This window comes from Methylobacter sp. Wu1, from assembly GCF_036553575.1.
Taxonomy (GTDB): domain Bacteria; phylum Pseudomonadota; class Gammaproteobacteria; order Methylococcales; family Methylomonadaceae; genus Methylobacter.
In genome coordinates this window covers 1-115,343 of the sequence record NZ_JAZHOC010000067.1, presented here as the reverse complement: position 1 = coordinate 115,343, position 115,343 = coordinate 1, and the positions used below count along the sequence as shown (strand labels likewise).

The window sequence follows — 115,343 nt, the reverse complement described above, 5'->3', positions numbered from 1 at the left end:
ATCTACAGCGGCAGATTTAGCGGCGGCTATGGAGATGTTCGCAGAGGCGGCTATATTGGGCCAGGGCATAAAGTATATCCCTCTTATTATTACGGCGGTTGGGGATTTTACGCAGGTTACCCTTTCTTCTGGCCAGACTATTATTGGCCGCCCTATTATTACTGGCCTTATTATTCAACCCCTCCTTATTACTCCTCGACAGTCACCCCTCCTGTTTATATAGAACAAGGGACTGCACCCAAAGTCCAGCCGCTTGAACCGGGCAGCTGGAGCTATTGTTCAAATCCCAAGGGATATTATCCCCATGTGAAAGAATGTCCGTCAGGCTGGGCGAAAATCGATCCTCAACCTGTCGGGCAAGAACCCGGCTATTGGTATTACTGCACTAAGCCGGCCGGTTATTATCCTTATGTCAGGAATTGCTCAACCAGTTGGCAAAAAATTGTTCCCTAACGGAGGCGTGCCCAATGCGACAGATTCTGATAATCCTAATTTCTGTTTTCGTGCTCGGCGCATGCACGACAATGCCAAGCAGCCCGAGTATTTTAGTACTGCCAGGCACTGGTAAAAGCTACGATCAGTTCCATAATGACGATCAGCTGTGCAGGCGGCTTGCCTATAAGCAAATTGACGAATCGCAAAACCGGCCCGATTCCGAAGAGGAAGGTCAACAAGATTATGACATCATTTACATTCAATGCATGTACAGTCAAAACCATCGGGTTCCCGTGCCGGGAAGGCTGACATATGGTACTCAGCAGGAATGGCTTGCGCCGCCGCCGCCAAATTTGCCTGCACCGCGGCAGACAACCAAGCCCAAGCCGTCCGGCAGCGACTAAGCGCCCATGGTTCTGGCACACTAGCTATTTGAGTAGCAGATCGGACTCTGAAAGCGATAATCTTCAAGCACTGATGCGCCGTTGAGCCTGGCCTTGTGGTTTGGATCGGCAATCCTCCCCTTTCAGGCAGAGGCGTATTCAACCCCGATTATTTTGCATGATATTTTCATGGTGATTGGGATCATGCCGATATTGCCCTTTGGTATTTTCACAGCCCCAAAGCAGCGCCAGTATAAAAAGCATTAGTGCTGATTGTTTCATCACCCGCTCCTTAATCAAAAGATGGCATAGGGAGATAAACTAGCAGAATCTGCTGAGGCGAACTATGCCTGTTTTACTCAAAGAACGCTTAAGTTTCAGTCATTTAAATTAACTATCCTTTAACAGGACCACCTTCGATGTTTTCAAAGCTTTGTTGAGAATAAGATAAGTATCCCGGTCAAACACCGGCTTTCCTGCGGCCAATAATGCATGAACATCCGCTTCATTTTTTGCCGTACCGAGGCAGCACCATTGATCAATGACATGCAGATCATCCCCTTCCCGAATGCCGATGGCGCCCGGATAAGGCCAGGCGGCGAGCTTAAGCCTGGTCATTGCCATCAATAGCCGGCCTGCATGAACCAGCGGTCGTTCCTTGCCTACGCAAGCTCCCCGGCATTTTTTAAGCTGATGGGCAAAACAAGGGCGGTTCCCGGCTGTCTTTTCTAGCCCCAACACGCTCAAACAGAGCTGGTATTGATCGGCTAGACTGCGCAATGCTTTTTGTGCATCGCGTTGGCTGTGGTACAAGCCATACAGATTGTCCTGAGCGCCAAAATCAAGATCGCTGGCCCAGGCCAATACCGGCCGCAAATGCTCGCCTTGCTGCTGAAGCTGCCAGGCGCACAGCGCCTTTTTTCTTCGCAACCGTTGATTGTGCGTCGGCAGCAATTGCTTGACCAGTTTGGCTTCGGTCAACAATGCGCCCAATTCACCCGCCGTTTCAATCCAGTCGATCCGGCGCAACTGCTGAGATAGGCTCATCTCCTTATGGTGACGGTGATCGGCGGAAAAATGCGACAAAACACGGCTTTTGATATTGACGCTTTTACCTATATACAACGGCAGGTCATTTTCGCCATAGAACAGATAAACGCCGGGGCCTTCGGGCAGTTCATGGATCAATAGCGGATCGATATGCGACGGCAGACTCGAACGATTGATCAACTGCCGGATCGTGTCGTTGAGCTCTGATTCGGAAAATTTTTCCAAGAGCACATGCCAGAATTGGTGAATCAGCTGGGCATCGGCCAAGGCCCGATGGCGGTCTTTGGTGATCAGGTTATGGCGTTCCATCAGGCTATCGAGATTATGGTGCCTGTACTGGGGATAGAGCGCTCTGGATAGCTTGACGGTACATAACACCGTAGGCCTGAATGTCATGCCCAGGCGGTTGAATTCATTTTTCAAAAAGCCGTAATCAAAACGGGCATTGTGGGCAATGAACAGCCTGCCCTGTAACATCGCCTCGACTTCGTCAGCCACTTCGGCAAACTTCGGCGCCTGTTCAACCATGGCATTAGTGATGCCGGTCATCTGCTCGATGTACGCAGGTATTCGGGCTTGCGGATGAACCAACTGGCTCCATTCCCGAATGCCGTTTTCATCGACTAACACGATGCCAATTTCTGTAATACGGTCTTTAATTGCAGAGGCGCCGGTGGTCTCCAGGTCAACAAAAGCCATCGGCTGTTTTATGGATATCAAACTTTTACTACTCTTTGAATAATAGCCTGGATATAGATCACAGGCTTAATTACAGCGAACTCAGGATCAAGCAATCACAAGAGATGCTCTGTTTGTGGCAGTTTCCACAAGACATCAGTGCTATCAGGAATATCCGCCATTTTGGGTTAAATACCCCTAAGATGGAGCGATTGTGCAGTAAGTTCCCTCTACAGGCAAACCGGTCAGTTCGGGCATTGCAGCGATTAGTACCGGGAGATCCCTGCACAGGCTTGCGTAGGTCCTGATAGTCTTGCTTAAGCACTACTATTCATATTCCGCCAAAGACGGGCAAGTGCATACCAGATGCCGGTCGCCATAAACATTATCGATACGCCCCACCGGAGGCCAGTATTTATCGTCATGCTGATAGCTGGCCGGAAAAAAAGCCTGCTGTTTAGAGTAAGGCAGAGTCCATTCTTCCAGTAATAAACGATGCGTATGCGGCGCATTGCGCAATATATTGTTTTCAGCATCGGCCGTGCCGTCTTCAATGGCCTTGATTTCCTGGCGGATCGCGATCAGCGCATCGCAGAAACGGTCGATTTCAACTTTATTCTCGCTTTCGGTCGGCTCTATCATCATCGTGTCGGCGACCGGGAACGAGACGGTCGGCGCATGAAAGCCGAAGTCGATCAGGCGCTTGGCGATGTCGTCGACGGTAATATTGCAGGATTTCTTGAAGGCATGGCAGTCGATAATGCATTCATGAGCGACCCAGCCGTTTTTGCCGGTATATAAGATCGGGTAATAAGGCGCCAGCCGCCTGGCGATATAATTGGCATTCAAAATAGCTACCAGCGTCGCGCGCTTCAACCCGGCTGCGCCCATCATGGCAATATAAGCCCAGGATATGGCGAGTATGCTGGCCGATCCCCATGGCGCGGCCGACACGGTGCCGATCGTGCCATATCTGCTTTTGGCCGGATTGACGCCTTTGACCACCGGGTGATCGGGCAGATAGGGCGCCAGATGGGCGCGCACGCCTATGGGGCCGACACCGGGCCCGCCGCCGCCATGCGGAATGCTGAAAGTTTTGTGCAGATTGAGATGGGCAACATCGGCGCCGATTTTGCCGGGACGGCTCAAGCCCACCAGCGCATTGAAATTGGCGCCGTCCAGATAGACCTGCCCGCCATGCTTGTGGATCAGATCGCAGATGGTGCGGAACGATTCTTCATAAACGCCATGCGTGGACGGATAGGTAATCATTAATGCGGCCAGGGTGTCGTGATGCTCGGCGACTTTCGCCTGTAGATCATCAAGGCTGACATTGCCGTTTTCATCGCAGGCCACGACAACGACCTTGAGGCCGGCCATAGTGGCGCTGGCAGGATTCGTGCCGTGTGCCGAAGCCGGTATCAGGCAGATGTTGCGCTGGCCTTGACCCGTGACTTCATGATATTTGCGGATGACCAGCAAACCGGTGTATTCGCCTTGAGAGCCGGCATTGGGCTGCAGCGAAATGGCGTCAAAGCCGGTCAGATCGCAGAGCATATCCTCCAGCTCGGCGAACATTTGCTGATAGCCATGAGTTTGATACAACGGCGCAAACGGGTGCAGACTATGAAACTCATGATAGGAAATGGTCTGCATGGCGGTGCCCGCGTTCAGCTTCATCGTACAGGAGCCAAGCGGTATCATCGAGCGGTCCAGCGCAATATCCTTCCGCGCCAATCGGCGCATGTAGCGCATCATTTCGGTTTCCGAATGGTAGCGTTTGAATACCGGATGCTCGAGGATGTCACCGGTGCGCAATAACGATTCGGGAATGCACTCCGTTATCGATGCATCAAGCGCATTAATATCGGGCAGACTGGCAAAAGGCGATGAAAAGACCTGCCAGAGCGCTCTTAAATCATTGCGCGTTGTCGTTTCATCAAGCGAAATGCCTATATGATCAAGGTCGACGACGCGTATGTTGATATGGGATTCGGCGGCATGCGCAGCGAGGCGCTTGGCCCGGTGCGGGGTATGCACCAGCAGCGTGTCGAAATAGCATTGGCTGATAACGTGGTGCCCTAATTGCCTGAGGCCGGCGGCCAGAATTTCCGCATAGCGGTGCACGCGGCCGGCAATCAGGCGCAGGCCTTCAGCGCCGTGATAGATCGCATAAAACCCCGCAATAACGGCCAGCAGCACCTGCGACGTGCAGATATTGCTGGTGGCTTTGTCGCGGCGGATATGTTGCTCGCGCGTTTGCAAAGCCATGCGCAGCGCAATCTGGCCGTGATTGTCTTTGGATACGCCGATGATACGCCCCGGCACGGAGCGCTTGTAGTCGTCCCGGGTGGCAAAAAAAGCGGCATGCGGGCCGCCGTAACCCATCGGCACGCCGAAGCGTTGCGAATTGCCGACGACGATATCGACCCCGAAGGCGGCAGGCGGCTTCAGCAGCACCAGGCTCAGCAAGTCCGCCGCGACCGTAACCAGCGCCGATTTGCTATGGGCGATTGCAGTCATTTCGCCGAGATCATGAATTTCGCCTTTCGAACCCGGGTATTGCACGATCAGCGCAAAGAAGTCCTGCTGCGCCAGATCCTGATACGGATCGCCGACGATAACTTCATAGCCTAGCGAGTGCGCGCGGGTTTGAATGACGGCGATGGTCTGCGGATGGCAGTCCTGATCGACGAACACGCTGTTGGAAGCGCTTTTAGACAAACGCCGCGACATGGTCATTGCTTCGGCCGCGGCGGTCGCTTCATCGAGCAGCGAGGCATTCGCCAGTTCCATGCCAGTCAAATCGATCACCATCTGCTGGAAGTTCAGCAGCGCTTCGAGCCGGCCCTGGCTGACTTCGGCCTGATACGGCGTATACGCCGTATACCAGCCGGGGTTTTCCAGTACGTTGCGTTTGATCACGGCCGGCATGATCGTGCCGTAATAGCCCATGCCGATCATGGAGGTGAACACCTGGTTGCGGGCGCGCATCCTGCGCAGGTATTTGAGTACGGCGCGCTCGCTGATCGTTTCAGTCAGCTTCAGCGGTTCCTCGGTCAGAATATCCGCCGGAACCGCCTGCTGGATGATGTCTTCCAGTTCATTCAAGCCGAGTTCGGTGAGCATGTCCTGAATTTGCCGCTGATCAGGCCCGATGTGACGATGGATGAAGTTGCCGCGCATTTCCAGTTTGTCCAGGCTGAGGCGAGGTGAAGGCATGGTTTTATCTCCGGTAGCGATGGGGGACAAAAGGCAATTCCGTGATCATAACCGGAAGCTGGTGGTCACGCACTCGTGCGTACAATGCCCTGTTGGAGTCCGGCGCCGGGTTGTGCAGCATCGCCATGGCGATGGGGCGGCCAAGGCTGGGGGAAAAACCGCCGCTGGTGACATGGCCGATGGCCTCGCCCGCTTCATCGGCAATAATACAGCCTTCGCGCGCCGGTATTTTGCTTTCGACCAGCAGGCCGACGCGGCTTTTCTCTGTGCCCTGCTTTAGCTGCGCCAGAATCCTGTCAGCACCCGGAAACTGATCATGGCCTTCTTTGATCAGCCAGCGCAGTCCCGCTTCCACAGGCGTTATCGATTCGTCGAGTTCATGCCCATACAGGCACAGGCCCGCTTCCAGCCGCAGACTGTCGCGTGCGCCGAGCCCTATGGGTTCCACCGCCTCTTCAGCCAACAATAAGCGGGCAAGATGATCCGCCTGTTCGCCGGCCACAGAAATTTCAAAGCCGTCTTCGCCGGTATAACCGCTGCGGCTGATTATGCAGTGGATGCCGTTGATGTTGTCTTCGCAAGCATGCATAAAGGATAAATCAGCGACTGCCGCAGAGAATTTCTGCATGACAGTTACCGCGGCAGGGCCTTGCAGAGCGAACAGTGCCCGATCGGTCATCTCTTCGAGATGGCAGCGGTCAGATAAATGAGTTTTAAAATGCTCAAAGTCTTTTTCCTTGCAGGCTGCATTGACAATGACCATGCAGCCTGAAGGCAGGCGAGTCACGATGATGTCGTCAATGATACCGCCAGTGTCGTTGGTCAAAACGGTATAGCGCTGCTGGCAGGGAGCGAGTCCGGTGATATCGCTGGGCGTCAGCCTCTCCAGTTCGCCGGCGGCTGAATCGCCCGGAATCAGGCATTGGCCCATGTGGGAAATGTCAAAGAAGCCGGCATAATGACGGCAGTGCAGGTGTTCGTGCAGCGTGCCGTTGCGGTAGTGTAACGGCATCCGATAACCGGCGAAAGGCACCATTTTGGCCCCTAGTTCAAGATGAAAGGGGTAAAGCGGCGTTTGTTTTAACGTAATCACAACACTATCTCCGCGTATCAGCAAGCCCCTAGTGTAACGCCGAAGATTCATTAAACCAAGCTAATCAGCCTAACTTGCAAGTTGATGGTGCCGAATGCACATTTTATCGCTACAATAGCTGTAACCCTACAATTAAGAAGGAATTAATCCCTCGACGTCCATGGAGGCCCGCCTTTGGCTTAACTGCTGAAATAGACCAAATTTGCCTGAGTTCGATCAAAAACAGCCCGATACCTAGTGGTAGCGAAAAACAAATAACAAAAAGCGCAACCGTAATAATCCAATGACCAGCGAATCCGACCCACCTGATCCGGTAAACGAAAATAATTCATCACACATCGAACGCCGCAGACAATTCCGGCGCGCCGCCGATTATCAGGCCGAGCATTTTCAACACATTTTCTCCTCGTTTGAAACTTTCGGCAGACATGTTTTGCTGTTAGACAGACAATCGCGTGTGTTGTATCGGTCTAAAAAGGTCGATGCCCTTCTGGAGGGCGACGCGATACCTTTGCGGTTAGAGCCGAAATTCACCCTGCTCGACTCGTACAATGCAAAACAGTTCAAGGCGTTTATCAATGGATTGGCGCAATCTCGTACCGTCGATTCAACACCTTCGACGCTTGATTCCCGGCGGGCTAGAAGCTGTATTCTGCTGTTAGAGCGTGCTAATAGCTCGCCACTGTTATTGGGCTGTTTTCCAATGCGGCGGCAATCGCCGGGCGATGAGGACGGATTAAAAATTATGGCGATATTGTGCGACCCCGGCTGTTATTCCGAAGAGCAATGGCGGGCATTTCAGGATTTATTCAGCTTGACTGCCGCCGAGTTGCGGCTGTGTCTGGCCTTGGCGGACGGTTTGTCATTGGCCGAATATGGTCAAAAATACGATATCACCGATAATACCGCTCGCAGTCAGTTGAAAAAGGTATTCGAGAAAACCAATACCCGGCGTCAGGGCGACTTGATGCGCTTGATATTTTTGCTGACACGGCTATAACTTTTCTGCACTTGCAGCTTAAATGGGTGATGACGGGCTTTAGCGTAATAAGGATTCTGTTTCTGCAAACCGCCTGTCAGCAATTTATGGCCTTAGCGGAATAACTCTATCCACAAAACAGGCGCTGTCTGCATTCGTTTACGCTTTGCGGCAGAATCCTGCCCTAACCGGCTGCTTTAAGCCGAAAAAGCCTCTCAACCACAACAACTTCGCCGCAAGCGAGCTGTCATTCACCTCTGTCACTTCGTAAAAGCGATAAAACGCCGGTATGGAGAACCCTGCTTCCAGGTAAAAGCTTCCGTGTAATAATGCATCAAAGCCAGATAGCCCAGCAAGCCGACGGTAATAACCTTGCGGAATTCTATGCCAAAGATGTAGTTGGTCATTAAATTAACCGCCGCATCGCCATAGTTCTGCAAAGCAAACGCCAGCATAAAGGAAAGCGCAGGTAACACAACAAAAACATGCAGGTTGCAGCGAGAGGCGCAGCGATAAATGAAATTCTGCGGCTGCGGATAATGCTTATTGTAATCGTGCGTCACATAAAATACATAAGCCGTGGCATCATGGACCAGCCTTGGCACCAGAATGGCCAGAAAGTAATACTGCTGAACATAAAGATAAAAACTGCTCAGCACCAGCAAGGTATTGGCCCAGAGAAACAGCTTTCCAAATGACGTAGTGACATAGCGCTGGCACAAAACCGTACTCAATGCCAGGCCGATACACAAGCCGGCGGCCGCATGCTTGACCCATTCGGTCTGTTGGGCGTCCAGGGTGTTTTTCAGAAATATGCCGATGTAAACTACAATGCCGGCTGCCACGCTCAACCATAATAGCAGATAGAACGCCCATGCCGGCAGATGGCAGATGCTCCGCGCCACGCCATGCTGCTGTTTAAGCACATGGTAGACAGTCCAGCATGCCACAAGCACATAAAAAACCAGATAAGGAATAAACAGGCTGCCTATGCCGAAAAAAGCCGCAAGAGCGGCCGTCATCAAAATGATTTTCTTTTTGTAAAACTTCAGGTATTCCGTGTTGCTGACCATGACAATGGCGCTGGCAACAATATGAGGCGTACCGAAAACAATTTGAAACAATATGAAATGGTGAGGACTGCTTGGCAGATATTGCTTCAGATATCCCTGCAACAACCCGACGTCAATTAGCTGCAGCAGTAAACAAGCAGGAATGATGGCATACAATCCCAGCAGCAACCGGAACGAGACCGCCAGTTTATTTTCATGGGGCAAGTCTTGAATTGAAATCGTTTGCGCAGACATGAAACTACCTTTTACTATTTGTAATATTTTAAATAGCAAATTTCACCTATTTTTGAGTTTAATTCAAGCCTCAGTATATAAAAATCATGACATTCCAATTACATCCCCGCCTCCAGCAAGACTGCATCGAAATCGGCCGGTTTGAGTTATGCCGATTGCTGATGATGAACGACAGCCAGTATCCCTGGTTTATCCTGGTGCCTGAAAAGGCGGGATTGAGTGAAATCTATCAATTGTCAAAGCCGGAACGGGAACTGCTAATGGAGGAGTCCGGCTATCTGGCGGAAAACCTGGCAGCGCTTTACAAAGCCGATAAAATGAATATCGCCTCGATTGGCAACATGGTACCCCAACTGCATATACATCACATCGTCCGCTACCGGACCGATAAAGCCTGGCCGGCGCCCGTCTGGGGAAAATTCGACGCAATTCCGTACACGCAGCAGCAAATTTTAGAAAATCTCAAACTTATTAAAGACCGGTTAGGCGACCGCTTGAATTAACCAGAAATGTGGCAAAAACACGCCTTCTTAGACTTCGCCATGTTCATGCGAGTCCACTGTCCTGCTTATTGGCGGCGATACGTTTCTGTCATTGCGCCTTATGCTGCCCAGTGGTTTCGCGCGTTGCATCCGATTCGAAAGCATGATGTTCATGCCGTAATTCCGGGAGGTTTTTAAGGGCTGTATAACGCTCGATCTTTAATTAAACATTGATTAAAAATATCGCCAGATTTACAGCAAACTTCGGATTTACCTGCAAATACTCTATAATTGGCTCTATTTTTGTGCATTCCGGCAATTGTATAAGCCGGGATGCACAAAAGCTTAATAACAATGCAAATTTAATTCTGTATAACTTAAATATCAGATCTGAATAGGCCTTTTCCAAACGACAATAGGCAATGACACATAACTATCCTATCGGCCCGATTATGCTGGATGTTGAGGGTTTGACCCTGGCGCCGCATGAAAAAGAAGTCATAAATCATCCCAATACCGGGGCAGTCATACTTTTTTCGCGCAACTATGAAAGCCCCGAGCAAGTCACTGAACTGATCGCAAGCATTCGCGCTGCACGTCAAGGCGATCTACTGATTGCCGTTGATCAGGAAGGCGGACGAGTTCAGCGTTTCCAGAAAGGCTTTACCCGCCTGCCGCCTGCGGCGCGTTATGCAGAAGCCCCTGAATTGGCCGAACCCGCCGGCTGGCTTATGGCTGCCGAACTGTTGGCTGTCGGCGTCGATTTCAGCTTCGCCCCCGTCCTGGATATTGATTGCGGCGTCAGCGAAATCATCGGCAACCGCTCATTTTCAACAGATCATGAACTGGCAACCCGCTTGTCAAGCGCCTTCAGAAAAGGCATGCAGGCCGCCGGCATGGCCGCTACGGGGAAACACTTTCCGGGCCATGGTGCTGTAGCGCTGGATTCGCATCTTACGCTGCCCATAGATGAACGGGATATGGACAGCATCAGAAATAAAGACCTGCTGCCGTTCAAGCAACTCATTGCTGAAGGACTGGAAGGCATTATGCCCGCGCATGTGCTTTATCCCAACATCGATGCCAGCCCAGCCGGCTTTTCGCCGTTCTGGATACAACAAATTCTGCGCAGGGAATTAAACTTCAACGGCACAATTTTCAGCGACGACCTCAGCATGGAAGGCGCTGCATCGGTCGGCGATTTCCCTGAACGTGCAAGGCTGGCACAACAGGCCGGCTGCGACATGATACTGGTCTGCAATAATCCGCGCGCCGCAGAGCAGGTGCTTGATTCGCTGCCCGTTACCCAAGATCCGCTCAGGGAACGACGCCTCAACAGCATGCGGGGCAAGCCGCAAATGGACCGCGAGCAGTTAATGAACTGCGAGAAATGGCAAAAAATCTCAGATCAAATCAACCAAACGTTTAATCATGCTTGAAGAAATCAAACACGTACAGGCTACCGCCGATTTACTGTACAGCGAACAGGAAGTTGAGGCCGCCCTCGATAAAATGGCCCAAGAAATCGATGCCGAACTCGCCGACCGCAATCCGTTATTCCTCTGCGTCATGAACGGAGGCATGGTTACGGCAGGCAAATTAATGACTCGCTTGAAGATCCCGCTGACGCTGGATGCCATCAATGCCAGCCGCTATCAGAACCAGACTTCGGGAGGCCACATCGAATGGATTCTGAAGCCAGGCACTCCGCTTAAAGATAGAACAGTTCTTCTGGTCGACGATATTCTGGATGAAGGCATTACCTTAAAGGCAATTTATCAATATTGCCTGGAGCAAGGCGCCAAAGCCGTCTTTACCGCCGTGCTGGTCGATAAAATTCTCGATCATGAAAAACCGATAAAAGCAGATTTTGTCGGCCTGGAAGTTGAAAACCGTTACCTGTTCGGCTATGGCATGGACTACAAGGGTTACTTACGCAATGCAGCCGGCATTTATGCCTGTAAAGAATAAAAACGAGGAAACTATCATGACCCAATTGGCCATCATCGGCGGTACAGGTCTTACCCAAATGCCTGAACTGAAAATCATCAAACGGGATCGGATCACCACGCCTTATGGATCGCCTTCGGCTGAGTATGTTACTGGCGAACTGAACGGCGTTGAAGTGGTATTCCTGGCCCGGCACGGCAATCCGCACAGCATACCGCCTCATAAAATCAATTACCGGGCCAATATCTGGGGACTTAAGGAACTGGGCGTTGAAGAAATCATTGCCGTGGCCGCAGTCGGCGGCATCACCGCTGAAATGGCGCCCGCCCATATTGCCATCCCGGATCAGATCATCGATTACACTTATGGCCGCAGCCATACTTTTTTTGAAGATGATGAAGATGCAGTGACTCACATAGACTTCACCTACCCTTACAGTCAAAAGCTGCGTTCGCGCTTGATCACTGCCGCAGCCCAAGCCAATATCAAAGTCTCCCCCCTGGGTACTTACGGTTGCAAACAAGGCCCGCGCCTGGAAACAGCCGCAGAAATTCAACGAATGGAACGCGACGGCTGCGACCTGGTCGGCATGACCGGCATGCCGGAAGCGGCTCTGGCCAAGGAGCTGAATATGGATTATGCCACGGTTGCTGTAGTTGCCAACTGGGCTGCCGGCAAAACCGAAGGCGAAATTACCATGGCGGAAATTGAACACCATTTGCATACCGGCATGGCTAATGCTGCTGAAATTGTGAAAGCTTTTATTGCCTTGTCATATAGCTAATATGGTATTGTTGAGTTATAGCATCAGCATCTGAATGAAAAAATAATCCAACAGACTGACGCTTTAGAGCCCTTCAGCTTAAATAGTTATCGAAAACTGAAAGTTGAAAGGGAGATCCGGATATAATGAACAATTAGTGAGAGAATAGCTTGCGGTAACCTTGGTAGTCTTCAATTTCAAGGTTACCTATTAGTTTTGGAGATTTAGTATATATGACCGATAGATTAAAGCCGCTAACCCCGGCTATATTGACCTTGGATGATAAGACTTACACATTGCCCACCTATATAGGAATTGAAGGTGAGAAAGCGATCGATATCTCCAAGCTTCGCAGCCAGACCGGTTATGTGACACTAGATGAGGGTTATGGAAATACAGGCGCCTGCGAAAGCGCCATCACCTATATTGACGGTGAAAAAGGCATTTTGCGTTACCGGGGCTATCCTATTGAAGAACTGGCTGAACATTCGCGCTTTGTCGAAGTCGCCTACCTGTTGCTGTATGGCGAACTGCCGACCGTGGAACAGCTGCAGCACTTCTCGACCGCATTGAATGACTCGTCAATCATTCACGAAGACATGCACCATTTTTTCAACGGTTTCCCGCGCGGCTCGCACCCCATGGGAATACTGGCAACGATGGTCGCATCACTGTCGACTTTTTACCCGGTTTTCGACCGTCTCGATGAAGCATCCGAAATACAGATTGTAGCGAATCTGGTTTCGCAGGTACGCACTATCGCGGCCTTCTCTTACAAAAAATCGATAGGTGAACCGCTGGTCTATCCATCCCACACGCTATCCTACGTCCGCAACTTTCTGAACATGATGTTCGCGTCGCCGGTACGCGATTACCAACTGGACGATGATATCGTGCGCGCGATCGATATGCTGCTGATATTGCATGCCGACCACGAACAGAACTGCAGCACGTCTTCTGTCCGTACCGCAGGCTCCAGCATGGCGAATGTCTATGCCGTTATCTCGGCCGGCATTTCCGCATTATGGGGACCAAGGCACGGCGGGGCCAATCAGGAAGTGATCAAGATGCTGGAGCAAATACATGCTGAAGGCGGAGACGGCACTGAATTCATCAACGAAGCCAAAAACAAGTATTCGTCCAAGCGCCTGATGGGCTTTGGCCACAGGGTTTATAAGAATTATGATCCGCGCGCCACTGTACTGAAAAAACATTGCGACGTGCTGCTCAACAAGCCTGGCATCAAAGATCCTCTGCTGGATATTGCCAGACGAATCGAGGAAGTCGCGCTGAATGACGATTATTTCATTTCTCGCAAACTTTATCCGAACGTGGACTTTTATTCAGGTCTGATACTGCGCGCAGCCGGCATCCCTACCAATATGTTTACCGTTCTGTTTGCTATTGGCCGCATGCCTGGATGGCTGGCTCACTGGCGTGAAATGATACATGGCGAGCGTGTTGCTATTTATCGTCCCCGTCAGATCTACGTCGGCGAATCTATACGCCATTACCGCGATATCAAAGATCGCACCTGACAATGACATTCTATCGGCCGGTTTTAAAGCTTGCTTTTGAGCCACAAACAAGCAAAACCGCATGCTGAAGCAAGGCTAAATACAGACTATCTTTAGGCGGCCAGCCAAACCGGCCGCCCTTCTGAAGATTAAGCCCAGGCAATTATCTTTTTCAATTAAAGCTAGAAGTCGAGATCAGACTCGTCGAATTCAGACTCATCAAGGCCATCTAACTGCTCTTTCAAGCGCTTCTTTTCCCAATAGATCTCGATCTTTCTGCGAGCATCCCTTTTTATCGCTTCTTTTTCAACGCCATCGGAAAATGAAGCATATTCACTATCTTCAAACAGCTCTTCATCTTCATGCTCGATGTCTGCGCTATTTCTTGAACGGGTTTTGACAGCCGATTTTGCGGATGTTTTAGACATTTTTGAACTCACATTAAAGAACTTTTTAATTTCTACCATGATGAACACATGGATAAGAAAAAATTACTATTACAATTTCAGCCTTAAATAGACTATCAACCTATATATTTTGTCAAGATTTATTTAAGAATCGTTTAAATCTTTGCTACAAGGACATCATAGTCAAGGATTAGTTTAACGCTATCCTTTTCGGCCTTTGATTCATGCATTCCCGCCACCAGTTTTAGATTGACTTTTACGGGGATGCCTAGCGGCTAGCCTTTACCGCGCGTACGCGTACGGCTGGGGTGGAATGATGATTTATCCTTGGCTGTTGTTGCCAACGTTTCAATGCGTTTTTCAATAAATTGAATGATCAGATCGGCGATATCCTTGCCGCTGGTTTGTTCGATACCACGCAATCCGGGCGATGAATTGACTTCCATAATTACGGGGCCGTGATTGGAACGCAGCATATCCACGCCGCAGACATTCAGTCCCATGATTTTGGCAGCCCGCACGGCAGTAGAGCGTTCTTCCGGCGTCAATCGAACCAACGAAGCCGTTCCGCCGCGGTGCAGATTAGAACGGAACTCACCCGCCGCACTCTGACGCCTCATGGCGGCCACCACTTTATCGCCAACCACAAAACAGCGTATATCGCTGCCCTCGGCTTCCTTGATAAACTCCTGCACCATAATATTGGCTTTGAGCCCCATAAAGGCCTGAATGACGCTTTCGGCCGCATTATGGGTTTCGGCCAATACCACGCCTATCCCCTGCGTACCTTCCAGTAATTTAATAACCAGTGGCGCGCCGCCCACTTGAGAGATTAAATCCTCAATATCATCCGGATTGTTGGCAAAACCGGTTACTGGCAAGCCTATGCCTTTTCGCGCCAACAACTGTATTGAACGCAGTTTGTCGCGTGAGCGTGATATGGCTACCGATTCATTCAACGGAAACACATTCATCATTTCAAATTGCCTTAACACCGCAGTACCGTAAAATGTAACTGAAGCTCCAATACGGGGGATAACAGCATCAAATCCTGTCAGGTCTTCACCTCGATAATGGATGGATGGATTATGCGAAGTAATGTTCATATAACAACGCAAAACATCCAAAACCCGTACCTCATGGCCGCGCGCCTCTGCGGCTTCAACCAACCGAGCGGTTGAATATAATTTAGAGTTACGAGACAAAATAGCAATTTTCATAAAAAGGCAGTTCCTCACACATTAAGATAAATCATATTTTGTCATGAAATATCAAGGCAAGCATTAGAAATAACGGCAACTCAGCAAGGGTCGCCCAGTTTTTTAAGATAAACTTAAAAATGAAAGCTTAAGGCACAGAATCATTAAGCAGGGCAAAATAAAACGGCAATTATCATTGCTCCAGTTAAAGCAATGAGATAACAAAGAAACGAATTTTTAAAAACACTTTCTTTAAATCGAACCACATCATCATTAATATGGAATTGCATGTCCTGGCAAATAATCACCTCTAACAGTAGAAAAACGCATTTACAGCCCGGAAACATCGGTCTGATGTTGCTATTTACCAGCTTATTCAGCGGCTGTACCTCGGTAACCACGACCCCCTCCATCTACAAACCGCCTTATCCTTACAAATCTCCCGCTTATTCTCATAGCGCGCCTTATAACCGGCCCTATACAGTGAAAGGCAAAACATACTATCCACTCCCTTCAGCGGAAGGCTATAAAGAACAAGGGATGGCTACCTGGTATGGTTCGGAATCCGGCAATCGCACCGCCATGGGAACACGCTTTAGACCGCACGGCCTGACAGCCGCTCACAGAACATTGCCATTACCGACTAAGGTACGTGTGACTAATCTGCGTAATGGTCGTTACGTTGATGTAATAGTGAATGACCGCGGCCCCTTTAAAAACGGCATCTTGATCGATCTGTCAAAAGGAGCCGCCAGGAAAATCGGCTTGCGGGGGAATACAGAAGTGGAAGTCGAGTATCTGGAAGATCAAGCAAGCCTTAATGAATAGGTAACCTTATTGCTGCAAAAAGGCTCAGCCCGGAGGCCATTTCATCTGGCGTCCGCCCAACAGATGCAAATGCAGGTGATAGACTTCCTGACCACCCTGCTTATTGCAGCTGATTGCCGTTCTGTAACCATTTTCAGACAAGCCTTCCTGCTTCGCCAACTTTATGACGGTCTGCAGCAGGCGGCCGGCCAGTTGGGCATCATCCAAATCATTCAATGTAGCGATATGCGTTTTAGGGATCACGAGAATATGCACAGGAGCCTGCGGATTGATATCCCTGAATGCCAGAACATGCTCGTCTTCAAAAACCACATCGGGCTTAATTTCGCCCGCAACCATCTTGCAAAACAAACAATCAGCCATATTTTTCCCCTTGAATATTGAATCTAAATCTGTTTTCTTCCATTAAACGCATGCGATAAGGTGCTGCTGTCAATATACTCCAATTCTCCGCCCATCGGCACGCCATGAGCGATTCTGCTGGCCTGCACATGATATTTTTTGGCCAGTTCGCCGATAAAATAGGCCGTTGCCTCGCCTTCTACCGTTAAATTCGTAGCCAATATCAATTCCTTGACACTGCCTGCCGCAAGCCGCTGCTCCAGCACATCCAGGCCGAGTTCATCAGGGCCGATGCCATCCAATGGAGACAACCTTCCATGCAAGACAAAGTAGCGACCTTTGAACGCAGTGGACTGATCAATGATCCAGACATCGGCCGGATTTTCAACGATACAAATGACGGAGTCATCCCGTGAATTATCGGCACAGATTTCGCAGAGGTTATTTTCGGTCAGCGTACGGCACTCGCGGCAATAGCCAATTTCATCAACAGCCCGCAATAGCGTCTCGGCCAGTATTCTGGCGCCATCACGGTTGCGCTGCAGCAATTGGAAAGCCATGCGTTGCGCGGTTTTCGGCCCTACGCCTGGCAAACAGCATAAATTCTGTATCAACTGCCCTAATAAGCCCCTTTTCTGCATATTAAAAAGGCATCTGGAACCCGGGCGGCAATGGAATGCCAGATGTTAGCTCAGCCATTTTTTCTTGCTTCATTTTTGCCACCTTATTGACAGCGTCATTAATGGCGGCCGCAACCATATCTTCCAGCATATCCTTATCTTCACCCAGCAAAGAATCATCAATAGTGACTTTTCTGGCTTCTCGCTTACCGGTCATCAAGATGGTGACCAGACCGCCGCCGGCCTCCCCCATCACCTGCATGGAAGCAAGCTCTTCTTGCGCTTTTTTGATGTCTTCCTGCATTTTTTGGGCTTGCTGCATGAGGTTACCCAGTGCATTTTTCATTGTCGCTCTCCTTTATGTTGTTAAACAGGCTCTATTGAGCCGGGCAGCACCCTGGCATCAAAATGCTCTTTCAAAGCCTGAATATTTTCGTCTGAATTAATAGCGTCAACAGCTGCCTGCTGTCTGTCTTCGCGCTCTTTAATCAACTGCACCGCCGGCGTGTCAACCGCTATTTTTTCGGTATTGATCACCAGCTTCAGTGATGTGCCTCGATAACGCTGCAGAGCGCTTTGCAATTTTTCCTCTGTGACCGCACTGCGTAGATGTTTGTGCCCCGGATCCAATATTAATGTACAAACTTTGTCGTCAATACTGTCCAAAACGCAGTTATTCGCCAGCTCCCGCGTCATGCCGCCAATCTTCATGGCTACAACCATCTCTGCCCAATTATTATCTGCCCTATCAATCGCAGACTCCTGAACGGACTCCGGTTTATTCGATGCGCTGACAGTCACTTGTGATGCCTTGACTTCCGGCTTGACAGCTGACCGGGAAACCTGAACCGGCTTGGCAAGACTCTGTTCTTGCGCTACCGGCCTGAAAGTCAGCATGCGCAACATGACCATTTCGAAACCGCTGCGCGGATCGGGCGCCAGATCAAGGTCTCTTTGCCCTATCAAGCCGATCTGGTAATAAAGCTGGACATCTTCGGGCGTCAGCCGCGAGGCTAATGCAGCGATCATTTCGGCGTCAAAATCATGATTGACTGCGCCGGGCACCTGCTGAATTAATGCTATGCGATGCAGGACCTGCAGGATTTGCTGCAAAACGTCGCCGAAATCGGGAGTCAAATTGGCGATTTCATTGATTTTATTAAGGATGGCCTCGGCATCGCCATCAGCCAGCCCCGTTAACAGGTCATCGACAGGCTGCTGGGCGACCGTGCCTAACATAGCACTGACCTGTTCAGTATTTACCTTGCCGTTACCGAAGACGATGGCTTGGTCCAGCAGACTTAACCCGTCACGCATACTGCCATCGGCAGCGCGGGCCAGTAATTTCAAAGCCGCAATTTCAAATGCAATCTGTTCCTTCTGGAGTATGAATTCCATCTGCTTGAAAATCTGATCCGGCAGCAAGCGCTTCAGATTAAACTGCAGACAGCGGGACAATACCGTTATCGGAATCTTATGCGGATCAGTGGTTGCCAACAGGAATTTTACATGCGGCGGCGGTTCTTCGAGGGTCTTGAGCAGGGCATTGAAGCTGTGCCCTGACAACATATGCACTTCGTCGATCAGATAGACTTTATAACGGCCTTGATTGGGCGCATACTGGACATTATCCAGCAAGTCCCGCGTATCTTCGACCTTGGTGCGGGATGCCGCATCCACTTCGATCAAATCCAGAAACCGACCTTCATCAAGATCACGGCAAACGCTGCATTGCCCACAAGGATTAAAATCCTGGAGATTCTGGCAATTGATGGCTTTGGCTAGAATTCTGGCAATTGTGGTTTTGCCTACACCGCGGGTACCGGTAAATAAATAGGCATGATGGAGTCTGTCATGCTGCAAAGCGTTCATTAACGATTTGACAACATGCTCTTGTCCGACAACTTCTGTGAAATTATGAGGACGCCATTTTCTGGCGAGAACCTGGTAATTCATTGCAGGCTCGAAAGATGATTATGAGGTTGGGCGGCAACCATGCCAGCCACATCCCGGCACACGAATCTGCTGCTACCGTTGCTCCCTTCCGGGCCTGGCGGGGTTTACAGCGTATCGTTGCGAGAGGACCGACACGGTTACCATGAAACAATCAGCCGTAGCGGCTAAAGAAGTGCTATTATGATCGAATTTGCTTAATGATGCAAGCCCTGATGAAATATTTTTAGAAAGTTTAAGCGGGCCAGAGTATGACCGCCGCCCGCAGACGGTTTTTGCCAAAGCAGGACATGCGGTCAAAATCTTCACGCGCCACGGGAATATACTGGCAGTCGACCTCACTTTGACGCCCCTCTTCCGGGTCCGGATCATGCATATACAAGCAATCTTCGTCGCTTCCGCTCATGACCACCCAGTGCGGTGCTTTTTTACGGTCCATACGGAAAGTACTGATGAGCACCAGCGGTATCGCTCCGGCATTAAAGGCTTCAATCAAATCGTTCTGGGTAATATTGGCATAATGTATTTTCACGCCCTGCTCTTCGGCTTCGCGCTTAAAACCATTATCCACCAACTCGACAACCTGTTTTTTTTCCTCACTGCGCACACTATCTATAAACAGCGGCCCTGTCTGACTGATCCAGACTTCGACATTAAAATGCCGGCGCTTTGCCGCCAACGCCAAACCCACCGGATGACAGCCGCCATGGCCGGACGTCATAAAGATCGTCGTCGCTTCGCGCCATAAATTGAGCTCTTCTTCCTGGGACGGCAGATACGTCTTGTTTAGTCCGTGCATGGCCATCATCAGCGAAGCCGGCCCGCAAGTAAAAGGCGTCGTTTGCCTCATCCAATGCACGGGCCTGTGCTCTAATGGCTCTCGATACCGGCGGATGCGTTTCTGGTAACGCAGGGCGTCTTTGTGGTCTTCATAATAGTCATGGTATACGCCGAACTTCTGAAAGCCCAGTGATTCATACAGGTTAATCGCCGCGATATTATCAATGCCCACTTCAAGGCGCAGGTACAACCGACCATCCTCAATGGCCTCCTGTTCGCCTGCCGCCATGAGCAATTTGGCAATGCCGGAGCCGCGTTGCTGATGCGCCACGGCCAGCGAATAAATACGGGCCAGGCGGGTGCCGGGATGATAGATAATCAGGATATAACCGACGATCCTGCCCTCCACTTCCGCCACCAGCAAAGCACGATGCTCCGTCGTTATCCAGTGCCGAAAACTGCGCCTGCTCAACTTGTCGGTTTCAAAACTGGCATTTTCAAGCTCTACCAATTGCTCAAGATCATCTGGTTTGGCATGCCGAATCAAGATATTGTTGATAGTCATGAAACTGATAGCCCCCGTAATGCCTGCGAAAACACCTGCCTTGCCCGGAACAGCACCATTTCCTTCCAGGCTTGATCATCCGGGCAGAAATGGTGCCGCATGCGCCTGGCATGTTCCAAACGGGTCTGTCGGTTGTCCGACTGCGACCACAACTGATGATCGAGCAGCAAGACTTCAAAAAGCTGATCTGTTTTGAACGTACCGAATTCCAGGGTGATATAGCAACTTCTCTCATTCATGACCGCATGCCAGGCATAATCCAGCAAGCCTATTTTGGGCACCGAACTGGATGTCCCCAAAGCCGGCAAGGCTACAGAATCGCCATACCAGCGGCGAGCCACGCTTGTGCCGAAACTATCCGGCTCATGGTCACAAATAATCTCACCGTAACCATAAGATCCAAGACCGGTATGCAAATCGATAACGGCCAGATCACGCTGGTGCAGGTCATACTTATCGATAAGATCTTCAACGACCCGTCTGCCATGCGCGGGTGCCCGTCCGCCATAGAAAGGACCGCTGGCGTCGACATATTGTCCGGCACTGATAGCGCTTTCAAGCGATTCACGCCCATACTTACGTTCCCAGTCGGCAAAAGCCGCCTGTCTTTGGCCTGCATCGGCCAGAAATAAAATAGGGCGCAGCGACTCGTAGCCCGGATTTCCGGGCAACGGTTTGGAAAAATCGACCACGTTCCTATTTAAATCAACACCGTCGGCATCACAGCGGCGCTGCCAGGCATAGCCCCAAGGCGTCAATGCATGAATCATTAACACAGCCGTATCAGCAGGCATATGAATATGTCCGGCGGCAATCAGGCGCAAATGGTCAATTTCCACCGCCGTACCGGCAAAGCCTTCAATGCCATGCGTGCCGCCTATCAGCACCGCCACTTTGGAAGCCTCTTCCGAACCCAGCCAGACCGTATCGGTAAACAACTCCTCGCCTTCAGGCCCCGCCCCGGCGCAGCGATACGGTATATGTTTTTTGGCGCAGGGCAGCTCAGACAGCGCTGTCTGCCAGCACTGTCTGCCAACTGCGTAGCTGGCTGGAAAAACGTCTGTATCAAGAGCGGCAACGGGAAGAGAAGAGGACATAATGATTACCTAAGAATTTTTCTTTAGCATAGCGCCAGTCAGAGCAATATGAAATATTTTTCCAGCCCCCAAAAAACTCCTTGTAGAAAAATCTGACTGACTCCAAAATTATATTTTATCTTAATTTGAGGCTTTTGCTTGCTATGGCACGTACCATTCTGGTTGTCGATAATCTTACCGATTGGGGACCCTATTATCCCAGCGACCAAGTCATGGCTTTTGAAACCTATCTGGCAACCGAGCAAGGCGACCCTCAACAACGCACGCGCGTCATCAATCTCTGCAGCAGCTATCGTTATCTTTCAGACGGCTATTACTGTTCTTTGCTGGCCGAAGCCAGGGGACATCACGTTATTCCATCTGTCAAGGTACTGAACGATCTGGGCAAGAAATCCTTATACCGGCTGCAACTTGAAGACTTGTCCTCGACGACGTTGACGCGTACCTTTAAGAGTTACGGCAAAGACACTGAAAGCGCTTCATACCGATCGCCACTCGAAGACTTGTCGCAGACCCTGAAGCGGGCCTTTAAAAGCCATAGCCAAGACACTGACGTTACCCTGTTGACTTACTTCGGCACGACGTCCGATCCGGCTTTTAACGAATTGGCAAGGCTATTGTTTGAGCGTTTCCCCTGCCCTATCCTGGAAGTCACGCTGCGTTTTCGGCAACAATGGGAGATTACCAGCTTAAAAGCCATCTCACACCGCGGCCTGAGCGAAGAACAGGAAACGATTTTTGCCGAAGCACTGGACCAGTTCAGCAAAAAAGTCTGGCGCAAAGGCCGCGCCCGTAAAGCCGCGCGCTACGATCTTGCCATTCTGGTCAATCCGGAAGAAAAACTGCCGCCGAGCAATCTCGCCGCCCTTAAAAAATTCATCAAAATCGGCAGGCAGCTGGGCATTGAAGTCGAGTTGATATCGCAGCAGCATTATATCCGCCTGTCTGAATTTGACGGCTTGTTTATCCGTGAAACCACTGCCATAGATCATCACACTTACCGCTTTGCCAAAAAAGCCGAGGCCGAAGGCTTGGTGGTCATCGATGATCCGACCTCCATCCTGCGCTGCACGAACAAGGTTTATCTCGCCGATCTGTTTCGCACGCATCGCGTTCCCTCGCCCAAGACCTGGCTGCTGCATAAAGGCAATGCCGAACATCTGGATAAACTGGAAGTAGAAGCCGGCTTTCCGGTGGTCATCAAAATACCGGACGGCTCTTTCTCCCGAGGCATTGTTAAAGTTCATAACCGACAAGAACTGGATCTTAAAGTCGAGGAATTGTTTCAAAAATCGGCACTGCTTCTGGCTCAGGAATTTTTGTATACGGATTTTGACTGGCGCATCGGCGTATTCAACAATAAGGCTTTATATGCCTGCCGTTATTATATGGTTAAAAACCACTGGCAGATTTACCGTCATGGCGGCAGCCGGACCGATAGCGGAAACTTTGACACCATGCCGACTTTTGAAGTGCCCAAAGCCGTATTGGAAGCAGCGCTGAAAGCCACACAGCCGATAGGCAACGGCTTGTACGGCGTGGACGTCAAGGAAAAAAACGGCAAGGGCTATGTAATAGAAGTGAACGACAATCCAAACATCGACAGCGGCATTGAAGACAAATACCTGGGCGATGAGCTTTATGTATTGATCCTGACCGAATTCCTAAGGCGCATGGAGAACCGAAGCAAAGGCATATAAATCCAAAGTCATGGCAAGTAAACGCGCCAACTCATGCCGCCCAACGCCTTGCTTTTACCCCCTTCCAGCTTGCCCCCCAGAAGCCCCGTTAATTCGTAGACTACTGCCATGCCGATACCGTGCCCATGAATGTTTTCATCGGCCCGAACCCCTCTTTTCAGAATCTCCTTGAGCTTATCGGCAGGAATGCCGGAACCGTCATCCTCAATCTGCAACAGCATCGAAAAGCCGGCATTGGCCTTCGGGTCATGAAACGAAACGCTGATACTGATCTTCTGACGGCACCATTTGCAGGCATTGTCCAGCAAATTGCCCGCAATTTCGTAAAAGTCGCCTTCTTCGCAATAGATCTGGCAAGGCTCGGGAACATCAATATCGAAAGCAATGCCTTTATCAATATAAACTTTACTGAGCGATGCGATAATTTTTTTAATGATGACCGCCACATCCACTGTTCGGGTAATCTGGTGCTCGCCTTTCGCGGCGGCGCGCTGCAATTGATATTCGACAATTTCGTTCATGCGAAAAATCTGCTCTTGTACGGTCTCCTTGTTATCGCTGAAAGACTCGGCGCACCCCCGCAGGATGGCCAGCGGCGTTTTCAGGCTGTGCGCCAGATCAGCCAGAGTATTGCGATACCGCTCCAAATGCGCCCGTTCACTGCTGATCAGGGCATTCAGATTTCCTGCCAAGCCTTGCAATTCCGTTGGATAACGGCCGTCCAGCCGAGTTTTTTTGCCTTTTTCTATCTCCTCAAGATCCCTGACGACAACGCGCAGCGGCTTTAAGCTCCAGCGCAACACGGCAAACTGAATAAAAATCAGGACCAGCCCTATCGCCAGCAGCCAGAATCTCAACGCCGCTTTAAAACGCTCCACCTGGCCTTTTACAAACTCGGCATCTTCAGTCACGGTGAACGTATATTCGCGCTCCACATGGGCCCGGCTTTCCCAGATCACATCATAATGCAGCGCATAGTAGCGTCCCTGCTCATCCAATAAAAAAGCTGTCTCGCCCGCGCTTAATTCAGCCGGCGGCGCCACAGGGTCCAGACCGATTGCCGAAGCCGAATGCCAGACCAATGACGGCTTGCCCTTTTTTATTTGCTGAATAAATCCGTAAAGACCTGATCCCGGATTGGTAAACCGAGGCTCAGGCAAATCGGCGGGCATAACCAATTGGCCGGAATTCTTAAGATCGGCGGCAGATAGAAGCGAGTAAACCTGGACTTGCAATTTTTCCTTCAACACCTGCTCGGCACTTTCGCGAAAGCTCTGTTCAAGAACGACAGCCACCAGCGCAAAGAAAGCGGCAAGCACCAAACCGGCGGACACCAGTAATCGAAAGCTTAAAGATCTGGTTTGCACACAATGCCTTTAAGGAAAAATAAGATACAAAGACGCATTAAGCGCTTTTGCAGAAACGATTATACTTAGGAAGGAATGATCGGTACGCGATAACCTCGGCCGCGCAATGTTTCAATGGGTTTCAACGTACCGTCAGGATCGAGTTTTTTTCTCAAGCGGCCGATAAAGACTTCAATGACATTGCTGTCACGATCGAAGTCTTCATCGTAAATGTGTGCGGTCAGGACGGATTTCGAAACGATTTCGCCTTTACGGAACATCAGGTATTCCAGCACCTTGTACTCATAAGCCGTCAGCTCCAGCTTCACTCCGCCAACGGAGACTTCCTGCGCTACGGTATCCAGCTCTATATTGCCGTGGCTCAAAACGGGATGCGCCAGTCCGGCGGAACGCCTGATCAGGGCATTTATCCTGGCCAATAACTCTTCATAATGGAAAGGCTTGACCAGATAATCATCCGCGCCGGCTTCCAGCCCTTCCACTTTCTCCTGCCACCGGCTCCTGGCCGTCAGGATCAGGATCGGTATTTTAATGTTGTTTTTGCGCAGGCGTTTGATCAACTCGATGCCGGAAAAATCAGGAAGCCCAATATCAACGACAGCCGCATCGAGCGGATACTCCTTGCCCATATAAAAACCATCGCTGCCCGTATGAGCTGTATCGACGGCAAAACCTTTATCCGCCAGGAACTCCTGGATCTGTTCGCAAAGGGTTACTTCATCTTCGACAACAAGAATACGCATGTTTTTCTTCCTTAAATTAACCGATTAATTCACCGGTCTCGGCATCGATCAAATAATGCTGAATACGTCCATCGGGTGTCAGAACTTTAATAACATGGACTTCCCTGCCGTTAATTATCTCAGTTTGAGCGCCCAGCACTCTTTTACCGCCTTTTTTAATGATTTGTTTCGTAGCCTGATCCAGGCTGACGCGCGCCAGTATGACAGCGCTTTCCGCATAACAGACATTGGAAAATAACAAGACCAATGCGAGCAGTTTAATCAAATTTCTCATGGATGATCCAGAGCTTAAGTTATTGTTTATTTAGCCATTGCCGAAAGTAACCGTGCCCGGATTTTTACAATCAGGAGAATACATTGAGCGGAAAGGATTTTAAATCACCATACTGAATCCGAACTGAATCCGCTACTGCAATGACATTCCTTTAGCCATAGTGCCGATAGCTTGTCCGAAAGATGCACCCAATTTGCCTGCAATTCTGTCCAGCAATTGTTCCTGTTGTGTAAAATCAACTTTATTCTCGACGCCAATAACTTCCTTGGCAACGTAGTCATCATTACCAAACGCATCGGCAACGCCAAGCTTGACGCCTTCTTCACCGGTCCACACCAGTCCCGAAAAGAGTTCAGGCGCATCCTTAAGCCTGTCGCCGCGGCCGGCTTTAACGGCGCCAATAAATTGTTGATGAACCTGATCCAGCAACCCCTGCATGTAGCGTGTTTCATCTTCTTTAGGCGGCGAAAACGGATCCAGCATGGCTTTATGCGTGCCTGCCGTCAGCAACCGGCGTTCGACGCCCAATTTTTCCATGACATTAACAAATCCAAAGCCATCCATGAGAACGCCTATGGAACCGATAAGGCTGGCTTGGTTGACAAAAATCTTATCGCTCGCTGAAGCGATATAGTAGCAACCTGAAGCGCAAATATCGCTGACTACAGTGTAAATCGGCAGGTCAGGATGCTCTTTTTTTATCTTTCTGATTTCATCATAAACATAGGATGATTGAACCGGACTGCCGCCAGGTGAATTGGCATGCAGAATAATGCCTTTGGTATTCGTATCTTTTACCGCATTCTTCAGGCTTTTTATAATGCTATCGGCATTGGCGTCCTTATCCTCCGCGATCATCCCGACTATATCAATAACTGCCGTATGCTCCTCACTATCGCCGCTCATATCCTTCATAATATTGGGAAATGTGAACAGGGTTAATATGACGCATAGATATAAAAATACAAGGGATTTGAAAAAAACGCTCCAGCGTCTTGCTCTTGCTTGCTCTGTAACGGCCGCCAAAGCCACTTTTTCAAGAACGTCACGTTCCCACCCGGCAGCCATTTTAATTTGGTTGTCTTGTTGATTTTCCATTACTTGATTTAACCTCCAATAATATCCAGTAATTCCGTCGGCCGCTGTAAGCATATCAACGGATTGTATTGTTGCAATATGTCTTTTGAATGCGCTCCGCACGATACGGCGATTGATGGAATCTGTGCATTGAGCGCCATTTGCATGTCGTGAACCGAGTCGCCTACCATAAGCGTTCGCTCATTGGCGGCCTCCATATGCTGAATGATGTCCAGAACCATGGCGGGGTCGGGTTTCGAAGCGGTCTCATCGGCACAGCGCGTGATATGAAACAAATCTTCGGTTCCTGTCGCCTGCAGAGCCTTTTTCAAGCCGGTTCGGCTCTTTCCGGTCGCTACAGCCAGCTGAAAGCCCGCCCGTCTCAACTGCACCAGCATCTCATAAACGCCTTCAAATAAATCATCCTGACTAGTCTGCCTTGCGAAAAATGCCTGAATGTAACAGGACATCAGCTGATCCCGGATTTTTTCGCCGGCTTCCGGAAATAAGGTCCGTATTGCATTTTGGGTGCTTAAGCCGATCACATCCTTCGCCGCTTGCCGCTCCGGAACAGTGCAATTGCACGATGCCGCGGCTTGCTGCAAGCAACTGACGATCCAGTCGATAGAATCGACTAAAGTACCGTCCCAATCAAATATAATTAAATCAAACCTGTTCTTCATTGCTTAATACTTCCTCCAGATCCTGCGGCAGAGGAGCGAAAATTTTCAGTAATTCCCCGCTGACCGGATGCTGGAACTTCAGTTTCTGCGCATGCAAAAACAAACGTTTATAGCCTCTGCTTTTAAATGCCTTGTTGACCTCGTCCAGACCATAGCGCTCGTCGCCGACAATAGGATGGCCCAACCAGGCGGCGTGCACGCGTATCTGATGAGTACGCCCCGTTTTCGGTGAAGCTTCGACCAGCGTTGCATTTGGGAATAATTTCAGACGCTTGAAAGCCGTTTCGGCCTGTTTGCCGGATTGACTGACGACCACCATACGCTCGCCGCCTTTATTGACATTCTTTTGCAGAGGTACAGTAACTATAGTTTGCTTCTTGGCCCACTGACCTGCCAGTAGGGCTACATAGGTTTTTTGAACCTGATCACTGCGGAAAAGTTCATGCAGCCTGCGCAAAGCGCTACGCTTCTTCGCTATCAACAAACAACCGGAAGTATCGCGGTCCAGCCGATGCACCAGTTCCAGAAAATGCGCCTCGGGCCTTATCTGTCTCAGTCCTTCGATAATGCCCGAGTTTACGCCGCTGCCGCCGTGAACGGCAAAGCCCGAAGGCTTGTTCAAAATTAAAAAGGCATCATCCTCAAATAAAATATTTTTTTGCAGGGCATCCCTCAAATTCTGGCCGACAAATGTTTCCTCGGTTTTTTCCGATACCCGGACCGGCGGAATTCTGACGATATCGCCCGCTTCCAGGCGGTACTTGACGTCCACACGGCCTTTGTTGACTCTAACCTCGCCTTTGCGAACAATACGATATATGCGGCTTTTAGGAACACCTTTCAAGCGGGTAATTAAAAAATTGTCCAATCGTTGATCACTATTTTCTTCCGTAATTTCGACAAATTGAACTTTTGGCGCGCTTTGTTCTTCTGAATTCATGATATAGATAATACCAGCATCTCGTTAGGATTGATTCTTTAAAATTGATGTAGAGCGATAAGGTTGCTATATTAAGCAAGTTTGAATATAAAAAACATACTTTTGCTCGGCAGATTTCCATGATGAAACTGAACCGGCAACCCAACTGAAGATAAAACAGCCGATTACGATGCTGGGTCTTCAAATACGATTTTTCGGGTAGCGTTCGACCCATGACGAACGATTTATAACTCCTGTTTAAGACAGAATTTACAACAAGACTGAAAAAAGAATATTTATTTGCTTAGTAGTTGTCCGTGCCAATTATCGTTGCCTTCACGTCTTGAAGGTCAAGATACCAACTGCAACGCTTAGATGACGGAAAAACAAAACCGTAAAAAACAAGTCTGACGCGTTATTGGCCAGAAAAATGAATCTAGTTTGACCTTACAAACTTACTTAGCACTAGACCCTAACCCAGTCTGATCAGTAAATTCTGATAATGGAGCAGGAAACCACAAGGATAATTGAATGAAAAGAATGCTTATCAACGCTACGCAGGCAGAAGAACTGCGAGTCGCATTGGTAGACGGTCAAAAACTTTATGATTTTGACATAGAAGTCCCTTCTAAAGAACAAAAAAAGTCCAACATATACAAAGGCATCATTACTCGCGTAGAGCCCAGCCTCGAAGCAGCATTTGTAAACTATGGCGCCGAAAAACACGGCTTTTTACCTTTTAAGGAAATTTCTTCCGCCTACCGCCAACCTCAAGAGGGTGCTGAAACCGAAGGCCGCCGTCCATCCATTAAAGATCTGATTAAAGAAGGCCAGGAAATCCTGGTTCAGATTGAGAAGGAAGAACGCGGCAATAAAGGCGCCGCCTTAACAACCTATATCAGCCTGGCCGGTACCTATCTGGTGCTGATGCCTAATAACCCGAAGGCGGGCGGTATTTCTCGCCGTATTGAAGGTGATACCCGCAGTGAATTGCGTGAAGTCATGGCGGCACTAGATATTCCGGAAGGCATGGGCTTGATCGTGCGCACGGCTGGCTGCGGCAAAAACGCTGAGGAACTGCAATGGGATTTAAATTATCTGCTGCAGTTATGGGAAGCCATAGAACGCACTTCCAGTGAACAAACCGCGCCGTTTCTGGTGTTTCAGGAAAGCAACGTCATCATCCGCGCCCTGCGCGACCATTTGCGCGGCAATATTGACGAGATCCTGATCGATAACGAATCCTCGTTCAAACTGGTGCAGAAATTCCTGAAGCAAGTCATGCCGCACTTTTTGCCGAAAGCAAAACTGTATCAGGACGCGGTTCCTCTGTTCAGCCGCTACCAGATCGAATCACAGATCGAGCTGGCCTATGGCCGCGAAGTGCCTCTGCCTTCCGGTGGTTCCCTGGTCATCGATCATACTGAGGCTCTGACTTCGATCGATATCAACTCGGCGCGTGCTACAAAAGGCAGCGACATTGAAGAGACCGCTCTGAATACCAACCTCGAAGCAGCCGATGAAATTGCCCGCCAGCTCAGATTACGCGACTTGGGCGGCCTGTTCGTCATCGACTTCATCGATATGATGTCCAATAAAAACCAGCGTCTCGTTGAAAATCGTCTGCGCGATGCGCTGAAAATAGACCGTGCCCGCATCCAAACCAGCCGCATCTCGCGCTTTGGCCTATTGGAAATGTCCAGGCAGAGAATGCGCCCGTCGCTGGGCGATTCCACGCAACTGCCCTGCCCGCGCTGCAAAGGCCAAGGCACTATCCGCAATGTAGAATCGGTTGCGCTGGCTGTGCTGCGTATTCTTGAAGAAGAAGCCATGAAAAAAGGCACGGAAAAAGTCATCGCCCACCTGCCGATTGAGTGCGCCACTTTTCTGCTGAATGAAAAACGCCATGCCATTGAGCAGGTTGAATCAAGACTGAAAGTCAGCATTGTGATCCTGCCCAGCAAACATCTGGAAACACCGGCTTATGACATCGAGCGCATCAAGGAAAAGGATGCGCTCGAAGAAAAACCCAGCTACCAGCAGATAAAAGAAGAAGAGATCACAATTCCGGAATTTGCCCAGCAAGTCAGGCAAAAAGTTGAGAGGGCGGCTATCAGGGAATTTTTACCCGAATCCCCGGCCCCGATGCAAAAGAACGTTTCGGCCAGCCTGATCAAGCGCTTCTGGTATAAACTGATTGGCCCGAGCATTATAAGCGCAGAGCCCGAGCCCGAGAGAAAAGAAAGAGAGGCCTCGACAGGCGCCCCCGAGAAGGCCAGAGGCGCAGATGAAACCCAGCCGAGCAGAAGCCGCGATAGCAGACGCGGCCCTCGCCCCAAGCGTGGCGGCCGCGGTCAGGACAGAAACGGCAAGCGCCCTTCCGAGGCTGCTGGCGTGCCTGAGGCAAAAAGCGAGCCGGCTAAAAGCGAGCCTGCCGCAGAGCCGGAAGTAGCGGAAAAGCCTGCCGAAAATGCCGCACCGGTAGCGGAACAGCAGGCGCAGAAGCCATCCGGCGGCAGAAACAGAAGAGGACCTAATCGCAGAAGACCGCGTAATCCTAATTACAAAAAACCTGAATCCAATGGCGATGCAAATGGCGAAATCCATGCCGTTTCAGAGGAAGCGCCAAAAGAAGCCCGAAGCGAACCTCGGCCCTATGCTCACGATTTTGCTGAAAGAGCCGAAAGAATAGAGCGCCATGAGCCGCAGGCCCATGAAAACACCAGTCAACCGGTTTCAGAATCGCCGAAACCTATCGCTGAGCCAAGGGCTAGAGTTGAACCCGTAACACAAGAATCTGGCTCCGACTCTTAATCGATCGGTTGCATTATGAATCGCCGCGAAGCATAAAAGCTTATGCTTCGCGGCGACCGTTACTTGTACTTAACTTCCACTTCGCTGGCTCCCGGCAGACGTTTCAGGCGCATAATCAATTCATCTGTTGCCTGCACACGCCACTCATCGCCAAGACGCACGGTTGCCTTCGCCTGGCGTGATTTGTAATTCATCAGCACCGGACACCCGCCGCCCTTGAAGGGGCTGAGCACCGCACTTAATCTCTGCAGGAATGCATCGCCATGCTCTTCGGCCTGCCATGTCAGCTGAATCCCTCTGGCGAAAGCATCCCGGGCCTGATCCATGCTGTAGAGTTTCTCTACCGTCAAACGCAGGGTGCCCAAATAATCGTCAACCGCCAGCGGACCTTCAGCGACCAGCAACGTATCGCGAGCAAAGATATCCCGGTATTTTTCATAAACATCGTTAAACGCCGCGATTTCGAGCCGGCCGGACCTGTCATCCAGTGTGGCAAACCCCATCATTTTTCCTTGTTTGGTCTGACGGGTTCTGATTTCCACGACCAACCCGGCAACTCGCGCTTCCATCTTCCCTTTCATGCCCCGTTGAGGGCCTGCACGCTCGGCATTGGCAGTCAAAGTGGCTATTTTCCCATGCGTAAACTCTTTCAGTTCCGCCTCGTACTGGTCAATAGGATGACCGGTCAGAAACAGACCCAGCGTTAACTTTTCCGCTGCCAGACGATCCTTTTCGGACCAGGGCTCGACAGTAGTTGAATAAGCTTCGGTTTCTTCAACATTATCCTCGGCATTGACCGCCAGACCGAACAAATCATTCTGGCCTGTCTGCGCCATCTTGCCGTGCTGCTCAGCCACTCTCAAAGCCGTAGACAGTTCGGCCAGATGGCCGGCCCGATTATCGTCAAACTCATCGAATGCGCCAGCGCGTATGAGCGCCTCCAGCACGCGCCGGTTGACTTTTCTCAAGTCGACGCGCTTGCACAAGTCATACAAGCCGGTAAACGGGCCGTTTTCATCCCGCTCCTTCAGCATGTCGTCAATGGCCGCCTGCCCGACACCCTTGATGGCGCCGATACCGTAGACGATGTGCCCCTTGTCATTGACGGTAAAGCGGAAATTGGACACGTTGATATTCGGCGGACAGATGGTCAGCTTCATCTGCCGGCATTCCTCAATCAGCACCACGACCTTGTCGGTATTGTCCATATCCGAGGACAGCACCGCCGCCATGAAAGCGGCCGGATAATGCGCCTTCAGCCAAGCGGTCTGATACGCCACCAGCGCATAGGCCGCCGAGTGCGATTTGTTGAAACCGTAACCGGCGAATTTTTCCATCAGGTCGAAGATATAAGTCGCGATGCCCTCATCGATCTGATTGGCGACGGCGCCCTGCGTGAACACTTCACGCTGTTTGGCCATTTCTTCGGGCTTTTTCTTGCCCATCGCGCGCCGCAGCATATCGGCGCCGCCCAGCGTATACTGCGCCATTTCCCGCGCGATCTGCATCACCTGTTCCTGATACAGAATAACGCCATTGGTCGGCTTCAAAATCGGTATCAGCAAGGGATGTGCGTATTCAGCCTTGGCCCCGTGCTTGACGTTGATGTAATCATCCACCATGCCCGACTCCAAAGGGCCGGGCCGGAACAGCGCCACCAGCGCGATAATGTCGTCAAAACAGTCGGGCTTGAGCTTCTTGATCAGCTCTTTCATGCCCCGGGATTCGAGCTGGAATACGGCCGTAGTCTGGGCGTTTTTCAGCAGCTCATAGGAAGCAGGATCATCTCTGGGAATAGTCGTGATATCGACCAGCGGCTCGCCGGCCTGGTGTTTCTTTTGATTGATCGTCTGCAGCGCCCAGTCGATAATCGTCAGCGTACGCAACCCCAGGAAGTCGAACTTGACCAGACCGACGGCCTCCACGTCGTCTTTGTCGAACTGCGTAACCAGATTGCCGCCGCCCTGTTCGCAATACAGCGGCGCAAAATCGGTCAGCTTGGTCGGCGAGATCACCACGCCGCCCGCATGTTTGCCTGCGTTTCGGGACGTTCCTTCCAGGGCGCGCGCCATATCGATCAGCGATCTGACTTCTTCTTCGGTATCGTAAAGCTGTTTCAGGTCGGGGCTGTCTTTCAGCGCCTTATCCAGCGTCATGCCGATCTCGAACGGAATCAACTTGGCCAATCGGTCGACAAAGCCGTAGGAGAAGCCCAGCACGCGCCCGACATCGCGGATAACCGCCTTGGCCGCCATCGAACCATAAGTGATAATCTGCGCGACGTGATCGCGGCCATAATGGCGCGCCACATAATCGATCACTTCGTCGCGCCGGTCCATGCAGAAGTCGACGTCGAAGTCGGGCATGGAAATACGTTCCGGGTTCAGGAACCGCTCGAACAACAGATCGAATTCAATAGGGTCCAGGTCGGTGATCTTAAGCGCGTACGCCACCAGAGAGCCGGCGCCCGACCCACGGCCCGGCCCGACCGGAATCTGATTGTTTTTCGCCCACTGGATAAAGTCGGCAACGATCATGAAATAACCGGGAAAACCCATCTGTACAATCACTTTGAGCTCAACTTCCAGACGGTCGTAATAGACCTGGCGGTTTTCCTCATCGGTGCCCTTGCCAACGGCCGGATACTGCGCCAGACGCTCCTCCAGACCTTTCCTGGCCGAATCGATCAGATGATCGCCCAGCGACACGCCGGCCGGCACCGGAAAATCAGGCAGGAAGTTCTGGCCCAGCGTCAGCTTCAAATTGCAGCGCTTGGCGATTTCGACCGTATTTTCGAGCGCTTCAGGAATATCGGCGAACAACGCCTGCATTTCCTCGCTGCTGCGCAGATATTGCTGATCGGTGTAATCCCGCGGCCGCCGGGCATCATCAAGCACACGCCCCTGGTTGATGCAGACCCGGACTTCATGTGCTTCGAAATCCTTCTGATGTATAAACCTGACGTCATTGGTCGCCACCACCGGCAGATCGGCAGCCAGAGCCAGCTCGACGGCCGCGGCTATGTAACGTTCCTCATCGGGCTTGCCGACGCGCTGCAATTCCAGATAAAAACTCTGATCGAACAGCGAGCCCCATTGCTCGGCCAGTCGTTTTGCCAGCTCCTTGTTTTCGGCCAGCAAGGCCTTGCCGATATCGCCGCTCATGGCGCCCGACAAGGCAATCAAGCCGGCATGATTGCCTTCTATCCATTCCTTTCTCAGCATCGGTACGCCCTGATGCTGCCCTTCCTGATAGGCTTTGGAAATGAGTTCGGTCAGCGTGATGTAACCGGTGTGATTGTTGACCAGCAAGGTCATGCGGAAAGGCGTCGCCGGCTCCTCCGGATTGAATATCAGCACGTCCGCCCCGCCGATCGGCTTGATGCCCTGACCCAGCGCCGCCTTATAAAACTTGACCAGTGAGAACAGATTGGCATGTTCGGTCACCGCAGCGGCCGGCATGTTCAATTCGGCCAGACGCTTAACCAGCGGCTTGATTTTGACGATGCCGTCAACCAGAGAAAATTCGGAATGAAGCCTTAAATGAACAAACGCGGGTTGCATAGGTGTTTTTTTATCAGAATCAGGTAAGTAGTGCTTGCATCAAAGCGGGTAAAGCAGCGCGAAACAGGCAAGGCTTGAACAGCCAAGCCTATTTTTTACCACGAAGCGCATGATTTTTAGAGCGGATATAAAGCCGGCTGATACGTCTTTCATGGACCGATATTATACACTTTCAGCTTTACAGAGGGCTTCAGTTTCAGCAGCATGCCGATAAAAATATCCGCACCGCAGGCTTTAAAAAGTTATTCACAAAACCTGTGGATAACTCTGTGGATTGGTTGTTTTCTTTATCGCTTAATTACCGTTTTTATTACAGTTTTGTTAAATTGTACAAAAATAAACCAATACGGTAATTTTATTGTTATCAATAACTTACAGATCATTTTCCCCCATGCTGGAGTCTAGGTTAGCGCTCGCTAAGTCATTGATTTAGCCTGTGGGCAACTGATATTGAGTCAATACCACTTCCATAAACATCAAGCTGATCCTTGCGTTGGATTTACTCAGTTTTTTATAGCGCTTCAGACAAGAAAACCAGATGTGGCTTTGTTGAGATAAGCCTACCGGCAGGCATCCGATAGGCTTCTTTTGCAGTTATTCACAAAACCTGTGGATAACTCTGTGGATTGATTGTTTTATTCATCGCTTAATTACCGTTTTTATTACAGTTTTGTTAAATTGTACAAAAACGAACCAATCCATTTATTCATTAATTATCAATAAGTTAAACTCTAGCTTTAAGCCTGATTCAAGCCGGATAAATATGCGCTAAGTTATTGATTTAGGCTGTGGGCAACTGATATTGGGTCAATACTTTCCGAAAACATCCGGTCTTTATCCTCTTTCATCCCAGGCTTTTTCCATGCGTTTTGCCGAAACCGGATAAGCCGTTTTAAGTTGCTGTGCAAACAGCGAAACCCGGAATTCTTCCAGCATCCAGCGGTAATTATCCTGCTCGGGAATTACGGACTCTTTTTTAGTCTTCTTCTCAACGTCTTTCCAGTAGCGCGTCCAGTACCGGTTTATTTCCTGCATTTTCTGCATGCTGTTATCGAGCTTATCGATACGGTAGAGAATCGCCCTTAAATAACGCGGCATGGCTTTAAGCTGCTGGAACGGCGTGTGGCGGACAAAACCCGCGTAGATCATAAACTTGAGTTGCTCATTGATGTCCTGAACCATCGGATCGTTGACATTGAAGCGTTTAAGCTGCGCTTTGACGGCGCCATGCAGTTCCATGACCTCCAGGACGATCCTGCCCGCCTCATTGGCAAACCCGACCAGCTCGCCTTTATGCTGCTTTAAACTTTGCTCGAAAGCCTGCTGTGTGCGTATCGTTTTGCCTTCGACAAACACCGTGTACAGGATCAAATAGAGCATATCGTCTTTATAGGAAGCCGCTGCGTCAGTCTCTATAATCGGATGCTTGGGCAACTGGTTATAAGTTAATTCCGCAGCCGCCGACTTGGGCAGGTTTTTGACGACATATGTGCATTCCTTGCGCAGATAGAGCTGGAACAGGCGCATGAGCCCCGCCTGGTGCTGGCGCGCAGCTTTTTGCTCGGTATCGAAAATGCGCACACCGACGGCATCGCCTTCATCGACAATGGCCGGATAGCCGACAAATGCCTGTCCTTTCTGCATGAACTGCCAGGTTTCGGGCAGATCATCGAATGCCCATTGTATGCAGCCGGTATAATTCAATTCGTCGGCGGCCAGCTGGTCAAAACTTTCCCCGGCCGTTTGGGTATATTTGCCTTGCAGCTTTTTCAGGTCACGGCCGTAGTCCAGCAGTTTGTCCTCATCGTCGATGACTCTGAAATTCATTTTCAGGTGCTCAGGCAGTGCCTCCGGATTCCAGGCATTGAGCGGTATCGCTTCACCCGTCAATTTTCTGAGCCGATTACTCAGCCATTCATAAAGCGAGCCTTTAAAGTCGGGCTCGATTTCAAGACATTGCTTGACGGTTTCCGGCACCGGCACGAAATGTTTTCTCAGGTTTTTAGGCAGCGATTTGATCAATGCGACCAGTTTTTCTTCCAGCATGCCCGGCACCAGCCAGTCGAACGGCACCTGCGAAACCTGATTCAACTGATGCACGGGAATGACGGCCGTGACGCCGTCTTCATCATGGCCCGGCTCAAAGCGGTATTGCAGCGCGATCGCCAGATTGCCTACTTTCTTGCTGTCGGGAAAATCCCATTCGCTGACTTGGCTGTCCTGCCCACGGGTCAGATCTTCCTTGGTCAGAAACAGGATTTTAGGACTTTCCCGTTCGGCGGTTTTGCGCCATTGATCGAGCGCAATACCGCTGACGATATCGGCCGGCAGTTTCTTGTCGTAGAACTGATAAAGCCATTCTTCATCTTCAACCAGATCGACGCGGCGGCCCTTGTGCTGGATATAGCCGACTTCTTCGAGCAGCTTCTGGTTGGCGATAAAAAACGGCGCATTGGTATGGTAATCCTGTTCGACCAGCGCCGAACGGATAAATATCTCGCGCGCAGCCTTGGGATCAACGCGTTCATAAGGTACTTTGCGACCGGCCTGCAAGGTCAGGCCGAACAGCAAAGTGCGTTCATAGACGGCGCTACGGCCGGCTTTCTTTTCCCAGTGCGGATCGTAATAGCTGCGCTTGATCAGATGCTCGGCACACTGCTCTATCCATTCCGGCTCAATCTTGGCGACATTGCGCGCGTAGACTTTGCTGGTTTCGACCTGCTCGGCGGCCATGATCCACTTCGGTCTGGCTTTATGCAGGCCCGAGCCGGGGAAAATGAAGAATTTGAGGCCTCTGGCGCCCAGGTACTCGTATTGCTCATGCCGGAAGCCGATGTTCGACAGCAGCCCCGGCAGCAAGGCGCGGTGAATTTCTTCATAGCTGGCCTCGACCATATTCGGCTTCATTTTCAGTTCGCCTTTGATCACCTGCATGATCTGCGCATGGATGTCGTACCATTCGCGCATACGGATATAGGACAGAAAATTCTCGGTGCAGTATTTGCGCAGCTTGTTGTTGGACAGATGCTTCTTCTGCTCTTCGAAAGTATTCCAGATATTCAGGATCGTCAGAAAATCGGAATCCTCTTTACGGAAGGCCGCATGCTTGGCCTCGGCCTGATGCATTTTATCGGCCGGCTTTTCGCGCGGGTCCTGAATGCTCAGGGCCGACACGATAATCGCCACCTCGGTCAGACAATGCTGCTTTTCGGCCGCTATCAGCATGCGCGCCAGTTTCGGGTCGGTCGGGAATTTGGCCAGCTGTTTGCCGATCTCGGTCAGCTTGCCCTGCTTGTCGAGCGCGTTGACTTCATGCAGCGCATTTTTGCCGTCGCGTATCATCTTGTCTTCGGGCGGCTCGACAAACGGGAATTTCTCGATATCGCCCAGGTTCAGCGACGTCATCTGCAGAATGACCGATGACAGGTTCGTGCGCATGATCTCCGGCTCGGTAAATAGAGGCCGGGCCAGATAGTCGTCCTTCGAATACAGCCGGATACAGATGCCCTCGGCGACACGGCCACAGCGTCCGGCGCGCTGGTTGGCGCTAGCCTGCGATACTTTTTCAATCGGCAGGCGCTGGATTTTGCTGCGGTGGCTATAGCGGCTGATGCGCGCATGGCCCGTATCGATCACGCAGCGTATGCCCGGCACGGTCAACGACGTTTCGGCGACGTTGGTCGCCAGCACGATGCGGATTTTGCCGCCTTTGGGCTTGAACACGCGCTCCTGTTCACTGACGCTGAGTTTCGAATACAGCGGCAGGATTTCATACTGGGTCGGATGATGCTTTTTCAATGAGTCGGCCGTTTCGCGGATTTCGCGTTCGCCGCTCAGGAAGATCAGGATATCGCCGCGGATATCGCGCTGCAGTTCATCGACAGCATCGAGGATGGCCTGCTGCAGATCATCGCTGGTTTCATCGTCCTCTTCGTCCCGTTGCTCTATCGGGCGGTAGCGCAATTCGACCGGATAGGTGCGCCCCGATACCTCGATGATCGGCGCATCGTTGAAATGATTGGCAAACCGCTGCGGATCGATCGTGGCCGAGGTGATGATCAGCTTCAAGTCGGGGCGCTTGGGCAGCAGCCATTTCATGTAGCCCAACAGGAAATCGATATTCAGGCTGCGCTCGTGCGCTTCGTCGATGATGATCGTATCGTATTGAGTCAGGTAGGGATCGTTTTGCGATTCGGCCAGCAAAATACCGTCGGTCATGAGCTTGACCAGCGACTCAGCATGGGTCTTGTCATTGAAACGGACTTTGTAGCCGACTGATTTGCCTATCGGCTCGCCCAGTTCTTCGGCTATCCGGTCGGCCACAGTGCGCGCTGCGATTCGCCGAGGCTGCGTGTGGCCGATAAATCCCGAAGCGCCGCGCCCGATTGACAGGCAAATCTTCGGCAATTGCGTAGTCTTGCCCGACCCGGTCTCGCCGCAGACGATCACGACCTGATTGGCTTTAACCAGCTCGGCGATGTCCTCTTTCTTGCCCGTAACCGGCAAATCGGGAAAATTAATCGCAGGAATACTGGCCAGACGTTTATTGCGCAGGGCTATCGATCTTTCAATACGGTTTCTCAGCGCATTGAAGGGTTCGATCGGATCTTTGCCTTTCTGACAGTCACTGCGCAACCTGTCCAGTTGCCGCTTGAATCCGTGCCGGTCTTGGCTCAGGCATTGAGGTAATCGGGAAGTGAGTTGTTTAATAAGATCGAGGGTGGACATCCAGTACAATCAAGGCAAATAAAGCTATTATACGTTATGTGCCCTGTTTTGAATTTTATCAATGATCAGAGTGCGGCTCAGGCCGGCCGCAAGCATTCGTAACAGAGATGAAGGCCTAACTTTTTTTGCAGACTGTATTGTATACCTTGAAGGATAATATCGAGGCTGCCAGCACCAGCGTTATCGCATTGGCGAATATAATGGCCTTATCGGAAATATAAACGCCATAGACAAGCCAGCACAGCACGCCCAATGTGAATATACTGTACATGCTCAAAGACAGCGCTTCCGTATCTCTGGTTTTTATAGTCAATATGGCCTGCGGTAAAAATGAGGCTGTCGTCAATGTTGCAGCTATATAGCCAATAATTTCAGGCGTCACTATCATCGGTGTCGTTCTCTATAGATATAATTCTTTATGATGAATATTAGAAGCAGTAAGGCATTGTAAAGCCGTGTTAGATAACCACGGTTCTGTTCAGTTCAAAGCCCGGTACTGTTTTTTTGCCGGCATACCCCCTGGGGTTGCATAATATTCGGGTGCCGGCTATCCGGTAATCGGACGAACTGTGTACATGGCCGTGAAACCAGGCGTCGATCTCGTATTCATAGAACAAGGGCTGTAAGTCAAAGTCATTGCAATAGGCTAACTTTCTAAGGGCATTCGGCGATTCATACCAGCTCCATTGGGACGGCGCATGATGCGTAACTACAATGGTCTTGCCTGGAAATGGCTGCGCTAGTTCCTGCTCCAGCCATTCCTTCGAAATTCGATGCAATTGGGTAAAATCAGCGCTGTCGAATGATCTTCCTGCCAATCTGATTTTCTTGAAATCATTCAGCGTTCTGCATAAGGTATCGGCTTTTTCATCACCTTCAATAAACAGATCGGTCCACATCGTGCAGCCTAAAAAACGAACATCCTGAAATAAAAACTCGCTGTTCTCAAGAAACCGCACATTGCTGCCTTGGCACTGTTCTCTAAGCTTTTGCAGCGTTTCCTGATAGTCGTGGTAGTAAAACTCATGATTACCCGCTACATAAACAACGGGTTTATCCAGGGATTTCAGCCATTCCAGACCTTGTGTGCAAACTCCGATATCACCTGCGGCAATAATAATATCGGCATCATTGGCCGACGCTTCCAGTGCCCCGAATTCCAAATGTACATCAGAAAAATAATTGATCCTCACGATTTAATCTGCTCAATGTCCTGTATGAGAGTATAATTTCCGGTTATTCTTTCAGATAACCGTAACCTTTTCCATAAAGATTTTATATGTCAATTAGCCCTAGAAAAATTACTCAGCAAGTTTTAATCGGCAATGTTAAAGTCGGCGGCGGCGCGCCTATCGTGGTTCAATCGATGACCAATACTGATACGGCCGATGCTTCCGCAACCGTTAATCAGATTATCGAGCTGTCCAAGGCGGGTTCTGAACTTGTCCGTATTACGGTTAATTCGGAAGAAGCGGCTAAAGCCGTCGCTGAAATCCGCAATCAATTGGATCAGAAAGGCTGCGATACGCCTATTATTGGGGATTTTCACTTCAATGGGCATAAATTGCTGGAAAAATATCCGGACTGCGCTGAAGCCTTGAGCAAATACCGCATCAATCCGGGCAACGTCGGCCGCGGGAAAAGCCGCGATCCGCAATTCCAGCAAATGATCGAGTTCGCCTGCCGCTACGACAAACCGGTCCGTATCGGCGTCAACGGCGGCAGTCTCGATCAATCGGTGTTGACTCGCCTGTTGGAAGAAAACAGAAACAAGGCCAATCCTGAAGAACTGTCGGCCATCACCCGCGAAGCGATTATTGTTTCGGCCCTTGAAAGCGCGGCCAAGGCCGAAGAAATCGGCCTGGCTAAAAACAAAATCGTGCTGTCCTGTAAAATCAGTAATGTGCAGGAATTGATCAGTATTTATGAGGAACTGTCCAGACGTTGCGATTACGCCCTGCATCTGGGCCTGACCGAAGCCGGCATGGGCTCGAAAGGCATCGTGTCTTCATCCGCCGCGCTATCGGTGCTGATGCAGCAAGGCATCGGCGATACCATCCGCATTTCCCTGACGCCCGAGCCCGGTTCGGCAAGAACCCAGGAAGTCATTGTTGCCCAGGAAATCCTGCAAACGATGGGTTTTCGCTCGTTTACGCCGATGGTTATCTCCTGCCCAGGCTGCGGCCGCACCACCAGCGATTATTTCCAGAAGCTGGCGTTGGAAATTCAAACCTATCTGCGTGAAAGCATGCCGGTCTGGCGCAGCCAATACCCGGGCGTTGAAACCATGGAAGTGGCGGTGATGGGTTGTGTGGTCAATGGTCCAGGTGAAAGCAAAAACGCCAATATCGGCATCAGTTTGCCCGGCACCGGCGAATCACCGGTCGCGCCTGTTTATGAAGACGGCGTAAAGACAGTCACCCTGAAAGGCGACCGGATTGCCGAAGAATTTCAGGAAATAGTACAGCGTTACATCGAATCGCATTACGGCGTGTAAGCGGCTATTCACCGGCTGAATGCTGAATTCAGCCGGTATCTTCAATCAACCTTCCTGACCGTCGATCCGGGCCGTAGTCAATATCGGCGCATAAACAAACACAAACAGCGAAAACGCCGCCAGCCAGGATAGCGTCGACACATATACGAGCACGCCGTACCAGTCCGGCAGCGCGATCGGCAATAAAACCCTGAACAAGGCCGCCAGATTGATCAGCGCAAATCCGATCGCCATGGCATTGGAAACCCGAAGTGCCCTGCCGGTATGGCCTAATGATACGCGGGCCATCATGCCCAGCGTTAGCACGCCAATGCCGCCAACCGTAAAAGCGTGCAAGGCCAAAGTCGGCGCCACTAGCTCATAAGCGGAAAACGCCGTCAGTGCAAAGCCTAGAATGACCCAGCCGTAGCCGATATAGAGCACCCACAGTAACGGTACGTACCAGATACGCTGCACGTACCAGCCCGCCACCCTGATAATGTTAACGGCAACGGCCAGAACCGCTATCAGCGCCAGGACAATGCCCGAAATATTGAACAGCTGCAAGCCGAATACCAGTGCCGCCGCCGCAAGCGACAGACCATCCATGATGGGATTTCTCACCACTCGCGCACCCGGCAAGCCGCGCTCCGTAAAAAAAGGAAAAACGCGCCCGGCAATGACCAGAATCATGAGAATGATAGTCGCAACAACCACCTGAATGCCCGGCCATGCGCTGTTTTCCTGAATACCGAGAATCTCGGCATGTATCAGACCATTGCCTAAGGCCAGCAGGAGCAAAAGCCCGATAAAAATCAGGTTTCTGTATTGGCGGACCTGTATGATCGGTTTGCTGATCTGGTAAGCCAGAGCCGGCAGGAAGGAGAAATCGATCAAGGCAATCAATGCATCCGGCAGGAGCCCGGCATAGAATGGCACGATGCGCCCGTATAACCATAACAGACACAAACCGGCCAATTGATCGCCGGTTAATGTAGGCCGGCCGGTCCAATTTCTAACCGCCGTCAATAAAAAGCCTGCAATCACGGCGACGGAATACCCGAGCAGCATTTCATGCGCATGCCAATAGGTATTGGCAAAGTAATTACTCAGCGTCAAATCACCCTTGAAAATAGCGTTCCAGAGCACGATCAGAATCAGCGCCGACAAGCCGGCCAACCCGAAGAACGCCCTGAATCCCAAGGCAAACAGAGGATAATCAAAAATAGTAGATGATTTCATGTTGATCAATTTTCCAACCAGTCCAGTTCAGCATTCGAGAAACCTGCAATTATACGCATTTCTCGGTTAAATGGGCCTTTTGGTTTGCCGCCTTTGTAGTATTCCCTGATTAATTCACGATATTTCGCTTCGGGTTCGTAGCCTTGCTGCCGGCAGACAAACTTAAACCAGTAGGAACCCAGCTCCACATGCCCGACTTCATCGGTTAAAATCCGGGTCAGAAGTGCTACGCTGGTGTCATCGCCCAGTTTCTTGAATTTTTCAATGATGGCCGGCGTCACATCCAGGCCGCGAGCCTCCATGCAGCGCGGCACCATGGCCAGCCTGGCCAGTATATTATCGGCTGTATCCGTGGCATGTTCCCACAGACCGCTGTGGGCTGGCAAATCGCCATAATCGGTGTGCATGCTCTGGAGATGAGCCCGAATCAATGCGAAATGTTGCGCTTCTTCGTCAGCAACGCGCAGCCAATCCTGATAAAATTGGTCAGGCAAGCCGCGAAAACGATAAAGTATGTCCCAGGCCAGGTAAATAGCGACAAATTCAACATGCGCAATCGCATGAAAAAAAGCGATGACGCCGCCAGGGTTGGTCAATTTCCGTTGCGGCATATGGCGCGGCGCCAATAACTGCGGCCGGTCAGGAAACTTTACATTAACAATCGGCAATACCGGCCGGTCGGAATCAAGGCTTAAACGTTGCGATTGCAATAATTGCCAAGCCTGATGCGTAAGCGCTAACTTTTCGTCAATATCAGTCCGATGCAAGCATGCTTCGGCAAACTCAAATATATTTTTCATTAATCAAAGTGACAGTAAAAGAATGAATAAAATTTTGGATTTCACTTTTCTATTAGCCTATTGCCTGTTTATTTACTGGCTTTCCGATCAACCTTCATTGAAAGGCCCCGAGTGGTTTCCCCATCAGGATAAGCTCCACCATGCCGGAATCTTTTCCATTATGGCGCTACTGGCCTGGCGCAGCTTCAGGCACTGGATCGAGCATCCTATTATACTCGCTATACTCGCTGTTTCCTTTTGCAGTGTATATGGCATATCCGATGAATGGCATCAATCTTTTGTCGAGGGCCGGACGTCTGATGTCGCTGACTGGATTGCCGATACCGCCGGCGCAGCCATGGCTATATTTTTGTTTTATAAGCTACGCATCCGCTCACAAGTTCGGATAAAATTGTAATTTTTTGTCTACGTTTATATCCCATGTCCAAAAACATTCGCATTGAAAGATGTAGCGGCAAAGCCCTGGAACGGTATATTCCAGAGTTGGCCCGTTTAAGAATTGAAGTGTTCCATGATTTCCCTTATTTGTATGACGGTACTTACGAGTATGAAGAAAAGTACCTGCAGACTTATATCAATTGCCCGGAGAGCGTCATCGTTATGGCATTCGACGGCGATAAGGTAGTCGGTGCATCGACCGCCATCCCGATGAAATATGAAACGGATGAACTAAAAAAACCGTTTATTGAGCACGGCTACAACCTGGACGAAATTTTTTATTGCAGCGAATCAGTACTGAACAAGGATTATCGCGGCCTCGGCATCGGCGTGCGTTTTTTTGAGGAAAGAGAGGCTCATGCCCGGGAACTAGGCGGCTTTAAGCATATCTGCTTTTGCTGCGTGGAACGGCCAGCCGACCACCCCCGCCGTCCGGCCGATTATGTGCCGCTCGATAAGTTCTGGAACAAACGCGGCTATTTCAAGCATCCCGAATTATCGACAACTTACAGCTGGAAAGATCTGGACGATGCTGAAGAAACCCCTAAACCGATGACATTCTGGCTGAAACATGAAAGTTAAGATCGCTACCGCCCAATACGACATCAGCTTCCTGGAGAACTGGCAGAATTATCAAGCCAAAATTGAGCGCTGGGTCGGCGAAGCGGCCGAGCAGGACGCGAAGATTCTGCTTTTCCCTGAGTATGGCAGCATGGAACTGGCATCGCTATTTCCAAAGGAAATTTATTCATCGCTCAGCAAGCAGCTGGCGTCCATGCAATCCCTATTGGATGACTATACCGGCCTGTTTCGGACACTGGCGCAAAAATACGGCTGCTATATCCAGTCCGGCACATTCCCGGTTGAAATCGAGCCCAATGTTTATCGCAACCGGGCCTATCTGTTCATGCCTGATGGCCGGATCGATTACCAGGATAAGCTGATCATGACCCGCTTTGAGAATGAGCAATGGCTGATCAATAGCGGTGAGGAATTGAAGTGTTTCGATACCGAATATGGAAGAATCGCAATCAATGTCTGCTACGACAGCGAATTTCCGATGCTGGCGCGAAAACAGGTTGAAGCCGGAGCCAACCTGATTTTGGTACCCAGCTGCACAGACACGCTCGCCGGCTATCACCGGGTCAAAATAGGCTGCCAGGCAAGGGCTCTGGAAAACCAGTGCTATGTTGTGCAATCTCCGACGGTAGGCGAAGCGCCCTGGTCCGAAGCGGTTGACGTCAATATCGGTGCGGCGGCCGTTTATACGCCTGTGGACCGCGGTTTTCCTGACAATGGCATTCTGGCTATCGGCGAGCTCAACAAGGCGCAATGGGTCATGGCTGAAATCTCTCTCAGCGCTTGCGAGGCAGTCCGGCGACAAGGGCAGGTCTTTAATTACCGGGACTGGCCATTGCAAAAAAAATTCAGTTAACTGATGCTACCCAGTCGTTTGGTCGAAGAATTCGACCAAACGACTGCCGTGCTTTATAACATGGCAGTATTGCCATCATGCAATGCGAATATCCCCTGTGGCACAAGTTAATCCGTATCTATATGCATATTGATTGCGCTTGACTAAGCGCCGCAACGCTCGGCGCAGCGAACAGAATCCGCCATGCGCGCAACATCAGTTCAGTTAATCAAAAAATCGCCTCAAAAGAATAACCGTTTAATTCCAGTATTTCTTTCAATCTTTTTAATGAGTCCATCTGAATTTGTCTAACACGCTCCCTTGTTACACCCAACTCTTGAGCGACCTGTTCAAGCGTTGCATTTTCATAACCGCATAACCCATAGCGGCGGCAAATTACTTCACGTTGCTTTTCAGACAGTTGAAACACCCAATTGGCAATATTCTTTTTAATGCCGTCTTCCTGCAATTTTTCGGTCGGCGACATAGCCTCGGCATCTGAAATCGTTTCTACCAAAGGTTTATCAAAATCCTTACCGCCGGGTATATCCACTGACGTGACCCGCTCATTGAGCTTGAGCATTTTTTTCACCACGCTGACCGGTTTATCGAGATACTCAGCGATATCCTCGGCGCTGGGCTCATGATCCATCAACTGAGCCAAATGATGCTGGGCTTTGAGGTAAACATTCATTTCTTTTACGATATGAATCGGCAATCGGATCGTGCGGGTCTGGTTCATGATAGCCCGCTCTATTGTCTGCCTGATCCACCAAGTGGCATACGTTGAAAATCTGAATCCTTTATCAGGATCGAATTTTTCGACGGCGCGTATCAGTCCCAGATTGCCTTCTTCTATTAAATCCAGCAACGGCAACCCTCTGTTCAAATAACGGCGGGAAATTTTGACGACGAGGCGCAAATTGCTTTCGATCATGATATTGCGGGCTGCTTCATCGCCCCGCAACGCTTTCTTGCCGTAGAATTTTTCCTGATCCGCGGTCAGTAATTGTGACTTGCCCAACTCGTTCAAATAGAACCGCGTCGCATCGAAGCTATTATCATTATGAGCTTCCATGGAAATTGCCTCGTCAACCTCCATCACTTCACCCAACACGGAATCTGCATCAAGTTCGTCGTCAAACGCTACACAAATATCGTCGTCCAATACTTCACACATTTCTTCCTGCATACACCCCCCCTCTGGCTAATCGACCTGAGCCGAAACACCATTATTTTTGGTAAATAATTTAATGGATATGTTTTTTCCATTATTTCTTATTTCAAAATGCAGCGAAGTTTGCCCGGGTCCGGTTTTTCCAACATAGCCAATAACTTGGCCTTTTTTTATGGTTTGTCCTTCCGAAACCAGCAAACGGTTATTATTGGCATAAGCACTTAAATACATTTATTGTGTTTGATAATCAGTAAATTATCATAACCAATCAAACCTTTTCCGCTATACGCAATTTTTCCTGCTCCAGCAGCGCTGACGGCCTGTCGATTTTTCCTCTAATCTCAATTCCTTTGTTATTCGATTGAGTAAAGTTTTATTAGTGTTTTCCTTTATCAATCACTGCTAGTTTACTTTAACACTATTTTTTTATTGTCTGAAAAAAATAGCTTTATTTGTGAACTACGTCCGTTTTTTTTGATAGGGCTCATCGCAGCCGCTGCACTATATCCTTGATCTGAATTGAATAACTTCTGTTTCCGGACAGCCGCCAAAGCGTAAGCCAGCGGCAATTGATTCCACTGGGCCAGACGTTGATAGCCATGCCCGGAGCGCAAGCAGGCCGAATGCGCTGCCCGAATTAGTCTCAGAAAATTTGGCCGTATACACACGCTGATTAAACTAAGCTTAAAAATTATTATTTGCTTATAGACGCTTGAGCAGACTGGCGATGATTTTTGGGTAAATAATTTAATGGATTTACCGATTTTCCATTTTTTCTTATTTCAAAATGCAGCGAAGCTTGCCCAGGTCCGGTTTTTCCAACATAGCCAATAACTTGGCCTTTTTTTATGATTTGTCCTTCCGAAACCAGCAAACGGTTATTATTGGCATAAGCACTCAAATACCTTTCATTGTGTTTGATAATCAGCAAATTATCATAGCCAATCAAGCCTTTTCCGCTATACGCCACTTTTCCTGCTTCAGCAGCGCTGACGGCCTGTCCTGCTTTTCCTCTAATATCAATTCCTTTGTTATTCGATTGAGTAAAGTTTTTTATTATCTTTCCCTCTATCGGCCACTGCCAGTTTAACTTTGCCACTATTTTGTTAGTGTCTGAAAAAATCAGCTTTTTTTGCGGCTTACGTCCGTTTTTTTTAATAGGATTCATCGCAGCCACTGCGCTATATCCTTGATCTGAATTGAATAATTTCAGTTTCCGGCCAATCGCCAAAACGTAAGGCGGCGACAGGCGATTCCATTGAGACAGGCGTTGGTAGCCATGCCCCGAGCGCAAACCAATAGAATATAGGGTATCGCCTCTTTCTATCACATAGTATTTTGTTCCGGCAGTAATGCGTTTGGTATTATCTTCCGCCTCGATCTTGTTTTCTGAGGGTTTGGTCTGATTTTCAGAGGAATCAATGTCATAAGATTTAACCGGTTCAGAATTTTCATGTTCTGCACAGGCACTTAATAGAAACACCAGCATCAGCCTTACAATAAAAACAGGCCGGGCATAACGAGAGCGCATGAGCTATCTGGCCAGCAATATCTTCTTTGCCAAATTTATTTTCGCGGCCAGATAATCTGACCCGCCGCGGTCAGGGTGTATTTTCTGCATCAATTTGCGGTGAGCTTCAATGATTTCCTGTTTCGATGCGCCTATTTTCAACCCCAGCACTTCGTAGGCCTCTTCAGCCGTCATTTTTCCCGAAGAACCTGATGCACGCTGATACGATGATGCCCCCTGCTTGGCGGAATTAAACTCAGTCCATAATCGGTGCAGTTGAGGCGCATAATGCAACAAGACCGGTATTAATCTGAACAAAGAGGCAACAACAATGCCGACCAGGGCAAAAAGCCAGTTCAAGCGCCCGGTCGCGCCTAAATAAATTAAAATCATACCGACGAACCCGAGGCCGAGAGCTTTGATATAGCGGACCATCTGAGCCGGCGGCGTTTTTAAAAACCTGCGCAGGACGAAAAATGAAATAATGATTAGCAATAAAGCCAGATAAATTCGAATCAATGTTGTCTCCGGGATCAATATCCGTTTTCAAACCGCTTTTTCTTAGTGGCCTTATGAATAATACCTTAGAATAAGTCATCTCACGATAACAGCCTTAATATTTGATTCCATGCAGAATGCCAAAATTCCAGTCCTGGGTTTTGCCGCTTTCAGCGGCACCGGCAAAACAACTTTACTGTCGCAATTAATCCCGATTCTGAAATCCAATGGCCTGCGCGTAGGTTTAATCAAACACAGCCATCATGATTTTGAAATCGACAAGCCGGGCAAAGACAGCTTCCGCTTGCGGGCAGCGGGGGCTTCGCCTGTCATGCTGATATCGAAATCCCGGCGTGCCGTTATTACCGAGATCACACCCGAAAAAGAGCCTAGGCTGGACGATCAGCTAAAGGTGCTTGATCAGTCTGAACTGGACCTGATTCTGGTTGAAGGCTTTAGAACCGAGCCATTTCCGAAGATAGAATTGCACCGCGCTTCGCTCAACAAACCATTGCTTTATCCTGACGATCCGCACATCATGGCGATCGCCTCGGATTGCGCCTTGGAAATGCCCCCGAAGCTGGTTCAGCTCGATATCAATCAACCTGAAATGATTGCGGCATTCATTCTGAATCAATTCATGAGAGGAAATTATGATTGACTTATGCAGTCAGGATACAAACCCGCTGTTATCACTGCCGGAAGCACTCGCCAGAATCAGAGCAGCCTTGCTGCCTGCCGCTGGCTCTGAAAAGGTGGCTTTAAAAAACGCCTTGGGACGCACCCTGACGCAACCGGTTTACTCGCCCATCAATATACCTCATGAAAGAAACGCCGCGATGGATGGCTATGCCTTGGCCGCTAGTGACATAGCGCCGAATCAGCCTTTTTCTCTGCATTTAGCAGACACCTCCTGGGCCGGAAGACCGTTTCAGGGACAACTGCAACCGGGCGAATGCATCCGAATCTTTACCGGCGCGGTATTGCCTGAACAGGCCGATACTGTCATCATGCAGGAGCGGGTGCGCGCCGACGGACAAACCATACATTTTCCGGCACAGGCACGGCCCTATCAGAATGTCCGCGAAATCGGAGAAGATATCCGGCAAGGCGCCTGTCTGATTGCTTCACCTAAAAAATTGACTGCCGCGGATTTAGGATTGCTGGCCTCTGCCGGCGTTTGCGAGATTACCGTCAAGCGTCGATTGAACATTGCTTTTTTCTCTACCGGCGATGAACTGACGGCCTTAGGCCAGGCGCTGCAATCCGGGAAAATATATGACAGCAATCGCTATATTTTGAGCGGCCTGCTGGCTGATCCAGGCTACAGCATAGCCGATAAAGGCGTGATTGCCGATGACCGCGACAAACTGGAAGAAAACCTTGTTGAAGCGGCCAAGAATTACGATGTCATCATCACGACAGGCGGCGCTTCGGTAGGCGAAGCCGATTTCGTCAAGGACGTACTGGCCAGCTGCGGCCAAGTCAATTTCTGGAAGATTGCCATGAAGCCCGGAAAACCGCTGGCATTCGGCAAAATCGGCAATTGTTATTTCTTCGGATTGCCCGGCAATCCGGTTGCCGTCATTGCCACCTTTGACCAACTGGTCAAGCCCGCGTTAAAACAACTGGCCGGCGAACCGTTTACCAAACCTCTACGATTGACGGCCGTTTGCACAAGCCCGCTGAAAAAAGCGGCGGGACGGCAAGAGTTTCAGCGCGGCATACTGACCCAAAGCGATGCCGGCGAATTGCTTGTAGCCTCATCGGGAAAGCAGGGCTCACACCTGCTCGGCTCATTCAGTCGTGCTAATTGCTATATTATTTTGCCGGCCGACTGCACGGGTGTGGAAGCCGGCGAGCAAGTGACCGTCGAGCCGTTCAGCCTGTATTGTGTAGGAATAGATTAGTAGCGCGGCACCGAATTATCGCATTCGCAAGACCAGGCATCGATGCCGCCTCTCAGGTTTGAAACCTTTTCAAAGCCGTAATTTGCCAGATAGTCGGCGGCCTGTTGGCTTCGCATGCCGTGGTGGCAAATCACGACTATATCCTGCTGCCGGTCCAGTTCATCAAGTCTGTATGGAATTTGATTCAGCGGAATCGATACACTCTTTTCGATATGCGCGTACTGAAACTCATGCGGCTCTCTGACATCCAGCAAAAACAGAGACTCGCCATTTTGGATCTTATTTTTCAATTCAATCGCTGAAATTTGTTTTACAGACATGATTACCTTCTATCTATTAATGAATCTTTCTAAACGGTGCATGGCAACAGCCATTCTATCTATGGAAGTCGTATAGGCAAAACGGATGTAATGATTTGAGTCATAGTCGCCAAAATCCTTGCCCGGCGTGATCGCTACGCCTTCAGCCTCTAAAAAATCCAGTGCGAATTGATAGCTGTCATCGGTAAATTTTGCACAATTGGCGTAAATATAAAAGGCGCCTTCCGGCTTGATCGGAATATCAAAGCCTAACCGCAACAGGGTGTCATAGAGAAAATCGCGCCGGGCGGCAAACTCTGCCCGCCTGAATTCAAGCTCATCAAGCGTACGCTCATCAAAAGCGGCTAAAGCCGCATATTGAGAATGCGTGGGCGTGGAAATGAAAATATTCTGCGCCAGCCTCTCGGTGGCTTCAATAAACTCATCGGGCACAATCAACCAACCAATTCGCCAGCCGGTCATACCGAAATATTTGGAAAAACTGTTAATGATAAACACGTCGTCGCTGAACACCAGCGCTGTCGGTGCACTCTTGACATAAACCAGGCCGTGGTAAATCTCATCGGAATAAAAACATCCGCCTAGCTGATTGACCGCTTGAATGGCCGAATTCAGCACCGCCGGGTCGATAATCGTGCCGGTAGGATTGGACGGCGAGGCAATCAGCGCTCCTTTAGTCGCTTCCGTCCAGTTCTCTCTTATCAATTCCGCTGTTAACTGATAACGGGTGCTCGAACCTACGGGCAATGCCCGGGTTCTGCCCTCGAACACTTTGACAAAATTACTGTTGCAAGGATAACAGGGGTCCGCCATCAGCAGCTCTTCGCCTGGATTCAAACTACTGCCCAGCGCCAGCAAAAAGGCGCCGGACGCGCCGGGCGTTACAAAAATGCGCTCCGGCGCTACTGCCACACCGTAGCGCTGCCGGTAAAAGCCGGCTATTTTTTCACGCAGTTCGGGCAGGCCCGCAGCCGGTGTGTATTTGATCTCGCCGGTTTGAATATGTTCGATACCGGCATCAATAATGGTCTGCGGCGTAGCAAAATCGGGCTCGCCGATTTCCATATGGATAATATCCCTGCCCTCGCTTTCCAATTGCTTGGCGCGTCGAAGCAATTCCATAACGTAGAATGGAGAAATAGTCTGAGTCCGCTTAGCCAGTCTTCCGCTCATGTCTTATCGCTCGCCAAAAACTCTTAATGATACCAATAATTCTTGCCATCTTATTATGATTCTGATAAAAATGCTCAGTTTTATTTATCTTGTCTTAGGAGTTAAAGGATGACCGATAGTTCTAAAACTGACGCATCACCTTTCAGTTTTACGCCTTATAAAGAAAAAGAAGGCGAAGAATATATGAGCGAGGCTCAACTAAAGCATTTTGAGACCATTCTAAGAAACTGGAAAGCTGAATTAATGCAGGAAGTTGACCGTACTGTGCACCACATGCAGGATGACGCCGCTAATTTCCCTGATCCTAACGACCGGGCGACTCAGGAGTCGGAATTCAGTCTGGAATTAAGAACTCGTGACCGTGAACGCAAGCTGATCAAGAAAATTGAAGAAGCCCTGAAAGAAATTGAATCGGGTGATTATGGCTATTGCGAATCATGCGGCATCGAGATCGGCGTACGCCGCCTGGAAGCCAGACCGACTGCCACCTTGTGCATAGACTGCAAAACTCTCGATGAAATTCGGGAAAAACAAATGGGGTAGATCTGTCTCAGGACAAACAACCTTATATCGGCCGGTTTGCACCTTCGCCTACCGGCCCACTCCATTTCGGATCCTTATATACGGCCCTGGCCGGTTTTCTTCAAGCCCGATCGCAGCAAGGCAAGTGGCTGCTGCGCATCGACGACCTCGATACGCCGCGAAACGCCAAGGGTTCAATCGATCACATCCTGAAAACGCTGGATATTTTCGGCCTGCATTGGGACGATAGTGTTTACTTTCAGAGCCATAATCTCGACGTTTACGAAGACGCGCTGCATGAATTGACAGAAAACCGGCTTATTTATGCCTGTACATGCAGCCGCAAAATGCTCACTGAAACACATCCGGAGCAGGCTCAGTCCGATATTTATCCGGGCATCTGCCGGGACAAGCCTCCCCCGCCGCATACCGCCCATGCATTCCGCATCAAAACCGACAATCGCATCATTTCATTTCAGGATGGTCTGCAAGGCTTCATCGCGCAGAGCCTGGCTGAACAGCACGGCGATTTTATCCTGAAAAGAAAAGACGGCATCATAGCTTATCAGTTCGCTGTTGTGATCGATGACCACAGGCAGCAAATCAATCATGTCTTGCGCGGTTTTGATCTGCTCGATTCGACGCCCAAACAAATCTATCTTCAGCAGCAACTGGGGCTCGCTACACCGCAATACATGCACGTGCCGATTATCATCGATACCCAGGGCTACAAGCTCAGCAAGCAAACCCTGGCGCAGGCAGTCGATTTAAAAACACCGAACAAGCTGATATTTGAGCTGTTGACCTTATTAAAACAAGCGCCCCCGGACGAACTTAAACATGCCGAAACAACCGAACTGCTTGACTGGGCCATTGCTCACTGGAACCCGAGCCCTCTGGAGAAATTGCGTGCAATCAGCCGATGAATTAACCAAGGCACTTGCCAAACAAGGATTAAAAAAACATGTCAGACGTTAAAATTTACGACGTACAACCGGAAATCGCTGCCAGCGCGCATATTAACGCCGAAACGTACAAAGCGCTTTATCAGCGTTCTATTGATGACCCCGAAGCGTTCTGGGCCGAGCAGGCAGAACTGTTTCTGAACTGGAACAAGCGCTGGGATACGGTCATGGCATACGATTTCCCCAAAGGCCATATCCGCTGGTTCGAAGGCGGGAAACTCAATGTCAGCGTCAATTGCCTGGACCGCTACTTGCCTACTCGCGGCGACCAAGTAGCCATTATCTGGGAAGGCGACAATCCGGCTCATGATAAAAAAGTCACTTACCGAGAACTGCACGAACAGGTCTGTAAATTTGCCAATGTTTTAAAAGCGCAAGGCGTCAAAAAAGGCGATCGCGTCTGCATTTATCTGCCCATGATTGCCGAAGCGGCAGTTGTCATGCTGGCCTGCACGCGCATCGGCGCCGTGCATTCAATCGTTTTCGGCGGTTTTTCCGCTGACGCATTAAAAGACCGCATCATCGATGCGGACTGCCGATACCTGGTCTGCGCCGACGAAAGCAACCGCGGCGGCAAGACCGCGCCACTGAAAGTCAATGTCGATAAAGCGGCTGCGAATTGCCCCAGACTTGAAAAAGTCATCGTCATCAAAAACACCGATGCGGACATAGACTGGCACGCACATCGTGACATCTGGTATCACGAAGCCATGGCCGAAGCTTCAACCGACTGTCCGGCCGAAGCCATGGATGCGGAAGACCCGCTGTTTATCCTGTACACCTCAGGCTCCACAGGCAAGCCCAAAGGCGTCCTGCACACAACTGGCGGCTATCTGCTGTATGCTGCCATGACCCATAAATATGTCTTCGATTACCATGACGGCGACATTTACTGGTGCACGGCCGATATCGGCTGGGTCACGGGCCATTCATATAGTATTTACGGGCCGTTATGCAACGGCGCCACGACGCTGTTGTTCGAAGGCGTGCCGACTTATCCGGAAGCCGATCGGTTCTGGCGAGTTGTCGACAAGCATCAGGTCAACATCTTCTATACTGCGCCGACCGCCATCCGCGCCCTTATGGCGCAGGGCGATGATTTTGTCACGCGCACCGACCGCAGCAGCCTCAGGATTCTCGGCAGCGTCGGCGAGCCGATCAATCCGGAAGCGTGGGAATGGTATTATCACGTGGTCGGCAATGGCCGCTGCCCGATCATGGATACCTGGTGGCAAACCGAAACCGGCGGCATCATGATCACGCCCCTGCCCGGCGCCATTGCGCTGAAGCCTGGTTCCGCCACCTTGCCGTTTTTCGGCATCAAACCCGAGATCGTCGATAATGAAGGCCGCCTGCTGGAAGGCGTCGCCGAAGGCATTCTGGTCATCAGCCGTTCATGGCCCGGACAGGCCCGAACGGTTTATGGCGATCACCAACGCTTTATCGACACTTATTTCAAGAACTACCCCGGCTATTATTTTGCCGGCGATGGTGCGCGGCGCGATCAGGATGGCTATTACTGGATCACCGGGCGCGTTGATGACGTTATCAATGTGTCCGGGCACCGCATGGGCACAGCCGAAGTTGAAAGCGCACTGGTGCTGCATGAAGATGTCGCCGAAGCGGCCGTGGTCGGCTACCCTCACGACATCAAAGGCCAAGGCATTTATGCCTACGTGACGTTAAATGTCGGTGTAGAGCCCACGGAAAAGCTCAAACAGGAGCTGATCGAACTGGTCAGAAAGGAAATCGGCGCTATCGCGCATCCTGACGTGATTCAATGGGCGCCAGGGCTGCCGAAAACCCGTTCAGGAAAAATCATGCGCCGAATCCTGCGCAAAGTGGCATCCAATGAGATCAGTAATCTCGGCGATACATCTACCCTGGCTGACCCATCCGTCGTTGAAGATATTATCGATCATCGAGCCAATAAGTAGGGCTTACGCCGGCGGAAAAAGATAACAGCACATCTCTTTAAGCCGGCTTTACCGCTATCTTGCGCTTTTCAAAGAGCGCGACACTTAAAAGATAGACCAGCATCAGTCCGCCGGCAGACAGCCATGCCGGCCGGCCGGCATCAAGCGGTAATCGCTCATGCGCCAGATACAACGCGATGCCGAGGCTGGTATAACCAACCACGCGCTTGAGGTCATAAGCCACCGGGTAATACTTCCTGCCCAACACATAAGAGACGATGACCATCGCGCCGTAACAGGCCAGAGTCGCCCAGGCCGAACCTACATACCCCATCGTAGGGATCAACCAGATATTGAGCACGATTGTCAAAGCTGCACCGGCCAATGACACAAAGGCGCCCATTACCGTGCGGTCGGTCAACTTGTACCAGATCGACAGATTGACATAAATGCCCAGGCACAGATTGGCCAGCAACAATATCGGCACAACTTCGAGCCCTGCGCGAAACTCCTCGCCGATAAAATACTTAAAGAAATCGATGAACAATGTCACCATCAAAAAGATAAACACGCAGAAAATCACGAAAAACTTGAGCACATCGGCATAGACGTTGCGCGCATCGCTGTTGCCGGCATAGGCGAAAAAAAACGGCTCGGCGGCATAACGGAAAGCCTGAATGAACAATGACATTAAAATCGAAAGCTTGTAGCAGGCGCTGTAAATGCCGAGCATTTTCAGATTAGTGACATCATCATAAGGCAGCAGGTATTTGAGCAAGGCGCGATCGAGCATTTCGTTGATAATGCCGGCGAAGCCGATCACGACCATCGGCAGCGAATAGCGCAGCATGCGGCCGAACAATTGCCGGTCGAAGCCCCAGGTCAGTCCTCTAAACTGCGGAATTAACAGTAAAAACTTGAATATGCTGGCCAGCAGATTGGCGATAAAGATGTAGCCTACGCCAATAGTCGGATCATAAACCCGACTTACCCAGGAACCAGGACTCTGCCCGAGCGCCTTGGGACAATAAACGATGAAAAACAGGCTCAGCAGGATCGTTATCATGATTTCGGCCATCTTGACGCCGGCAAAACGCAGCGCCTTGTTTTCGGCCCGCAGCCGTGCGAAAGGAATTGCAGTCATTGCATCCAGTGTCAGAATGGTTGCAAACCACAGCACGTATTCCGGATGATCGGCATAATGCAGTGCTGCCGATAGTGGTGCATTAATCCACCGGATGAGCAGAAAAAAACCCAGATTGACCAGAACGACAAAAATCAGCGCCGTCGAATATGCCGTATCGCGCCCGGGCGACTCCTTGTCGCGGAAGCGAAAATAGCCCGTTTCAAACCCGAACAGCAGCAGCACGGAAAAAAAGCCAGCATAGGCATAAAATTCCGACACCACGCCATATTCCGCCGCCGAAAAATAATAGGTATAAAGCGGCACCAAAAGATAGTTGAGGAAGCGCCCGAAAATACTGCTGATGCCATAGATTGCAGTTTGGGATGCCAGTTTTTTTATAATGCCCATTTAAGCTTATCGATCGGTTAAGGAAATATTCGGACTGATGAGTACATGCTCAGCATATCCCGGAATTTAAACCGCTCATGCGGTTCCGGTCAGTAGGCTTGGCATTATATAACCGATATTGCCGTGATGAGGTTTTTTGTCATTTGTCGCGCTACAAACTGGATGAACTTTAACAGATATAGCGCTTGACGTTATCCGAACCAGAAACTGAACATGACGACGTAAGGCAAGACTATTAGCAGGACATTGATCCTATTGAATTAATGCTTTTTTTCGACCCAATCATCGCCGCGTTTTTCATATTTCTTTTTCACGGCCGCCCAGGCTACTTTGTGCGCCACCGTCTCCCTGTCATCGTCACTGGAGCGGCGCTCCTCGGGTTCCTTGTACTCATCCCAGGCATTGTTGTAGGCCGACAGATAGATCTCCTGCCCATGCGTGGGCAAATGATTTTTTACATTATCAGGTAAGTCGGTTAAACGCTTGTAAGGCATGATTTTCTCCCGAGTTTAAGAAAATATTCAGCTGCCGATTGTTTTTAAATCTCTTGGCTAATGAAATCTGGCAGTCGTCAAGTTCACCGACTCACCCAGATTATTTGAGGCTGCTTCCACATCGGCCTTAAGGCTTTCCCAAACGTCATCGCGGGCTTGCTGCAGTTCATCTAGCTTTCCTTGCACAATATCCAGTTTCTGCTGCAGCTCGCCGACCTGCATATCATATTCAGCTTTGACATCGGCCTCCGTCTCATCCGCTCTGAATTTCAGCTGATCAATCGCGGCGCTCCACTCGGCCAGCTGTGTTTGCAGTTTGTGCTGATAAACTTCCCGCTGTTTCATGAGGATCTCCTGATACGAGTCAATCAGGTTTTGACGATATACAGCATGGTCTCCAAACCGGCTGTCGTGGATTTATTCCCAAATGACTGCCTCCCGACTGGAGAAGTTCCGGGATCTGCTTGCTCGGGTTTCAAGCATAAAAAGGGTTGGCTTTTTACGCCAACCCTTTATTTATTCAATTACGAATCGCCTTTTTGCACAATATCGCAAGACTGATCAACGCCCTCGTTATCGATATCGCAATTTGATTCCAGCCACATAGCGTTGATGACGGCAAAAGCGGCGGCGAAGCTGGCGCCCAGCATCCAAGTGAAATACCACATGCGTGTTTCTCCTCTTAATTTTAATAGAGTGTATGTGAATCTTTTAACACTGCAGCTTCAGTGACGCTGCCCCAAATCACCTTATAAACCCAGCGCGTGTATAAAAGCACAATCGGCAGGAAGACCACGGTAATCCAAAATGCCAGCAGTAGCGTAGTATGGCTGGCCGTGGCATCCCATAATGTCAGACTGGAGCGAGGATCAGTAGTCGAAATCAGCAGGAATGGAAACAGCCCTAATCCCACAGTCAACAATACCCCGCTAATACCAATGCTGCTCATCAGAAAAGCCCCGGCCTTGGATTGCCCCTTACCCAGCAGCCAGGCCAGGGCCAGGCCCGAAAAACCCAATGCGGGCGCAAGCAGCATCCAGGGCTTAGCAAGAAAATGATGCAGCCAACCCGCACCAGTTGCGATCACAGTTTTATTGAGCGGATTCGATGCCGCGGATGCCCCCGCCATCTGCGTGATTTCAGGACGGTTGACAGTCGACATCAGCCATAACGTTGCTGCCGCCAGACTGATCAGCAACAAAGGGCCGAGTATGGATGCAGCTGTTCTGGCACGCTCATGGATCACGCCTTCCGTGCGCCATTTCAGGAACAAAGCACCATGGAAACTGGTAACCAGCAGGCCGATTACGCCGCATAATAACGCAAAGGGGCTCAGCAAGGCCCAGAACGAACCGTCATAGAAAGAGCGCAAATCCTGATCCAGGTGAAACGGCAGCCCAAGCAGCAAATTGCCGACCAAAACGCCCAACAGAACCGGCGGCAAAGTTCCGCCGATGAATAAACCCCAGTCCCAGGCATTGCGCCAAGCCGCATTGCTGATCTTGCTGCGGTAGTCAAAACCTGCCGGCCTGAAAAACAACGAAAACAGCACCAGCAGCATGGCCGCATATAGCCCCGAAAACAGCGCCGCGTATACAGCTGGCCAGATCGCAAAAATGGCGCCGCCCAACAGTATCAGCCAAACCTGATTGCCTTCCCAAGTGGCACCGATCGTATTGATGATGACACGGCGTTCCACATCGCTCTTGCCCAACAGCGGCAGTAAAGTGCAGATGCCGAAATCGAAGCCTTCAGTCAACGCAAAGGCGATGGCAACGACTCCGATAAACAGCCACCAGATCAGGCGGATAGTTTCATAATCGAACATAATAGGCTCCTTATTAAATAGTGTGGCATGGCCCTAGCGGCCTTGAGCGACTTGCAGTTCATGGAAGTAACGACCGGTATGAAGACTGCTCGGCCCCAGGCGAACATACTTGAGCATCAGGTACAGTTCGATAACCAGCAGCACCGTGTAAAACAACGCGAAGCCGCCGATACTAAACCAGAGCTGTTCGCTGCTGAGACTGGAAACGCTCAGATGAGTCGGCAAAACGCCGGAAATGGTCCACGGCTGGCGGCCATACTCGGCGACAAACCAGCCGGTCTCGGCAGCGATCCAGGGCAAAGGAATGCTCCATACCGCCATGCGCATCAACCAGCGTTTCTGGTCGGCATTGCGTACAGCGCAGTGGTAAAAGGCTACGGCAAAGATAAACAGCATGGTGAAACCGCAAGCGACCATGATGCGGAATGTCCAAAACAGCAGCCCTACCTTCGGAATCGTATCGTTGGCGGCTTTCTGGATCATCCCGGCATCGGCATCCACGACTTTGTCGGTGTATTTTTTCAGCAGCAGCCCGTAGCCTAAGTCATTTTTATGGGCATCAAAACGCTGACGAGTCTGCTCACTATTATCGCCACTACGAAGTTTTTGCAGCTCTGCATAAGCCACCATACCGCGCTTGATGCGTTCGGCGCTTTCATTGCGAAGATCTTTCAAGCCTTTCACATCTTCATCAATGGAACGAGTCGCTATCAATCCCAGCAGATAAGGCACTTTTATCGCCATATCCGTTCTTTCATGCTCCTGGTCAGGCAAGCCGAACACCGTAAAACTGGCTGGCGCCGGGCTGGTTTCCCATTCCGCTTCGATCGCCGCCAGTTTGATCTTTTGAGTCTCGCCGGAGGTATAACCGCTTTCATCGCCGAGTACGATCACTGACAGGATTGAGGCCAAGCCAAATGCCGAAGCGATTGAAAACGAACGCCGGGCAAAACCGACGTCGCGTTTGTTCAACAGGTACCAGGAACTGATGCCCAACACGAACATCGAGCCGGTCACATAACCTGCAGCAACCGTATGGACGAACTTAACCTGGGCAACCGGGTTGAAAAACACATCGGCAAAGCTGGTCATCTCCATGCGCAGCGTTTCGTAATTGAATTCAGCTCCTACCGGATGCTGCATCCAACCGTTGGCAATCAAAATCCACAGGGCTGACACGCTAGTACCTATCGCCAGCAGCCAAGTCACGACCAAATGCTGGACCTTGGAGAGTTTGTCCCAGCCGAAAAAGAACAGCCCAACAAAGGTGGACTCCAGGAAGAAGGCCATCCAGCCTTCACTCGCCAGCAGCGGACCGAAAATATCGCCGACGTAATGCGAGTAATAAGCCCAGTTGGTGCCGAACTGAAATTCCAGCGTCAAGCCGGTGGTAACGCCCATAGCGAAGTTGATGCCGAACAGCTTACCCCAGAACTTGGTCATATCCTTGTAAACCTCCCGGCCGGTCATGACGTACACCGATTCCATAATGCCGAGAATAAACGTCATGCCCAAGGTGAGCGGCACGAACAGAAAGTGATAAAGCGCCGTCAGGCCGAATTGCATTCTGGACAGCATTACAACATCTTCACCTAACATGGCGGAACTCCTTATAAGACTGAGATGAAAGACTTGGTGTTATTGAAGATTGCTTGGCAGGCAGCGAAAAGCGTTGAGCGATATCTGGCTTTCCGGTTGACGGTTTGCCTTCCCAGCGGAAAATCAGGAACCAAAGGCCCATCAACAGAATGATTTTGATCAATAATGCAATACCGATTTCCCACCGCAGCAATCCGGGACGCGGCAGAATCCGATTTATCTTGGCTGAACCAATCATGGCTCCTCCTCTCTGGATTAATTGTTAAATAGTGTTAAAACAAGGTGTTCATATTCATCAATTATTAAATGGTTTGCCGATAACGAGCGTTGATAAGGCCAGCAGCAGAATTGATCCGGATATCAGCAGAATTCCCGTATCAGCTTGGTGATGTGCCTGTATATCGGAAATAAGAAGTCTTGATAGTGCCGTGATGGCAATAAAGATCAGGCAGCGCACCGGCATCATGTTGGTTTTGAAGTAAATACCGACCATGGCCCCCAGTTCAAGATAAATAAACAGCAGTAATATATCGCCTATGGTGGCATGTCCCTGACTGATCATGCCGGCATACGCCACTACCGCCGACCAGACTACGCTGGCGCCGATAACAAACAAAGCCAAATAGTGAAACACATCTATCAACAAGCTGCCTAACTCATCGGCAAATGTTTTACTTGTCTCCCTAAATGCGTTAATCCTTTCTTTTTGCATACAACAACCCTCATGCTCGTTCTTTCTATCCCTAAGAAACCAGAATGTCAGCTGGCAGGCTGTCAATCTGCTGGCTCCAGGCCTGACCACTACTGCAGCACCTGAATTTAAGAAACTACAATGCCTATCAAATAAGCGCGGCAGATAACGGTAAACAAAGGCCAAAAGCTTAAACGCTATTTGCAATAGCATGAATTGCTTCTTTGCTTGCTATAGTATATTAGAGTTTTATAATTTACTAACTTTATTTTGCGTATCCGCTTTTTTCGTTGTTATTTTCATCTAAATGCCTATGACGTAAAGCGATTGGAAATGAAACTCCTGACGAGCCCCAGCTTCAAATGAGACGATGAAACACGCTTGATATATTATATTTTTCTTAACTGATGTTACGCACGAATCGATTTATGTTTTGTTTTAGTTTTACTGCAATGCCGTGTCGGTGCGAATTGATTCGCACTGTATAGGCCGGTACGCGGGCGTTTGTCTCCGGTCGAATACCCAAGAACTTGCCCCTGCAACGGCGTAACATCAGTTCTTAATTCAAGAATGGCGTTATACATGGATGGGGAATAAACTAAGGGCTGTGCTAACGGATCTCACAAGCATTAGTTCCGGCCCGATTATCTTTATTATTTCAGAGGCATTGGTTCAGCCATGCTGACGATGACCAAAACTTTTTTAAAGGAAGGTAGAATCCGCCGACAATATAAAGGGCGGCAGAAAAGTAAGAGGTTAATGGGCTCTTATTACGGACAAATTAATGTTTGGCAGAAACGGAGAGACAGCCGGCATTTTTATTTGAACAATAATCTTGATCGGCAATTTCCAACAGGTCGATTCCCTAAATCAATAGAAATAGAATTGTACAAAGCCGCAAAATCGGGACGAATTGCAATAACTGTATGACAGAGCAACTGATGATTAACTCTATAACTTTATCCTGTTTTAATTAAAAGTTTATTAAATAAATGTATAACAATAAGAAACAATATGTATATATTTTGTAATATTGTTAATGACAAAAGTCTAACGTATAGTTGAGTTGCATTTCAAAAAAACTAACTCTATGAGGATTTACCTATGAATGACTTTTATAAAGACGTGTTAACTGGGATTGTATTTGTTACCGGTGTATTAGGATTTGTTTCTGGAGAATTTATTATCTCCTCTACGCTGTTCGCAACGGCGGCCATTGCCAGCAACGTCAACCTGAACCGTAAACGGGCCAATGCTGGACATCTGCAATGCGAATAATCATCCTCTTTAACAAACTGCCTGGATTACTTAACCACGTAGCAACTTAATAACTTCCAAGGCTTAACGGCCTTGGAAGTTTTTTTATTTTTAGTCTCCCTTCTTTCAAAATTCCTCAAAGCCCCGTATTTTTACTTTTTCCTTTGCAGTAGGCTCTGCTTAATCCTTTCGTTGTAATACAGCAATTTAATAGAGATAAACATCCTCATAAATTGAGAAAACAACTTAACTTATAACCTTGATAGTCTCTATTGGCAAGAAACAATAAACTTGTTAAGAATAGTCCTTTCACCGCTTGCGAAGTACAAATTCCAACGGCATTGCAGCAGCACATATAGAGTTCTTGCAACTCACCGGATTCCGCAATTTTTTCTTTTGGCTCTGAAGAAATAGTGCCAACTATGGTGCTATGAAGATAAAGTTTTTACCAAAATGCTGCTTAATCGGTGCATTCATCTATTAACATCCGCACCTCCTCATCCATCAAAGCGCCGAAAAATTACTCTTGGCCTTTTTCAACTTGCCTTCACAAAGATATCTGCCTGCAGCAGCTGAGCTATATACGCATTCATCGTTATTTCATTGGCTTCAAATGTGTACTATAACAACACCTTTAAGGAAAATTTTTGTTACCACTCTTTAAACCATAGCATCATGCGCGAACTGGACGGTCCCGAGCTCTATCAAGCACTCAAATATGCCAAGCACCTGGACGAAGAAGAAGTCAGCGAGATCATCGAACGGTTTCAGTTCGATCAGGCGGCTCTGTCGCAAGCAATATTCAATGTCTTTCCAGCCGTCATTGCCGAGCAGAATCAGGATATGTCATATCTTTTTCTGACCCTATGCTTCGATGTGCTGTGCGTCTTCCAGCAAGCCTTAGGCCCGTTGCCTTCCCAAGAAGGGATGGACTTCGACTGGCTGGAAAAGCAGGCCATGCTGTTGGAGGCTGAACTGCAATCACTGATCAAGGAGAAGGACATGGACGAGAAGATCAGGGCGCGATTACAGAACCGATTCATGCAGCGCTCAACTCAGGGCAGCCCGCAGCCAGTCCTGGTCAGATTCCTGAATAAAGCCATTGAAGATTTCGCGGCAGAAATTCCCAGCAGGAAGACAGCCATCCGAGTAACTCAAACCATGATTTTTATAGTGGTTCAGCTATTCAGCAATCTCTACAGTCATGTTGAAAGCTAACGTCAATGCCATGAAGCTATCTTCAGATGCAAGTTAAACTGTAGAGCAGTGAATTTTATGCTTCTGTAAATCACATTAACTATCGACAATGGGACTTTAAACTCTTACACGAACTCGGCGATTCATTGACATTTCCTGTTTTTCGTCAAAAATAGCCTTTTTTCCAATTTTATCGACAATGGCAACCAAAACGATTCCTCGCGTCAAAGGCGATTTTTTGCTGGGCAATTTACGTCAATATAAAGCTAATCCTTTTCAAGCGCTCTGCAGCTGGCAGCGCGATTATGGAGACTTGGTCAGCTTCAGGCTAGCCACCCGTCAGCTTTATTTATTCAGTCATCCACAGTTAGTGGAGCAAGCTTTAGTCAAACAAAGCCATAACTTTGTCAAAATGTACAACCCGAAAAAGCCGACGGGTCTGTCCTTGATTTTAGGACAAGGACTGCTTACCAGCCAGGGCGATTTATGGCGTAGGCAACGACGCTTGATGCAACCGGTCTTTCAGCGGGCCAGTCTGACGCCCATGATTCCGCAAATGGTTACAGCCGGAAACAACTTGTTGCATCGCTGGCAGCAATTAGGCGATGGGGCGCATGTCAACCTTGCCGATGAAATGATGCAATTGGCACTGGAAGTCATCACCCAAACGATGTTCAGCACCAGCGTACTCGACAAAGTAGGCGATATCGCATCAGCTTTGGATACCGGATTAAAGTACGCTGCCAAAACCATATCGAATCCTTTAACGCCGCCTTTATTTATACCGACACCTGCCAATCGAGCATTCAAACAAGCTACAGGCGTATTGGACAATATTATTTACAGCATGATTAATCAGCGCCGATCCCAATCTATTGAGCAACGCGATTTATTGAGCATGTTGTTGAATGTGCGCGATGACGATACAGGCAATTCCATGAGCGACCTGCAAATTCGCGATGAAGTGATTACGATTTTCACTGCCGGTCATGAAACCACGGCAAACGTACTTACCTGGACATTATATTTATTGGCTCGACATCCAGATGTTCTAGCAAAACTCAAAGCTGAGCTCCATGATCAGTTGCAAGACAATACTCCCGATGCCGAATCTCTACAGCAATTGGTTTATACCCGGGCGGTATTGAGCGAAGCCATGCGTATCCGCCCACCGGCAGGCATTCTGATACGCAAAATAAGCCAAGATACAGAAATTGACGGGTATGCCCTTAAAGCTGACAGCCTGGCAATATTCAGCATCTACAATATTCACCATCATCCCGACTATTGGCAACAACCGGAGCAATTCGATCCTGAGCGATTTTTAACGGCTGATAAAAGGAAATTCGCTTATATGCCTTTCGGTACCGGCGAACGCGTCTGTATCGGCAACCATTTTGCCTTACTCGAAAGTCAGTTGCTGCTAAGCATGATTGTTCAGCATTATGATGTGGAATTGCTCAATAACGATGAAATCGAGATTGAAATGGCTGTAACTATACGGCCCAAAGGCGGCATTCCGGTAAGGCTAAAGCGGTGCTAGAACAGCCTTCAGTTCCATTTCAATATTCTGGCTATTTCATTTTTATATCTGCAATACTTTAAGCTTGATTTAATAGCTGATGTTACGTCGTTGTAGGGTCGAATTCGCTTGTGCCCTTTAGGATATTCCACCTGTAACAAACCGCCCGTGTGCTGGCCTAGGCAGTGCGAATACCCGCAAGGAGCACAAGTGAATTCGACCCTACACGACACACAGCAACACTCAAACAGCACAGAGATCAATTGATGCGTAACATCAGTTGGATAACTGCAGATCAGCCTTCATCAGGCAAAAACTGATAATGTATTACAGTTATCACTGGCTACTTAATCGCCTGCATCAGTCTCAACACATCTATTACCTTGTCGTGATAGATTTGGCGATATGAAAAAACTACCGTAACCGATGTCCGCGCCTCTGATATTGGCTTTTACGAACATCTAAAACATCCATATTAAAAGTATCACAGACCTGCAATATTCTGGATTTTTGTTACGGTTTATTGTGATTTTTTGTTTTGAATGCGCCCTATCCAAGCACACATAGAAATTTTCAGGCAATAAAAAAGGCCTTGGTAAATTACCTAAGGCCTTGTTTCTTTTGGCTCCCCCGGACGGGCTCGAACCGCCGACCTAATGATTAACAGTCATCCGCTCTACCGACTGAGCTACAGGGGAATAAACTTTTTTGTCTTCTTCAATGGCGCGCCCGGAGAGATTCGAACTCCCGACCGCTCGGTTCGTAGCCGAGTACTCTATCCAGCTGAGCTACGGGCGCCTTGTTGATCCGACTATTATCCTTCTTTACCTCATCCTTGTCAACTTTTATTTTTCATTCTATTAAAAAACAAAAATCAACCTTTAATTAAGTGGCGGAGAGAGAGGGATTCGAACCCTCGATGCGCTTTTGGCACATACTCCCTTAGCAGGGGAGCGCCTTCGGCCTCTCGGCCATCTCTCCTAAAACTTTTACTCTTCTGAACCGGTTAAGCCTGTAGACTCGGCCTGTTCTTTTTTAATCCGTTCGTAAATTTCTTCCCTATGAACAGAGACTTCTTTTGGTGCATTAACACCGATGCGAACCTGATTTCCTTTGACTCCAAGAACAGTGACTGTAACTTCATCACCGATCATCAAAGTCTCTCCTACCCGACGAGTCAAGATAAGCATGGCTTCTCCCTATGTCTATTTAAAAACCACTGTTCTTACACAGCATCCAACCAAGAACAACAATTATAGCAGCTTTTTCAGATAAATAAAGTCCTAAGTTAAAATAAAATCTAAGACTCTATTTCTTGGTCTAATTTAAAAGCCGCATGTAATGCTCTGACCGCCAATTCCAAATATTTCTCATCAACAACGACGGAAATTTTAATTTCCGATGTCGATATCATTTTAATGTTTATACCTTCTTTTGCAAGCGTTTTAAACATGGTGCTGGCAATTCCGGCATGAGAACGCATGCCTACGCCTACAATTGAAACTTTTACTATGCTGTCATCGCCAGCCACTTTTCTAGCTCCAAGCTCTGCACATCCATTTTCCAACAAAGCTTTTGCTCTGGGATAATCGTTGCGATGCACGGTAAAGGTAAAATCAGTCGTCGCATCATCGGCAATATTCTGGATGATCATATCGACTTCGATATTTGCATCAGCTATCGGCCCAAGAATTTTAAATGCAACACCTGGTAAGTCAGGCACGCCAGTAATGGTTAATTTTGCCTCGTCACGATTAAATGCGATTCCGGAAACTAAAGCACTTTCCATTTGTGATTCCTCATAGGTAATGAGCGTACCCTTACCTTCTGTAAATGATGATAATACTCTTAAAGCAACGTTATACTTGCCGGCAAACTCTACCGACCTGATTTGCAATACTTTTGAACCCAAGCTGGCCATTTCCAGCATTTCTTCAAAGGTAATCTTATCAAGCCGGCGGGCTTTCGGTTCTACCCGAGGATCAGTGGTATAAACACCATCCACATCGGTATAGATGTGGCACTCATCAGCTTTCAAAGCAGCTGCCAAAGCGACGGCAGTCGTATCAGAGCCTCCACGGCCCAGCGTTGTGATATTGTTGTTCTCATCCACGCCTTGGAAACCGGCGACAACCACTACTTTGCCCCCATTAAGATCGGCTCGCATGCGGGTATCATCAATATTGCGTATGCGCGCTTTCGTATGACTGCTATCGGTCAGGATTTTTACCTGTCCTCCCGTATAAGAACATGCCGGACACCCTATCTCGTGCAAGGCCATGCTTAAAAGCGAAACAGTAACCTGTTCTCCCGTTGAAAGCAGAACATCCATTTCCCTCTCGTTGGGCTGGGGTTGCATTTCTCTTGCTAGGGCAACCAAGCGATTGGTTTCGCCACTCATTGCAGAAACCACAACAACAATCTGATCACCTTGATCATGAACTTTTTTAACTTTTTCAGCGACTGCTTTAATACGCTCTACAGAGCCTACCGATGTACCGCCAAACTTATATACATATAATGCCATTCACTATAACCTTATCTTCAAGCATTCATTTGCTCTTGCACCCAAGCCGGAACTTGAGCCAGTGCCTCAGCCAACTTTGACGGATCGTTGCCGCCAGCCTGAGCCATATCAGGCCGGCCACCGCCTTTGCCGCCGACTTTAGTCGCTACAAAATTAACCAGATCACCGGCTTTTACACGGCCCATCTGATCTTTGGAAACACCTGCGCACAGCATGACCTTATCGCCTTCGACGACTGCCAGCACGATGGCAGAGCTGCCTAATTTGTTTTTCAGCTGATCCACCATGTCGCGCATGGACTTAGGATCAACGTCATCAAGTTTAGTGGCCAGCACTTTGATCCCATTGACATCGATGGCCTGAGAGCTGAGTTCACCGCCTGCTGAACTTGCCAGTTTCGATTTCAGCCGCTCCAACTGTTTTTCCAGCGACTTATTCTTTTCTATCAGCTGCTCGACCTTTTCAGATGCCTTGTCCGCTGAACTTTTCAACAGCCCTGCAATACTGCTCAATGCTTTATCGCGGCATTCGATCCAGTCAATACAGGCACTGCCAGTAACCGCCTCAATACGTCTGACGCCAGCAGCAATACCCGTTTCGCTGATTATCTTAAAGCAGCCTATATCGCCTGATCGCTCAACATGCGTACCGCCGCACAGCTCGGTTGAGAAGTCGCCGATTTTTAAGACCCTGACTTCGTCGCCATATTTTTCGCCGAACAAGGCCATGGCTCCGGCATTCATAGCTTCATCTTTTGCCATAATCTGCGCGGAAACAGGATTATTCATGCGGATCTGCTCATTGACCAGGTGCTCAACAGTGCTGATTTCGTCAGCCGTTACCGGCTCAAAATGGGAAAAATCAAAACGCAAGCGCTCCGGGTTAACCAGTGAGCCTTTTTGAGCCACGTGCTCGCCCAAGACCTTTCTTAATGCCGCATGCAACAAATGTGTGGCAGAGTGATTCAATTCGGTTGCTTTTCTATCTGCTGTACTGACACGCGCATCGCACAATTGTCCCTTGTTTAATGTTCCGGCAGCCACCCTACCTTTATGCAAGAACAGATTACTGCCCTGCTTTTGTGTATCGGCAACTTCAAATATCGCACCACCGGCTTCAATTTTGCCGCAATCACCCACTTGACCGCCGGATTCAGCGTAGAAAGGCGTCTTATCCAGAACCACAATGCCTTCGTCACCTTCGTCGAGACTATCGACCGGCTGACCTTTTAAATAAAGGCCGAGGATATGCACCTGATCATCGAGTTGTCCGTAGCCGGTAAATTCGGTCTGCACGTCCAGCCTGATGTCCTGATCGTAATCGGCCCCGAAACTGCTGGCCAGCCGCGCCCGTTCACGCTGCTCAGACATAGCCATTTCAAAACCGGCGTGATCGACAGTGAGATTGTTTTCACGGGCAAAGTCAGCCGTCAAATCCACTGGAAAACCATAAGTATCATAAAGCTGAAATACAGTCCCACCTGGAATCACAGAGCCTTCCATTTTGGCCACACAGGCTTCAAGGATTTTCATGCCTTGTTCCAAGGTTTCAGCAAAACGCTCTTCTTCCTTTTTCAGTACGCGTTCAACCTGGGCCTGCCCGTTTTTAAGCTCAGGGTAAGCTTCGCCCATTGCTTCGACCAGTGGCGCGACCAATTTGTAGAAAAACACCTCACGGATACCTAGACGATAACCGTGGCGAATAGCCCGGCGAATGATGCGCCGCAAGACATAACCGCGCCCCTCATTTGAAGGCATGACGCCGTCAGCCACTAAGAAGGCGCAGGACCGGATATGATCGGCGATCACGCGCAACGAACTTTGCGTCAAATCATGGGTTCCAGCAATCTCGGCCGCAGCCCGCAGCAATTTCTGAAACAGATCAATCTCATAATTGCTGTGTACGCCCTGCATTACCGCAGAAATCCGCTCAAGCCCCATGCCGGTGTCAACAGAAGGTTTGGGCAGTGGATGCAAATTGCCTTCACTGTCGCGATCATACTGCATGAATACCAGGTTCCAGATTTCAATATATCTGTCGCCGTCTTCATCTGGCGAACCTGGAGGGCCGCCGGCAATTCCTTCGCCATGATCATAGAATATTTCAGTACAGGGCCCGCAAGGCCCTACGTCGCCCATAGACCAGAAATTATCCTTGGCGCCGATTCTTGAGAACCGGTTTGGATCAATCCCAACATCCTGAAGCCATATTTTTTCCGCTTCGGAGTCTTCCTCAAAAACAGTCACCCATAATTTCTGCGGCGGAATATCCAACTCTTTCGTTAAAAATTCCCAGGCATAATAAATCGCTTCTTTCTTGAAATAATCGCCGAAGCTGAAATTGCCCAGCATTTCAAAAAAGGTATGATGGCGTGCCGTATAACCGACATTTTCCAAATCGTTATGCTTGCCGCCCGCCCTGACGCAGCGCTGACTAGTCACCGCCCGGTTATAATCACGGTGTTCTCTGCCTAGGAATACATCTTTAAACTGCACCATGCCGGCATTGGTGAATAACAATGTCGGGTCATTGCCGGGTACCAGGGAGCTTGAAGGCTGTACAGAATGTCCTCGTTCACGAAAGAATTCCAGAAAAGCAGCGCGCAGTTCTGAGCTAGTCATTTTTTTCATGGTAATGGTAAATAAATGATTTTTAAAACTAAAATTTATTCTTGTTAATATTCAAATGGTCAAGCAAAGCGCTGATCATTTCACCAGTAAAGCCGCGGTGCAACAAAAATCGACTGCGTTTAGCCCACTCGTTTCTGTCCAGATTTTTTTTATGATTATATTTTTTGTTGTAAACCTGTTCCAGCAAGTCCATCCAGCTACTGTCAGACGCCTGCAAAACTGCGTCTAAATCAATCTCGTCAATACCATTTTGCCGCAATTCATATTCAATGCGAACAGGTCCGTAGCCTTTCTGCATGCGGTAGCGAGCGTAGTTCTGCGCATAACGTTGATCATCCTGCCAGCCTTGCTGTGCCAATTCGTCAATGACAGCCGATACATCTTCCCTATCAAAGCCTTTGCCCGCCAGTTTATTGAGCAATTCTTTCCGGCTGTGATCTCTACGAGACAGCAATCGCAGACAAGTTTCTTTAATATCCTTATGAACGTCATTCACAACAGACTATGAGGACTAAATAGACTATTCGCCTTCATCAGTAAAGCTAGGTTCCTCACTGAATTCGGCTCTTCGTCCGAACGCTTCGGCCCGTATTTTGCCTTCGATCTCTTTGGCCATGTCGGGATGTTCTTTCAGGAAAGTTTTGGCATTATCTCTGCCTTGGCCGATTTTTTCATTGCCATAACTATACCAGGAACCCGACTTTTGAATAAAACCGTAATTGACTCCTAAGTCAACCAACTCGCCCAGAAACGACACGCCTTCGTTATACAAAATCTCAAATTCGGCCTGCTTGAAAGGCGGAGCGACTTTGTTTTTAACCACTTTTACACGGGTTTCGTTGCCTATCACTTCCTCACCTTTCTTAACTGAACCGATGCGTCGGATATCCATCCGCACTGAAGCATAGAATTTAAGCGCATTACCGCCGGTTGTGGTTTCCGGACTGCCGAACATGACCCCGATTTTCATCCTGATCTGGTTGATAAAAATAACCAGTGTATTGGAGCGTTTGATATTGGCCGTCAATTTCCTTAATGCCTGGGACATTAAACGCGCCTGCAGGCCCATGTGCGAATCGCCCATATCACCTTCAATTTCGGCTTTAGGCGTCAAGGCTGCGACCGAGTCGACGACGACCACATCAACAGCGCCTGAACGCACCAGCATATCGGTGATCTCCAAGGCCTGTTCGCCAGTATCGGGCTGCGATACTAGAAGATCATCAACATTGACGCCGATTTTTTCGGCATAACCTGGGTCCAACGCGTGCTCGGCATCGACAAATGCCGCCGTACCGCCGAGCTTTTGCATTTCAGCGATGACTTGCAGTGTCAAGGTAGTCTTACCGGAAGATTCAGGCCCATAAATTTCCACGATACGGCCGCGAGGCAAGCCTCCACAACCCAGCGCAATGTCCAAGCTCAGAGAACCGGTAGAAACCACTTCGATATCACGCGAGGCGGCCACATCGCCCATGCGCATGACAGAGCCTTTGCCGAACTGTTTTTCTATCTGCATCAACGCTGCGCCCAGCGCTTTCTTCTTGTTCTCGTCCATTGTTTATGTCCTGTATGTAAAGAAGTATTACCCAATCGAACTGTTTATTATCACATAGAGATATGTATTCGGATAGTTTTGATTTTCAAATCAAGATTTATCCTTATGATATTAAATTGCTTCGTTTTTAGACAGCATAGTCCAAGCGAGTTCCGCCATGTTCTTTGAGCCTCCGCCTTGGCCCAACTGCGCTTTAACCCGGGATAAATTGTCGCGCATCGCATCGGCATAGAACTTATCGGTCAAAATCCGGTTGACTTCCGCAGCCAGCTTTTCAGGAGTCGCCTCATGTTGAATGAGTTCCTTTACAATCCCTTTACCAGCAATAATATTGGGCAATCCAATAAACCGCGTATTTACCAGCCATCTTCCAAGTAGGTAGGTCAGCGGTGAAAGCTTATAGGCGATAACCATAGGCACGGTTAATAAAGCAATTTCCAGCGTTGCCGTGCCCGAAGTCGTCATGACTACATCGCAGCATTGAATCACATCATAAGGCTGATTTTTTACCGTGATAATTTTAACCGGCGACTGACTCAAATACGCTTCAAGTAAGGCATCGCTGATCGAGTCGGCCTGAGGCAGCAGAAACTGGGCTTCAGGCATATCGTTTTGAATTTCTTCGGCGGCTTTCAGCATGACCGGCAGCATGCGCTTGATCTCATTGGCGCGGCTTCCCGGCAATAGGCCGATAATCGTCTTTTTTTGATCCAGCCCAAAACGCACTAAATCTTCTTCCTTCGAATGCTGGGCATGGACTTTATTCACAGACGGATGCCCCACATAACGCACCGGCACATTTTCGGCTTCATAATAAGCCGTCTCAAAAGGAAAGATAACGGCCATCATATCGATCACTTCGCCGTATTTCTTGACCCGCCCAGGGCGCCATGCCCATATCTGCGGACTGACATAGAACAATACCTTGATACCGCATTGCTTGGCATATCGCGCCAGTTTGAAGTTGAATTCCTTATAGTCGACGCAAACCAGCAAATCAGGCTGCTCATCCGAGACTATTTTCTGCATGAGCTTTAATGCGCGGCGGATTTCGCCATAATGCTTTATAACCTCGACAAGGCCGATTACGGCGATATTCGATGAATCATAGCGAACATCGATACCCGCCTGAGCCATTTTTGCACCGCCCATGCCAATGCCCTGGATATCAGGCCGATATTTGCGCAATTCCAGAAACATATTGGCGGCATGCTGATCACCCGAGGATTCGCCAGCGCTAAACAGGACAGTTAAAGGTTTGTTTTGTGACAAGAAATAACCTATTGAGTAAATAATGCCAGTAACCAGCAAACAAAAGGCCGACTAAGAGCCGGCCTTTATTGGTATTGCGTCAGTTTTTATCGCTTGATCAATCCTGCGATAAGTTTAAGCGGTCAAAACCTCGCGGATAACACTGACAATTTCTTTGATGGTCGAATCAGCCAGATAAGGGCAGATCGGCAACGAGAAGCAATTGGCCGCAACAGACTCAGTCACAGGCAGAGTCAATCCCGCACACTCCTCTTTGAAAACGTTTTGCTTATGCAATGGTACCGGATAATACACGGCGCAGCCTATTTGCTTGTCCTGCAAAGCTTTTATCACGTCATCCCGGCGATCGCACAGCAAAGTATACTGATGATAAACATGCTCGCCCAGACCATCTTCAAACGGGGTCGCCAACGGCAAGTCAGCCATTAATTCCGAATAAAGATGCGCGGCATGACGGCGGCCTTTATTGTACTGATCGATCCGTTTCAGCTTGGCTCTCAGAATTACCGCCTGCATGTCATCGAGGCGGCTGTTATAGCCGATGACATCATGATAATAGCGCACGTCGGAGCCGTGGTTGCGCAGCTGCTTAATCTTGGCAGCGGTTTCATCGGAGTTTGTCGTCACCAGACCGCCATCTCCGAAGGCGCCCAGGTTTTTGCTCGGAAAGAAGCTGAAGCCAGCCGCATGCCCAATAGCGCCGGTCTGTTTGCCATTGATGCTGGCGCCGAATGATTGACAGCAATCTTCGATCAGCTTCAGATTGTGTTCATCGCATAGCTTTTGAATTTTAGCCATGTCGGCCGGCTGGCCAAACAAATGCACGGGCATTACCGCTTTGGTTTTAGGCGTAATGGCTTTTTCTATGGCTTCCGGCGAGATATTGAAAGTCTTTGGATCGATATCGACAAAGACCGGCTTGGCGCCGACGTATTTGATCGCTTCGGCCGTAGCAATAAAAGTGAAGGCGGTAGTGATGACTTCATCACCAGCGCCGATGCCTTCCGCAATCAATGCCAGATGCAGAGCGTCGGTTCCTGAAGCCACGCCGATGGCATGTTTGACCCCCAGATATTCAGCCGCTTCTTTTTCAAATGCCTGCACATTAGGGCCTAGAATAAACGAGCAGTTTGCTATTGTCTCAGCCAGCCCTTGCTCAATTTCGTCTTTAATTTCAGCGTATTGAGCCTTCAGGTTTACCATTGGTATCATATTGTTATTGCCTTTTATTTATTCAGAAAATCTTATAGCGTAGTGCAAAAAGTGCGGTTATTTATCGCCCAACAAGCGCGTAATCTGTATCGCCGTCTCAAGTGCTCTTTTGCCGGCTTCACCGGATACCAGAGGATTCTCGCCGGTATGAATGCAATTGATGAAATGCTTGATTTCTTCCAGTAAGGCGTCGCCGCTTTCAAACACAGATTCTTCGGTTTCTATTTCGGGAATACCGGGGAACATTTCCTTGGTGCCGGTACGGTGCTTGGTCAGAATACGGTTTTGGAAATCGACCGAGACATATGAATCGGGACGGAACATGCGCATTTTGCGCTCCATCTTCATGCTGATGCGGCTGGCGGTCACGTTGGCCACACAGCCGTTCTTAAATAACAGCCTGGCGTTGGCGATGTCAGTGCCCTGAGTCAGTACCGGCGTGCCGCTGGCATCGATGCGCTCTACTTCGGAATCCACCAGCGCCAGGATAATGTCGATGTCATGAATCATTAAATCCAGCACTACGCTGACATCATTGGCACGCGGATTAAAAGGCGATAAGCGATGAGATTCGATAAACAGCGGCTTTTGTTCGTTATCGAGTCCCAATACGGCCGGATTAAAACGCTCCAGGTGCCCTACCTGCAAAATCAAGTTTTTTGCCCTGGCAATCGCTATCAATTCGTCGGCTTCCTCAACCGTTACGGTAATCGGCTTCTCCACCAGCACATGCGCGCCATTTTCAAGAAAATCCTTTGAAACCTCATGATGCAGCGTCGTTGGCACGACAATACTTACGGCATCGACTTCGCCAAGCAGCGGTTTGTAGTCTGTCAGCGCTTTGGCGCCATATTGCCCGGCAACATCTCTAGCCGCCGCTTCATTAATGTCAACAACAGCAACCAGCTCGCAATCAGGCAATGATGCGTATTTCTGTGCGTGGAATTTCCCCAAATAGCCTGTACCAATAACAGCGCATTTTATTTTTTTCATGTAATTACTTTATATTTAGTTCAACTTGCACCCCAACAAGAAGGCTTGATAACAACAGAAATTTCGCGATGTCATCTGCTCTGTTACGGGATAAAACCGGGTATTGTAAACCATCAGTCTATATTCAGAAAATTTTGTACAGCCGCCCTATTCGCAATAAAGTCAAACACTTTTCAGTTTTATTGCCTCATCTACGAACTTGAGCCGTTAAATAATAATCCAGAGCAAATCGATATTTACAACCCTGAGCCGGAGCCTGTGTAAAAATGGTTACGAATGGGTATGCTGAGGCTCTTTTTCTTCCGCAATCTTGCGGGCGCTAATATCGACACCCAAAGTCAAAATAACCATCTCGTTATTCTCGTCATTGGACTTCAGCAATGTGTGCAACCAGGAGACATTCAGCAACTTACTGGATTCAGTCAATAAGAAGCCGTCAACCTGAAACCGGCCGGAACCCAAATCGCCCGCTCTCAATTGGTTCAATTTGTTTAGGTGCTCCTTGTCCGATTCCGGCAGGAAAGCATCAAACACTTTACCGATTATAGATCGGCTATCGGACTCAAACTCATCAACGCCAGCCTGATTGATGGTCAAAATTATGCCGTTCAATTTTTGGGTAATAATAATAATGGGTGCTACTTCAACTAATTGCCGGATAAAATCCCTCTCTTTTCCGAGAGCCTGGCTTTTTTCCAGCAATTTAAGCGTATTACGGCGCACCTCCAGCTCCAGAGACTCCAATTGGTCCGACAAGGTTAACGCTGTATCATTTAATTTATCCAACTCATCGTAGCCCAAATGAGAAAAATTTTTTATCGCTATCTGTTGCTTAAATTCCTCGTACTGATTCTGCGATAATAAAGGCAAAGCCTGTGAAAGTTTCGTAACGCGGCGCAACATTAAATGCAGAACCACTACCAGCGATATGAGGGAAACCAAAAAACTGACAGCTCCCTGAAACCAGACTTGCTTCAGATCATCCTTAAAGCCTTTGAAATCAGCAGTAATGTCATCGACAAACAGAAAAAAGGGCGGCCCTGCCGCCTCTTGATGAACGGGGAAAACTCTAACCTCAAAAACAGCATTATCCAGTTTTATCGTCTTGCTGTGTTCCAACAGTTCATCAATCTTGAAATGTCTGGAGACATAGTCAAATACCGGTATATTTTTTTCAGGCAATGTCATGCCAGACAGTTTATAAGGCCATTGATGCTCACCTGTCGCTTCATCCATGATTAAAAGACCGATATCCGAATGCGTTGCCCGCTTGTATTTAATGATAACGTCGGCAAATGACCGAATGACGCTAAAAGCACCGGTTATTTCGGAGTCTCCCATAACCGGCGTAATAGTCTGTTGAAAACACGTGTGGGGGCAAAAAATCTGATGCGCCGGCGCTTCATTGCTCAGAACTTGCTTGACGGCCGAATTTACGGCAACCAGTTGACTGCCCCAGGACTTTACAGGCTGTGCTTGTTTGTCGAAAAAAGTGACATTTTCCATGTCCCAACTGAACTGCCATTTCGACAAAGTTTCATCCAGCACCGATAATGTTTGGTTTCGCGACTTGTCGTGAGACGAGAGAAGATCGATCAATGACAACAGTTCACCAAATTGCTCTAGCACTAAAAATGAGTCTTCAGTTAGCGCTGTAGCGATATTGATATGATTATTTTGAATTTTTTTTCGGCCTACCTCAAAATTATCTATAGCTTCCAGATAGGAAAAATAGGAAAAAACGCTATGCAATATCAAAAAGACACTGCCAAACAGAATGGCTAACTTCCATCTCAAACTAAAAAAGATTCCATTGATATGCATCTGCTTAACTAAAACCTGAACGATAATTGCAATCCATACAAATTCCAATCCTGAATAAGCGAACTGGTGACGGGATTATCCGCCAGAGGCAACCACGCCGTGCCATGAACGCGATGATATTCTGCTCTTAACATCCACGATGCTGCCGGGTCCCAGCGCAGACCGAACATCCAATCGTTAGCATAGGCAATATGATTGGGCAATTTGCTATTAGCAAAGCGTTGCCCATGCTTATCATCTATATCGTTATAAATAACATCATAACGAACATTCGCTTGCAACTGCGGCAAAATCTGATATCCGCCTTGAATATACCAAGTTTCCGTAATCGATTCAGAGTCTGGAGGAGAACGTCCAAACTTACTGATCTCATTCCAACGGTGGTCAAATTCGCCTGTTAACGAGAATTTTTCACCATTATATTGAGCAGAAAACACTAATGACTGAACATACGCCTCACCGTTCAATAACGTCTCGCCCGCTGCAGGCTGATATTCAAGGTCAATACTTCCGTAACTCACAGCAAAAATATATTCTCCGCCATTAATCTCATAATTAAGCTGCGCAGCAACAGCCGGCTTCGACTGAAACTCGCCTTTAGCATCAGGGCCGAGTATAGATGACCGTATCTCTCTGTTATTCCCTAACGGAATCCCGACATTAAGCTTAATGGAAAAATCTCCATAGAGCGTGCGCTGTTCAGCGTAAAGTGAGCCGCCATCCGAAGATACCAATAGCGAGCGTGAACGTTCGAAATAGATTCCCTGAGGCAATAATATAGTCGGATGCGTAAAAGAGACATCCCGAGTTTCATTATATAAACCGAACGGTGTCTTAATCCGACCGGCGCGCACGCCGACCCTGCCGCTCTCATAATTCAACAACGCTATGTCAACCAGGCCATAATCAAGGTTTACGCTGCCCCGATCCACATCGCCATTGCGCCGATATAGACCTTGAGCCGTAAACCTTAATCGATCAAGCGGTTGATAGGAGCCATTCAAACCTATTTCGGTCAATCCGGGACTGATGCCATCGTCACTTTGCCCAAAAATATTATTGTCGGATGAATGAAAAAAGCCCTGCGTTAAAAAACCATGAAACTCAATTTCATCAGGCATAATACCCGCTTGCGCGATGCCGGACACGCAGAATACGCCCAACAACAGGATGCCGTTATTGGTATTCAAACAAGCGTATTTTTTCATTGTCCGGCCTGCTATTTAAATACCCGATTGCATAAGGGGTATTCGCTATTTTATCAATCATTTCCTGTTCTGAATCCAGCTGAACGGGTGTCGCGCCTGTCCCTGAAAAAAGCATTCTGTCCCATATCCTCCTGAGTTGATGCGGAAACATATCAAGATTATTTTTAACGAAATCCTTATGCAGGAGGTCAGTGTCAGATAGAGTAAAGACCTTTATCTGCTCGCCATTAGGCCAGAATCGTTGCCGCATCATAAAGATGGCGCGCGCATCTGCCAGCGTATATTGCTTTGAGGGTACTGTTTGATTGACGACTATTTCAGCCGCATTGACCGAGGAACTACCCATTGCCGAGACGATAATGCCGACTTTTATGAAATTGATCAGTTTTTCATAGACATACGGATGCAACGTAAAAAGTTCCATTAATTTCTATCTAACAGCATGAGTCTCTATAGACGCGTTTAGCAACTCTGATTCTAGCGTTTGCAGATACCTATTCTCACTTCTAACACTAAAAACAAAAAGTCCGTACGCCAAAGTCTAATGCCAGCCTCCATATTGCTTAGTAGGATCCCCCTTGAAACCGGCTGTCGTGTTTTTACCGCTAGCCGTTTTGCTTTGTGAAATTGCGTTGATCGCTGCTCTGGCCATGTTTTCTTTTGTTACGCCGCCCAAATCTCGTGCTGAGCGCACCACTAATGAAGACATGGGTGTGATATCCTGCTTCGCTGCCGTAGGATCGAGGACTACTGCTTCCAGCAATTCATCGTGCCCTTCAATTTCCAGAAAAACCGGATAAGCGGCATTAGCCGGTATATCCGCCGAGTATCTGGAGTCCCCGTTAAGTGCTACCGAGGTTATTGCGGCACCATTTTTATCCTTGATTATAATCTTACCGCTGGTTATCGGTCCGTCCCTATCTGTGACAATTCCCTCGATACGGGAAAAAGCCCCAGTAGAAGTCCGCTTATCATTTGATGACTCGCTGCAACCGCCTAAAAGCAGCAGCATTGCAACAATGGCAAATTGAAACATGTATTTCATTATTTACTCTCACTGAACTTTGTCCAACGCAAACGGTTGGCGTTTGAAACCACAGTCACAGAAGACATGGCCATTGCCGCGCCTGCAATCATCGGATTCAATAAAATTCCAAATAGCGGATACAATAGGCCTGCCGCGACAGGAATACTGATTGTATTATAGAAAAAAGCGCCTAGCAGATTCTGTTTTATATTGACCAAAGTGGCTTTGGACAATTCGACAGCTTCAGGCACTTTCAATAACGAGCCCTGCAAAATTACCACATCGGCGCTCTCAATCGCGACATCGGTACCGGTACCGATAGCCAGACCGACATCGGCCTGAGCCAATGCAGGCGCATCATTAATGCCGTCGCCGACCATGCCGACGATTTCCCCTTGCTGCTGCAACGCTTTCACCACCGCCGCCTTATCCTGCGGCAATACCTGAGCCCTCACTTCAGAAATGCCTGCCTGACGCGCAATGGCCTGGGCTGTGACTTCATTGTCGCCAGTCACCATTATCAGACGAATGCCCTGGCTTTTCATAAGCCGTACAGCTTCCGCCGAATCTGCCTTAATAGGGTCGGAAACGGCGATAATGCCGACGACTTTCTGATCCACTGCCAACAGCATCGGCGTCTGACCCGACGCTGAAAGCTTTTCCAGCTTGCTGTTATGCCTGGAATATTTAATACCTTTCTGATCCATCAGAGCCCTGTTGCCGAACAGTACGGACTGTTCATTAATCTGCGCCGCTACGCCATGCCCTATAACCGCCTCAAACTTTCTGGCTTTTTCCAGTTTGAGCTTTCTTTCTTCCGCGGCTGATAAAATAGCTGCCGCCAACGGATGCTCAGAGCCTGCTTCAAGGCTTGCCGCCCATCGCAAAATAACCTCGTCGCTGTAATCGCCTATCGGTTCAATAGCTGAAACAATGGGTTTGCCCTCAGTCACGGTGCCAGTTTTATCAAGGACGATACAGGTCAGCTTGCCTGCCGTCTGCAATGCCTCGCCATTGCGAATCAAAATCCCTGACTGGGCAGCTCTGCCGACTGCGACCATGACCGAAATGGGCGTCGCCAACCCCAGCGCGCACGGACAGGCGATAACCAGGACCGTCATGGATGTCACGAAGGCGTAACCTAATGCGGGTTCAGGCCCCCATGCGTACCAGATCAAGAACGTCAGCAGTGAAAGTGCGACCACTGCCGGCACAAAAACAGCCGAGATCTTGTCCGCTAAGCGGGCGATTTCAGGTTTACTGCTTTGCGCCTGACGCACGCTTTTAATGATTTGTGCCAATGCGGTATCGCGGCCAATGCGCGTTGCCTTGAACAGAAAGCTGCCGTTCTGGTTTATCGTGCCGGCGGCAACCTCTGACCCGGCTATTTTTTCTACCGGCAGCGGCTCGCCCGTCAACATGGATTCATCAACAGTGGAATGCCCTTCAAGCAGTACGCCGTCCACCGCGATTTTTTCGCCGGGCCTTACTCTCAACGTTTCGCCCAGTCCCACCTGCTCAATGGGAATATCCGTTTCCACGCCATTTCTGATCACACGCGCCGTACGCGGCTGTAGGCCGATTAACTGGCGAATGGCGCCGGAGGTCTTGCCCCTTGCCCGCATTTCCAGCGCGGACCCGAGATTGATAAAGGCCAGAATGACCACAGCCGCTTCAAAGTAGGCATGTTGAGCCAGAGACGGCAGCGTGTCGGAATAGTCGATTATGATGGTGGAATAAAGCCACGCCGAGCCCGTACCTAATGCGATCAGCGTATCCATATTGGCCTGGCCCAAACGTAACAGCTTGATGGCGCCGCTGAAGAAATGGCCTCCCGAATAAAACAGGATGGCAAAGGTAATCAGCGCGACTTCCGGCCAGAACCACTGCCCTGTCGCCGAACCGATTTCCGGCAGCCAACCGAAATGATCGCCGAGCATGAGCGGCAGGCCGATAACTGCGGCCACGGCTGCTTTCCTCATCAGATTCCGGTAGCGCTGCAGTTCCATCTCTTCCTGCTCGGTTATATCTTCGAGACCTTCCATCACCGCTGCGTCATAACCGGCTTCCCTGACAGCCCGCGTTAAAACGTCGGGATCGGCCTGCCCTTTCACCATTGCCGAGTGATCGGCAAAATTAACGCTGACCGATGTCACGCCGTCTACCGCTGCCAAAGCACTCTCAACAGCACTCACGCAGCCCGCGCAGCGCATACCCAGAATTGACAACCGCAATTCTTTCGCCTTTGTATCAGAAGTTTCTTGCGCGCTCATAAATTACCCGGCCTGATAAAAATGTTTATCCACTAACAACAGCTACCGCTACTCTACGCTAAAGCCTGCTTCAGTAATGGCTTCTTCAATCGCATCCAGATCCGTTTTTTCAGCGTCATATTCAACGCTGACTTCATTATCTTTGGCGGATGCTTTGACCGATAAAACACCTTCGACAGCCTTCAGCTTGTTTGTTACATTCGATTCGCAACCACCGCATTTCATGCCAGTGACAGTTAATGTTACTGATTCAGTCATTTCGCTCTCCTTAAATAATACTTTTCATCTTTAATATCATACTCGACTGGCAGCCGATAAGCATGATGTAAATTGACCGTTCCAATATGCTCGTTTGCTTTGCTATTTATCCTGATCATATTAACAGGGAAATATATTATTCCCGCTGAAAATCAAAGCTTCAAGTCTACCTTATCAGCCGGCTTTTTGATTCAAACAATAAATTTTGTTCCAATATCCAGAATTTAGTTTCTTACCCTGGATTAAAAGAATTAAAACGCTAGGTAAATATACTAAATTGTAATGTCCTTATCGAACAGACCAAACCCTTTTTCAAATTAATATATTGTCCAGCCTGGGCAATATCGGACGTATTCCAATAAAGAAGCGCTTGCCCAGTCAACATTGACGTGCGGCATGACTTCGGCCATATTAACGGGCGAAGAGCCAACCGGAGAAGTGCTGCAATGCATTATCAACTATAATGACTGGAACATTTCGGCCAGACCATGGCTTTTCATGATCTGGATCTAAAGTTTTTTAGCAAAACCTATATCTAAGTATCAACTGGGCAAAAGATGTTCTGAGCAACATCATATTTGATATAAACTGCCCGGCTTCCACATCGATAAATAACCATGCAATTAAACACGATTACCAACCAAACTATTGCGCTTGCCGGCATTGCGCAAGCAGCGGCGCTGGTTCAACAACTGGCAACAACCGGCACGGCCGATGCCGCCGCCATGGAAGCCAGCATTACCAGTATTTTAAAAATCGATTCCGATAGCGTTTCCGATGTTTATGGCGGCCTGTCCGGTGTAAAACTGGGACTTGAACAACTTAATGAGCAAATGACCGGTTATAAAATTGTCAACCCTGAACAGGCGCGTTATTCCGCGTCCCTGGTTTTTCTGGAAAAGCAACTATCCAGCCGTCCGGACATGATCAAGGCCATACGAAACGGCGTGGAAAAAGCCCAGATCCAAAGCGGGCATTTCGAACCGATGCATGAAAATGTACTGGCCAACCTTGGCGAGATATACCACAGCACCATCAGCACCCTGCAGCCGAGAATCATGGTCAACGGCAATCCGGCCTATATATCCAGACCCGACATAGTCAATAAAATACGCGCACTGCTGCTGGCAGGCATTCGCTCGGCCATATTATGGAAACAATGCGGCGGCACCCGTTGGAAATTTCTGTTTTTCCGCAAAAAAATTCAAACCGAACTGGAAAGCCTGCTGAAACAAGTTTAACCGCCAACATGACAACTCTTATAGAAGCCGAGCATTTGTATCGCTATTACGGCAAGCATTGCGCCGTCCATGATGTCAGCTTTACCCTGTCCAAAGGCGAAGTTCTGGGTTTTCTGGGACCCAACGGCGCCGGCAAAACCACAACCATGCAGATGCTGTGCGGCAATCTGGCGCCCAGCGCCGGCCAGATTAAAATTAACGGTTTTGATCTGCTCGACCAACCCAGACCGGCCAAGCAGAGCCTGGGCTATTTACCCGATACACCGCCTCTCTACCGCGAACTGAGCGTGCAGGAATACTTGCATTACTGCGCGCAACTGCATGGCGTCCCACGGCATTCGATCAGGCAGGCTGTCGATAAGGCCAAGGAGCGCTGCGGCCTTGGCGATGTCGCCGACCGGCTGATTACCAATCTGTCAAAAGGTTTTCAACAGCGGGTCGGTATCGCCCAGGCTATCCTGCACAACCCGGAAATCATCATACTGGATGAGCCCACCGTTGGCCTCGACCCTATACAGATCCGTGAAATCCGTGAATTGATCCGCGAACTGGGCCAGGATCATGGAGTCATTCTGTCCACGCATATTCTGACCGAAGTGCAGGAATCCTGCTCGCATGTGCAAATCATCCATCAGGGACGGCTGATTCTGAATGAAACCATCGCCGGACTTAACCGGCAAATGAATACGGGCACGTTGCGGGTCGCTACGCGTCTTGAGCCTAATGTAGGCGTATTATTGACGTTGCCCGGCGTAACATCCATAGACAAAATAACCGAACATCAGATCAAAATCCATCACAGCATGACCGACAACACCGTTGAGCGAATTGCCGAGACCATCATCGCCTCGGGATGGGGCCTACAGGAACTGACACCTGTAAAGCAATCGATGGAAGATATTTTTATTACCCTGACCCAAGAGCCGAAACAGATCGATTTATGATTCTAGCTATTGCTGCGCGTGAGTTTAAAACCCTGTTTTTATCGCCGATGGCCTGGACGATATTGGCTATCCTGCAATTTATCCTGGCCTTTTTATTCTTATCCCAGGTTGAAACCTTCACCATGCTCCAGCCGAAGCTGACCGCTATTGAAGGGGCGCCGGGGCTGACCGATATTGTCGTCACGCCGTTGTTCGGCAACGCGGCCATCATCCTGTTACTGGCGACGCCCTTGTTGACCATGCGGCTGATCTGCGAGGAACGCCGAAACAAAACCCTGTCATTGCTGCTTTCCGCGCCTGTTTCCAACGGCGATATCATCATCGGCAAATATCTGGGCACGCTCGGCCTGTTATTGCTGATTATCCTGCTGACCGCATTGATGCCGTTATCCCTGCTGGCGGGCGGCGAACTGGATTTCGGCAAATTATTCGCCAACATGCTGGCGTTATTGCTGCTGGTTTCGACTTTCGCCGCCATCGGCCTTTTCGTATCCTGTCTGGCCGGCCATCCGACGGTCGCCGCCCTGGGCACATTCGGCCTGTTATTGGTGCTGTGGCTTATAGACTGGACCACGGGCATTGAAGACCAGCGCAGCGAATTGTTTGAATACCTGTCCCTGCTGAGGCACTTTCAGAACGTTCAAACCGGCCTGATCAGCACTGCCGATATCAGCTATTTTCTGCTGTTTACCGGCACATTCATCCTGCTCAGCATTCGCAGACTCGATAACGACCGTTTACAAAAATGAAGATATCCCAACGCATACATCAGCGGATACGCTTGAAAAACCTGCTTCTGACCCTGGTCTTATTGAGCGTCATCGGCGGACTGGCCTGGTTAAGCAACCGCTATACGCTGGAAGCCGACATAACCGCCAATGCCGGCAACACACTGTCGCCCGCTTCCATCAAACTGCTCGCCTCCATGCCGGACCCAATAGCCATCACGGTTTACATGAAAGCGGATCAGCCAATACGCAGTCAGATTGCGCAATTGATCGATCGTTACAAACGGCATAAACCCAACCTGAGCCTTGCTTTTATAGATCCTGATGCGCAGCCGGAGAAAACGCGCGCACTGAATATCGGCGCGGCCGGCGCCATTCTGGTCGATTACCAGGGCCGTACCGAGAAAATAACCTTTGTTGATGAATCCTCATTGACCAATGCCCTGCTGCAATTGGCCAATGCCCACGAACGCTGGATCACGTTCCTGACCGGCCACGGCGAACGCGCCATTGACGGACAAGCCAATTTTGATCTGGAGCAATTCGGCAAGGAATTGGCCCGTCGCAAGATCAATGCCCAAACCATTAACCTGGCCACGCTGCCAGCCATACCCGACAACTCTGCCCTGCTGGTCATGACTGCCCCGGCCGTGCCGCTGCTGGCCAATGAAATCGAAATCATCAAACGCTACATAGAACAAGGCGGCAATCTGCTCGTGCTGACCGATCCTGATGCCAAGCATCTGGATATGCTGGAACAGCGCCTGGGCATCCACCGATTGCCAGGCGCCATTATGGACGGCAGCACCAAGCTTTACGGCATTACCGATCCGAGCTTTGTCCTTGTCGCGGAATATGCGCAACACGCCGTTACCCAAGGCTTTCAAACCACCACGATCTATCCCGCGGCCGCGGCGCTGGAGATGGATGCGGAGTCGAATTTCCAGGCTGAAGCCCTATTCGACAGCGCACAGCAATCCTGGACAGAAACCGGCCCTATCAACGGAGATGTCCGTTTTGATGCCGACAGCGACGAAAAACAAGGCCCGTTGCCCGTAGCTTATGCATTGACGCGCACTGTCAACGGTAAAAACCAGCAACGCATCGTCGTTGTCGGCGACGGTGACTTTTTGTCCAATGCCTATATCGGCAATGTCGGCAATCTGGACATGGGCCTTAGAATCGTCAACTGGCTGATCCATGAAGACCAGTTTATCGACATCCCGGCCAAGACCGCTACCGATAAAACCCTGCAATTAACGGAAACTTCCGTTGCGGTCATCGGTTTTGGCTTTCTGGTTGTCATACCGTTATTGCTAGCGGGCTCCGGTTTTTTCGTCTGGCGCAAACGTAAACAGCGGTAAAAACCGATTAAAGCTTTGCGTCCTCTGTATTTTTCGTGGCCTTATGCTTTAATAAATAAAATACAGCTCCCTATAATGCTTTAGCTTTATTTTCATGCCTGAATTACCCGAAGTTGAAACGACCCGACGCGGCATAACGCCTTATATTGAAGGGCAAACCGTCAAACGCGTCATTATCCGCCAGCCCAGGCTGCGCTGGCCCGTACCGGAAAATCTCGAGCAAACCTTGAAAGGGCTGCGCATACAAACGGTTTCCAGAAGAGCGAAATACCTGTTGCTTGCGACCGATGCCGGCACGCTGCTGCTGCATTTGGGCATGTCCGGCAGCTTGCGGATCATCTCCGACGGCCAGACGGCCGGCAAGCACGACCATATCGATTTTATTTTCGCGGACGAAATCATCCTGCGCTTCAATGATCCGCGCCGGTTCGGCGCGGTGTTGTGGACGACGGAACCGGCCGAACAGCATCCCTTGCTCAAAGATTTGGGCCCCGAACCGCTGCAGGAGGATTTCAGCGGCGATCTTCTCTATGATCTATCCAGAAACAAGAAAACGCCCATCAAATCATTCATTATGGACAGCCACATCGTCGTCGGCGTCGGCAACATCTACGCCAATGAAGCCTTATTCATGGCCGGCATACACCCTGCGCGCCAGGCGGGAAAAATCTCCTTGACCCGCTATCAGAAACTGGCTGGCTGTATTCAAGCGATCTTGCGCCAGGCTATTGAACAAGGCGGTACGACGTTGCGCGATTTTGTCAATGAAGCCGGAAAGCCGGGTTATTTTCAGCAACAACTCAATGTCTACGGGCGCGTCGGGCTGCCTTGTACCCGGTGCCAACAAATTTTAAAGGAAATCAGATTATCCAACCGGTCAACGGTATTTTGCAGTGACTGCCAGCGGTAGAGCGATAATCCACTTTCACTAGCCCGTAGATTAAGCGGTGGAATTCAAAAAACCCTGCGCGAGAGCCATTCTGAATTCCACTCACTTCGAATTTATTGGTTAAAGCTGATCGTTGCCTGCTGATTATTTAGAGGGAACGATGCCGTCCAATACACGGATGGGGCTGTCTTTCGAGCCGTAAAAAACCGGCAGATTGCTATCAGTATTTAACCGAAACGACCCCGTAATGCCATTGACATCGAATTCGTAAGTCCCCTGACTCAGCCCGTAAACAGGCAGAGGAATAACGCGTTCGAACGGCTCGATGACCTGAGCGCACGCAACAAAAGTTTGCAGCGGAACAAGCCCCAGCGCCACTTCGAACCGTCCCGCCGGCAAGTTAGCTTCCGGTATGCCGAAGACAGGCTCATAGCGTTGGCCGGCCTGCTCCAGTTGATAACAGGGGCTAGGAAGATAGCCGCTCACCTTTAGAAATATTTGCACAGGACGAGAGCGAATTTTGATTACTTCGACTTTTTCTACCGTCGCCAATTGGGTTTCTGTCATGCCTGACAATGTCCAGGTACCGTCTTTTTCATTCCGTTGAAACCTGGCATCCCGATATTGTCCGACCTGCTCAGGCGTATCGACATGAGAGATTGCCAATGAATCGCCCTGCAACACGGGATTATCCGCTGCAAAGACGAGATGGATCGGTAGCAAAGCCGCGATTATGGCTAAATTTAGACGCATTATCTGCCTCCTGAAGTTTAAATTTGGATTGAATGAGGAATTTATAATATAGAGCATGCTAAAGCAGAGATATTTCAATCTATCTCAAACAGAATCTTATCCTTTATAGATTTCGATCAACAATGTAATTTTTCACAATAAGCAGTGTAATTTTTTCACAATAAATACTGCGCTCTTTAAGCCTGATCACCAGACTTAGAAAATACATAAACTACGGTCTGCTTCAAACCGGACCATTGCATATTTTCTCCAATACCGATTGCTTGAGGCATACGCAGTCAGCATTAATTTGCTTTATCCCGGTTACCCCTTATAATTGCCGCCTGCTTTCAGGTTCCATCGGATTTTACAGCTGATGGTTAAACGGGAAGTCGGTCAGGTCCTGCCAAAGCCGACGCTGCCCCCGCAACGGTAGATAAGTAAAAGAATCGTTAAAATGCCACTGTGTCATGCACGGGAAGGTGACGATTCAGGCCCATGCCACTTATAAGCCCGGAGACCGGCCCGAAAGTTTAATTCGGTACAGCGGAGGGCTGTCTACGAAAAAGACCGCACATCCCTGTCGTCTTCTTTTGTCCTCCGTTGTAATTACACACAACCTTGATGCGCGGGCGGCGCAGAGGACACATGCAAAAATTCATAGTCGGTTCATTAGTGTTGGCAGGTTTTAACAGCCCGTTACAGGCTCGGGAAACCCAGGCGGACAATTCACTCAATTTACCCGAAATGATCATAACGGCCACACGAACGGAAACGCCCAAAGACCAGTTGGCGGCTGCATCAACAGTTTATACGCGGGCCGATATCGAACGTCTACAGTCAAAAACCCTGCCGGAACTGTTACGAAATACGACCGGCATCGATATGGCGCAAAGCGGCTATGGCCAAAATACCAGCGTATACATGCGCGGCACCAATTCCGATCATGTGCTGGTTCTGATCGACGGCATCAAGGTCGGTTCAGCCACTGCCGGCACGACGCCGTTTCAGTTTATTCCCATCGATCAGATCGAACGGGTGGAGATCATCAAAGGTCCTCAATCGAGCCTGTACGGCTCGGAAGCGATAGGCGGCGTCATCCAGATTTTTACGCGCAAAGGCAGCCAGGAAGAAAAGCCCAGTTTCAGCGTGGACGCCGGCGGCGGATCATACGATACGATCAAGACGTCCGGCACGGTCAGCGGCAAATGGAAAAACAGCTGGTACAGCCTGGGCGCATCGCATTTCAACTCTCAGGGCTTTAATAACCGTGAACCGATTCCGGGGCGTTTCGGTTTCGATCAGCCCGACAAAGACGGCTACCGCAACACAGGCTTGAATGCGCGGCTTGGCCACCGCTTCGACAATAACGCCGAAGTAGAAGCGTTTTTCATGCGTGCCGAAGGCAAAAACGAATACGATGGCAACGCCCAGAATAAAACCAAATTCGTCGACCAGGTTGTCGGCACCTCCGCCAGCATGGATTTTATGGAGGACTGGCGGTCAACATTACGTTTAGGCCAAAGCCGCGATGACAGCGACCAGTTTGCGCCCGACGGTTCATTCACCAGCCGTTTCAACACGACGCGCTGGAACACCACCTGGCTGAATAATTTCACCTTATCTGATAACCATCAATTGATTGCCGGTACGGATTATCGCGTCGATGAAGTGGACAGCACAACGCCTTATAAGGAAAAGTCCCGCTATGATGTCGGCGTGTTCACGGAGTTGCACAGCCGCGTGCTGGATAATCACTTTGTCAATGCCTCGTTGCGTTGGGATGAAAATGAGGCTTTCGGCGATTATGTTACCGGCAATTTCGGCTGGCGCTATAACTCAGACTTCGGCATCAGCCCTTTTGCCAGCTTCGGCAATGCCTTCAAGGCGCCGACGTTCAACGATCTTTATTTTCCGAATTATGGCAATGCCAACCTGAAACCGGAAAAATCGACCTCGTTCGAAGCGGGGCTTGCCGGCGACCACTGGCTGCAATGGGAAGTGCGGGCCTACCATACCAACATCGACAACCTGATCACGCCGGTCACGAATCCGGTCACATTTCAATTCAGTGCGGAAAACATCGGCAAGGCGCAAATCGACGGTATTGAAGTTGAAATCAGCAAGCAGTGGCTGGGCTGGGACGGCAAGCTGGGCCTCGATCTGTTAAGCCCCAAAAACCGGGAAACCAATGCCCGCCTGCCGCGACGCGCCGAGAAAACCCTGACATTCGACCTATCCAAATCGTTCGGAGCGCTTGATGTGGGCACGCACATACTGGCCCAAGGTGACCGATTCGATGACATAGGCAATAAAACGAAAATAGCCGGTTACGTAACCGTCGACCTGCGGTCAGCCTATCATTTCAATAAAAACTGGATGCTGAGCGCGCAGCTCAATAACTTACTAGATAAAAATTATCAAACCATCAAGACTTATAATACGGCGGATAGAAACTTCTTCCTCGCTATCCATTATAATAACTGACCACAAGCTGGACCTTAATCACTAACCCATTTGGAGATAACAATATGAACATGAAACAATGGCTGCAAGTCGAGTATTTGCCTATTCCCTTGATTGCATTGATGGCGCTGACCCGCTTTCATCACTTCGGCGATATCCTGCATCTGCCCGACGCATCGCTGGCGGTTTTTTTCTTCGCCGGCTTTTACCGCAAGAAAGCCTTTTTCGTCTTTTTGTTATTGTTGGCAGGTTTGATCGATTATATCGCTATCGCAAACGGCACCAGCAGCTGGTGCGTATCCCCGGCTTACGTGTTTTTGATTCCGGCTTATGCAGTCATGTGGGTGGCTGGCCGCTACTGCTCGAAATTCAAATTATTGAATGCTTACGAACTGGCCAGTTCCATTGGTCTGATGACGCTGGCCGCATCAATTTCTTTCCTTATCTCGAACGGCAGTTTTTATCTGCTTTCAGGCCGTTATACGGACTTGTCATGGGCGCAATATTTCGCTCGCGTAGCGAAATATTATCCGCTTCATGTAGGCTTCGCCATGATTTACGGATTGGCTATCTACCTGCTCATCAAGCTGTTTAAATCAATGCCTGATACGCAGACAGCCTATAAAGAAATTTAATTGATGTTGCCCACAGAGGGCATAAAGGCCCTCTGTGACGATCATTTTCTTACTCGGCTAAATCAACCCGCTTCTTTGGCATGATCAACCGACCACAATTTTTCCAATTGATAAAATTCGCGAGCCTGAGCAGTCATCACATGAACAATGACATCGCCCAGATCCAGCAATACCCAGTCAGAACCCTGCCCGCCTTCAATACCCAACGGTTTTAAACCGCTCTCTTGAACTTTTTCCGACACATATTGGCATAAAGACTGTATATGACGGTCGGAAGTACCGGTAGCGATAACCATGTAATCGGTAAAACTGGTCTTGCCCCGCACATCTATTGTGGTGATGTATTGCCCTTTGCGTTCATCCAAAACCGTCTGGACAATGTGTAATAACTCATCTGTCTGCATTCAAATTCCTGTACTAAATAATTATGAAAGCTTTATTTCTCATAAAGCGCATGCTGCTTAATGTATTCTATGACAGCATCAGGTAATAAAAAACCCGGATTGCGTTTTTCCGCAATCATTTTCCTGATAGCCGTCGCCGAGATTTCGAGCTGCGTGATAGGCTGAAAAAATAATCTGCCGGCCGGTGCTTGCGCCAGCTCTGTTATCTCAATGGCCTTTTTGGCCGCAAAATAGCCATCAAGTTCCTGCAGTTGAAATCCCGGACGGGTCATGACGACTATATGCGCATAATCGAACAACTGCTGCCATCGATGCCAGGTTGCCAGATTTTTAAACGCATCGCTGCCGATAAACAGCAATAACGGCTGCTCCGGGAATTCCTGCCTGAAGGATTTCAGCGTATCGACCATATAAGAGCGGCCTACCCTGTCCAGCTCCCGGGTATCGATGATAAAGCCCGGCTGGTTTTTAATGGCCAGTTCCAGCATCTGCACCCGCATCAGCGCTGTGGCCACGGGCTGTTCGCGATGAGGCGGCTGGGCGCTGGGCAGCAAGCGGATTTCAGTCAGTCCGAAGATCTCCTTGACTTCCAGCGCCGAGCGTAAATGCCCATAATGAACCGGGTCGAACGTACCGCCAAAAATACCGATCATTTATTGCCGGATATGCCCGTCGCCGAGCACGATGTATTTCAGCGAGGTCAATCCTTTCAAACCGACCGGGCCGCGTGCGTGCAGCTTATCGGTGCTGATGCCGATCTCCGCGCCCAGGCCATATTCAAAACCGTCGGCAAAACGCGTCGAGGCATTGACCATGACCGAACTGGAATCGACTTCCCTCAGGAAGCGTCTGGCCAAGGTGTAATCTTCCGTAACAATGGCTTCGGTGTGGCCGGAACTGTATTGGCTGATATGTTCGATGGCCTGATCTAGCCCATCGACAATCCTGATCGATAAGATCGGCGCCAGATATTCAGTGCGCCAATCTTCCTCGGTCGCTCGTGCGCATGATGGAATCAGAGAACAGGTCCTCAGGCAGCCGCGCAGTTCCACGCCTTTGTCGCCATATTCTGTAGCCAGTATCGGCAATACCTTTGCGGCAATGCCTTCGGCCACCAGCAATGTTTCCATGGCATTGCAAACGCCGTAGCGATGGGTTTTGGCGTTCAGAGCAATTCTGACCGCCTTGTCGATATCGGCTTTATCATCGATGTAAACATGACAGATGCCGTCCAGATGCTTGATGACAGGTATCGCGGCATCCCTGGAAATGCGCTCGATCAGGCTTTTGCCGCCGCGCGGCACGATCACGTCCACATAGCGGTCCATCGTAATCAATTCACCGACGGCCGCGCGATCAGCCGTTGCAACGCATTGCACGGCTTCTACCGGCAAGCCGGCTGCCGCCAGTCCTTTTGAAATACATGCCGCAATCGCCTGATTGGAATGCAGCGCTTCCGAACCGCCGCGCAAGATGCAGGCATTGCCCGATTTAAGGCACAAGGCCGCCGCATCAACGGTTACGTTAGGGCGGGATTCGTAAATGATGCCGATTACGCCCAACGGCACGCGCATTTGCCCGACTTGTATACCGCTGGGCCGATAGCTTAAATCAGTGATTTCGCCGACAGGATCGGGCAAAGCGGCAACCTGCTTCAAGCCTTCGATCATCGCCTGAATGCGCGCCGGCGTCAGGGCCAGCCTGTCCAGCGATGCCGCATCCAGACCGTTCTGCTTGCCGGCCTCCAAATCCTTGGCGTTTTCCTCGATCAGCACGTCCTGATCAGCCTCAATGGCTTCCGCAATCTTTAATAATGCCAGATTTTTCTTGCCCGACTCGGTCCGGCTGATTTCTCTGCCGGCCGCTCTGGCTTTAAGGCCAAGACTGCTCATATATTGTTTGATGTCCATGATTCTCTCTCAAACGGGTCCAAGTTAACTTTCCATTATAAATCGAATCCGGATGCTTTGACAGTAAGCATTACTACCTAGATTTTCCTTTACTTTTCAAACAGATAAATTAAGTTGACTTTTCATCTGTTTCGTAATTACATTCGATATTGCTAGTTTCCGACAAATATCCGATTCATCTGCCGGACCGGCTGAATTTCCAGCATTGCACCAGCCCCCAATAACAATAAAAAACTGAGGAGAAGCTATGAGTCAATTAAGCGAAGAAGAGCGGGAAAAAATCATCAAAAGCCCGCCTGTCGGCACCTGGGCGCTAATGCTTATCGTTAGCGCCGGCATGGTTGCAGCCTGGCTATTTCTTTATTACGGCGTATTTCTGCCGCGTGGCGCTATAGATTCGCTATAGATTAAAGGTGATCTTATGCATATCGATCCGTTGGAAAAGAAATGGGGCTATGTAATTTTGGCCATAGTCGGCTTGCTGACTGCCATCATCGTGATAGATGCTCTGGTTCATCACATTAATCCTCCCAGTCATGTTGAAACCATCAATTCAGCCCGCCTGCATCTGAGCGAAGAATTCGCTGAAGATAATCTTGGCGTCCAGGTCGACGGCAAAGGTAATGTCATGGTCAGGATAGTGGCAGGGCGTTACGGCTTTTACCCCAAGCAGGTTACTGTGCCTTCCGGCACGCCTCTGACGTTCCGTTGGGCCAGCATGGACGTCCTGCATGGCATCCATTTGCCGATGACCAATATGAATACCATGATACTGCCAGGCTATGTTGCAGAGTTGAAGACGGATTTTCCGAAACCCGGCAATTATCCGCTGCTGTGCAATGAATATTGCGGCATGGGCCATGATCACATGTGGGGCAGCATTACAGTCGTCGCCAAAGAACACTGGACCGCGCCGGTAAAAACAACGTCTAAAGGAGGCAGCAGCCATGAATGATGCGGAAGAAAAAAAACTGGCGTTAAGCCACATGTGGATTGCTTTCGGAGCATTCCTTATCGCCTCCTTCATGGGCGCTTATCAGGTTCTGGAACGCAGCGGTTTTCTGCCGCTGATTGAGTCGGCTCCGGTTTATTTTGCCGCAGTCAGCAGCCACGGCGTGCTGATGGCTTACGTTCTCACCATTTTTTTTGTGCCCGGATTCGGCTATTACATAGCCACGACCAGTCTCAATCAACCAATATGGAATATCAAGTGGGCCTGGGCCGGCTTCGGCGTTTCCCTGCTGGGTACGGTTCTGGCGGCCATACCGCTGCTGACCGGATCAGCATCCGTACTTTATACCTTTTATCCGCCGATAAGGGCGCATACGCTGTTTTATGTCGGCGCGACATTATTGCTCGCCGGCTCCTGGGTCTGGTGCGTGATCATGATTGTCATGATGCGGCAATGGAAACAGGCCAACCCCGGCCAGCCTGTGCCTCTGGCAATGTTTTCAACCGTGGCCAACGCCTATTTATGGCTGTGGACCAGTGTCGGCGTTGCGGCCGAAGTCCTGTTTCAAATACTCCCGTGGGCTTTCGGTTGGATGGATACGATTGACCCGGGCCTGGCGCGTACGCTGTTTGCCTGGACCTTGCATCCTATCGTTTATTTCTGGCTGATTCCCGCTTATACGGCCTTTTATGTACTGGTGCCCAAGCAGGCGGGCAGCTATATACTGAGCGATGAAATGGCCAGAGTCGCTTTTATTGTGCTGGTCGTTTTCAGCCTGCCGATTGGCTTCCATCATCTGTATATGGACCCGGAACAGGCCAAAGGCTGGAAGTTATTGCACGGCGTCGGCACTTTCATCGTGACTTTGCCGACTTTATTGACCGCTTTTGCTGTGCTTGCTTCCTTGGAAATAGCCGGCAGACTGCGGGGCGGCAAGGGTTTGTTCGGCTGGATAGGCGCCCTGCCCTGGCGCAACTCGATGGTGCTGGCCATGATTCTGGGCTTGCTGATGCTGATACTGGGTGGTTTCGGCGGCATCATCAATGCCAGTTATGCCATGAATGCCATGATTCATAATACCGCCTGGGTCCCTGGCCATTTCCATCTGATATTTGCCGGCACGACCGTGATCATGTACTTTGCCGTCGCCTATTATTTCTGGCCGATATTGACGGGCAAGCCGCTGTTCTCGAACAATATGGCCTTGCTGCAATTATGGACCTGGTTTATCGGCATGGTTGTCCTGACGACGCCCTGGCATATCCTGGGCTTATTAGGCCAGCCTCGGCGCATTTCCAGCGTTCAATACAACAGTCCGCTGACGCTGGCCTGGGATACGTTTGAGCTGGCTATGATAGTGGGCGGGCTGATAATGCTGGGATCAGCCTGTCTGTTTGTCTATAACCTCGTGAAGACCCAGTTGAATCCTGTAACTGAAGCCTATACAGGCAAAATCGAATACGCCGACCCGATTTATCCGGTCAATAATCTGCCCGAGTTTCTGAATGACTTCAAGATCTGGAACTGGGTCATTGCAGCCTTCATGTTCATTAGCTTCGGCTACCCTATTCTTCAGTTCTTTATTATGGACACGTTCGAATCAAACGGATGGGGGTATTAATCATGAATAAAATGATTCAAACAGCATTGTTGGGTCTTTTTGCTGCAAGCCTTGCGCATGCTCAGCCCTCGTCTCAAGTAGCCTGGACGCCTGATAAACTGAATTTCATAAAGCAGGGCAACAGCAAAAACGGCAAGGAATTGGCCGCGCAGTGCGCCGGCTGCCACGGAGACAAGGGCGTCAGTTCATCACCGGAGTTTCCCTCGCTGGCTGGCCAGCTTGCGACTTATACCTATAAACAGTTGCAGGATTACAAAAACGGCCAGCGCACCCACACGCTCATGACTTCAATCGCTGCGGGATTAAGTGATCAGGATATGGCCGATATGGCCGCCTGGTACAGTTCCCTGCCGCTGCCCAAGAATAAAGCCGGCAAGAAAGATCTGGAAATTGCCGAGCAGCTGGTTTCCGAAGGCGACGGCAAACGCACCCTGCCGCCCTGTTATACCTGCCATGGCTCAGATGGTGAAGGTGAAAGGATGGATATACCCGCCCTGGCGGGTCAACAGGCTGAATATTTTGCCGCCACGCTCAAGGCCTATAAAAACGGTGAGCGCCACAACGACATATACAGCCGTATGCGCATACTCAGCCAGCAGTTAAGCGATACAGAAATACAAGAGCTTGCTCAATATTACCAGCAACTACGGTAATGGTGAGACTATGAACCTATTTCATGCAGGTCTGTTAACCACCGTACTGGCGGGCAGCCTGCCGGCCATGCCGGCCCTCGCCCAGAAAGTGCCCCAAGCGGACAATGCCAAAACCTTTAAGGAGAATGAACGGAAGCCGAAGAACGATTACAACATCACGATCAATTATGAACTGGGCATGCACTGCACCGGGTTTGACTTTTCCTATTGCTGTGTTCTGCCGCCTTATAATTCCATTCAAAGCCAGGTCATCAAAACGTCCGGCGCGCCGAATCAGTTTCCGCGCTTACTGGGCGCCGACCCGAACGATCCGACCGTGCTGGTCGACGGCGACAAGCGCATGAAACTTGAGTATGGCCATGTCGGCAATACCTTTTCAGAAGGTACCAAACTGGCTTACTGGAATATACCGTATGACGTCAATCATGACGGCAAATACGGCAATAACGAGAATGTCGCCAACGCTTATTTTACGCATCTGTATATCTATAAGGATTTAAAAGGCAGCAATCCCGGCAAAACCAGCAAGGACAGCGAAAAGAAACGGGTCGGCATCGAGATACCGATCCCGCGCGATATGGGCCCGGCTGGTGCGGCAGTCCCAAGCCCCATGAGAGGCGGCCACCTGCACTACACGGGCGAGGACGGCACCGTTGTTTATACCAAATCGCCCGTATTGGACAATGTGCCCATCATGCTGACCGATCCAGGCATCTGGGATGCGCTAGGCTTGCCGCTGACGCCCTTCTACGATGACATGGTGAAAAAAAGTCCGCTTGAAATTGTGGAAAGCGATATCCGGCCTTATCAGGAAGCCTGGGTGGGATTGGTCGATGCCAAAACCAATAAGCCCATTATCGACAGCCATTCCGGCAAGCCCGTGAAATTCATCGGTACCAATCCGATCGATGTACCGAATTGCGCCAACTGCCATGCCAATGAAAATGCCAATGGCAACACCTTCAACTTATACAAACAGGAAAAAGCGTTCTGGAAAGGCTTAGGTGCCAGCGATTATATGGCCGATTTAAAAGCCACTTCCATTTCCATTTTACAAATCCACGACGCCCGCCACGGCACCCAGTTTACGGCCAAATATAATCCCGCCAGCCGTGACACCCAGAACCGTCTTGGCGCTGATCCGGTTTTATGTCAGCAATGTCATGCCGATAACGTCATAGGCGTGCTGCAATCGAAAGGCGTCACTGAAGTGATATCAGGCGGTCAGAAAGTTGAAAACGACACGCCGATCATGCCTCTTTCGGAAGCCCTGCACCGGCTCCATCAGACCATTCGTCCCATGCCTGATTCGCACGGGCGAACCGGCACTTGCGCCGGCTGTCATCCTTCGCACAGGCAGGACGGCTCTATGGACGGCTATGCCATCACGCCGGACGGCAAGAACTTTTACGCCTCATCCGATAACCGCGACTCCAAAGGCGGCTGTTTTGCCAGCCGCGACGTCCATTCCAATCCCGACAAGGAGAAAGACGGCGCCGGCACACCCGAACATCTGAATGAAATCGGCAAATGGATACAGACCAATGTCTCCAAAATCGGTACCGGCGAAGGCGGCAATGGCGTCTGGTGCACGAACTGCCATACCCAACTGTCCAGAGAATTGTATCAACGCGATGATCTGGAAAATGCCTTTAAACAAACCGGCAAAACCATCCGCAACCAGTCGCTGGATGATATCGCCAAAGCGATAGGCGTTGATCGCAGAACACTCGAAGAGCAGTATCTGGATCCCAAAGTAGTGCTTGATAAAGACGGGCATGATACACCTGATAAGTCCGGCATTCTGAAAAACTGGGCTAAAGATCACATGGTGCCTGACATTGCCGTCATCGCTACCAAAGACGGCAAGCCGCTAATCCACAAGGATGAAGACGGTGATGTCAATGTCTCGATATTGTCGCCCAATCCTTCAGTGCAAATGTCCAAACTGACCGTTCCGGAAGAGGCAAACGGCGTCACGGCAGTCTCCTATGATGCGGCATCACATGGCCGGGATTATTGGCTGTCGCCGGGCGAACCGCATTGCGCCGACTGCCACGCCCCGCCTTATGTTGAAAGCCAGGGGGGCGTGGCTTTCCCTATCAATCAGCCGGGCAAATACAGCCTGATGCGTTATTCGAAAGGACATGCCGGCCTTGCCTGCCAGTCTTGCCATGAATCTATCCACGGTTTATTTCCGGTAACGCCGGTAGTCGACCCGACGACCTATAAACAGGCGCCGCAATACAATCCGGACGGCAGCCACGGTCCGCTGTTGTGCGCCACCTGCCATCAGACGAACAAGTTCGGCGTGCCGGTTGTCGCGGAAGCGCTCACCTGGAACGGCAAGAAAATCAAGGATGACCTGGATGCAGCGATCAGCTGGATACATGCCAATGCGCCTGAGTTGGGCGGTAAAAACCCCAAATAGCTGCAAAACGCCGGCAGGGCCTTGCCCTGCCGGCACTAATGCTTGGATGAGACAGTTTTTATGCCTTTAAAAAAGATCAGCTTATTATTCTGGCTGTCCTGCACACCCTGCGGCGCCGCCGTAGCCGACACCGTATTGGTCAAAGTCGGCAGCGGCCAGGTTACCGAGCAGCAACTGGAAAAAGCCATGAATGCGGCGCCTTTCGCCAGCCAGTTTCCGGCTATGGATGAAAAAGATCAGGCTTATCTGCGCGGCGATATGCTGATGCGGCTGGCCAGATCGGAAGCGCTTTATCAGGAAGCCGTCGCTTTGGGCAAGACTGAAACGCAGGCCTATAAACAGGAAATGAGCAATTTCCGCACTTCGCTGCTGGCTCAACGTTATTTAACGCATCTACGCGATCAGATCAGCGTTCCGGGCAAGCTGGAAAACCGGCTGAAAGGCGATTTAAAAAACAACACTGATGCGCTCGCCGCGGCCCGGGCCTCGTATATCGCCCAGCAATTCAAGGCATTAAAGGAAAAGCGCATCGCCGAGCTTAAACAGCAAGCCCGGATCAAAACTTACTTCGAGCGCCTGGATAAAAACGTAAAAGCCGATACAGTACTGGCGGAAGCTACAAGATACACTATCAGATATGCCGATCTGGTACCGCCGCAAAGCGGCGCTAACGCAGATCCTCAACAAATTAAAAACAGAGTAAACGAATGGCTGGAGCTGATGGTTCTGGCGCGTGCGGCAGTTGCCGAAGGCATTAATGTCGAAGAGCAGATGGCCGATTACGGCCATTATCTGAGCACAAAAATGCTATTGGCGGAGCAGGAACAGCGATGGATACCTGATGACAAGGCGTTGCTCGATTATTTCCGGAAACATCCGAACATCGGCTACGTACCCGAGCGCAGACAAATCGGCCAGCTTGTCGCGGCCTCAAAAGAACAGGCCGAAGCATTGCGCCGGCGCATCCTGGCCGGTGAAAGCCTGTTCAAACTGGCGGCCGAGTACAGCATTGATCCCTATGGCCGCGAGCATGCCGGCGATATGGGCTGGCTGCAGGAAGGCACCGGTTTCGATGCGGTTGAACAGGCCTTGAAAAAACTGCCTGACAATCAGGTCAGCGACGTTATTCATACGCCCAAGGGCTGGCATCTGGTCATGATCCTGGACCGCAAGCCTGCCGAGCATAAAGAATTTGCCGCCATAAAAGACCGGGTCAAACAAGCGCTGATCGCCGAGAAAATGACAGCTTATCTGGAACAGGTTATGACAAAATATCCGCTGGATTGGCAAATACAAGATCATATTTAAGGCTTGAGCACAGTGGGTTGCTCAAGTAATGGTTTTACGATCGTTTCGAACGCCTCATCATCGAATACGCCGATTTCCTTAAAAACCAATCGGCCTTCACGGTCAATGATAACGGTAAAAGGCAGGACGCCTGACGGGTCGCCCCATTGATTCAACAATGCATGGTGCCGCTCGGGGCCGGCGTGCAAAATTGGATAATTGATACCCAGGGTACGGACATAATTGCGTAATTTTTGCGCCTCATCAAGGCCGATGCCGATGATCTGCAGTCCCTGCCCGGCATAGTTTTTCTGGTATTTCATGAAATGCGGAATTTCAATCTGACACGACCTGCACCAGGTTGCCCAGAAATTCATCATGATGACTTTGCCGCGCCAGTCATTCAGTTTATGCTCTTTTCCATCGAGGTCATTCAGGATTAAAGACGGCAAAACCCAGGCTTTGTTCACGGGTTTGCCATTTTCGGCCTGGGCGGCTTTAGCAGGCATGGAAAAACTTATACTGCCTGACAGCACTGCGGCAATGCCCATGCACAATTTAACAGCCAATTTATCTTTTTTAGCGAATTCAATCATAATGTTATGCATTAACAGATGGGTAGTTTGGGACAATGGAAAGCAGAGTTAATAGACTACATTAACTTTTACTAATATACTAAAGTGTATCTTAGGCTGCTTTTCCGACTGGAAATAACAACAAAAAAACGGCACACACAATGTTTGATCTATCAAAATGCGCTACCGCCGCCGCTACGGCCTTATTATTGAATAGCGTTGGCTATTCCGTCACGGCAGTCGCCGAAAACAATACCTACTATACCCTCGAACAGGCTGTCAATTACGCACTGGACAATAATCCGAGCTTGCAGGTCATGCACGAGCGTATTGCGCAGGCTGAGGCCCAATTAGGCGAAGCACGGGCCAGTTTTTATCCGCAAGTGAAAGCGCGGCTGTCCTATGAGCATTCCGACAACCCGGCCCGCGCGTTCAGCATGATCATCTCGCAGCGGCGGCTGGATTTCGGCGGCACTGACTTCAACCATCCTGGCGGCGTCGACAATTATCGTCCGGAAGTCATCGCCACCTATTCTCTTTTTAACGGCGGCCAGGATTATCAAAACAAAATAGCCGCCGAACTGGGCGTGGATGCGGCAACGCTCGAGGAATCGGCGACTCGCAACCAGTTGATCCAGTCGGTCACTTCGGCGTTTTACGGTGTACTGGCCGCCAAAGAAGCGCATAAAGTCGCCCAGCGCTCCATTGACGCCGTCAAAAGCGAGCTGGAACAAAGCCGCACGCGCTTTGAGGCCGGAACGGTTCTTAAATCCGATGTACTGTCGCTGGAAGTGCAACTGGCCGAAGCTCAGGATGCCGAAATCCGGGCCGCCAATGCCATAGAATTGGCCCAAAGCGGACTTAAAACCCTGATGGGCATCAATGCCGGAGATCCGTTTGCGATTGCCGAGGCTTCATCCTGGCAATTGCCGCAGCTCGACAAGCCTTTTTCAACGCTGCTGGCTCAGGCTATCGCGCAGCGGCCGGAAGCCGAAGCGGCCCAAAAACAGGTTGAAATTGCCGAGCGTAAGCTCAGCGCTGCCAAAGGCGCTCACTTGCCCAAAGCTGATGCTTATCTCAGCTACGGCTCCGACAGCAAGAACCTCGATTATTCGACCAGCCGCGACAATGTCACGGCCGGCGTCCAGGTCGAAGTTGACGTCTTCTCGGGTTTTCGCACCAGCGAGAATGTGAAAAAAGCTGAAAGGCAACTTGCGGAGGCCCAAAAAATCGCCCGAAAAATACAGCTCGACATCGAAAATGACGTTAAAACCGCCTATCTGAAGCTTCAGGAGGCCTTGGACCGGGTCAAAGTCACAACCGTTTCGGTCTCGTCCGCGGAAGAAGCTTTCCGCCTCGTCAGCGAGCAGCGCCAGGCCGATGTCGTCACCATCACACGCTATATTGAAAGTGAAGTCGCGCGCGACGAGGCCAATTCCCGCGTCATCGCCGCCCGGTACGATGCCCTGCAGGCGGAAGCCGAACTCAATAAAGCATTAGGCAATTGGAAATAAAGGACTTTTTATGACAGATCACAATTCGGCCACGAAGCGCAAATGGCTTATCCCGGCCGCCGCCATTATAGGGCTTATCCTGGTCATTCTTTATGCGCTGGGCCTTATCGGCGCCGGTGATAAAGTAGAACCGGGCACGCAGGCGATTGCGGCCCGGCCGGTCCCGCCCAATGCCCGAACACTGACTGTCGGCCAGAGCAAGACCGATGATGTCCAGTTCTGGCCCGGCACGATCCGTTCGCGTACGGTCGCCAAGATAGCGCCCAAATACACGGCCCGCATCATCGGCATTGAAGTCAATGCCGGCGACAGCGTCAAAAAAGGCCAGGTGCTGGCCAGGCTGGACGAGCGTGAAGCAACGGCAAGCCTGAACGAAGCCCAGGCGCGCCTGGCGGCGGCCAGAGCGCAAGCCGCTCAAGCGGTGGCCGACGAAAAGAGAACCCGAGTCCTCTATGAAAAACAGGCCGCCACGCGCGAGAATTACGACGCCGTCATTGCCCGTTCCAGAGCCGCGCAGGCCAATGTCAAACAGGCCGCCAACGCCGTCGAGCAGTTGCGCATCTCGCTAGGCGAAAACAATCTGCGCGCGCCTTTTGACGGCATCATTTCCCAACGGCTGAAAGAACCGGGCGACATGGGGTTGGCGGGCGAACCTATCGTTATTCTGCAAAAACCCGAGGATTTGCGTCTGGAAGTCGCGATTCCGAATTTCTGCGCCGGCCGCATCCGTACCGGCATGGAAGTCGATATACGCATCGATGCCCTGGATAAGATTTTAAAAGCAAAAATCGATGAGATCACTCCCCAGATCGATATAGAAACGCGAACCCAGCTGGTCAAAGCCGCGCTGCCAAAGGCTGAAGGGCTGCAGCCCGGCCTGCTGGGCTGGCTGCTGCTGAACTGCACCGAGGAGCATCACGCCATCCTGATACCGGCATCCGCCGTGCTGCACTATGGCCAGCTCGAAGCGGTCACCATCGTTAAAGACAATCATATCTATACACGCCATATCCGCCCTGGAAAACAGTACGGCGATAAAGTCGAAGTCCTGTCCGGCCTGCGCGACGGCGAAACCATACTGATCAATAACGGTTCACCAGAATGAGCGAGCATCAACCCAAGGCGGTCCAACCGGCCGAGCCTGAAAAAAAAGACAGCTTCACGGTCAGTATCGTCAGGCTGTTCACGACCTCGCAACTGTCGCTGCTGTTTCTCATCATTTCCATGCTGGCCGGTGCAGCGGCGCTGGTACTGACACCGCGCGAGGAAGACCCGCAGATCGTCGTGCCGGTCATGGACGTGTTCGTGCAATACCCGGGCGCCAGCAGCGAAGAAGTTGAAAAACTGGTGGCGACTCCGGTGGAGGTCCTGTTGCGGCAAATCGACGGCGTAGAATACGTATATTCAATGTCCAGGCCCGGCGAAGCCGTGATCACGGTCCGCTATTTTGTCGGCGAAGACCGCGAAAACAGCGTCATCAAAACCCGTGACAAACTATTTGCCAATCAGGACATCATACCGGCCGGCGTGACCAACTGGGTTGTAAAGCCTGTGGAAATCGACGACGTGCCGATCGTATTGCTGACCCTGTCGGCGCCGAACCAGCTCTATGAATCCATGAGTCTGCGGCGCATTGCCGATGAAGTGATCGAACGACTGCGCACGGTGGAAAACGTCGGCAAAAGCTGGGTCGTCGGCGCGGCGCCACGGCGCATTTCCGTCTATCCCGATCCAGGCAAACTGGCGTCACGCAACACTACTTTGTTGGAAATCAAACAGGCGCTGATGCAAGCCAACATCAACGTGCAGGCCGGCGCCTTCGAGCATAACAACCGCGAAATCCTGCTGGAAGCCGGCCCTTTCTATCGGACGCCTGAAGATGTGGCCTCGACGGTCATTAAAAGCATCGATGGCCGCATCGTCTATCTGCGCGATGTTGCGCGCATCGAGGACGGCCCGGCCGATGTGCAGCATTACACGCGCATCGGCTTCGGCCCCGCTGCCGAACACATGCGTACGGTCGGCAAGGCGGTAGGCGATCAGCCTCAGGCCGGCGAGGAAAGACAGATGGTGACGATCGCCATCGCCAAGCGCAAAGGCAGTAATGCCGTCAGCGTCGCCGAGGACGTCATTAAAGCCACTGAAGCATTGCGCGGCACCATAATTCCCGACGATCTGCTCGTGACCATTACCCGCAACTATGGCGAAACGGCCGACCATAAGGTCAACGAACTGGTTAAGCATTTAGGCATCGCGATCCTGACCATCATCGTGTTGCTGGCGTTAAGCCTGGGCTTGAAGGAATCATTTATCGTTTCCATCGCCGTGCCGATGACCTTCGCCGTTACACTGCTGCTGGACCTGATCTTCGGCTATACCATCAACCGCGTCACGCTGTTCGCGCTGATCCTGTCGCTGGGCCTGTTGGTTGACGACCCGATCGTTGACGTCGAAAACATCCATCGCCATTACAAGCTGCGCAAGGAACCGCCGCTGCGCGCATTGCTGACGGCCGTCGACGAAGTCCGGCCGCCGACCATTCTCGCGACTTTTGCCGTTATCCTGTCTTTCATTCCGATGTTTTTCATTACCGGCATGATGGGCCCTTACATGGCGCCGATGGCCTTCAACGTGCCTATCGCGATGCTGATGTCCTTGATTATCGCCTTCACCGTGACGCCTTGGGCCAGTTACCGAATGCTGAAAGGCGACTATGGCAAGGACCACGGCGAACCGTTCGAGCTGAAAAAAAGTGCCAGTTACCGCATCTATAATAAAATCCTGACTCCACTGGTGGCTTCGCCACGGCGCGCCTGGCTGTTTATCGGCATCATTATTATCGCCTTTATCGCCTCCGCCCTGCTGGCCGTCACCCGTGCCGTGCCGCTCAAGCTTTTGCCGTTCGACAACAAGAACGAGCTGCAACTGGTCATCGACATGCCCAAAGGTTCGACGCTGGAGCAGACCGACGAGGTTGCCCAGGCTTTAGGCCGCTATTTATCCACTGTCAATGAAGTGACCGATTATGAATCCTACATCGGCCTGGCCTCGCCGATGGATTTCAACGGCATGGTCCGGCATTACTATCTGCGCCAGGGCAGCTATGTCGGCGAAGTGCGTATCAGTCTGATCGACAAGGAGCATCGCGAACATCAATCGCATGATATCGCCCTGCGCATACGGCCTGAAGTCGAGCGCATCGGCAAAGAGTACGGCGCCAAACTTAAAATAGTCGAGCTGCCGCCCGGCCCGCCCGTGCTGTCGACCGTGGTCGCCGAGGTGTATGGCCCGCCTGAAGCGACCTATAAAGACATCATCAATGTTTCCAACCGTATCAAAGGGGCACTGGCCCAGACCGAAGGCGTGGTTGATGTTGACGACATGGTCGATGCCGAGCATGAAAAGATACACTTCCGCGTAAACCGTGAGAAAGCGGCCCTAAACGGCATTACCGTAGCCCAAGTTGCCCAAACTTTGCAATTGGCATTGCAGGGATCGCCAGCGGGTTCCGTGCATGTCATGACCGAACGCAAACAGTTGGAAATCTATCTGCAACTGCCCCGTGCCATCCGTTCGACACTGCCCGATCTGCTCTCATTGCGCGTTAAATCGGACCAGGGGCACTTAGTGCCGCTGGGTGAAATCGGTACGATGACCGTCGAGTCAGGTGATCCGACCATCTACCATAAAAACCTGCAGCGGCTGTCTTATGTAACCGCTGAAATGGCCGGCCGCAGTCCTGTTGAAGCGATACTGGATATGTTCGACTACTTCGACGAGAACCCTCTGCCAGAAGGTTACTCGGCCGACATGGCCGGCGAAGGCGAATGGAAAATCACCGTCGACGTCTTCCGCGACCTGGGTCTGGCCTTTGCTGCGGCCATGGTCATGATCTACGTGCTGCTGGTCGGCCAGACCGGCTCGTTGGGCATTCCGCTGGTCATGATGATCGCGATTCCGCTGACCATCATCGGCATCATGCCCGGCTTCTGGCTGCTGAACCTGTTCACAACGCCGGTAGCGGGCTATGCCACGCCGATCTATTTCACGGCCACGGCCATGATCGGCATGATCGCGCTGGCCGGCATCGTGGTCAGAAACTCGATCATCCTGATCGACTTCATCGAGCGCACCTACAACCGCGACGCCGAAACGACGCTGCCGGAAGCCCTGATAGAAGCCGGCGCGATACGTCTGACGCCGATCTTCCTGACCGCCGCCGCGGCCGTGTTCGGCTCCGCCATCATCGTGCTGGACCCGATCTTTTCGGGGCTGGCCTGGAGCTTCATCTTCGGCATCGTGGCTTCCACGCTGTTCTCGCTGGTCGTCATTCCGGTGGTTTATTTCCTGATCAAAAGGAATAAGCCCAAAGAGCTGAATATAGAGACGGAACTGTAGAATCAACTTTCGACGCTAGGCGATAGCTTCCAGAGGCACGCAGATCAAGTCAAAAACTTCGTGCCTCTGTGGTATTTTGGTCTCATAATTGCGAGAATCATGCCCATAAACTGGCGCATAAAAGCAAGGAAATCTGACCGGCTTTAGCGGGGCAGAAAATAGTTAAACTGATAGCCCCTGTCACTGTCCATAAAACATGGCTGAAATATCCACAGAACGATTACGAACGCATGTTTACAAACTTGCCGGTGAGATTGGGCAACGCAATATATTTCATCCGCAGGCTCTGAATGCTGCCGCGCAATACATTACCGAAGAATGGCACAAGCAGGGCTACGAAGTCCGGCCGCTTGTTTACATGGATCGAGGCGTTGAGCGGGCCAATCTTGAAATCACTTGTGAAGGCAAAAACCGGAGCGGCGGATACATTCTGGTAGGCGCTCATTATGATTCAGTCATCGGCAGCCCCGGCGCCAACGATAATGGCAGCGGCATCGCGGCGTTATTGGAGCTGTCGCGCCTGTTCAGAGAGATTCAGCCCGATACCAGCATTCGTTTTGTCGCTTTTGTTAATGAAGAGCCGCCTTTTTTCTACGGCCATGAGATGGGCAGCATGGTTTACGCCAAGGCCGCCAGACAGCGCCGCGAACCGATACGCTTCATGATCGCGCTGGAAACCATCGCTTGCTACAGGAACAGTCCGGGCAGCCAGACCTACCCGCCTTTGCTCAAATATTTCTATCCCGATACAGGCAATTTTATCGCCTTTGTTGCCAACCTGAAATCTCGAGGCGTCATGCTCGAAAGCGCCCGGGCCTTTTCCGCATCGACCGATTTTCCCTTAGAAACGATTGCGGCTCCGGAAATAGTGCCGGGCGTCTCCTGGAGCGATCACTCGTCGTTCTGGCGGCACGGTTACAAGGCGTTTATGGTGACTGATACGGCTCTCTATCGGTACCCTTATTACCATGCGCCTGAGGATACGTCCGATAAGCTCGATTATGAGCCATTTGCCAAAATGACGCAGGGGTTGTTTTTGATGTTGGCTTCGCTGACGGGTTAATAACAAGCTGTAGGGTCGAATTCACTTGTGCCCTTTGGGTATTCGACTCGGGACGCTTCGCTGCCGTTAAACTCTGTAGGGTATGCACCGCATACCCTTTTCAAAGTTTGTTGACTCTGAAAAGGTACGCGATGTGTACCCTCGCAAGAACAGCTACTTATCTGCCTCTACGGCTTCGGCCTTTTCCCGATAAGCCTTGATCCGGTCAAAGTTCAGATAGCGGTAGGTATCGGCCGCCGTCTCGTCGATCTGACGCGCGAACTGCATGTATTCCTCAACCGTCGGGATTCTGCCCAGAATCGAGCATACGGCCGCCAGTTCCGCCGAGGCCAGATACACGTTCGCGTTATTGCCCAGACGATTCGGGAAGTTGCGCGTGGAGGTCGAGACCACGGTCGCGCCGTCCGCAACCCGGGCCTGGTTGCCCATGCACAGCGAGCAGCCCGGCATTTCCATGCGCGCGCCGGACTTGCCGAAAATGCCGTAATAGCCTTCCTCAGTCAGTTGCGATTGGTCCATCTTGGTCGGCGGCGACACCCACAGCTGGGTCGGCAGGCGGCCTGCGTGCTTATCCAGCAGTTTGCCGGCGGCGCGGAAATGGCCAATGTTGGTCATGCAGGAACCTAAAAAGACTTCGTCGATCTTGGTGCCAGCCACTTCCGATAACGGTCTGACGTCATCGGGATCGTTCGGGCAGGCCAGCAGCGGCTCCTTGATTTCATTCAGGTCGATTTCGATGACTTCAAAGTATTCGGCGTCGACATCGGGCTCCAGCAATACCGGATTATCCAGCCATTCCTGCATGGCCTTGATGCGGCGCTCGATCGTGCGCGCATCGCCGTAGCCTTCGGCCAGCATCCATTTCAGCAAGGTAATGTTGGAATTGATGTACTCGCGGATCGGCGCTTCGTTCAGGCGAATCGTGCAGCCGCCGGCCGAGCGCTCGGCCGAGGCATCGGACAACTCAAACGCCTGCTCGACTTTCAGATCGGGCAAGCCTTCGATTTCCAGGATGCGGCCCGAGAACACGTTCTTCTTGCCTTTTTTCTCGACCGTCAGCAGGCCGCGCTGAATTGCCGCGTACGGAATGGCATTGACCAGATCGCGCAAGGTGATGCCAGGCTGCATTTCGCCTTTGAAGCGCACCAGCACGGACTCGGGCATATCCAGCGGCATGACGCCGGTAGCTGCCGCGAAAGCGACCAGGCCGGAGCCGGCCGGGAACGAGATGCCAATCGGAAAACGCGTATGCGAATCACCGCCGGTGCCGACCGTATCGGGCAGCAGCATGCGGTTCAGCCAGGAATGGATGATGCCGTCGCCGGGACGCAAGGACACACCGCCGCGGTTCATTATGAAATCAGGCAAGGTATGCTGCATTTCCACGTCAACGGGTTTCGGATAAGCCGCAGTATGGCAGAACGACTGCATCACCAGATCGGCCGAGAATCCCAGACAGGCCAGGTCTTTCAGTTCATCGCGCGTCATAGGGCCCGTCGTGTCCTGGGAGCCGACCGTGGTCATGTGCGGCTCGCAATAGGTGTTGGGCCGCACGCCGGCCATGCCGCAGGCCTTGCCGACGATTTTCTGCGCCAAGGTAAAGCCCTTGCCGGTATCGGCGGGGCTGCCCGGACGGCGGAACACGGTCGATGCCGGCAAACCCAGCACTTTGCGCGCCTTGTCGGTCAGGCCGCGGCCGATGATCAGCGGAATGCGGCCGCCGGCGCGGACTTCATCAAGCAGTACGTCGGTCTTGAGCGAGAATTCGGCGATGACTTCATCGCTGTCATGGCGTTTGACGGCGCCCTGATACGGATAGATGTCGATCACATCGCCCATGTGCATGTTCGATACGTCGCACTCGAACGGCAGCGCGCCCGAATCTTCCATCGTGTTGAAGAAGATCGGCGCGATCTTGCCGCCGATACAGACGCCGCCTGCGCGTTTGTTCGGCACATAGGGAATGTCGTTGCCGGTAAACCATAATACGGAGTTGGTGGCCGATTTGCGCGATGAACCGGTGCCGACCACGTCGCCGACATAGGCAACCGGAAAGCCTTTCTGCTTGAGATCCTCAATCTGCTGCTCGGCATTGGTGATGCCCTCTCTGGGCATTTTCAGCATGGCTTTGGCGTGCAGCGGGATATCGGGCCGCGACCAGGCATCGGGCGCCGGCGACAGGTCGTCGGTATTGGTTTCGCCGGTGACTTTGAAGACCGTCACGGTCAGTTTTTCAGGCACTTCGGGCTTGCTGGTGAACCATTCGGCCTCGGCCCATGATTCGAGTACTTGTTGCGCGAATTCATTGCCGGCCTCGGCTTTTTCCTGCACGTCATGGAAGGCGTCGAATACCAGCAGGGTATGCGAAAGCGCCTTGGCGGCAATCGGCGCCAGGGCTTTGTTATCGAGCAATTCGATCAGCGGCGCGATATTGTAGCCGCCCAGCATCGTGCCCAACAGTTCGGTGGCTTTGGCGGCATCGAGTATCGGCGAAGCCACTTCGCCTTTGGCGACGGCAGCCAGAAAACCGGCCTTGACGTAAGCGGCTTCATCAACACCGGGCGGCACGCGATTGGCCAGCAAATCGAGCAGAAACGCCTCTTCGCCTGCCGGCGGCTGCTTGATCAGCTCGACCAAACCGGCAACCTGCTCTGCATTCAACGGTTTCGGAACTATTCCTTCAGCTGCGCGTTCTTCTACATGTTTGCGGTATTGATCTAGCATGATGCTCCTTGTAAATAAATCAAAAAATCGGTAGAAAAGAAGCTTATTTTAACAGATTCTTGAAAGCGAGGCGTCGTGAAGACACTTTATTACAGCCATGCCGATTTCCTGCTTCACGACACGGGCATAAGCCATCCGGAAAGCGCCGACCGGCTCAGAAGCATAGCCAGTGTCCTGGACGCTCCAGAGTTCTCAGGTTTAATCAAAGCATCGCCGCCGCTTGGTACAGAGCAGCAGATCAGACTGATCCATACGCAATCCCATATCGATAACGTGTTGAATGCCGTGCCCCGGCATGGGCTGCACTATCTGGACTCCGACACGGTGCTTTCGTCCGGCTCGGGCAAAGCCGCCTTGCGTGCCGTAGGGGCCGTTTGTGATGCCGTCGACAAAATCCTGGCCGGCGAAGCCGACGACGCCTTTTGCGCGGTACGCCCTCCCGGCCATCATGCCGAAGCCGAGCGGGCCATGGGCTTCTGCCTGTTCAACAATATCGCCATTGCAGCCGAATACGCCCGCACGCATCATCAGCTCAAACGCATCGCCATCGTGGATTTTGACGTCCATCACGGCAACGGCACGCAGACGGCTTTTTATGAGCAACCGGCTGTGCTTTATGCCTCCAGTCATGAAGTACCGCATTATCCCGGCACGGGCTATCCGAATGAAACCGGCGTCGGCAATATCATTAATGTGCCGCTGGCCGCCGGCGAGTCAGGCCTGGAGTTCAGGCAAAAATACAACAAAATCATTTTGCCGGCGCTGAGAGCCTTCAAGCCAGAGTTGCTGCTTGTTTCAGCCGGCTTTGACGCCCACAAGGACGATCCTCTGGCATCAATCAGGCTCGTTGAAGACGATTACCAATGGATTACTCAGGAACTGATGGAGATTGCCGGCATCTATTGCGGAGGCAGAATGATTTCAATACTGGAAGGCGGCTACAACCTGAAAGCCCTGGCCGCCAGTATTGCCGTTCATGTCAAAACGCTGTTGGCGCCCGAGGTACAGGCCGACAAATAAACCCTCGTTTTCACTGTTTTTCAGGGAGCAGGCATGACAACTCGATACATTTATTCTTTTCACGAAGGTGACGGTAAAAATAAAGTGTTGTTAGGCGGCAAAGGCGCCAATCTTTGCGAAATGACCCAGATCGGCCTGAATGTGCCGCCCGGCTTTGTCATTACCACGGAAGCCTGCCTGGACTATTTGAAAAACCGGCAATTGCCGATTGGCTTGATGGATGAAGTCAAGCTGCAGATGCGCATAGTCGAGCAGACGACAGGCAAAGTATTCGGCGCGCCAGTCAGACCGTTGCTGGTCTCGGTGCGTTCCGGCTCGGCGCTGTCAATGCCGGGCATGATGGATACGATCCTGAATCTGGGCTTGAATCAAGCCACATTGGCAGGACTGATAGAAGACACGCAAGACCCGCGCTTCGGCTTTGACGCCTATCGCCGCTTCATTCAGTTGTTCGGCAAAGTCGCCCTGGGCATAGCCGATGAAAAGTTCGACGTACATTTCGAAAACGTCAAACGTCAAGCCGGCGTCAGGACAGACACCGATTTGGGCGCGGATGACCTGAAACAGATTTGCGAGCTGTTCTTACAGGTGGTGCGCAACGAAACCGGCCGGCCGTTTCCCGAAGACGTGTATGAACAACTGGAGCTGTCCATTAAAGCCGTATTCAATTCCTGGATGGGCAAACGCGCCGTCGATTACCGGCGCGAATTCCGCATCACGCCGGCAATGGCTAACGGCACGGCCGTGAATGTCGTGGCGATGGTGTTCGGCAACATGGGCAATGACTGCGCGACCGGCGTCGGCTTTACGCGCAATCCGGGCACCGGCGCCAATGAAATGTACGGCGAATATCTGATCAATGCCCAGGGTGAGGACGTCGTGGCCGGCATCCGAACGCCCAGGCCGGTTCAGGAAATGGCTGTGGAAATGCCGGATATGTACCGGCAACTGGTTGAGCTACGCGATAAGCTCGAGCGCCATTATCGGGAAGTTCAGGATTACGAGTATACGATTGAACGCGGCGTACTCTACTGCCTGCAAACCCGCAGTGGCAAAATGAACGCCGCGGCCATGGTCAAAACCTCCGTTGACTTGACCAATGAAGGACTGATCGATAAGGAACGGGCGCTGCTGCGCATCGATCCGGAATTGCTGGAACAATTGCTGCACCCGCAACTGGACCCGAACAATAAAATACCGCCATTGACGCAGGGGCTGCCGGCCTCGCCGGGCGCCGCCTGCGGCAAATGCGTGTTTGACGCCAATATCGCCGAAATGATGGGGCGCGCCGGCGAAAAGGTCATCCTGCTGCGCGAGGAAACCAAGCCTGAGGACATTCACGGCTTTTTTGCCGCTCAGGGCATACTGACCAGCCGGGGCGGCAAAACCTCCCACGCTGCGGTGGTCGCGCGCGGCATGGGCAAAGCCTGTGTGGCCGGCGCCGAAGACATCAGAATCGATGTCAAATCACGCCAGGCCATCGTCGGCAATGTTCACATACAGGAAGGCGACATCATCACCATCGATGGCGGCTCCGGTTTGATCTATCTGGGCGAAATTCCGACCGTCACGCCGTCTGTGTCCGGCGATCTCCAGACTCTGTTGGCTTGGGCCGACCAGTATGCGGAATTGAAGGTGCGCGCCAATGTCGACACGCCGGAGAGCGCCCGCCTGGCCATCGATTACGGTGCCGCCGGCATCGGCTTGTGCCGCACGGAGCGCATGTTCAATGCCAAGGACCGCTTGCCGCTGGTCATCGACATGATACTGGCCGACAACCAGAAAAGCCGCGAAGCCGCGTTGAAGAAACTGTTCCCGATACAGCGGGAGGATTTTATCCAGCTGTTTACGGTTATGTCGCCGCTCCCGGTCACGGTGCGCCTGCTCGATCCGCCCATGCATGAGTTCCTGCCCGGCGAGCAGCAGTTAAAGGATGAAATACAGGCACTCAAACAATATGAAATGATTGCCAAAGGCCAGCGCGTCACGTTGGAAATGCTGGGCGAACATGAAGAACTGCCAGCGCCGTTCAACCTGCTGAACAAAGATGTCATTCGCAAAACCATCGCCAAGAAACAGCTGATGCTGAAAAAAGTCCGCGATCTGTACGAGGTCAATCCGATGCTCGGCCACCGCGGCGTGCGTTTGGGCATGTCGTATCCTGAAATTTACCGGATGCAGATCCGCTCCATCCTCGAGGCCGCTGCCCTCTGCATTCAGCAGGGATTAAGCATTGCACCGGAAATCATGGTTCCGCAAGTTATTACCGCCCAGGAACTGAGACGGGTAAGAGAATATGTCATCGACATACAGCAGGAAATTGAGGCCTCTTACGGGCTCAAACTGAATTTCAAATTCGGCACCATGATCGAGACGGTGCGCGCCTGTACGCGTGCCGGACAGCTGGCGGAAATCGCCGAATTCTTTTCGTTCGGCACCAATGACTTGACGCAGGCAACCTTCTCTTTCTCGCGCGAGGATGCCGAAAACAAGTTCCTGCCGCTTTATAACGAAGTGGGACTGCTTGAAGACAACCCGTTTGAAGTGCTGGATGTCAAAGGCGTGGGTCAACTCATGAAGATGACTGTGGAACTGGGCCGCAAGACCCGGCCCGATATCAAAATCGGCATCTGCGGCGAACAGGCCGGACATCCTCAGTCCATCCGTTTTTGCCACCACACCAAACTGGACTATGTCTCCTGCTCGGCGCCGCGCATACCGGTAGCAAGGCTCGCCGCCGCGCATGCCAAATTACTGGAGAATGACTATAGGGATAATGAAGAACCCTATGATTGATCGGCAATTGTTATTTTGAATCTTTATGACTGATGTTACGCAGTAAGTTGAGATTTAATTAAAGTATCGCTAACGCGACGGTTTTATCTAATCGGGTTCTCGCACCCGAGGGCGAGTTACTTTCTTTTGCGCGGCCAAAAGAAAGTAACCAAAGAAAAGGCCGCCCGGTTGCCGCTTGCTTCCTGCGCTCCTCGCTTTCGCCGAGGGTTGCCA

101 protein-coding genes, 3 tRNA genes, 1 other RNA gene and 1 riboswitch (1 of these 106 running past the window's edge) are annotated in these 115,343 nt (G+C 50.4%); of the genes, 42 read left to right on the top strand and 63 right to left on the bottom strand.

Translation table 11 applies throughout. The features are described from left to right. Positions 1–453 carry the 3' portion of a hypothetical protein gene (locus V2P20_RS14985; RefSeq protein WP_331819675.1) on the top strand. Its footprint begins 288 nt before the window's first position, so 453 of the gene's 741 nt are visible here — the last part of the coding sequence; its start codon lies off the left edge, out of view; its stop codon occupies positions 451–453. A 71-nt stretch (positions 454–524) separates the two neighbouring features. Next, positions 525–839 (top strand): hypothetical protein, encoded by a 315-nt coding sequence (locus V2P20_RS14980; protein ID WP_331819673.1) that lies wholly within the window; start codon positions 525–527, stop codon positions 837–839. Positions 840–977: 138 nt separating this feature from the next. On the opposite strand, the gene V2P20_RS14975 is transcribed toward V2P20_RS14980, so the two are convergent. The 4 genes from V2P20_RS14975 to gcvT form a co-directional block, all read right to left on the bottom strand. Next, a complete protein-coding gene (locus tag V2P20_RS14975; RefSeq protein ID WP_331819671.1) occupies positions 978–1,100 on the bottom strand; it encodes a hypothetical protein in 123 nt (40 codons plus the stop codon). Between the two features lie 108 nt (positions 1,101–1,208). Next, a complete protein-coding gene (locus V2P20_RS14970) occupies positions 1,209–2,567 on the bottom strand; it encodes an exonuclease domain-containing protein (protein ID WP_331819669.1) in 1,359 nt (452 codons plus the stop codon). Positions 2,568–2,873: 306 nt separating this feature from the next. Continuing rightward, on the bottom strand, positions 2,874–5,768 hold the full coding sequence (gene gcvP, locus V2P20_RS14965) for an aminomethyl-transferring glycine dehydrogenase (RefSeq protein ID WP_331819667.1): 2,895 nt from the start codon (positions 5,766–5,768) through the stop codon (positions 2,874–2,876). Positions 5,769–5,772: 4 nt separating this feature from the next. Beyond that, entirely contained in the window at positions 5,773–6,861 is a 1,089-nt protein-coding gene (gcvT, locus tag V2P20_RS14960; protein ID WP_331819665.1) for a glycine cleavage system aminomethyltransferase GcvT, read from the bottom strand. 283 nt (positions 6,862–7,144) lie between these two features. On the opposite strand from gcvT, the gene V2P20_RS14955 reads away from it, so the two are divergent. Then, positions 7,145–7,861: a helix-turn-helix transcriptional regulator gene (locus tag V2P20_RS14955; protein WP_331819663.1), complete on the top strand. Its 717-nt coding sequence runs from the start codon at positions 7,145–7,147 to the stop codon at positions 7,859–7,861. Between the two features lie 239 nt (positions 7,862–8,100). Here the strand turns inward: V2P20_RS14955 and V2P20_RS14950 are convergent, their stop codons facing one another. After that, a complete protein-coding gene (locus V2P20_RS14950; RefSeq protein WP_331819661.1) occupies positions 8,101–9,147 on the bottom strand; it encodes a hypothetical protein in 1,047 nt (348 codons plus the stop codon). Between the two features lie 86 nt (positions 9,148–9,233). Here V2P20_RS14950 and V2P20_RS14945 point away from each other — a divergent pair, with 86 nt between their 5' ends. The 5 genes from V2P20_RS14945 (at position 9,234) to V2P20_RS14925 (ending at position 13,880) form a co-directional block, all read left to right on the top strand. Further along, positions 9,234–9,650, top strand: coding sequence for an HIT domain-containing protein (locus V2P20_RS14945; protein ID WP_331819659.1), 417 nt, complete (start codon positions 9,234–9,236; stop codon positions 9,648–9,650). A gap of 401 nt (positions 9,651–10,051) precedes the next feature. Continuing rightward, positions 10,052–11,068, top strand: coding sequence for a beta-N-acetylhexosaminidase (gene nagZ, locus V2P20_RS14940; RefSeq protein WP_331819657.1), 1,017 nt, complete (start codon positions 10,052–10,054; stop codon positions 11,066–11,068). Then, complete coding sequence (locus V2P20_RS14935; RefSeq protein ID WP_331819655.1) at positions 11,061–11,600, top strand: hypoxanthine-guanine phosphoribosyltransferase; 540 nt, start codon at positions 11,061–11,063, stop codon at positions 11,598–11,600. Before nagZ ends, V2P20_RS14935 begins: the two co-directional genes overlap by 8 nt. A gap of 16 nt (positions 11,601–11,616) precedes the next feature. Continuing rightward, the gene (locus tag V2P20_RS14930; RefSeq protein ID WP_194968330.1) at positions 11,617–12,363 is read left to right on the top strand and encodes an S-methyl-5'-thioinosine phosphorylase; all 747 of its coding nucleotides are present in this window, start codon (positions 11,617–11,619) and stop codon (positions 12,361–12,363) included. Between the two features lie 212 nt (positions 12,364–12,575). Next, entirely contained in the window at positions 12,576–13,880 is a 1,305-nt protein-coding gene (locus V2P20_RS14925) for a citrate synthase (protein WP_194968331.1), read from the top strand. Between the two features lie 161 nt (positions 13,881–14,041). Here the strand turns inward: V2P20_RS14925 and V2P20_RS14920 are convergent, their stop codons facing one another. Together V2P20_RS14920 and rimK are read right to left on the bottom strand one after the other, a co-directional pair. Beyond that, entirely contained in the window at positions 14,042–14,326 is a 285-nt protein-coding gene (locus V2P20_RS14920; protein WP_331819653.1) for a hypothetical protein, read from the bottom strand. A gap of 215 nt (positions 14,327–14,541) precedes the next feature. Beyond that, positions 14,542–15,486 carry a 30S ribosomal protein S6--L-glutamate ligase gene (gene rimK, locus V2P20_RS14915; RefSeq protein ID WP_331819652.1) on the bottom strand — a complete coding sequence of 315 codons (945 nt, stop codon included), beginning with the start codon at positions 15,484–15,486 and terminating at the stop codon, positions 14,542–14,544. A gap of 267 nt (positions 15,487–15,753) precedes the next feature. Here rimK and V2P20_RS14910 point away from each other — a divergent pair, with 267 nt between their 5' ends. Further along, a complete protein-coding gene (locus V2P20_RS14910; RefSeq protein ID WP_331819650.1) occupies positions 15,754–16,293 on the top strand; it encodes a septal ring lytic transglycosylase RlpA family protein in 540 nt (179 codons plus the stop codon). A 24-nt stretch (positions 16,294–16,317) separates the two neighbouring features. Here V2P20_RS14910 and V2P20_RS14905 read toward each other — a convergent pair whose 3' ends face one another. The 7 genes from V2P20_RS14905 to V2P20_RS14875 form a co-directional block, all read right to left on the bottom strand. After that, positions 16,318–16,656, bottom strand: a complete 339-nt coding sequence (locus tag V2P20_RS14905) for a histidine triad nucleotide-binding protein (RefSeq protein WP_331819648.1) — start codon at positions 16,654–16,656, stop codon at positions 16,318–16,320. Positions 16,657–16,679: 23 nt separating this feature from the next. Continuing rightward, positions 16,680–17,276 (bottom strand): recombination mediator RecR, encoded by a 597-nt coding sequence (gene recR, locus V2P20_RS14900; RefSeq protein WP_331819646.1) that lies wholly within the window; start codon positions 17,274–17,276, stop codon positions 16,680–16,682. A 1-nt stretch (position 17,277) separates the two neighbouring features. Next, complete coding sequence (locus V2P20_RS14895; protein WP_194968336.1) at positions 17,278–17,601, bottom strand: YbaB/EbfC family nucleoid-associated protein; 324 nt, start codon at positions 17,599–17,601, stop codon at positions 17,278–17,280. 20 nt (positions 17,602–17,621) lie between these two features. Next, a complete protein-coding gene (gene dnaX / locus V2P20_RS14890) occupies positions 17,622–19,211 on the bottom strand; it encodes a DNA polymerase III subunit gamma/tau (RefSeq protein ID WP_331819644.1) in 1,590 nt (529 codons plus the stop codon). A gap of 37 nt (positions 19,212–19,248) precedes the next feature. Continuing rightward, an RNA gene (ffs, locus tag V2P20_RS14885) (signal recognition particle sRNA small type) lies at positions 19,249–19,345 on the bottom strand. A gap of 98 nt (positions 19,346–19,443) precedes the next feature. After that, positions 19,444–20,553 (bottom strand): GNAT family N-acetyltransferase/peptidase C39 family protein, encoded by a 1,110-nt coding sequence (locus tag V2P20_RS14880; RefSeq protein WP_331819642.1) that lies wholly within the window; start codon positions 20,551–20,553, stop codon positions 19,444–19,446. Then, positions 20,550–21,650 carry a DUF2817 domain-containing protein gene (locus V2P20_RS14875; RefSeq protein ID WP_331819640.1) on the bottom strand — a complete coding sequence of 367 codons (1,101 nt, stop codon included), beginning with the start codon at positions 21,648–21,650 and terminating at the stop codon, positions 20,550–20,552. The genes V2P20_RS14880 and V2P20_RS14875 overlap by 4 nt, the downstream gene beginning before the upstream one ends. A gap of 143 nt (positions 21,651–21,793) precedes the next feature. Here V2P20_RS14875 and V2P20_RS14870 point away from each other — a divergent pair, with 143 nt between their 5' ends. Next, positions 21,794–23,350, top strand: a complete 1,557-nt coding sequence (locus V2P20_RS14870; protein ID WP_331819638.1) for a RimK family protein — start codon at positions 21,794–21,796, stop codon at positions 23,348–23,350. An 8-nt stretch (positions 23,351–23,358) separates the two neighbouring features. On the opposite strand, the gene V2P20_RS14865 is transcribed toward V2P20_RS14870, so the two are convergent. The 6 genes from V2P20_RS14865 to rluC form a co-directional block, all read right to left on the bottom strand. Further along, the gene (locus V2P20_RS14865; RefSeq protein ID WP_331819636.1) at positions 23,359–24,717 is read right to left on the bottom strand and encodes an ATP-binding protein; all 1,359 of its coding nucleotides are present in this window, start codon (positions 24,715–24,717) and stop codon (positions 23,359–23,361) included. Positions 24,718–24,782: 65 nt separating this feature from the next. After that, positions 24,783–25,460 (bottom strand): response regulator transcription factor, encoded by a 678-nt coding sequence (locus V2P20_RS14860; RefSeq protein ID WP_331819634.1) that lies wholly within the window; start codon positions 25,458–25,460, stop codon positions 24,783–24,785. Between the two features lie 16 nt (positions 25,461–25,476). Beyond that, positions 25,477–25,734: a PepSY domain-containing protein gene (locus V2P20_RS14855; RefSeq protein ID WP_194968343.1), complete on the bottom strand. Its 258-nt coding sequence runs from the start codon at positions 25,732–25,734 to the stop codon at positions 25,477–25,479. A 132-nt stretch (positions 25,735–25,866) separates the two neighbouring features. After that, a complete protein-coding gene (locus V2P20_RS14850) occupies positions 25,867–26,832 on the bottom strand; it encodes a S49 family peptidase (RefSeq protein ID WP_331819689.1) in 966 nt (321 codons plus the stop codon). Between the two features lie 8 nt (positions 26,833–26,840). Further along, positions 26,841–27,494 carry an HAD-IA family hydrolase gene (locus V2P20_RS14845; protein ID WP_331819631.1) on the bottom strand — a complete coding sequence of 218 codons (654 nt, stop codon included), beginning with the start codon at positions 27,492–27,494 and terminating at the stop codon, positions 26,841–26,843. Further along, positions 27,478–28,434, bottom strand: a complete 957-nt coding sequence (gene rluC / locus V2P20_RS14840) for a 23S rRNA pseudouridine(955/2504/2580) synthase RluC (RefSeq protein WP_331819629.1) — start codon at positions 28,432–28,434, stop codon at positions 27,478–27,480. The genes V2P20_RS14845 and rluC overlap by 17 nt, the downstream gene beginning before the upstream one ends. A gap of 510 nt (positions 28,435–28,944) precedes the next feature. Between rluC and V2P20_RS14835 the strand changes: the two genes are divergently transcribed. Continuing rightward, positions 28,945–31,227 carry an Rne/Rng family ribonuclease gene (locus V2P20_RS14835; protein WP_331819627.1) on the top strand — a complete coding sequence of 761 codons (2,283 nt, stop codon included), beginning with the start codon at positions 28,945–28,947 and terminating at the stop codon, positions 31,225–31,227. Positions 31,228–31,286: 59 nt separating this feature from the next. Here V2P20_RS14835 and dnaE read toward each other — a convergent pair whose 3' ends face one another. From dnaE to V2P20_RS14815, 4 genes are all read right to left on the bottom strand, one after another. Continuing rightward, on the bottom strand, positions 31,287–34,790 hold the full coding sequence (dnaE, locus tag V2P20_RS14830; protein WP_331819625.1) for a DNA polymerase III subunit alpha: 3,504 nt from the start codon (positions 34,788–34,790) through the stop codon (positions 31,287–31,289). An 834-nt stretch (positions 34,791–35,624) separates the two neighbouring features. Next, a complete protein-coding gene (gene hrpA, locus V2P20_RS14825; RefSeq protein ID WP_331819623.1) occupies positions 35,625–39,518 on the bottom strand; it encodes an ATP-dependent RNA helicase HrpA in 3,894 nt (1,297 codons plus the stop codon). A 115-nt stretch (positions 39,519–39,633) separates the two neighbouring features. Next, a complete protein-coding gene (locus V2P20_RS14820) occupies positions 39,634–39,906 on the bottom strand; it encodes a SemiSWEET transporter (RefSeq protein WP_194968349.1) in 273 nt (90 codons plus the stop codon). A gap of 70 nt (positions 39,907–39,976) precedes the next feature. Further along, on the bottom strand, positions 39,977–40,711 hold the full coding sequence (locus V2P20_RS14815) for a metallophosphoesterase (protein ID WP_331819621.1): 735 nt from the start codon (positions 40,709–40,711) through the stop codon (positions 39,977–39,979). Positions 40,712–40,797: 86 nt separating this feature from the next. Here V2P20_RS14815 and ispG point away from each other — a divergent pair, with 86 nt between their 5' ends. Continuing rightward, positions 40,798–42,015 (top strand): flavodoxin-dependent (E)-4-hydroxy-3-methylbut-2-enyl-diphosphate synthase, encoded by a 1,218-nt coding sequence (gene ispG, locus V2P20_RS14810; RefSeq protein ID WP_331819619.1) that lies wholly within the window; start codon positions 40,798–40,800, stop codon positions 42,013–42,015. A gap of 45 nt (positions 42,016–42,060) precedes the next feature. Here ispG and V2P20_RS14805 read toward each other — a convergent pair whose 3' ends face one another. Continuing rightward, positions 42,061–43,236: an NnrS family protein gene (locus V2P20_RS14805; RefSeq protein WP_331819617.1), complete on the bottom strand. Its 1,176-nt coding sequence runs from the start codon at positions 43,234–43,236 to the stop codon at positions 42,061–42,063. Between the two features lie 5 nt (positions 43,237–43,241). Continuing rightward, complete coding sequence (locus tag V2P20_RS14800; protein WP_331819615.1) at positions 43,242–44,036, bottom strand: ferritin-like domain-containing protein; 795 nt, start codon at positions 44,034–44,036, stop codon at positions 43,242–43,244. Positions 44,037–44,058: 22 nt separating this feature from the next. On the opposite strand from V2P20_RS14800, the gene V2P20_RS14795 reads away from it, so the two are divergent. The 3 genes from V2P20_RS14795 to V2P20_RS14785 are packed head-to-tail and all read left to right on the top strand — an operon-like array spanning position 44,059 to position 45,909. Further along, positions 44,059–44,433, top strand: a complete 375-nt coding sequence (locus V2P20_RS14795) for a VanZ family protein (protein ID WP_331819613.1) — start codon at positions 44,059–44,061, stop codon at positions 44,431–44,433. 23 nt (positions 44,434–44,456) lie between these two features. Further along, positions 44,457–45,056, top strand: a complete 600-nt coding sequence (locus V2P20_RS14790; RefSeq protein ID WP_331819611.1) for a GNAT family N-acetyltransferase — start codon at positions 44,457–44,459, stop codon at positions 45,054–45,056. Continuing rightward, positions 45,046–45,909 (top strand): carbon-nitrogen hydrolase family protein, encoded by an 864-nt coding sequence (locus V2P20_RS14785; RefSeq protein ID WP_331819609.1) that lies wholly within the window; start codon positions 45,046–45,048, stop codon positions 45,907–45,909. The genes V2P20_RS14790 and V2P20_RS14785 overlap by 11 nt, the downstream gene beginning before the upstream one ends. A 208-nt stretch (positions 45,910–46,117) precedes the next feature. Here the strand turns inward: V2P20_RS14785 and rpoS are convergent, their stop codons facing one another. The 4 genes from rpoS to V2P20_RS14765 all read right to left on the bottom strand — a co-directional run bounded on the left by rpoS (position 46,118) and on the right by V2P20_RS14765 (position 49,094). After that, the gene (rpoS, locus tag V2P20_RS14780) at positions 46,118–47,080 is read right to left on the bottom strand and encodes an RNA polymerase sigma factor RpoS (protein WP_331819607.1); all 963 of its coding nucleotides are present in this window, start codon (positions 47,078–47,080) and stop codon (positions 46,118–46,120) included. Between the two features lie 15 nt (positions 47,081–47,095). Beyond that, positions 47,096–47,296 (bottom strand): M23 family metallopeptidase, encoded by a 201-nt coding sequence (locus V2P20_RS14775; RefSeq protein WP_331819605.1) that lies wholly within the window; start codon positions 47,294–47,296, stop codon positions 47,096–47,098. A 463-nt stretch (positions 47,297–47,759) separates the two neighbouring features. Further along, a complete protein-coding gene (locus V2P20_RS14770; protein ID WP_331819603.1) occupies positions 47,760–48,596 on the bottom strand; it encodes a peptidoglycan DD-metalloendopeptidase family protein in 837 nt (278 codons plus the stop codon). 3 nt (positions 48,597–48,599) lie between these two features. Further along, positions 48,600–49,094, bottom strand: coding sequence for a DnaJ domain-containing protein (locus tag V2P20_RS14765; RefSeq protein ID WP_331819601.1), 495 nt, complete (start codon positions 49,092–49,094; stop codon positions 48,600–48,602). A 109-nt stretch (positions 49,095–49,203) separates the two neighbouring features. Here V2P20_RS14765 and mobB point away from each other — a divergent pair, with 109 nt between their 5' ends. Beyond that, positions 49,204–49,734, top strand: a complete 531-nt coding sequence (gene mobB, locus V2P20_RS14760) for a molybdopterin-guanine dinucleotide biosynthesis protein B (protein ID WP_331819599.1) — start codon at positions 49,204–49,206, stop codon at positions 49,732–49,734. Continuing rightward, on the top strand, positions 49,727–50,983 hold the full coding sequence (gene glp, locus V2P20_RS14755) for a gephyrin-like molybdotransferase Glp (RefSeq protein ID WP_331819597.1): 1,257 nt from the start codon (positions 49,727–49,729) through the stop codon (positions 50,981–50,983). Before mobB ends, glp begins: the two co-directional genes overlap by 8 nt. On the opposite strand, the gene V2P20_RS14750 is transcribed toward glp, so the two are convergent. Together V2P20_RS14750 and V2P20_RS14745 are read right to left on the bottom strand one after the other, a co-directional pair. Next, on the bottom strand, positions 50,980–51,303 hold the full coding sequence (locus V2P20_RS14750) for a rhodanese-like domain-containing protein (protein WP_331819596.1): 324 nt from the start codon (positions 51,301–51,303) through the stop codon (positions 50,980–50,982). The two genes, glp and V2P20_RS14750, sit on opposite strands and share 4 nt — an antisense overlap. Positions 51,304–51,312: 9 nt before the next feature. Beyond that, positions 51,313–52,476 (bottom strand): pyridoxal phosphate-dependent aminotransferase, encoded by a 1,164-nt coding sequence (locus V2P20_RS14745; protein WP_331819594.1) that lies wholly within the window; start codon positions 52,474–52,476, stop codon positions 51,313–51,315. A gap of 108 nt (positions 52,477–52,584) precedes the next feature. Between V2P20_RS14745 and dksA the strand changes: the two genes are divergently transcribed. From dksA to acs, 3 genes are read left to right on the top strand one after another with little or no spacing between them, the layout of a single operon-like run. Further along, the gene (gene dksA / locus V2P20_RS14740; protein WP_194968365.1) at positions 52,585–53,019 is read left to right on the top strand and encodes an RNA polymerase-binding protein DksA; all 435 of its coding nucleotides are present in this window, start codon (positions 52,585–52,587) and stop codon (positions 53,017–53,019) included. Between the two features lie 2 nt (positions 53,020–53,021). Then, positions 53,022–53,924 carry a tRNA glutamyl-Q(34) synthetase GluQRS gene (gene gluQRS, locus V2P20_RS14735; protein ID WP_331819687.1) on the top strand — a complete coding sequence of 301 codons (903 nt, stop codon included), beginning with the start codon at positions 53,022–53,024 and terminating at the stop codon, positions 53,922–53,924. 38 nt (positions 53,925–53,962) lie between these two features. After that, positions 53,963–55,900 carry an acetate--CoA ligase gene (gene acs / locus V2P20_RS14730; protein WP_331819591.1) on the top strand — a complete coding sequence of 646 codons (1,938 nt, stop codon included), beginning with the start codon at positions 53,963–53,965 and terminating at the stop codon, positions 55,898–55,900. A gap of 37 nt (positions 55,901–55,937) precedes the next feature. Here acs and V2P20_RS14725 read toward each other — a convergent pair whose 3' ends face one another. The 8 genes from V2P20_RS14725 to V2P20_RS14690 all read right to left on the bottom strand — a co-directional run bounded on the left by V2P20_RS14725 (position 55,938) and on the right by V2P20_RS14690 (position 62,238). Next, a complete protein-coding gene (locus tag V2P20_RS14725; protein ID WP_331819589.1) occupies positions 55,938–57,413 on the bottom strand; it encodes an oligosaccharide flippase family protein in 1,476 nt (491 codons plus the stop codon). A gap of 260 nt (positions 57,414–57,673) precedes the next feature. Further along, positions 57,674–57,907, bottom strand: a complete 234-nt coding sequence (locus V2P20_RS14720; protein WP_331819587.1) for a ChaB family protein — start codon at positions 57,905–57,907, stop codon at positions 57,674–57,676. A gap of 57 nt (positions 57,908–57,964) precedes the next feature. After that, positions 57,965–58,252: a coiled coil domain-containing protein gene (locus V2P20_RS14715; protein ID WP_331819585.1), complete on the bottom strand. Its 288-nt coding sequence runs from the start codon at positions 58,250–58,252 to the stop codon at positions 57,965–57,967. Positions 58,253–58,431: 179 nt separating this feature from the next. Next, positions 58,432–58,575, bottom strand: coding sequence for a cytochrome bd-I oxidase subunit CydX (gene cydX / locus V2P20_RS14710; protein WP_331819583.1), 144 nt, complete (start codon positions 58,573–58,575; stop codon positions 58,432–58,434). Between the two features lie 20 nt (positions 58,576–58,595). Next, a complete protein-coding gene (cydB, locus tag V2P20_RS14705; RefSeq protein WP_331819581.1) occupies positions 58,596–59,735 on the bottom strand; it encodes a cytochrome d ubiquinol oxidase subunit II in 1,140 nt (379 codons plus the stop codon). Positions 59,736–59,768: 33 nt separating this feature from the next. After that, positions 59,769–61,334: a cytochrome ubiquinol oxidase subunit I gene (locus tag V2P20_RS14700; RefSeq protein ID WP_331819579.1), complete on the bottom strand. Its 1,566-nt coding sequence runs from the start codon at positions 61,332–61,334 to the stop codon at positions 59,769–59,771. Next, positions 61,324–61,572, bottom strand: coding sequence for a cytochrome oxidase putative small subunit CydP (gene cydP / locus V2P20_RS14695; protein ID WP_331819577.1), 249 nt, complete (start codon positions 61,570–61,572; stop codon positions 61,324–61,326). Before cydP ends, V2P20_RS14700 begins: the two co-directional genes overlap by 11 nt. Before the next feature lie 57 nt (positions 61,573–61,629). Further along, positions 61,630–62,238, bottom strand: coding sequence for a phosphate-starvation-inducible PsiE family protein (locus V2P20_RS14690; protein ID WP_331819575.1), 609 nt, complete (start codon positions 62,236–62,238; stop codon positions 61,630–61,632). Positions 62,239–63,129: 891 nt separating this feature from the next. Between V2P20_RS14690 and V2P20_RS14685 the strand changes: the two genes are divergently transcribed. The 3 genes from V2P20_RS14685 to V2P20_RS14675 all read left to right on the top strand — a co-directional run bounded on the left by V2P20_RS14685 (position 63,130) and on the right by V2P20_RS14675 (position 66,022). After that, positions 63,130–63,303: a hypothetical protein gene (locus V2P20_RS14685; RefSeq protein ID WP_194968375.1), complete on the top strand. Its 174-nt coding sequence runs from the start codon at positions 63,130–63,132 to the stop codon at positions 63,301–63,303. A 654-nt stretch (positions 63,304–63,957) separates the two neighbouring features. Then, positions 63,958–64,500 carry a hypothetical protein gene (locus tag V2P20_RS14680; RefSeq protein ID WP_331819572.1) on the top strand — a complete coding sequence of 181 codons (543 nt, stop codon included), beginning with the start codon at positions 63,958–63,960 and terminating at the stop codon, positions 64,498–64,500. Between the two features lie 178 nt (positions 64,501–64,678). After that, the gene (locus tag V2P20_RS14675) at positions 64,679–66,022 is read left to right on the top strand and encodes a cytochrome P450 (RefSeq protein ID WP_331819570.1); all 1,344 of its coding nucleotides are present in this window, start codon (positions 64,679–64,681) and stop codon (positions 66,020–66,022) included. A 601-nt stretch (positions 66,023–66,623) separates the two neighbouring features. On the opposite strand, the gene V2P20_RS14670 is transcribed toward V2P20_RS14675, so the two are convergent. The 17 genes from V2P20_RS14670 to V2P20_RS14590 form a co-directional block, all read right to left on the bottom strand. Then, positions 66,624–66,699, bottom strand: a tRNA-Asn gene (locus tag V2P20_RS14670). Between the two features lie 23 nt (positions 66,700–66,722). Beyond that, positions 66,723–66,799: transfer RNA gene (locus V2P20_RS14665), tRNA-Arg, on the bottom strand. 92 nt (positions 66,800–66,891) lie between these two features. After that, positions 66,892–66,982, bottom strand: a tRNA-Ser gene (locus V2P20_RS14660). An 8-nt stretch (positions 66,983–66,990) separates the two neighbouring features. Continuing rightward, on the bottom strand, positions 66,991–67,191 hold the full coding sequence (gene csrA / locus V2P20_RS14655; protein WP_027157308.1) for a carbon storage regulator CsrA: 201 nt from the start codon (positions 67,189–67,191) through the stop codon (positions 66,991–66,993). A gap of 110 nt (positions 67,192–67,301) precedes the next feature. Continuing rightward, positions 67,302–68,528 carry an aspartate kinase gene (locus V2P20_RS14650; protein WP_331819568.1) on the bottom strand — a complete coding sequence of 409 codons (1,227 nt, stop codon included), beginning with the start codon at positions 68,526–68,528 and terminating at the stop codon, positions 67,302–67,304. Positions 68,529–68,545: 17 nt separating this feature from the next. Further along, positions 68,546–71,158, bottom strand: coding sequence for an alanine--tRNA ligase (alaS, locus tag V2P20_RS14645; protein ID WP_331819566.1), 2,613 nt, complete (start codon positions 71,156–71,158; stop codon positions 68,546–68,548). Between the two features lie 28 nt (positions 71,159–71,186). Next, positions 71,187–71,579 (bottom strand): regulatory protein RecX, encoded by a 393-nt coding sequence (locus V2P20_RS14640; RefSeq protein WP_331819564.1) that lies wholly within the window; start codon positions 71,577–71,579, stop codon positions 71,187–71,189. Positions 71,580–71,678: 99 nt separating this feature from the next. Next, positions 71,679–72,716 (bottom strand): recombinase RecA, encoded by a 1,038-nt coding sequence (gene recA, locus V2P20_RS14635; protein WP_331819562.1) that lies wholly within the window; start codon positions 72,714–72,716, stop codon positions 71,679–71,681. A 111-nt stretch (positions 72,717–72,827) separates the two neighbouring features. After that, on the bottom strand, positions 72,828–73,988 hold the full coding sequence (lpxB, locus tag V2P20_RS14630) for a lipid-A-disaccharide synthase (RefSeq protein WP_331819560.1): 1,161 nt from the start codon (positions 73,986–73,988) through the stop codon (positions 72,828–72,830). A 114-nt stretch (positions 73,989–74,102) separates the two neighbouring features. After that, positions 74,103–75,200, bottom strand: coding sequence for a DegT/DnrJ/EryC1/StrS family aminotransferase (locus V2P20_RS14625; RefSeq protein WP_331819558.1), 1,098 nt, complete (start codon positions 75,198–75,200; stop codon positions 74,103–74,105). Between the two features lie 57 nt (positions 75,201–75,257). After that, on the bottom strand, positions 75,258–76,193 hold the full coding sequence (locus tag V2P20_RS14620; RefSeq protein WP_331819557.1) for a Gfo/Idh/MocA family oxidoreductase: 936 nt from the start codon (positions 76,191–76,193) through the stop codon (positions 75,258–75,260). Positions 76,194–76,463: 270 nt separating this feature from the next. Beyond that, a complete protein-coding gene (locus tag V2P20_RS14615; RefSeq protein WP_331819556.1) occupies positions 76,464–77,822 on the bottom strand; it encodes a cache domain-containing protein in 1,359 nt (452 codons plus the stop codon). 203 nt (positions 77,823–78,025) lie between these two features. Next, the gene (locus tag V2P20_RS14610; RefSeq protein ID WP_331819555.1) at positions 78,026–79,225 is read right to left on the bottom strand and encodes a hypothetical protein; all 1,200 of its coding nucleotides are present in this window, start codon (positions 79,223–79,225) and stop codon (positions 78,026–78,028) included. Further along, positions 79,194–79,649, bottom strand: coding sequence for a hypothetical protein (locus V2P20_RS14605; protein WP_331819554.1), 456 nt, complete (start codon positions 79,647–79,649; stop codon positions 79,194–79,196). The genes V2P20_RS14610 and V2P20_RS14605 overlap by 32 nt, the downstream gene beginning before the upstream one ends. Before the next feature lie 117 nt (positions 79,650–79,766). Continuing rightward, the gene (locus V2P20_RS14600) at positions 79,767–80,270 is read right to left on the bottom strand and encodes a hypothetical protein (RefSeq protein WP_331819553.1); all 504 of its coding nucleotides are present in this window, start codon (positions 80,268–80,270) and stop codon (positions 79,767–79,769) included. Further along, on the bottom strand, positions 80,270–82,525 hold the full coding sequence (locus tag V2P20_RS14595; RefSeq protein WP_331819551.1) for a heavy metal translocating P-type ATPase: 2,256 nt from the start codon (positions 82,523–82,525) through the stop codon (positions 80,270–80,272). The genes V2P20_RS14600 and V2P20_RS14595 overlap by 1 nt, the downstream gene beginning before the upstream one ends. A gap of 48 nt (positions 82,526–82,573) precedes the next feature. Then, positions 82,574–82,783, bottom strand: coding sequence for a heavy-metal-associated domain-containing protein (locus tag V2P20_RS14590; protein ID WP_194968391.1), 210 nt, complete (start codon positions 82,781–82,783; stop codon positions 82,574–82,576). 617 nt (positions 82,784–83,400) lie between these two features. Here V2P20_RS14590 and hflD point away from each other — a divergent pair. The 5 genes from hflD to mutM all read left to right on the top strand — a co-directional run bounded on the left by hflD (position 83,401) and on the right by mutM (position 87,970). Further along, a complete protein-coding gene (gene hflD, locus V2P20_RS14585; protein WP_331819548.1) occupies positions 83,401–84,024 on the top strand; it encodes a high frequency lysogenization protein HflD in 624 nt (207 codons plus the stop codon). Positions 84,025–84,032: 8 nt separating this feature from the next. After that, the gene (locus tag V2P20_RS14580; protein ID WP_194968393.1) at positions 84,033–84,968 is read left to right on the top strand and encodes an ABC transporter ATP-binding protein; all 936 of its coding nucleotides are present in this window, start codon (positions 84,033–84,035) and stop codon (positions 84,966–84,968) included. Further along, entirely contained in the window at positions 84,965–85,717 is a 753-nt protein-coding gene (locus V2P20_RS14575; RefSeq protein ID WP_331819546.1) for an ABC transporter permease subunit, read from the top strand. The genes V2P20_RS14580 and V2P20_RS14575 overlap by 4 nt, the downstream gene beginning before the upstream one ends. 32 nt (positions 85,718–85,749) lie before the next feature. After that, on the top strand, positions 85,750–87,060 hold the full coding sequence (locus V2P20_RS14570) for a GldG family protein (RefSeq protein WP_331819544.1): 1,311 nt from the start codon (positions 85,750–85,752) through the stop codon (positions 87,058–87,060). Between the two features lie 94 nt (positions 87,061–87,154). Beyond that, a complete protein-coding gene (mutM, locus tag V2P20_RS14565) occupies positions 87,155–87,970 on the top strand; it encodes a bifunctional DNA-formamidopyrimidine glycosylase/DNA-(apurinic or apyrimidinic site) lyase (protein WP_331819542.1) in 816 nt (271 codons plus the stop codon). Between the two features lie 123 nt (positions 87,971–88,093). Here mutM and V2P20_RS14560 read toward each other — a convergent pair whose 3' ends face one another. Continuing rightward, entirely contained in the window at positions 88,094–88,702 is a 609-nt protein-coding gene (locus V2P20_RS14560; RefSeq protein WP_331819540.1) for a hypothetical protein, read from the bottom strand. Positions 88,703–89,016: 314 nt separating this feature from the next. Then, positions 89,017–89,225, top strand: a riboswitch (cobalamin riboswitch). Positions 89,226–89,329: 104 nt separating this feature from the next. Here V2P20_RS14560 and V2P20_RS14555 point away from each other — a divergent pair. Beyond that, positions 89,330–91,168: a TonB-dependent receptor gene (locus V2P20_RS14555; RefSeq protein WP_331819538.1), complete on the top strand. Its 1,839-nt coding sequence runs from the start codon at positions 89,330–89,332 to the stop codon at positions 91,166–91,168. A gap of 44 nt (positions 91,169–91,212) precedes the next feature. Beyond that, positions 91,213–91,782 (top strand): hypothetical protein, encoded by a 570-nt coding sequence (locus V2P20_RS14550; protein ID WP_331819536.1) that lies wholly within the window; start codon positions 91,213–91,215, stop codon positions 91,780–91,782. 62 nt (positions 91,783–91,844) lie between these two features. Here V2P20_RS14550 and rsfS read toward each other — a convergent pair whose 3' ends face one another. From rsfS to V2P20_RS14535, 3 genes are read right to left on the bottom strand one after another with little or no spacing between them, the layout of a single operon-like run. After that, positions 91,845–92,186, bottom strand: coding sequence for a ribosome silencing factor (gene rsfS / locus V2P20_RS14545; RefSeq protein WP_194968400.1), 342 nt, complete (start codon positions 92,184–92,186; stop codon positions 91,845–91,847). A 32-nt stretch (positions 92,187–92,218) separates the two neighbouring features. After that, complete coding sequence (gene nadD / locus V2P20_RS14540; protein ID WP_331819533.1) at positions 92,219–92,839, bottom strand: nicotinate-nucleotide adenylyltransferase; 621 nt, start codon at positions 92,837–92,839, stop codon at positions 92,219–92,221. Beyond that, complete coding sequence (locus V2P20_RS14535; RefSeq protein ID WP_348532249.1) at positions 92,840–94,096, bottom strand: glutamate-5-semialdehyde dehydrogenase; 1,257 nt, start codon at positions 94,094–94,096, stop codon at positions 92,840–92,842. It lies immediately after the preceding gene. Positions 94,097–94,343: 247 nt separating this feature from the next. Between V2P20_RS14535 and V2P20_RS14530 the strand changes: the two genes are divergently transcribed. From V2P20_RS14530 to V2P20_RS14505, 6 genes are read left to right on the top strand one after another with little or no spacing between them, the layout of a single operon-like run. Next, positions 94,344–94,502 (top strand): hypothetical protein, encoded by a 159-nt coding sequence (locus V2P20_RS14530; protein ID WP_194968403.1) that lies wholly within the window; start codon positions 94,344–94,346, stop codon positions 94,500–94,502. 15 nt (positions 94,503–94,517) lie between these two features. Further along, positions 94,518–95,051, top strand: coding sequence for a cytochrome C oxidase subunit II (locus tag V2P20_RS14525; RefSeq protein WP_331819531.1), 534 nt, complete (start codon positions 94,518–94,520; stop codon positions 95,049–95,051). Beyond that, positions 95,044–96,669, top strand: a complete 1,626-nt coding sequence (locus V2P20_RS14520) for a b(o/a)3-type cytochrome-c oxidase subunit 1 (RefSeq protein ID WP_331819529.1) — start codon at positions 95,044–95,046, stop codon at positions 96,667–96,669. Before V2P20_RS14525 ends, V2P20_RS14520 begins: the two co-directional genes overlap by 8 nt. 2 nt (positions 96,670–96,671) lie before the next feature. Further along, positions 96,672–97,322: a c-type cytochrome gene (locus V2P20_RS14515; protein ID WP_331819527.1), complete on the top strand. Its 651-nt coding sequence runs from the start codon at positions 96,672–96,674 to the stop codon at positions 97,320–97,322. A gap of 10 nt (positions 97,323–97,332) precedes the next feature. After that, on the top strand, positions 97,333–99,753 hold the full coding sequence (locus tag V2P20_RS14510) for a hypothetical protein (RefSeq protein ID WP_331819525.1): 2,421 nt from the start codon (positions 97,333–97,335) through the stop codon (positions 99,751–99,753). 60 nt (positions 99,754–99,813) lie between these two features. Continuing rightward, positions 99,814–101,061, top strand: a complete 1,248-nt coding sequence (locus tag V2P20_RS14505) for a peptidyl-prolyl cis-trans isomerase (protein ID WP_331819523.1) — start codon at positions 99,814–99,816, stop codon at positions 101,059–101,061. Here the strand turns inward: V2P20_RS14505 and V2P20_RS14500 are convergent. Beyond that, on the bottom strand, positions 101,058–101,636 hold the full coding sequence (locus V2P20_RS14500; protein WP_331819521.1) for a TlpA disulfide reductase family protein: 579 nt from the start codon (positions 101,634–101,636) through the stop codon (positions 101,058–101,060). The two genes, V2P20_RS14505 and V2P20_RS14500, sit on opposite strands and share 4 nt — an antisense overlap. A gap of 140 nt (positions 101,637–101,776) precedes the next feature. Between V2P20_RS14500 and V2P20_RS14495 the strand changes: the two genes are divergently transcribed. From V2P20_RS14495 to V2P20_RS14480, 4 genes are all read left to right on the top strand, one after another. After that, a complete protein-coding gene (locus tag V2P20_RS14495) occupies positions 101,777–103,129 on the top strand; it encodes a TolC family protein (RefSeq protein WP_331819519.1) in 1,353 nt (450 codons plus the stop codon). 10 nt (positions 103,130–103,139) lie between these two features. Continuing rightward, positions 103,140–104,234, top strand: coding sequence for an efflux RND transporter periplasmic adaptor subunit (locus V2P20_RS14490; RefSeq protein ID WP_331819517.1), 1,095 nt, complete (start codon positions 103,140–103,142; stop codon positions 104,232–104,234). Then, complete coding sequence (locus tag V2P20_RS14485; protein WP_331819515.1) at positions 104,231–107,527, top strand: efflux RND transporter permease subunit; 3,297 nt, start codon at positions 104,231–104,233, stop codon at positions 107,525–107,527. The genes V2P20_RS14490 and V2P20_RS14485 overlap by 4 nt, the downstream gene beginning before the upstream one ends. A 196-nt stretch (positions 107,528–107,723) precedes the next feature. Continuing rightward, positions 107,724–108,590: a M28 family peptidase gene (locus V2P20_RS14480; RefSeq protein ID WP_331819513.1), complete on the top strand. Its 867-nt coding sequence runs from the start codon at positions 107,724–107,726 to the stop codon at positions 108,588–108,590. Between the two features lie 153 nt (positions 108,591–108,743). Here V2P20_RS14480 and acnB read toward each other — a convergent pair whose 3' ends face one another. Continuing rightward, positions 108,744–111,314 carry a bifunctional aconitate hydratase 2/2-methylisocitrate dehydratase gene (gene acnB, locus V2P20_RS14475; protein ID WP_331819511.1) on the bottom strand — a complete coding sequence of 857 codons (2,571 nt, stop codon included), beginning with the start codon at positions 111,312–111,314 and terminating at the stop codon, positions 108,744–108,746. A gap of 75 nt (positions 111,315–111,389) precedes the next feature. Here acnB and V2P20_RS14470 point away from each other — a divergent pair, with 75 nt between their 5' ends. Then, positions 111,390–112,334, top strand: coding sequence for a histone deacetylase family protein (locus tag V2P20_RS14470; RefSeq protein WP_331819509.1), 945 nt, complete (start codon positions 111,390–111,392; stop codon positions 112,332–112,334). 33 nt (positions 112,335–112,367) lie between these two features. Next, positions 112,368–115,130: a pyruvate, phosphate dikinase gene (gene ppdK, locus V2P20_RS14465; RefSeq protein ID WP_331819507.1), complete on the top strand. Its 2,763-nt coding sequence runs from the start codon at positions 112,368–112,370 to the stop codon at positions 115,128–115,130. Positions 115,131–115,343 lie beyond the last annotated feature (213 nt).

Excerpts from the sequence above, each read along its gene's own strand:
- V2P20_RS14980 (WP_331819673.1), top strand. The coding sequence starts at position 525 with ATGCCAAGCAGCCCGAGTATTTTAGTACTGCCAGGCACTGGTAAAAGC.
- V2P20_RS14975 (WP_331819671.1), bottom strand. The coding sequence starts at position 1,100 with ATGAAACAATCAGCACTAATGCTTTTTATACTGGCGCTGCTTTGGGGC.
- V2P20_RS14970 (WP_331819669.1), bottom strand. The coding sequence starts at position 2,567 with ATGGCTTTTGTTGACCTGGAGACCACCGGCGCCTCTGCAATTAAAGAC.
- gcvP (WP_331819667.1), bottom strand. The coding sequence starts at position 5,768 with ATGCCTTCACCTCGCCTCAGCCTGGACAAACTGGAAATGCGCGGCAAC.
- V2P20_RS14955 (WP_331819663.1), top strand. The coding sequence starts at position 7,145 with ATGACCAGCGAATCCGACCCACCTGATCCGGTAAACGAAAATAATTCA.
- V2P20_RS14950 (WP_331819661.1), bottom strand. The coding sequence starts at position 9,147 with ATGTCTGCGCAAACGATTTCAATTCAAGACTTGCCCCATGAAAATAAA.
- V2P20_RS14945 (WP_331819659.1), top strand. The coding sequence starts at position 9,234 with ATGACATTCCAATTACATCCCCGCCTCCAGCAAGACTGCATCGAAATC.
- nagZ (WP_331819657.1), top strand. The coding sequence starts at position 10,052 with ATGACACATAACTATCCTATCGGCCCGATTATGCTGGATGTTGAGGGT.
- V2P20_RS14935 (WP_331819655.1), top strand. The coding sequence starts at position 11,061 with ATGCTTGAAGAAATCAAACACGTACAGGCTACCGCCGATTTACTGTAC.
- V2P20_RS14930 (WP_194968330.1), top strand. The coding sequence starts at position 11,617 with ATGACCCAATTGGCCATCATCGGCGGTACAGGTCTTACCCAAATGCCT.
- V2P20_RS14925 (WP_194968331.1), top strand. The coding sequence starts at position 12,576 with ATGACCGATAGATTAAAGCCGCTAACCCCGGCTATATTGACCTTGGAT.
- V2P20_RS14920 (WP_331819653.1), bottom strand. The coding sequence starts at position 14,326 with ATGGTAGAAATTAAAAAGTTCTTTAATGTGAGTTCAAAAATGTCTAAA.
- rimK (WP_331819652.1), bottom strand. The coding sequence starts at position 15,486 with ATGAAAATTGCTATTTTGTCTCGTAACTCTAAATTATATTCAACCGCT.
- V2P20_RS14910 (WP_331819650.1), top strand. The coding sequence starts at position 15,754 with ATGTCCTGGCAAATAATCACCTCTAACAGTAGAAAAACGCATTTACAG.
- V2P20_RS14905 (WP_331819648.1), bottom strand. The coding sequence starts at position 16,656 with ATGGCTGATTGTTTGTTTTGCAAGATGGTTGCGGGCGAAATTAAGCCC.
- recR (WP_331819646.1), bottom strand. The coding sequence starts at position 17,276 with ATGCAGAAAAGGGGCTTATTAGGGCAGTTGATACAGAATTTATGCTGT.
- V2P20_RS14895 (WP_194968336.1), bottom strand. The coding sequence starts at position 17,601 with ATGAAAAATGCACTGGGTAACCTCATGCAGCAAGCCCAAAAAATGCAG.
- dnaX (WP_331819644.1), bottom strand. The coding sequence starts at position 19,211 with ATGAATTACCAGGTTCTCGCCAGAAAATGGCGTCCTCATAATTTCACA.
- V2P20_RS14880 (WP_331819642.1), bottom strand. The coding sequence starts at position 20,553 with ATGACTATCAACAATATCTTGATTCGGCATGCCAAACCAGATGATCTT.
- V2P20_RS14875 (WP_331819640.1), bottom strand. The coding sequence starts at position 21,650 with ATGTCCTCTTCTCTTCCCGTTGCCGCTCTTGATACAGACGTTTTTCCA.
- V2P20_RS14870 (WP_331819638.1), top strand. The coding sequence starts at position 21,794 with ATGGCACGTACCATTCTGGTTGTCGATAATCTTACCGATTGGGGACCC.
- V2P20_RS14860 (WP_331819634.1), bottom strand. The coding sequence starts at position 25,460 with ATGCGTATTCTTGTTGTCGAAGATGAAGTAACCCTTTGCGAACAGATC.
- V2P20_RS14855 (WP_194968343.1), bottom strand. The coding sequence starts at position 25,734 with ATGAGAAATTTGATTAAACTGCTCGCATTGGTCTTGTTATTTTCCAAT.
- V2P20_RS14850 (WP_331819689.1), bottom strand. The coding sequence starts at position 26,832 with ATGGAAAATCAACAAGACAACCAAATTAAAATGGCTGCCGGGTGGGAA.
- V2P20_RS14845 (WP_331819631.1), bottom strand. The coding sequence starts at position 27,494 with ATGAAGAACAGGTTTGATTTAATTATATTTGATTGGGACGGTACTTTA.
- rluC (WP_331819629.1), bottom strand. The coding sequence starts at position 28,434 with ATGAATTCAGAAGAACAAAGCGCGCCAAAAGTTCAATTTGTCGAAATT.
- V2P20_RS14835 (WP_331819627.1), top strand. The coding sequence starts at position 28,945 with ATGAAAAGAATGCTTATCAACGCTACGCAGGCAGAAGAACTGCGAGTC.
- dnaE (WP_331819625.1), bottom strand. The coding sequence starts at position 34,790 with ATGCAACCCGCGTTTGTTCATTTAAGGCTTCATTCCGAATTTTCTCTG.
- hrpA (WP_331819623.1), bottom strand. The coding sequence starts at position 39,518 with ATGTCCACCCTCGATCTTATTAAACAACTCACTTCCCGATTACCTCAA.
- V2P20_RS14820 (WP_194968349.1), bottom strand. The coding sequence starts at position 39,906 with ATGATAGTGACGCCTGAAATTATTGGCTATATAGCTGCAACATTGACG.
- ispG (WP_331819619.1), top strand. The coding sequence starts at position 40,798 with ATGTCAATTAGCCCTAGAAAAATTACTCAGCAAGTTTTAATCGGCAAT.
- V2P20_RS14805 (WP_331819617.1), bottom strand. The coding sequence starts at position 43,236 with ATGAAATCATCTACTATTTTTGATTATCCTCTGTTTGCCTTGGGATTC.
- V2P20_RS14800 (WP_331819615.1), bottom strand. The coding sequence starts at position 44,036 with ATGAAAAATATATTTGAGTTTGCCGAAGCATGCTTGCATCGGACTGAT.
- V2P20_RS14795 (WP_331819613.1), top strand. The coding sequence starts at position 44,059 with ATGAATAAAATTTTGGATTTCACTTTTCTATTAGCCTATTGCCTGTTT.
- V2P20_RS14790 (WP_331819611.1), top strand. The coding sequence starts at position 44,457 with ATGTCCAAAAACATTCGCATTGAAAGATGTAGCGGCAAAGCCCTGGAA.
- V2P20_RS14785 (WP_331819609.1), top strand. The coding sequence starts at position 45,046 with ATGAAAGTTAAGATCGCTACCGCCCAATACGACATCAGCTTCCTGGAG.
- rpoS (WP_331819607.1), bottom strand. The coding sequence starts at position 47,080 with ATGCAGGAAGAAATGTGTGAAGTATTGGACGACGATATTTGTGTAGCG.
- V2P20_RS14775 (WP_331819605.1), bottom strand. The coding sequence starts at position 47,296 with ATGTATTTAAGTGCTTATGCCAATAATAACCGTTTGCTGGTTTCGGAA.
- V2P20_RS14770 (WP_331819603.1), bottom strand. The coding sequence starts at position 48,596 with ATGCGCTCTCGTTATGCCCGGCCTGTTTTTATTGTAAGGCTGATGCTG.
- mobB (WP_331819599.1), top strand. The coding sequence starts at position 49,204 with ATGCAGAATGCCAAAATTCCAGTCCTGGGTTTTGCCGCTTTCAGCGGC.
- glp (WP_331819597.1), top strand. The coding sequence starts at position 49,727 with ATGATTGACTTATGCAGTCAGGATACAAACCCGCTGTTATCACTGCCG.
- V2P20_RS14750 (WP_331819596.1), bottom strand. The coding sequence starts at position 51,303 with ATGTCTGTAAAACAAATTTCAGCGATTGAATTGAAAAATAAGATCCAA.
- V2P20_RS14745 (WP_331819594.1), bottom strand. The coding sequence starts at position 52,476 with ATGAGCGGAAGACTGGCTAAGCGGACTCAGACTATTTCTCCATTCTAC.
- dksA (WP_194968365.1), top strand. The coding sequence starts at position 52,585 with ATGACCGATAGTTCTAAAACTGACGCATCACCTTTCAGTTTTACGCCT.
- acs (WP_331819591.1), top strand. The coding sequence starts at position 53,963 with ATGTCAGACGTTAAAATTTACGACGTACAACCGGAAATCGCTGCCAGC.
- V2P20_RS14725 (WP_331819589.1), bottom strand. The coding sequence starts at position 57,413 with ATGGGCATTATAAAAAAACTGGCATCCCAAACTGCAATCTATGGCATC.
- V2P20_RS14720 (WP_331819587.1), bottom strand. The coding sequence starts at position 57,907 with ATGCCTTACAAGCGTTTAACCGACTTACCTGATAATGTAAAAAATCAT.
- V2P20_RS14715 (WP_331819585.1), bottom strand. The coding sequence starts at position 58,252 with ATGAAACAGCGGGAAGTTTATCAGCACAAACTGCAAACACAGCTGGCC.
- cydX (WP_331819583.1), bottom strand. The coding sequence starts at position 58,575 with ATGTGGTATTTCACTTGGATGCTGGGCGCCAGCTTCGCCGCCGCTTTT.
- cydB (WP_331819581.1), bottom strand. The coding sequence starts at position 59,735 with ATGTTCGATTATGAAACTATCCGCCTGATCTGGTGGCTGTTTATCGGA.
- V2P20_RS14700 (WP_331819579.1), bottom strand. The coding sequence starts at position 61,334 with ATGTTAGGTGAAGATGTTGTAATGCTGTCCAGAATGCAATTCGGCCTG.
- cydP (WP_331819577.1), bottom strand. The coding sequence starts at position 61,572 with ATGATTGGTTCAGCCAAGATAAATCGGATTCTGCCGCGTCCCGGATTG.
- V2P20_RS14690 (WP_331819575.1), bottom strand. The coding sequence starts at position 62,238 with ATGCTATTGCAAATAGCGTTTAAGCTTTTGGCCTTTGTTTACCGTTAT.
- V2P20_RS14685 (WP_194968375.1), top strand. The coding sequence starts at position 63,130 with ATGAATGACTTTTATAAAGACGTGTTAACTGGGATTGTATTTGTTACC.
- V2P20_RS14680 (WP_331819572.1), top strand. The coding sequence starts at position 63,958 with ATGCGCGAACTGGACGGTCCCGAGCTCTATCAAGCACTCAAATATGCC.
- V2P20_RS14675 (WP_331819570.1), top strand. The coding sequence starts at position 64,679 with ATGGCAACCAAAACGATTCCTCGCGTCAAAGGCGATTTTTTGCTGGGC.
- csrA (WP_027157308.1), bottom strand. The coding sequence starts at position 67,191 with ATGCTTATCTTGACTCGTCGGGTAGGAGAGACTTTGATGATCGGTGAT.
- V2P20_RS14650 (WP_331819568.1), bottom strand. The coding sequence starts at position 68,528 with ATGGCATTATATGTATATAAGTTTGGCGGTACATCGGTAGGCTCTGTA.
- alaS (WP_331819566.1), bottom strand. The coding sequence starts at position 71,158 with ATGAAAAAAATGACTAGCTCAGAACTGCGCGCTGCTTTTCTGGAATTC.
- recA (WP_331819562.1), bottom strand. The coding sequence starts at position 72,716 with ATGGACGAGAACAAGAAGAAAGCGCTGGGCGCAGCGTTGATGCAGATA.
- V2P20_RS14625 (WP_331819558.1), bottom strand. The coding sequence starts at position 75,200 with ATGATACCAATGGTAAACCTGAAGGCTCAATACGCTGAAATTAAAGAC.
- V2P20_RS14620 (WP_331819557.1), bottom strand. The coding sequence starts at position 76,193 with ATGAAAAAAATAAAATGCGCTGTTATTGGTACAGGCTATTTGGGGAAA.
- V2P20_RS14610 (WP_331819555.1), bottom strand. The coding sequence starts at position 79,225 with ATGAAAAAATACGCTTGTTTGAATACCAATAACGGCATCCTGTTGTTG.
- V2P20_RS14605 (WP_331819554.1), bottom strand. The coding sequence starts at position 79,649 with ATGGAACTTTTTACGTTGCATCCGTATGTCTATGAAAAACTGATCAAT.
- V2P20_RS14600 (WP_331819553.1), bottom strand. The coding sequence starts at position 80,270 with ATGAAATACATGTTTCAATTTGCCATTGTTGCAATGCTGCTGCTTTTA.
- V2P20_RS14595 (WP_331819551.1), bottom strand. The coding sequence starts at position 82,525 with ATGAGCGCGCAAGAAACTTCTGATACAAAGGCGAAAGAATTGCGGTTG.
- V2P20_RS14590 (WP_194968391.1), bottom strand. The coding sequence starts at position 82,783 with ATGACTGAATCAGTAACATTAACTGTCACTGGCATGAAATGCGGTGGT.
- hflD (WP_331819548.1), top strand. The coding sequence starts at position 83,401 with ATGCAATTAAACACGATTACCAACCAAACTATTGCGCTTGCCGGCATT.
- V2P20_RS14580 (WP_194968393.1), top strand. The coding sequence starts at position 84,033 with ATGACAACTCTTATAGAAGCCGAGCATTTGTATCGCTATTACGGCAAG.
- V2P20_RS14575 (WP_331819546.1), top strand. The coding sequence starts at position 84,965 with ATGATTCTAGCTATTGCTGCGCGTGAGTTTAAAACCCTGTTTTTATCG.
- mutM (WP_331819542.1), top strand. The coding sequence starts at position 87,155 with ATGCCTGAATTACCCGAAGTTGAAACGACCCGACGCGGCATAACGCCT.
- V2P20_RS14560 (WP_331819540.1), bottom strand. The coding sequence starts at position 88,702 with ATGCGTCTAAATTTAGCCATAATCGCGGCTTTGCTACCGATCCATCTC.
- V2P20_RS14555 (WP_331819538.1), top strand. The coding sequence starts at position 89,330 with ATGCAAAAATTCATAGTCGGTTCATTAGTGTTGGCAGGTTTTAACAGC.
- V2P20_RS14550 (WP_331819536.1), top strand. The coding sequence starts at position 91,213 with ATGAACATGAAACAATGGCTGCAAGTCGAGTATTTGCCTATTCCCTTG.
- rsfS (WP_194968400.1), bottom strand. The coding sequence starts at position 92,186 with ATGCAGACAGATGAGTTATTACACATTGTCCAGACGGTTTTGGATGAA.
- nadD (WP_331819533.1), bottom strand. The coding sequence starts at position 92,839 with ATGATCGGTATTTTTGGCGGTACGTTCGACCCGGTTCATTATGGGCAT.
- V2P20_RS14535 (WP_348532249.1), bottom strand. The coding sequence starts at position 94,096 with ATGGACATCAAACAATATATGAGCAGTCTTGGCCTTAAAGCCAGAGCG.
- V2P20_RS14530 (WP_194968403.1), top strand. The coding sequence starts at position 94,344 with ATGAGTCAATTAAGCGAAGAAGAGCGGGAAAAAATCATCAAAAGCCCG.
- V2P20_RS14525 (WP_331819531.1), top strand. The coding sequence starts at position 94,518 with ATGCATATCGATCCGTTGGAAAAGAAATGGGGCTATGTAATTTTGGCC.
- V2P20_RS14520 (WP_331819529.1), top strand. The coding sequence starts at position 95,044 with ATGAATGATGCGGAAGAAAAAAAACTGGCGTTAAGCCACATGTGGATT.
- V2P20_RS14515 (WP_331819527.1), top strand. The coding sequence starts at position 96,672 with ATGAATAAAATGATTCAAACAGCATTGTTGGGTCTTTTTGCTGCAAGC.
- V2P20_RS14510 (WP_331819525.1), top strand. The coding sequence starts at position 97,333 with ATGAACCTATTTCATGCAGGTCTGTTAACCACCGTACTGGCGGGCAGC.
- V2P20_RS14505 (WP_331819523.1), top strand. The coding sequence starts at position 99,814 with ATGCCTTTAAAAAAGATCAGCTTATTATTCTGGCTGTCCTGCACACCC.
- V2P20_RS14500 (WP_331819521.1), bottom strand. The coding sequence starts at position 101,636 with ATGATTGAATTCGCTAAAAAAGATAAATTGGCTGTTAAATTGTGCATG.
- V2P20_RS14495 (WP_331819519.1), top strand. The coding sequence starts at position 101,777 with ATGTTTGATCTATCAAAATGCGCTACCGCCGCCGCTACGGCCTTATTA.
- V2P20_RS14490 (WP_331819517.1), top strand. The coding sequence starts at position 103,140 with ATGACAGATCACAATTCGGCCACGAAGCGCAAATGGCTTATCCCGGCC.
- V2P20_RS14485 (WP_331819515.1), top strand. The coding sequence starts at position 104,231 with ATGAGCGAGCATCAACCCAAGGCGGTCCAACCGGCCGAGCCTGAAAAA.
- V2P20_RS14480 (WP_331819513.1), top strand. The coding sequence starts at position 107,724 with ATGGCTGAAATATCCACAGAACGATTACGAACGCATGTTTACAAACTT.
- acnB (WP_331819511.1), bottom strand. The coding sequence starts at position 111,314 with ATGCTAGATCAATACCGCAAACATGTAGAAGAACGCGCAGCTGAAGGA.
- ppdK (WP_331819507.1), top strand. The coding sequence starts at position 112,368 with ATGACAACTCGATACATTTATTCTTTTCACGAAGGTGACGGTAAAAAT.